Origin of the sequence: Grimontia hollisae CIP 101886, assembly GCF_000176515.1 — a bacterium.
Lineage (GTDB): Bacteria > Pseudomonadota > Gammaproteobacteria > Enterobacterales > Vibrionaceae > Enterovibrio > Enterovibrio hollisae.
In genome coordinates, this window is the sequence record NZ_ADAQ01000012.1 from 115,344 (window position 1) to 230,686 (window position 115,343).

Genomic DNA, 115,343 nt, shown 5'->3' on the forward strand with positions numbered 1-115,343 from the left:
CTGTTCGACATTAAAGCGCCCTTTGCCATCCTTGTTTACCGCGCCAAGAAGGCCGGAAAGTCCCGCGGGTAAATCCAGGCTGGACAAGCTTCCCGACAGTGACTGCTCCACATCCTGATACATGGCGCCGGCCCATAGCCGCATCGGAAATCCGCGGGTATGAAAGTCATAACCAATACGCGGCGACACCACGTAGGCATCAATCGCCCCATCGATTACCGTTAAATTGGTTTTGGTGTAGCTGGCATCCACCAGACCAAACCAGTTGCCATAGCCCCCGGCAAGGACAATCCCTCCACCGTATAGGTCACCATCTAAATCAAGTTTGAAATCGATGGGATCGCTTCTTTTGTCAATCCCCTTAACACCCACTGTCACGCGGGTTTCGGAATATCCTTTCAGCTTACCGACCATGCCGTAGACATTAAGAAACGGGAAAAGCCATACGTCTCCGCGTAAAGAAAGCACTTCACTTTTCTGTCTACCCGGCTCAGCCTGAATATCAATCAGATCCCTTGGGATCGGCATGTCAAACCCTGGAATCGTAATCCCTGGAAGTCCCGGGAATGTAGGAATGGTGAAGTCTGGAATTTTCGCTACCAGCCCCTCAAACCCAATCGAATCCACAGCAATGCCCTGTTCCAGATTCATATAGCTCACGTTAAACCCAAAAGGCTTTGGTAATACATACCCCAACGCCTCCGCTTCCTCTTTCCAGATCGGCAAAGAAAAAGACTGCGCCCAGCCAGCTGTTGAACACAGTAACAAGCTACCAGCGAGTAAACGTTTGAATGGAAACATACTTCTACTTCCAAAATCCCTTTCGGGTGCTTTCAAATTGGGAGGTGCAGGTGCGAAGTGAGTGCGTTGGCGATCCCGGAATTTCATTCACTGCAACCTAAAGAGGTTGAATATCATACTCAGCAAAACAACAAAGTAAACTTAAAAGTGTACATTGAGGGAATTTATACCCTTGAGATCAGGGCAGAGAGTAAGAAGGAAGGTAACCTTATGACTAATTGGGACTTTCAGAAAAAAACAAGGTACTCAGGAAGGCAGAAGATGTGCTGTGTGTGTTATCACTGTCAGAGGTAGCCGCCACCACCGTCAGGGTATCGAAATCCTCCCCGTAGAGGCGTTTAAAATCCTCCCGCACATTGCGGGTCACCTTCACCCAGGTATCTTTCTGGTCTGTGGCCGTTGCAGCAAGCATTTTAAATTGTTTGGGTGCGAAAGGATTTCCCCAGGCGCTATCTTCAGGCTGGTTTGGTGTCCAGACATACACGATGGTTTTGCTGCTCATCATGGTAATTCCCGGCGTGACAGTCACAGACACCCGCCAGGCGAAATCATCCTGCACTTTCAGCTTCTCATCGGTAGTGCCCGGAAAGCTTTCTACTTTCCACCAATAACTGAGCCAGGGCGTTTTGTTGAGATCAATATCCGTTTCCTGCAAAAGCCCCGAAGCACCATTCTCGCTCTTTCCATGCAACACAGGCTCTGAAAATTTAGGATCATTCACTGGTTGATAGTGAGTTTCGCGCTCAAACACCTTAACGTCCCATTGTGAAAGATCAGAAAAGTCCAGCTTTATCGCCGAAAAAGCAGGCGTAATGAAAAAAATAGCGATAAGGACTACTGCCAAAATCCGCATGTTCATACCTATGCTCCAGAAAAAACACCAACGTTTATACCACGACCAGAATATAGGAACGATTTTCCGCACCTCTCCTTTCATGAGGCTACCACTCCCGGAGTAGCCCGGACTATTTCTGACACCACGTATCAAAGACATGAGTGCACTAGCCCCCAAAATATCCCTACCCGACAAAGAAAGATTCTGACAATTAGGCGACTTAGTTTCCTCACTATCTGATGATCATCTACTGGTTCAGTCAGAGTTGGCCCCTTTCGCTGAATCAATAATTGTGGCGCAAACGTACTAAGTGCCCAGTCCTACCTTTTTTGACCGTTTAAAAAGTGTGATCAACACATGATTTCTTCATTTTTGTACATCACGCGCAATATACAATATAAATTAGCCCGTTATTTCAACGTGTTAAGCACAAAAATTAACAATTTACCCGTTTTAACGCTCAAAGAAAAACCTATTACATAACAAGCAGTAAGTGGGCCCTTCTCTAAATTTTACTCACAAAAAACTTAACACCAACGCAACATTGTACTTTGCGCGCAATATACAAAATGTGTAACGTGATTGTTAACTCAAGAAGGTGAGGCCTCGCAAAAAATGACTCTCACCTGAAAACTCACATATAAGCGTGAAATCAAGAGGGAAAAATGAATAAAGCTAAAGGAATAGCAAGAACAGTTGATAACCCAACAGGTGAAAACCACCTTATAGAGGAATCCATTCTGCCTGTCTGGTTAAATCAGCGCACAATTAGTTTCTGGGGATTTATCGCCATCTGGATCGGCATGGCTGTCATAATCGCTACGTTTTCTCTTGGTGCCGGTGGCGTATCAGGCATGCCTCTTGAACATGTGTTGCTAACAATCTTCCTTGCAAACTTAACTCTCGGGATTGTCATGACACTCACCGCGGATATAGGAACAGAGCATGGTTTATCTTTTGCGGTTTATCTGAGGGCACCATTTGGTACGTTTGGAACACATTTACCTGCAGTGTCAAGAGGTGTGGTTGCTGCAATCTGGTTTGGTATCCAAACTTATCTGGGCGCACTTGCGCTCAATGGTATTTTTGAGTATTTGACCGGCTTCACTAACTGGTATTTCTGGTACGGGATTTTCGGTATCGTTCAGATAATTAACACCGCGTATGGAATACGAGCTGTTAAAACACTTGCAAACCTGGCGACGCCAGCAATCATCGCAATCTCTATCTGGATGTATTATTCGCTGGATGGCATAGCTAAAACTAAAGGCATTAACATCTGGAACTTTGAAGGAAAGGAAGAGATTTCGTTCCTTGTTTTGTTTGTCGCTAACATGTCTTGGTGGTCTGCTCTGGCTGTCGATATTCCCAACCTTACACGCTTCCTTAAAACCGAGCCTGGAACAAAAAGCTTTTTTAAAAGAAATAGAAATGTCTTTGTAGCACAATTCCTTGCCTTACCGTTAACACAAACTTGGATCGCACTGATTGGTGCAGCTTCATTTATTACGACGGGCGATTGGAATCCGATTAATGTCATTCAGGGGCAAGAATCTGGATTGGGGCTTATCGTTCTTCTCTTGATGGTTGTTTTAGCACAATGGTCAACAAATAACTCGGCAAACTTGATACCTGCTGCTTTGACTTTTGTAAATGCAGCCGCTCCCAAAATGACCTACAAATTCGGTGTGATACTAGCCGGAATAATTGGTACTCTTTCTATGCCATGGTTAATACTCAACAATCTATTCACGTTTCTTGGTTATTATGGTGCGATTCTATCTGCAATAGCAGGGATCATTGTTGCTGATTACTATGTCATTCGTCGTAGACATCTGAATGTTCCCGACTTATTTAATCAATCTGGACAGTTTAAATATATAAAAGGAATAAACCCGGCTGCCTATATTGCTTGGTTTATTGGTGGAGCCTCTGCATTAGCCAGCTTCAACTATGCTTATCTCGTTGGGTTTCCTATCGCATTTATAACTTATCTCTTGTTAATGAAGGTTTGGATACTCCCTACATATAAACAAAAGGAAGTCACATCCAATTTCAATGATGAATACCTTGCCACTTCAGAAGGAATGAACTGGGTTCACGAAGGAAATGGACATTTTAGTAGAAAAACAACCAGAGAATTAGAAAATAAGTCACTAAAACGCGAAGATTTATAGATGACTATCAGGAGGGCAGTATGACCACCACTTTGGATAAAAACAGGCTTTCAGTCAGTCATCTTAGCCAACTATTATCGAACAATATAATGGATCCCATTGAGCTGTTTGAGAGAAGTTTAGAGAAGGCAAAGAACTCGAATAGTATATTCACTTTTTTTTGCGAAAGCATAGGAAGAAAGGAAGCCGAATATTCATATTTAAGATTCAAAAAAAACAAAAAACTAAGTAATTTAGATGGAATTCCTGTTTGTTGGAAAGACAACATTGACATAGCCAATTGTCCAACAAGCAATGGTTCAATAATACCAGAGAGTAAGATCCCCAAAAATCATGATGCTTATATAGTCGAATGCGCAAAAAAAGTCGGTCTCACTTCAATTGGTAAAACAAATCTCAGTGAGCTAGCATTTTCCGGAATTGGAATAAACTCTCATTTTGGCACGCCCTATCGTTCCAAACAACATGGAGAGATAAAAGTTCCGGGCGGTTCGTCTAGTGGATCTGCAATTGCTGTTGCGGAAGGTATCGTTCCATTTGCAGTTGGGACAGATACCGCTGGATCAATCCGTATACCGGCTGCATTTAATGGATTGGTAGGTTATCGACCAACGGCTTCTTTCCACCGTAAAGAAGGGATAGTGACCCTATCCCCTTCACTAGATTCTGTAGGGACATTAGCCAATAACGTGTCTGATTGTTTATCGCTAAACAATGCAATGAATGGCTGTCTTCCACAAACCATTAAGCCAGCAGATATAAATAATATTAGTGTAACAGTCGATGAATCATTGATAGATATGGTTGTTACAGATGAAAACGTTAAAAATGATTTTTACAAAACAATAAATTCACTATCTAACGCTGGAGTCAAGATAAAAACCAAAAGCCTAAGTTCAATTCAAAGTGTTTTTCACTTAATCCAAAAAAAAGGGTGGCTAGGATCACTAGAAGCTTACTTGGAGCATTATTCATTAATTAATAGCGATAACAGAAACTTACTTGAAAGAAGAACACTTGACAGACTTAATAAATGTTCAGAATTCACGCTAAAAACTTATGCTGAATTGATGTATAACAGAAGTGTACTACAGAAAAAATTCCATACTGAAATTGAAAGCTCATTACTCATGATACCAACGGTAGGCCATTATGCACCTACGATTAATTCTTTAAAAAATAATAACTACTTGTTTTCATCTATAAATTTGAAAACATTACAAATTACAATGATCGGAAGCTACTTAGATCTACCGACATTCGCTATGCCAAACATTATAAACAATAATATTGAGTATTCGGGATTTCAAATATCTAGACCGAGAAATGAAGATGCTAATTTATCCAGTTCAGCTCTTACCATAGAGAAAATATTGTATCACTAAGGAGATAATAAATGAAAAAGAAAATATTATGTGCGTTTGGAGTAGATGTTGATGCCGTTGCTGGTTGGTTGGGTTCATATGGCGGTGAAGATTCACCGGATGATATATCCAGAGGATTATTTGCCGGTGAAATTGGAAGTTTAAGACTTCTTAAGCTATTTGAAAAATATAATTTAAAAACAACTTGGTTCATTCCTGGTCATTCAATTGAAACTTTTCCTGAACAAATGAAAAAAGTAGCGAAGGCTGGGCATGAAATTGGTGTTCACGGATACAGCCATGAAAACCCGATAGCGATGACCAGAGAGCAGGAAACAGCCATTCTGGATCACTGCATTCAATTGGTCACAGATCTCGCTGGAAAGCCGCCAACTGGCTATGTTGCTCCCTGGTGGGAATTTAGCCCTGTGACGAATGAACTGTTGCTCGAAAGAGGGATAAAGTATGACCATAGCCTTATGCATAATGATTTTCATCCTTATTATGTTCGAGTCGGTGATAGTTGGACAAAAATTGACTATTCACAGCATCCTAGCGAATGGATGAAGCCACTTGAACGAGGAGAAGAAACCGACCTCATAGAGATCCCTGCAAACTGGTATCTCGATGATCTACCTCCAATGATGTTTATAAAAAAGGCACCGAACAGCCATGGATTTGTAAATCCAAGGGATATTGAGCAGATGTGGCGAGATCAGTTTGATTGGGTATATCGTGAAAATGATTATGCCGTATTCACAATGACCATTCATCCGGATGTATCGGGGAGGCCGCAAGTTCTACTCGCACTAGAACGTTTGATTGAATATATATTAAGTCACGATGGTGTGGAGTTTTGTACATTTGATCAGATAGCGGATGACTTTTCAGCCCGATACCCAAGAAATTGATATTTACCATTAAATAAGGAGGCAGCATGTGTGGTTTATGCGGAGTGTTTGGTCAGGAAGAACATTGGCTGGTCACTCAAACAACTAATACGTCAGAACGTAATGTGCGCCTCCGTCTTAGATATGAAAGGATAAAAATCATCAATAGATGGCTTATTCCTTTTAATATTAAAGTGAGTGACGTTCATGGAGCATCATATCTTTTGTGTTCTCCTACAGGAAAACAAACTCTGGTTTCGAATGTTACAGAGCTATGGATGAATGCGGAGTTGCTATCTGGTAAAACTATTGATCCTCTGAATATAAGTTATCTAACGCATATTAGCAATGTTTAAAAGGGACATTTATGATTCCTATTCATGTTATAACCGGTTTTCTGGGGAGTGGTAAAACTACTTTATTACAACAAATGGTAAATAGTAGTTTTTTTTCAAATGCTGCTTTGCTTGTTAATGAGTTTGGTGAAGTAGGTATAGATCATCTTATTCTAAATAAAATATCCAAAAACACTATTCTTTTAGATAACGGGTGTATATGTTGTAGTATATTATCCAACTTATCTGATGCATTAAATGATCTTCTCAACCAAAGAGAGAAAAAAATAATTCCAGCATTTGATAGAATCATTATAGAAACGACAGGATTAGCAGAGCCATCTCCAATCATTGCAACTATCACTCAATCTCCCATGCTAAAGCATAATTTTAAAATAGCATCTATCGTTACTGTTGTGGATTTGTCCATGCCAGAAATAGCAGATGATATCCATAACATATGGGTTTCTCAGGTATCTGCTTCAAATATCATCGTATACTCAAAATCAGATATATCAACCAAAACCTTAAGTGAAAGAATAAAGAAAAAAGTTTCTCAAATCACTTTGGATACTGAGTGTATAGATTCCTCAGAATCGGGAGCCATTACAGATCTTCTATCTTGTCGAGAGGATTTTTCTTCACTAAGCAAAGAATTCACTATTAAAAAAATAGCAACAATAGAAGTTCATAACAAGCCTAACTATGTTTCTACCAGTCTGAGTAATATACATACATTTTCAATAGAATATGACAGACAAATTTCTTGGTCAGAATTTGGACTTTGGTTGTCAATGCTATTAAATAGACACGGAAAGAATATTCTTAGAATTAAGGGAATTTTATCTATTGAAGGTCACACTAATCCTATCTCTCTTCATGGTGTTCAACATGTCATATATGATCCTGTAGAAATGGAAAAAAGCCAAATCCTGCCAGAAAATTCAGTTATAATATTCATAACCAATGGAATCACTAAAAAACAAATCACTGATTCAATTGAAAAAATGCTGAGTTTGGTCAACTAATCAGAATTGTCTCTGCAACCCATAAGGGATCAAAATGGGAAATGTTTCTCCTAGTATAATAAAAGGGAAAGTCACATTACGGGTACTTGGAACATCAGTAACACTGTTAGAAGAAATACGTCTCCAGGCAACCAAGGATTTGGGGATTAACTTTGAATATACAGTATTAGACGGCGTCGCTGCACAACGCCAAGGCGTACTTTATCCTCACAGCTATGACGTATACGATCAATGGTTTCAAAGTATTGATATGCTCTGGCCGGTGTCTGCCATACAACCTATTGATACAAAAAAAATCCCTTTGTGGCACGAAGTCAATCCGTTATCTAAATACGGGAAAGTGTCTAATACTTCATCGATAGGTACCGGGGGAATACCTGTCAACCGTTTGTATGTTCAGCAAGATAATTCTCTTTCCGCTCACCCTACACGGTTTATCAGCATGCTACCGTTGACACACAATGCAGACAGCTTTGGATACAGCCCCAAAGCACTACCAGCCAGACTACGCAGAAAAGAAGAAAGTTGGGGCTGGTTGGTGAATGAAGATTGGTCCGGTAAGGTTGGTATCCAAAACGACAGTTCAATTGGTGCCATCGACTTAGCATTGGCCGTGCAGTCTGCAGGATTGTTAGATTTTAAAGACATTGGTAACTTAACAGTCACAGAAATAGACAATCTCATCAACCTCTTGACTAAATTAAAAAAAAGAGGGCATTTTCGCTCCACATGGGATAGTGCCGCACAGGCCGAGGAGAACATGTTGACTGGTGGTGTGGCTATTGAAAGCCTTTGGTCGCCCAGCTACAACCATTTACGCGAGTTAAATGCAGAAATCATTGAAGCTTCTCCCGTAGAGGGTTATCGTGCTTGGTTCGGCGGTATGGCTATCTCTTCAAATGTTGAAGGGCGTATTTTGGATGCGGCTTATGAATACCTAAATTGGTGGCTTTCAGGTTGGGCAGGTGCAAAATTGGCTAAGCAAGGCTTTTACACCTCAACACCACATCTTTCAAAGAGGTACATGGAACCCGGAGAGTGGGATTATTGGTATGATGGAAAACCAGCACCCTCAATATTAACAGCCTTAGACGGAAATAATCTGATTGCTAAAGGCGAGGTGCGTAAAGGAGGAACCTATGAAGAACGTATGTCAAAAGTGATTGTGTGGAATTCAGTGATGGATGAGCATAACTATTTAATCAGACGCTGGAATGACTTTCTGAATGCTTAGTACAAGGAATGTGTTTCTTAATGAAGACTAATTCGCAACCTTTAAAAACACCAAGATATGTACTAATCAAAGAGACCATTCGTAACGCGATTGAAAGCAAGCAAATTGCCGCCGGGCAAATTTTATTGGAGTTTCCTCTCTCCAAATTATTTCACACCAGCCGTGTGCCCGTTCGACAAGCATTGGAGTTGCTACATACCGAAGGACTAATTAAAAAGCTCGACGGTAGGGGCTATCTCGTTACCAATGGTAAAGACAACCCACCTGCTATTCGAAAACAATTAAATGAATCAAACCTCGGTCTGGATCACAATGTTGATTTATTTGATAATCGCACTCCCTCTGAGAAAATATTTTCTGCTGTTGAATCAGCGATTACAGATTGTATCGCATTCGGTCATTTCAGAATTGTAGAAACAGATCTCATTAAATATTTTGGAGTAAGCAGTACAGTTTCAAGGCAAGTTCTCCTGAAATTGAAAGACATGGGACTGGTTGAAAAAGCAGATAATTCTCATTGGGTTAGCGGTCCTTTGACGTCTCAGTCTGTAACGGAATACTATGACTTGCGAATATTATTAGAACCAGCAGCACTTAGGAGATCTATACCTCATTTACGGAAAAGCGAATTGTTAGAAATGCGCAGCAAGTTAGTGGCATTGTTAACTGGTTCTTCTCAGCCCTTGATTTCTGATATCGAATCAATTGAGCGTGATTTACATTCTAAATGTCTATCTCATTCTGGAAACAGCAAGCTAATAAAGATTGTTAACCAAAGTCAAATACCTTTGGTTGTGAATCATAATTTCTATAAATTTTTTGGAACAAGTAACTGTAAAAAATCAATATCTGAACATCTCGATATTCTTAACCATCTTATAAATAATGATATCGAGGCAGCCGCAGAAAGTTTGGAAGTACATCTGAAATCTGCAAAGTTAAGAACATCCCAACGTCTTAAATCATTGGCTGTATGCCCAGAGCCAAACCTTCCGCCATATATTAAAAGGATTGTCTAATCTGGCATACGATAGGGTAGCAAGAACAAGGAGACTCTTCAGCGGCCTTGTTGATCAATTCCAATCAATGGACGCAGTAGTGCCAAGCGTTGCCGTCGTTTATTCAGTTGTCTGACGAACAGGCATACCTAGCCTGAGCATTTTGTTCAATACCGCTACCCCAGCCATAATTTCTCCTACTTGCGCGTTGTAATTTCGGAAACTCAATTTCTCGCTAAGAAGTTGCTTGTAACGATAGACAGCTGTCTCTGACAGAGAGCGCTCGTGATGGCTATCGGCATCAACCGCAAAATGGGATTTGCGCCACTCTCGTCGCTTTTCTTTTCCGTGTTTGTGTACTTTCCATTCCCCTTCACCAAATACCTTTAGGCCCGTGGCGTCGATAACGACATGCCTAATGGGTCCTCGACTCGGCAGTCGGTAGTCCACGTCAACCGTCTTTGCCCGCTTGCTGATACAGGTATAGTCAGGGGATTGAATGTCTACGTCCATCAAGCGGAACACTGAGTTAATAAACCCTTCCAATGCTCGAAGAGGGAGTTTGAAAACGCCTTTTATCATCAGGGCAGTGCTAATGGCTGAATCACTGTAGGTATTACTTCGACCGCGACGACCTGTGGGTGTCTTGTTGTACCATTGTTTGATAGCGGTGTTGTCAATCCAAAACGTCAGCGAACCACGTTGAGTTAAGGCGTGATTGTACTGTTTCCAATTGGTGATTTTGCCCTTTACTTTACCCATGATGCGACCTGATGAAGGGGATTTAATGATCAGATCGCACAGAGCTTGGATGGTTCAATCCGATTTAGGCAACAACGCCCTCTTCAGCGCACAGGGGATTTTCATGCAAGCGCTAACCATTATTGGTTTCTGGGCGCCGCAAACGCTTGGGTCCAATATGTTCTATAAGTAGCATCGGCATTCTTTACCAAAGCTGCGCCCATCTGGGTGATATATGGACTCATGATATTTTCACAATGTCCCTGGCTGTTCATCCAAACATTCATGACAGCATTAATATCCACGTACCCGGCAGCGATATTCTCTGCCATTGCATAGAAACGGTATCCTGTGTCTGCAATCCTTTGACTGGCTGAAGAGTTGTCTGAACCCGTGTGGCTGAAAAAGTTGTTGTTAGCCATGTCGCTGGAATGGCGGAATGCGGCTGCTTCCAGGTTATAATCCCAAGTTAACGAGGGCACTGGAGGCATGGGTACACCCCCACAGTTTTGTGGCTTTGCGCGTTCCATATTCACGGCGTTCAACATTTGTTCCGCAAAGCTTGTTTCAGGATTAAGCTCAACAGGTTTTAAGCCCTTGGTATCTTCTGAACCCCCGGTTGCTGAACCGTTGTCGGATATGGCATTTTCAGATCCAGGGCGTTCTCCGTTACTTCCGATCGCTAAAACAACACCGTTACCATCACTCGTAATGGCTGATGATTCAGAGCTTTCATCACCACACCCAACAAGAATAAACGCGTAGCATAGAATAGGATACGTTGATTTCATCATAATAAGCCTAAATATTGTGGGAGAGTTGTTAATAGTTTTAAACAAAGAAGATGCTAACGATAAATCACCCATCTGTTCAATGTGGGAATAAAAAATTTGGATTTTTCTGACATCACACTAACAAAAGCAATATTTACGAATCAATTGAAAAAATACAAAATAACTTATTAATCATAAAGTTAATCAATAGAAATATAGTTTTATTACTTACTCATTATAAAAATAAACACAGAAAACTTTATTTCAGAATATTCGACATCCATTCCATTACATCAACATAACTTGTTAATACGTACGATTTTTTGTATTGGGAACAGGTTAAAAACAGAACGCGCTCAAGGCGTTACCTGTCGTCAGAAAATAATGAGGATAATCCGAAAAAAAGCAATCAGATTGGAAAAAAAGTCATAGAGGCGACGCCATGCACCACTTGGTTAATGTGTCGGTTGGTACTGTCAGAAACCATTTTGGCCATCATGTCCTGAATCACAATCATTTTGGCCAGCAAACGTTCGTAGCTGTAATTAGGGGTACCGTCTGCCGTAACACCATTGCTCAATAGCATATATTCACCATCTCTGTTCTTACGTGTATTAAGCAACCACGCGACGGTTTCAAGATTTCGGGCGCTGTTGTAGAGCTTTTGCTGGTCAATATCGTCCAGAAGATAAAACTCGAGCTGGTTGTTGTAGCTTGCACTGATCATCCCAGTGATCCCCACCATCAGGGCAAAAACACGGTCCCCCTGAAACGCTTCTGAAAATGCCAGGTGAAGAGCGTCTATTCCATCCAAGCCATTGAGCTCTGCATAACCCTCTTTGGGCCGCGCCACCGTCATAAACGCTTCGAGACGCTCTGCCACTGTCATGTCTGACACTTTAGCCAGTTCGCGGGGGTTACGTTTGTAAAGCTTCACGGTAAGTTCACGGATCGCATCGCGGATTTCCAGGATATGGATGTCCGTGATCAGATCCATGTCAGATTTGGCGAGGTTTTTAAATTCAAACGGGCGATTGTTTGCACTGCATGCTGTCAATGACAGTATCAGCAGCGCCGCCACCCCAACGCGAAACACCATCCTGATTCTTCGGTTACTCAATCAACGTAATGAGTGTAAGTTGAGCATACTGTTGTGGCAAATGCCGGTGTTTTAACTCTGGGTTGTGTCTCTCTTCCCGGCAGGTATCCCGTTCAACAGTGCATGTTGTTCCTCACGCATGACTTGTCTAAAATCACCGCCACTTCCCAGAATGTAAGTTGAGCAAAAACAATGAACAAAAGCTTTTTGACCAATCTTATCGCAGTGGCGGTTTTCGCCGCAGGTTACTACTTTGAACAACCTATCGCCCTTTACGGCGGATTGTTTGCATTGTCCGGTTCACTGACCAACCAGCTGGCTGTACATATGTTGTTTGAGAAAGTACCCGGGCTTTATGGCTCCGGCGTTATACAGGCACGTTTTGAAGCCTTTAAACTTGGCATCAAGTCATTGATGATGGACCAGTTTTTCACCAAGGAAAATATTGATCGTTTCCTGAATAAAGAGGTATCTGGCGGCGCAACAATGAGCCTGGAACCCGTCATTGAACACATCGACTTTAACCCCGCGTTTGATGGCCTGATCGACGTAATCAATAACAGTCCATTCGGCGGCATGCTGGTAATGATGGGTGGCGCTGAGGCACTGGCACCCTTACGCCAACCGTTTGTGGATAAAATGAAAACCACCGTGGTGGAGATCACCCAGCAGGAAGACTTCCGCGACGCATTGAAAAACCAGATTGAGCAGCCGGAGATGATGGGAGATATCACCGCAAATATTGAATCTGTGATTGAACAGCGTCTGGATGAACTGACCCCAGATATGGTGAAAGAGATCGTGCAAAAAATGATCCGCGAACATCTCGGCTGGCTGGTGGTTTGGGGCGGTGTTTTTGGAGGGGTGATTGGCGTAATTTCTGCGCTGATTTCGGCCTGAATATCCTTTATACCACGCTTTTTCGGCACCTTCGGGTGCCGTTTTTGTCATTCCAGTTGGGTACAGTTCACAAATATTTTATCGCACTGCCAAAAGCCGCCCAGTTCCTCACCTTTCCCGTCAATTCACGCCTACACTGAAACCCAGACATTTTGTCGCAAGCTTGCTACTGGTGAGCGCTTTAAAATACGGAGTGACCACATGGCTAAATCCAACACATTCATCACGCTGTCTGCATTGAGCGCAGCCTTGTTTACCACCTCAGCGTCTGCCCTGATCCTTCCCATTTCTTTAGGTGCCGACGCAGGTATCACTGACGTGAAATACAAAGGCCGCAGTGCGACCGGTTACTTTTGGGCCATCAATGGTAGGCTCCACTTAAATGACTTCACCAGCATATACACCGGCTATGGCGAGACAACCGCAGATATCCCGGATCAAAACGGCGTTGATCAGGATTTTACGTCGACATCTATTCCGCTCGCCCTACAAGTGAGTCTGCCTATCGTGATTGGTGATGTCTACGTACGTGGCGGCGGTAACTATTATGACAACACGTATGCCAACGAAACGGAAGATGGATGGGGCCTGCTGGGCGCTGTCGGTATTAACCTGTCCCCCGGTGTAGGTCCCGGGCTGGCCGTAGAATTGACTTACCGCGATGCTGGAAGTGCGGAAACCAGCTCTGTCGGCGTAGGGGCCAGCCTGCGTTTCTGACAAGTTGTCATCAATGGTAAGCATTCACCATAAACGCAAAAGCGCCTGAACAGCCGGCGCTTTTTTCATGGGCATTTGATTGATGGACAACATGTTATTGGTGATGGTCGAGGTAGGTTTCTGCCTGCGCTTTCCCCATATAACGACCCAGTGTTTTGGCGGGTACATTACGTAAATCTACCGTGATCAGGCCATCCAGTGCATTGTTAAATGCCGGATCCACATTGAAGCATACCAGCTTGCCGTTTAGCCCAAGATACTGGCGAAGCAAAACAGGTACGCCCAGTCCGCGGCTCATGCGGCTGATCACTTTTGACAGCAATTGCAAGTCGCCCAACCCCGATAACATCGACGTATGCCAAGGCATGGGTTCTGTGCTTTCAAGTGGGGTTGTTGGCGAGACCAACTGCGCAATGTTCTCGTCGTAATGGTGAACACTCAGGGTTTCCGCCAGCAAGCGGCGTGCAGTCAACGGGTAATCATTACTGATACTGACGGGCCCAAACAACATGGTGATATTTGGGTGCTTACTCACATACACCGCTATACCTTTCCAAAGCAGCAGCAGTGCTGACAGGCTGCGTTGGTAGTGTTGGTCTATGACTGAGCGCCCCATTTCCAGCGAATTCCCCATACTCTCAACAAAACGTTCGTCGTATTGGAACAAGCTGCGTGAATAAAGCCCATCCAAGCCTTTGCCGGTAACGATTTCCTGCACTTTTCCCAGTCGGTATGCACCAACCAGCTGACGGGCTTTCCTGTCCCAGATGAACAGGTGCAAATAATAACTGTCATAGTCGTCAAGATCACAGGCTAACCCCGTGCCCTCACCGACAGCCCGGAAATTCACTTCCCGCATCCTACCAATTTCCTGGAGGATCACTGGAATATGGATACTTTCCGTGCAATAGACATCGAATTCATTCGAGGACAGCAGTTTCGCCTCTGGTGACAGGCTTGCCAGTTCGTGCTCAATCGCCAAAACAGGCTGCGGTGGGATGATCGACGCGCCTGTCTGCTCCTGTACATCCGCCATCGGGGCTTGTTCACGGTTAAGTAAATAAGTGTTCAGCCTGAGATAACTCACCAATGCGTCGTCGCTGTCAAATGCCCGGCATTCATTCCATGAAATGGGCTCGCCAATGGCAAGCGAAATAGCATCGCCCCGTTTGTTGAGCAATTCCCGGGCTAACATGGCCGTACGAAGCATCGGGTGAATGCGCCCTGCACGGTAAAATTTACGGCTATTCTGGCCACCAATATAAACCGGCAACGTTGTCGCTTTGTGTTTCTTGACCAGAGCCGCTACTGACCGGCTCCAGGTTTTGTCATTCAGTTGCCCGTTTTCGTCAAATGTCGACACTTCGCCTGCTGGGAAAATCAGCAGGAGTCCCCCTTCGCTGATATGCTGGTGTGCTTCACGAAGGGCGCGCAGGTTAGCCTTGCGGGCACTTTCCCCTTCAAACACATCAACACCGATAAAGATGTCGCTCAACTCTGGTATTCGTTTGAGGTAATAATTCGCCAGCACTTTGACATCCGGGCGGACCTGGCGAAGCAATTTGGCAAGGATAACGCCTTCTACGCCACCAAGTGGGTGATTGGCAACCACCACGGTACTTCCCAACTCAGGGATATTGCTTAGCTTTCCCGAAGAAACCGCATAGTCGATGCCAAGCACATCAAGTGTGTAGGAGAGAAATGCGTCCGTCTCTATTCCTTCAGGACGGCGACGGTAGTGCTTATCCAACGTCCGTAAACCGGTCAGCGATTCAACGGCTTTTTCCATCACACCAAACGGCGTTTTCCTTGGAAGTTGAAAGGGACTGATCATGCATCGCTCTCCTAGGGTCGCTTAACGTTTCGCCCAGTTTTTGTCACCCAAATTAATAAAGCCAGGGATATCTTGTTCCCATGTCTTTTGCACTGAGCCGTTATAGTTCAGATACAGCTTGTCATCGACAATCGCCCAAAACTCCGGGTCACCCGGCGCCAAATCATCTTTTTCAGCAATCGCCCATGCACAGTGACCACCATACTGTGGAGCATACTTTTCAGGGTCAGCCAAAAACTTGTCGAGGTTTTTCTGGCTGGTAAACAACCAGTCTGCACCTTGGTATTCCGTTTGAAATGCCGATTTACCTTTGACAGGTTTGCCATCAAAGAAAGACACTGTGTCATATCCACTTACCGCTTTATTGCCAAACAAGCCGGTATAGATATCCGCTGCAAACGTCAGCGGGGAGAACAACAAAGTAAGTAGTAACAATACGCGAGACATCTTTCACTCCTTTATTAAGCACAAGTTTGCTCGCCAAATAAGAACCAGACTGGACAGCAAAACTTTCACCTTTTTTCGCTCGCCACCAGAAAAAGGCTTCCCCTGTTACGCAATAAGTTTTTCAGCACGGCCGGGCCGTTTTGACAAAGTGGCCCATCGACATAAATCATTTCCATGGTTTGTGGCGATACTTTCAAATGGGTAAAGCTCACCGTATTGGCGTCTTCCCGGTGCATGCAGACAGATTTATACCCCGCTTCGGGAACATGGCTGCGATGAAATGCCCAGGCTTTCTCCACCGTTTTGGGTGCTGTCATGATGGCGTTATATGCCTCGCGACGGGCAATCATCACGTCCTGAAACGCGATGGATGAGGAAATCATGGGCTCACTGCTGGGGCGTTGTGTCAACACATGCCCATCCCACTGAAACGCAATCACGTGGCCATGAGAGGCACAAAGATCCGGCGCGAAAACCAATAAGGTGAAAGGTGCATATGACCCCATGTGAAGGCTATTGAGCTTATGCACCACATCGGACACTCTGGGATATGATGCGAGCATTTTGACCAGCAATCCCCGGCTGATCAGGGGAAGCTCTGGAATATCTCCCTGATAGTAGTTAAGCAAACACAATGACAAACCATGCTGGTTGGTGGCAATCCAAGTACCTCCGCCATCAGGATCCACTGGCATCAGGAATTCAGTACCGTCTTCACACATTTTTTGTGGGGGGATGGCAATCGCCCTCCCCTTTTGTTCATCACGGTTAAAGAAAACTTCGTACCCGTTATCATGGAGCAACCAGCTAACAGTACACATTCATTTATCCCCGCGGAAATGACTGAGTGTGGCAGGGGCAAAACCAAAGGTTTCTGCTACCGGAATGTCTTGCGCACAAAGGCTGACACGGACTAACGCGAAGTGGTGCACGGCATGGCTGGAAGCAAATACCAGTTCACGGCCAAGGGTGGATGTTGATGTTGCCGCCACCTGACGGTTTAGGCTCACTTCATGCCGAACATCAACAACATCCGCCATATCTGTGTCAGTGAGCCCCTCCAGCCATCCACATATTTGTTGCCACTCCGCAATGGCGACATTGCGGTCAGTTTCAACCGGGTGTGCACGGCGACGCGCGTCATAATTAATACCCTGTACCGAGGCTGCATGAAACAGATCTAAAATGTGGCGCATATGCTGGCCGATAGAACTTTGCAGATAAGGCGCCGCCACAAAGTTATACTGCTCATAAGATAGCTGGTGTAAAAGCTCAAGTGCTTGCGCCGCCACATCTAACCCGCCTTCTACCTCAACAGGAAGTGGCACACTCAATGATGGCTTGGCGTCTGTTGCAAACATGGTATCCCCTCAATGTAACTGCAGTGTTTTGATTGTGCGTTGTTTTAGTCGGTGGATGGGTAATCGCGCACCAGTGACTTTTCCTTTCGCCAGGCATGGTATAAATCCATCAGCGACGGTACCTTATGTCCAGCTTGTCGCTGCAGGTTGCCGATCTCAAACAACATGCGGTACTGTTCCATCAAGGTGCTGAAAGCACTCTTGATGGTTGCGCCGCGATCCCAGATATGGGCCGCCTCGCTGCTGGCACCGTTCACTTCCAGCAGCACAAAATCCTCCCCCCGCATCAGGCTGTTGATATCGCGGAATTTCAGGTCGATTCGCCCATAGTGAAAACCGGGAAAGTCATCAAAAATTTCATCCAGTTGCTCAACCAATGCATCGCTGATGTAGCGGTTGCCATCGCGGAAAATGGCACCGCGACTATGACTGCCCGCAAACGCCAGGCGAACGGTTTCGCCCTTTGCCGGCACCCAATCCAGTTTGTTCTGGTGACGCGCCATATACAGATGCGCCAGTTTCCCTGCCCGGGCATCGTCTTTAATCAACTGCGCAAGGTGGCTTTCGCCATCACCTATCACAAACGGGTTGTATTTGAGGGTCATAGAGAAAACCCGGCCTTTTTTCTGACCGGGATAGCGCACGTAAAACACACCGGCTTCCGCGTTATAAGGGGCTTTTTCCTGAAGCATCAAACGCGCGCCGTTAGGAAATAAACGCAGGTATTCATCCAGCTCACCCCGGTTTTCTATCAGGCGCACCCCCGCGCCCCGGCACCCTAAATCTGGCTTGGCAACAACAGGAAATCCGAGTCCGGCAGTGTGAAGAGCCGCTAACGCCTGATGGGCTTGCGTTTGCGGCGGCATCGTGCTTTTTTCCCACATGATATATGGCATAATCCAGCGCTTGGCCTTGTCTCCGGCCAGTGACAATATGGCATCTTTGGACTCCCCCACCATGCCGCTGAGCGCAATGCCAGGGTTGACTACCAATGGCAAGCCCAAACTCCGGTACTTCAGTCCGTGCCATAACCATTGCAGGGCAACGGGCGTATAAAACACCCAGCTTGGCCAAAACTCAAAAAATGAGACGGGTTTGCCACTCATGTCGAGCGGTGGCATACCGTGATTAACGGGTAGAGCAGGCGAGGTTTTCTCTTCCACCAGTTTTAATCTGTGCAAACAGCTTTCTCCTTCAGCTTGCCACCAGCCACTCGATTGACCACGATGAGCAAGAACACTGCAATGGGAATAAGTCCCCAATTAAGATGATGATTAACCCACCCAATGCCGCCCACTTGGTAAACCAGCGTGAAAATCAATACTGTCCAAAGCGCAGTAGCCATCAAAACGGCAGATAAAAATGGCTTGAGTCCAACACGAAAAAAACCACTCAGACAAAAACCCACAAACCGAAGACCAGGCACAAACCGGATAAGGAACAAATTGCCAAACGCATGCGCACGCAGTTTTCGGCGAATCACTCTTACGCTAGGTTGGGTCAGCAAGCCTCCCCGCAATGTGCGCCACCGCCGAGCCCATAAGCCCAGTGAATAAAGACCAATATCCCCGGTAGCGATGCCAACAAATATTGCCCCGAAAGCTAACGATACGGGCATCACCCCTTGGGCAGCCGCCACACTGGCTGTAATAATGGCCAAATCTTCAAGCAGGTAGGACAACAGGATCACCGCAAAAAAGAGCGTAACAGGGGAAAGTGTCAGCAATGTGGCGGTGATATCATTCAAGGTAAGCGCTCAGATCCATAGTTCTATTAACAGAATAGACAGGATTGGCTGCCATTTTGTTTCAGCACGGCAAGAAATTGTTATTTTCACAAAAAGAAAACACGTTGAAAGGCAGTTTAACGGCGAGCTGAACATCATCAAACCAACCTTGCCCCACGCAAAAAACCGTGACATACCCTTTCACAACCTTGAAGGAACCTGAACGACTTTTAGGCACAAAAATAAGACATCATCTAAACTTTTGAGACAATCCCCTGCCCGGGATGATGGTTTGCTGTCCAGCCATTACCACATGGCAGACACCGCCAAATGAGCTCAAAAGATTGGATATGAGAATGACATCACAGGCAGCGCCCGCGCAATCAAAGGACGTGTTTCCCCAAAACGCGCTGTTGATCCGGATCATGCTGCTCTTTCTCGGCGGCCTGGTTGTATCGCTGTATTCCATCTACTTTCTCCGCCAGCCCGGCAGTGCTGCGTTTATCTGGTACACCAACGGTTTTTCCATTGCCATGATCGCGCTGGCGCCGACAAATCAGAGAGTTTCCCTGATTGGGACGGTTTTTGTTGCCATACTTCTGTCTAACCTCATTTTTGGTGATGCACCCGGCCAAAGCATCCAACTTGCTATGGCCAACATCGCCACCATCATTGCCGGGAGTTTGTCACTGGCTTATATCAGCCGCATCGACGAACCGTTTCTTTCACTGAAAGCGTTCGGTTGGTTTGTCGTAGCGACCGTGCTTATCAGCCCCGCCATAGGTGCATTATTCGGAGGATGGACGCTTCACCTGACCCTGTCCGTTCCCCTTGAGACCGTCGTATCAGCTTGGTATCTCGGTGATGTCATCGGCATTCTGGCGATTACACCGTTGATCTATACACTGCTGCAACGGAAACAAGGGCTTCCCTCTACCTTTTACAAGCCCACCACTGCACTCACGATTATCGCTATCTCGGCCTTGTCAAGCTGGTTGCTGTCGCACGTTGAATATCCCTTTATTGCCATTGCTATCGCCCTCACTGTCGCCAGCGCAGTTCTCGATAGACTGTCCGCCTTTTTCACCGCTTTTATCGTGTCAGTCACGCTTGACTTGCTGTTGGTGAGTCCGGACAACCTCATGTCATCAGCGGGCACTACCGAGCTGTTAATGCCGATCAGTGGTGCGATGTTGCTGGGAGGATTACTGGCCGTCAAATCTGCACGTTTACTGCAAATCCAAAAAATAAGTGATGAACGGGCAACACTGTTCTCCAATGCCATGCAATCTTCTGTCATTGGCACTGTGATGGTGCAATCTGATGGCAAGATGTCCAACCCCAACAACAGCTTCGTGGAGCTTATCGGCTACACACATGAAGAATTGGACAGGAAAACCTTCCGACAACTGGTCTTTCACCGGGACAGGGACGCTACAAATGAACAGCTCTACCTGCTCACGGAAAATAAAATCGACAGTTTCAAAACAGAAATTCGCCTAACCCGCAAAAACAAGCAGGTGATCTGGACCCGTATTGGCGTCTCGGTGGTCCGTGATAAATGGCATGGCAATGTCTTGCATTTTATTTATCAGGTGCAGGACATTGATAAAGATCAGCGCTTTGAGCATGAGCGGAATATGTGGTCACAAAAGTTCGAATTTGCTCTCGGTATCAACCGCACAGCCGTGTATGAAATGGAATGTCACACCAAATTTTTCCACCTGTCAGGTAATGCCATTCTGGCTATCGGCGTCAACGCTGCCAACATAAAGCGGCTCTATGAATGGATGTCCCGAATCCATCCGGATGACCTGCGCGAATACCAACATACGATGGCTCACTGCGGCGGTAAGTTTGGCACGATTGAATACCGGCTGATGGACGAGAGCGAAAAATACCGCTGGGTTCGGGACCATTGTCGTCCGATAGAACAAGACAGTCATGGTGTGACAACAAAAGTCATTGGCACCATTACTGACATTGATGATGAGCGGGAACGCTCCCTCCAAAAAGCGCTATCCTCCAAACAGGTCGAGTTGATAGAGCAGGTTGGCGAATTAGGTATTTGGGAATATGAACCACACACAGCAACCCTCTACTGGAACCGGGAAATGTACGCGCTGTATGGGATCAGCGAAGAGGAAGAGATCACGCTGGAAACATGGCGAGAAAGACTGCTCGACGCCGATCGTCACCCGTTTGATACGCTGTTTAATCTTGGTCGCATACACAATGAACACCTCACGTTAAATATCCAGGTAAAACACACCAGTGACCTGATTGTTAACCATTCAATTTCCGCCCGGATTATCCATGCAGAATCTGGTACGCGGTTAGCTGGGTTTTGCCAGGAGACAACCCGCCTTCAAAAAGAAAACGTCGTTCTGACCAGAGAAAACCAATTGCTGTCCGCCGCGATCGAATCTGTCAACGACGGGATTATTGTCCTTGACTCACTGTTACGTATCACATTTATCAATCAACACGCAGCCGAACTGACCGGTTACCCTGCGAGCGACCTCATTGGCAGCACCATTGACGAACAATTCAATGTGTTTGACCACCACAGCCAATACGCCTTCGCACATTTACTTTCTGACTACCATCAGGACTTTTGCTTAAGCGGCACGTTCACGCTGCAAACTGAGCAGTTTCAGGAGACGTTGGTGTATCTTGAAGCGACGCCGGTGGCACCCCACAACAACGCAACGAATGGCTGGGTACTGACCTTTCGCATCCAGGATGCCTTACCTTCCCGTGCAGCTAACAGCGAAGGTCGATACAGTGTAGATCCCATCACCAAATTTCCTGGGAAACGGGCGTTTGAGCAAATCCTGCAGAACCATACGGATAACCTGCACTATGAAACAGTCAGCCATGTATTAGTCATGATCGAACTGAAGGGGCTAGAGACACTGGCTGATGCTTTCGGGGATCCGGTCAAAGACCAGTTGATAAAATCCGCTGCCATATTGATAAAATCCTATGCCACAAAATCTGTTGCTCGTTTGAGCGAGAGCCGTTTTGGTCTGCTGCTGGATAACCAGGGGCTGGGCAGTGCGCAAGAGATCATGTCGTCGCTATCAGAAAAGATCTGTGCGCTGAAATACCAACCGGGAGAAACCGCATATCACCTTGAGTGCGTGATGGGGATGACATTGATCGAGGGCAACCAGAAAACACCGTTCCAGATAATCTATCAGGCGCAAGTTGCCATGGAATCCGTCTCTGATGACTGTCATCCTGCTATCTCGGTGTTTGATCCCTCATCATTAACAGACGGCATTTCTTTCCGACGCGATTTTCTGCTCCAACGTATTGATATTGCCATCACTAACCGTTCGTTCAGCCTGCTCTGTATGCCCATCATGTCTAACCGAAATGGACTTCAAAACTGGCATGAAGTGTTAGTACGTTTGATCACTGAAGAAGGGCAACTGTTGTTACCAGCCGAATTCCTGCCTGCCGCAGAGCCCACTGGCCGCCTTATCAGCATTGAACGCTGGGTATTTAATGAGGTGTTGAACGAGCAAGCACAAACATTGGCTGCAGCAGGGCTCAACATTGCTATCAACATTTCTGCCAGCGCTTTTTATAATGAAAGCTTCATCGACTATTGTCTGGCGCTGATCAAAAAGAGCAACCTGCCCAGCCGCCGCCTCTGCATCGAAATCAAAGAGAGCACCCTGCTGATTGATACCCTTCGGGCCAAAGACGTGGTCTCTTCACTTCGCAAATTAGGCTGTGAAGTGGCCGTGGACAATTTCGGCACCGAGTTAACTTCCTTCAGCTATTTGCGCAAATTCAATGTCAGCATCATCAAAATCGATGGCAGCCTGATCGCTATGATGAAAGCAAGCCTGGTGGACAGACGTATTGTCGAGTCTATCAAACAGATCTGCGACTCACTCCGAATTAAAACCGCCGCACAAAAAGTCAACAGTGATGAAGACCTGCGTCTGGTGCAGGCTGCCGGTCTCGATTACATTCAAGGCTATGTATTTGGTGACCCCCTTCCTCTTGCGCGTGTGATTTCCTCCGCCAAAGCAGGGCTGCTCCATCACCCGAAAAATGAACACGGGAAAAGCTTCAACTGATCAAATGCCTTGATACATTTCCCCGCTTTGCAGAGATATACAGGTCACAGTGTGCTCACACATGCCTTCCCATTTGGCTCAATTTAACATTCAATCAGTGAGAAAAAGATGTCGAGAAGGGGGTAATAATGATGGTCAACTGTGATTATCTCATTATTGGCGCTGGCATTATCGGCCTCAGTGTTGCGAATGAGATCCAGCAACGGAAGCCCAATGCACGTGTCGTCGTGGTTGAAAAAGAATCGCTACCCGCCGCCCACCAAACCGGCCGGAACAGTGGCGTTATCCATGCTGGCATTTACTACACCCCAGGCAGCCTGAAAGCGCAATTCTGTCAGGAAGGGAATCAGACTATCAAGGCATTTTGCCGCGAACATGACATCCCGTTTGAAGAGTGCGGAAAGCTGCTGGTTGCAACCAATGATATCGAACTGGAGCGCATGGAAGCCTTAAAAGTGCGGGCCACTGACAACGCATTAACGTTCGACGTGCTTGACGCCAACCAGCTCCAAGCGAAAGAACCTCAAATCCGTGGTGTCGGTGCCATTTTTGTGCCTTCAACAGGCATTGTCAGCTATCGGCAGATCTGCGAAACGCTTAGCAGCATGATTAAAACGCGGGGCGGAGATGTCTTTTTCAACCATGCGATAGAATACATACAGGCGTCGAAAGAAGGCTTGACGTTGGTTGCCGGGGAGCAAACCTTCCATGCTGGGAAGTTGATTTCCTGTGCAGGGATCATGTCAGACCGGATTGTTGAGCTGCTGGGTGATAAGCCAAACTTCCAGATGGTGCCTTTCCGTGGTGATTATTTCCAGTTACCAGCCAAACACAACCGTATAATCAGCAGCCTTATCTACCCCATTCCCGATCCCTCTTTGCCCTTTCTTGGCGTGCACTTGACCAAAATGATTGATGGTTCTGTCACGGTTGGGCCCAACGCAGTGTTAAACCTTGCCCGTCAGGGGTACTCACGTTTTGCCTTCTCACCGAAAGACGTGGCAGACATGCTGCAATACGCGGGTTTCTATCATGTTATCCGGCGTCATTTCAGATCAGCGGTGAAAGAGCTTCGCAATGGTCTGTGGAAAACGGGCTACCTCAAAGAAATACAAAAATACTGCCCGTCACTGACCAATGAAGATTTACTGGCCTATCCCCCGGGTATCCGTGCCCAAGCGGTGTACCCAAACGGTGATTTGGTTGATGATTTCCTGTTCCACCAGACCAAACATGCTCTGGTGGTCTGTAACGCCCCCTCCCCGGCAGCCACATCATGTTTCCCTATTGCACGCTATATTGTCGATCAACTTGGCTAACACCTTATGTATCAGCGAAAAAAATCCGGTTTTCCTCTTTTACTTCCTAGGGTCTGTTGACCTTTGGTGATGATTTTTGCAGCCGTTTGTGGGGGCTTTATACAAGGCAGAGGCTTTGATGTGTAGCTAGCCTACATGAGAAACCGATAACGCAGGAGAAAGTCCCCACAAACGCTGCCCGAAGGGTTCAGCCCTAAGCGTTTTATGCTTTGTTGAGGTGTATTTGCTTAGAATGCTAGGCGGCACACACCTCGCCGCGCCTAAATCGCTTATGGTCAGAACAAAAATTAACCACCAAAGGTCAACAGACCCTACAAATTCCTTTTCTTTTTTTAAGGTCAGGCATAGCATCGTCACCTCGACTGACTAAGAGCAAAACCACAACCATAAGTAAAGATGAAAAAAGCCCTTTTTCTGCTGTCAGCAACCTTGCTAACCGGCTGTACCGCACCACCTGAAAACCCCGTCTGTCAGTGTGATAACACATCCTTGCCTGAATCCAGCCAACCTATTTCGGATGCCAACAAAAATGCCATCAGAGCGCTATTCGCTCACTTAGCCAAAGAAGCCATTAAACAGTGGGGGAGTGACGAGTACATTGAGTCTGGCAAACACCGTTATGTGAAATACCTGGATGGTTACCAGACCCGTGCCCACATCGACTTTGAAGCCGGCAAAATCTACGTATCAACCATTGCCAGACACCAGCCCTTGGAAAAACTCCAGAAAGCGATTGTACAAACCGTGTTAATGCCGGCCGACCCTAAATACGTGGAACAGTTTACCGACAAAGACATCCAGCTGACCGGTAAGCCATTTTTCCTCGGCCAGATTGTTGATCAAGAAGGGAAGTCCATAGAATGGGAATGGCGTGCCAACCGCTTCGCGAACTACTTGATTGAAAACAAACTACAAACCAAAACCATCAAACGCGGCAAAGCCTATTACGTACAGATCGACATGGTAAACGATCACCTCCAGCAACGGGAATATCAATATGCGCACTATGTCCGCGATGCGTCAAAGCGCTATGACATTCCAGAAGATCTGATTTACGCGGTGATCAAAACTGAAAGCAGCTTCAACCCTTATGCGGTGAGCCATGCCGGGGCTTATGGTCTGATGCAGGTGATCCCGAAAACGGCAGGCGCCGACGTGTTTAATCTGGTAAAGAAAAAACCGGGCATGCCGACAAAAGAATACCTGTTCGATCCGGCAAACAACATCGACACTGGCACTGCGTATCTGCACATTCTGAAAACCCGTTACCTGCGTGAAGTGACAAACCCTTCTTCTAAGCACTTCAGTATGATTTCTGCCTATAACAGTGGCACAGGCGGTGTACTGGCAACTTTCCATCAAGACCGTAAACAGGCGATGGTAGTGCTCAACCGTAAATCTCCACGTCAGGTCTACGATGCATTAACCACTAAACACCCGAAAGACGAAGCGCGTCGCTACCTGCAAAAAGTGATCTCTTTCCAGAAAGGTTTTAATGAAGGAAAAATATAACCGGTTCCCTTTTGCGATGGAGCCCGTCGCAAAAGGAAAACCGAAGGAAAGGAGGTGTCGTACTACCTGACGCTCATCATCTCCTCAAACCCACCCGCATTGTGCAGGTTAGTGAATCCTTGCTTAACAAGATATTGATGCGCCGCCCCAGATCTCGCCTGCCGCTGCGGCAATACAGCACCAGCGGCGTATCTTTATCGAGGTCTTGCACATACTGGCCCAACGACGACAGCGGAAAATTGACCGCGTTATCCACCCAGCGTCTTTTCCCACTAGCGCACTGGTATCGATACCTTGACACCTAACCCCGGCGCGGCATCATACAACGCGATATTGCCATGATGCAGGCCAGCAACCGCTTTTGCCAAAGACAACCCAAGCCCAAGTCCGCCGTCTGTGCGGCTTTTATCTACACGGTATAACCGTTCAAAAACCCGTTCTTTTTCCTTATCCGCAATGCCGGGACCATTGTCACAGACATCGACCCATACGGTACCATTTTCCGGTGTTTCGCCGCAGCGAAGCTGGATGTTGCTGCCGGCTGGGCAATAGCGCAGCGCATTTTCAATCAGGTTGGCAATTTGCTGGATTAATAGCTCCCGATCGCCCTGAATCATCAGCGGTACCGGGGATTTTTCCACCCGCAGTGTCATCTTCGCGTCTTCAGCGACATCACCATAAATTTCGGCAACGGTATCAACCACATCGTTCAGATCCAGCGGCATAAAACGGCTTCGTCGTGCGCCCGATTCAATCTGGGAAATTCGCAGCAAGGCATCAAAAATAGCCGCCAATCGCTGTGAATCATCCAGTGCTTTATCCAGCTCCAATAAAAACGTATCGCTGAGAGACGGCACAATGCGATTGGCATCTTCCCGCAAAATGAGCAGGTTATGACGAAGGCGGGTGATTGGCGTTTTCAGCTCATGGGCAATGTTGGCAGAAATATCGCTCATGGCAGCAACCGAACCTTCTAGGCGCGAAAGCATGTCATCGACAGAGACAGAGATACGCGCTAAATCATTGTAGATATATTTCACGTCAGTTCTTGCGGAAAGATCGCCATCGGCTGCGGCATTAAGCACCCTTTCAATGCGGTTGATCCTTTTCTGGCTAACCCGGCTCATTACGATCACAAGCACAGTGGTAAACATCGACACCAGCACACCGGCAAGCACAAAGCCAGACGTCAACACCGCCAGAATTTCATCGTCTTCTATCGGATCATCGTCGACATCATAATGACGACCCTGAAGCAGTTCCTGAGATTCTTTCACTATCTCGCGATTCTGGTCTTTCAGTTCATGCTCTACATAGATAAACGTCACTGCGGCCATCAGCACCAGGCTTATCAAAGACACGCTGCCAAACATCAGGCCTTGCTGGATCGCAGAGCTTTTCATCCAAGCCGGCATTGCTGCCAGCAGTTTGTGTTTTGAAATGTGGCGATGGAAAAAGTCAGCAAGCTTGGCTTTCATTTCGCCTCTCCACTTTTCTGTTCAAGTTTGTAGCCCACACCGCGTACGGTTTGGATCAGTGTGTCACCAAACGGTTTTTCCAGCTTGTTACGAAGCCGGCTGATATGGGTTTCCACCACGCTGGTTTGAGGATCGAAGTGAATATCCCAGACGTGCTCCAGCAGCATGGTGCGGGTAATCACCCGTCCGGGATGGCGCAGAAACAGCTCAAGGATCCGGAACTCTTTCGGCTGTAAATCGAGGGGTTGTCCCCGGCGGGTAGCGGAGTGTTCAAACAGGTTCAATACCACATCGCCATAACTGATTTCCGGCATCGCTTCAGTGGTTTTCAACACCGCACGCCGGGATAATGCAGTGACACGCGCTAAGAGCTCGGAAAACGCAAAGGGTTTGGTCAGGTAATCATCTCCCCCGGCTTCCAGCCCTTCAACACGATCGTCCACACCACCGAGCGCGGTCAGAAACAAAATAGGCGTGCCCACTTGTGCTGCGCGCAACGCTTTGACAAGAGAAAGGCCATCCAGCCCCGGTAACATCCGGTCCACAATCGCCACGTCATAATTCTCTGCCATGCACAGCGTCAGTGCATGTTTTCCGTTGTCAGTAACCTCCACCTGATGACCTGCCTCGCGCAGGCCTTTTTCTACAAAACTGCTGAGGCTGACATCGTCCTCAACCAACAACACGCGCATTGGGTTTCTCTCTGTTCAGTGATGTAAGATGCGGTTTAAACAGCAACCGCAATCGATTCTGCTTCAGTTTTCTTTTCCTGTGGGTTGGCAATATCGCTAACCATCTGGCGTTGTTGCCATTTTGCCAGAATGATTGCAGCAATACCGGCCAACAGGCTGATCCCAAGTGTAACCAGTCCCAACATAAAAAGAAGGGAAAAAACGATCACACCGAACAACGCCTCAGTCGCCTCTTTCGACCATCGTTTGATCATGACTTTCATGCATTGCCATGTTGTAGGGGGGCTATTTTCGTCACTCATTTATACCTCCAATCGTGGGCATGACCGCCCCACAAAAAGATTTAGCGCGTTATGTGTTTCACTCGTTTATTTCACAACCTTCGCGTTGATGCGGGTTTCAACATGTCTGCCATTGGCATCCAGTAACTCAATGTCATACGATGGCTGACCATAATGGTCATCTTGCCCAATGCTCCACACTTTGCCACCGAATTCACTTTCTATGTTCATGGCTGCCTGTTCAAGTGACAACAAAGTCCCCCCCTGAATACCGTTCAACCACATCGCGTCTTCCATCAGTTCATCATCATGACCATGGTGATCATCATGGTCACGTCGCTTGGTAAACATCACTTCGCCAGTCGTTGCATTAACAACGGCATGAATTTCTTCTCCCGGCGTTTTAAGCAATTCAATCTCATACACCGCCTGTCCCCTTTCCGCATCACGCTCCGCTTCGAACGCGACGCCGCCGGTGGCGTTTTTGGCAATCTCAACAGCCTGAATCAGACTCACTGCGTCTTCATGCAGTGACGCGGGCGCATCATCATCCGCAGTCGCGGTGCTTGCTGCCAGCATGGCACCCATACCCAACACAACAGAAACAATAGCAGGCTTAAAAATCATTGTTTTTTTCACGGTGTCATCCTCGTTATTGGTGATATCTCTACAGGGTTATCCCTGTCTACATGGCTATGCTACGAAACCGGGTTTTCACCAACTTTTCCCGAACTATACATTTTTGTAAGGTTTTTAGCGCAAGGGTGTCTTGAATCGACACACAAGGCCATTATTCCCATATACAACAAAGCCCGGACATCCGGGCTTTAATGTTCAATGGGTTATCAACACGCTTAGAGGTAGTACGCTTCTACCTTTCCTTTCAGCGTGATCAGCAGTGGCTGGCCACGGCGATCCAGTGCTTTAGGTGAAGGAATTTTGATCCAGCCCTCGCTGATACAATACTCTTCAACATCAGTGCGCTCTTTGCCATTAAAGCGAATGCCGATGTCGTACTGGAAGCATTCTTCCACAAAATGTGGGCTGCGGGGATTACCGGAAAGGCGGTCTGGCAAAGCGGGTTTTGAAGTTGTGTCGTTCATCTTAATGACCTGATATCAGTAAAAAGTGCGTCATTGTAGAACGAAGCCAGCCCAGCGCTCAAGGGCACCGGCAGGCTTTGTTACTTTCTGGCCTGCAAGGTTTTTTCCGCGCTCAGGAAAAACAAATACTGTGCTTTATCCTCCTGTCGCAGCCGTCATTGGGCTGCCCCGGGCCGCCAACTGTGAAAAGGAGCGCTGCTGATACAACAGGTTCTTATACGCTTTGCACGACGGGCATCACTTGTGCAAGTTTAAGGTAAGCATGCAACTTACCGTTTTTATACTCAATAGCGGAATGGATATTCACCGATTTATTGGCAATCACACGGCTTCGGTAAGTGTTGTTGTTTTTCACAATGTCCAAATCCAACACGCCTTGCTCCAACTTCCACCAGCCTTTGGCTGGCAAGCGGTTGAACAGCGTAAACTCTTCCAGGGTACCGTCTTCATTCAGCAACAATTCGGTCACGTAGCCAGCGCTGCAGGTTTTAATCCAACGCTGGCCTTTTACATCAGAGGCAGAAAACGGGCGCTTGCCTGACATCCAGTCAAAGAGGGCAATAGCATCGACCTCTGACACCTCAGGCAGCTGTTCAATGTCCAGCATGGCGGCAGTCGCGGATTCACGCATAAAAAGCTGTAAGTACGAGCTGTTGATTTGTTTTTGCATCGCTTACTTCACTGTCATTCCTTGAAAAATATGAAGATATACACATCTACCAACAGCTTCACCTCTCTTTGTGTAGGAATGTTAACCCGCACCTAAAACAGTCGCCTTTCACAGCGCTATTTAACATCCAGCCCCCTATGCGGCTCACTGTAAATGCATTTCTCTTGCGCTATATCAAAAACAAGCGCCTTGTGTCGCTGGAGAGGCACAGAGGTGTGGACTATCTTTTTAAACAGGTATGTACACTGTCAGGCGGGGATTATGCGCTACCTCATTATTAAAACGATCATTATAAGTTCAACGCTGTTTTCGGGTTTTTGCCTTGCTACCAGCGAGCAGGTAGGAGAAGTGGTGACAGAGAAAAATGAAGCAATCTGCAAACAGAAATTCGCTCAGGAACTGTTCACCCAACAACGGATCTTTAGCTCAGAGCGCAGTGGCCCAGAAAAGCGCCGTGTTGCTGAACGTAAAATTGAAGCTGCACGCCTGAAATACAACGATACAGCGAGTTATTGTGATGCGTATGAAAAATTAATCACCTTTGAGCCCGAAACCCTGGATCGCCGCCCTGGCGATGCTCAGTTCAAATGACCTTTCCGGCAGTGCAGGTCGATGTTAGACAACAGACACAAGTCACTGATAAAGTGATTCGAATAACGGATAATGACAGGTACTGCCATGTTTTCTTCTTCAACACGTTTTTCCTCTAAACCACTCCGCGCTTTGGTTGCGGCCGCTGCGTTTGGTCTTGCCCTGAGCGGATGTTCTGACGATGAAGTGGGTAATGTCAGCTTGGGACTGTTTACAACCAAGGACATCAAGATCCAGATTTTTAACGATCCTGAAGTACCGGGCGTCACTTGCCATATCAGCCACGTGAAAGCCGATCTTGATTTCTCTGATCCCTCTGACATGGGCATTTCCTGCCGCCAAACCGGCGAAATCACTGAAGAGATGATCGCCAATGTGGATAAATCAAAATCCGGTGAGGTGGTGTTCACCGCCTCGAAAAGCATTCTATTCAAGTCGATGAAAATCCGCCGCATTTTCGACGCCGAAAACCAGACACTGATGTATCTTTCCTACTCCACCAAAGAAACTCAGGGCAGCCACAAACACAGTTTATCTACAGTGCCGTTGTGGGGAACAAAGGCATGGAAAGCACCGGAACAGGATAATAAATAAACACTCGTGTTCTCTCTCTCTGCATCTTCACGTTTAATGGGCATATAATCACCGCCTATTTATCCAGACAATCAAAATAAAAGAGATTGGTGAATGAAGAGCAATTCAATAAACATCAGAGAACAAAATACGTACATAGACGAAAATGAAAGTCTTGGCTTTGTTGCAGATACTACAATAAAAATACTTTGTATTACTGCCTACCCGGGGGTTTTAGCTGCTGATATAGTCAAAAAGTTTCCAAGAGTTATCAGTGGCATCATGGCTTTCTGTTTATTTAGCAAGTCATCCGCATATAGAATAAACACCAATAACAACAGTTTGCAAATTAACAATTACAATAATAATGAAAATCGATACCTACATCCTGTTTTAGAAGAGTGCAATAAGCTAAAACCAAGAAAAAAAGACATTCAAGACATAACAAAGCACACTAATTGTTTATTGGCTCATGCAAGAGATAAAATACCTGAACGTGTTATTGAAACAAGGTTACCTAAAAATGTTTATAAAAACATTCAAGACATGTCATATGTATTACCTGCTGTATCAGTTTTGGAGCAAATGGATTCATTAAAAGAAAATAACCACTCAAAAGATTTCCTTCGGTTTATACTAGGTGTTCCTGTCTCAGATAGCACTCATCATGAATTAAGTAATTTATGTGGTTTGAGAGAAATGTTCGACGCTGCGTCACAAGCGAAGGAGCTTGTTGATGTTTTTATTGGTGATATTAAGAACCTTATTAACGATAAAGAATTAACAGAACCAATGGTCGAGCATTTTCAATATCATTTTTTAAAAACATACAGAGATAACATCCCCAAAAATATGGGAGAAGCAATTAAGTTAGGATTTAATACCTTTTGGAATGGTGGGCCTACAGAAAGCGCCTTATTAATAAAAGCATTGGACGATATTGATAAAAGAAGAGAGAGAATATCTTGGAGCCCACAAACAATACACTCTTTAACGCTAATATCTCATGCATGGGAATCTGCAATAAATATTATTTTACCAGAAAAAAGTGCTCTTGATTCTATTATTGCACTAGGAAAGTCAATAACAAAATCTAGAACGACTTTTTGCGATTATGTGAGAACTGCAGCCTCTGTTGGCGCAGCGATATCAACACATCCCCAAATTAAATCAAAAGGTGAAATGGTTGGTCGCATACATTCAACAGAACAAATAAGAAAAAATGCATATCATTTAAATGATCATTTGCATAGACATCAATCTCAGAAAAAAATACCATCATCAGAACTTATTACGGCAGATTTAGAACATAACCTAAAAGACGCTATCAGAGAAACTCAAGATAAGCTATCGTTAAACGATCTTGATAATAATAGCATTAAAATCCGGTGTAAGAGGGCTGGTGTTAGATGCATTCCTTTCCGTAGAAGAAATAATGGAAATAGAGATGAAAACTCAAGAAGAACTAACAGGGTTAACCAAGAAGAATCTCATATTAATTTAATTGATGCCAGTGCAGGACTGTCATATTTTAAAGAAAATCCGTCTGCATTCTTACATGAAAACTCTTTAGTGTCTGGTTACTTTGAAGATGGCGCAGAGGCGTATTTCAATCGCATATCTGATAAAAAATATCAAATTTCCACAACAAAACTCTCTGACTCAGTGTCTGTTAGTGTTGAGTATTTAAATGTTATAAAGGAAGATACTACTGACCTTAATAACATATCTGGTGTAGATATTGATGGTTTAGAAAAGAATATTATTGCCACCCCATTGTTAACGGGCTGTACAATGGCATTGAAAATAAAAAATGGGAAGCGATATTTATCACATGTTCAACCTGTCAGTGAAACTAATACAAATCGGCATTTAGATTTACAGAAGGAACTTACCCAGAAAGGGTATGAGACTTATGGGCCACAAGATTATCGTGAAGATCCTACAAGATTTTTCGGAATAAAAGAAGATAATAACTGGCATTTTTACACTCAGAAATTAAACGGAAATACGATTGTTGTCAAAGAAGTTTTTAAAACAAGAAACATGTAACTCTTAGATAATAAGAGAGAAAAAAGTACCAAGGTGAACGCATAAGTTACAGTATTGTGAAATCCAATCCATGCAATCGCCTTGGTCACGTTTGTGAACATTTTGTATTCAATTCTTGTCTGTCAATCGACTTTATTAAATTGGGTTTTCACTCCACTGCCGTTAAAATACCGATGTTGATATTAACAAGGTATTTACCATGATCACTTTTCCTTCCAAAGACCTCGTTGAAAAGCAAACCACAAAATGGCTGGAAGACGTTGTCATTGGCTTGAACCTTTGCCCTTTCGCCGCAAAGCCACAACGCAACAAACAGATCAAAATCGAAGTCTGTGAAGCACAGGACGATCACGCGGTGATGGAATGTATCCTGACAGAGCTGACCCAGCTGGATAACAGCAACGCGGCAGAGCTAGAAACCACCATCGTAGTGACACCCAACCACTTTCAGGATTTTGATGACTATAACCAGTTCCTGGATGTCGCAGATATGCTGATTGACCAGTTTGGCTGGCGTGGCATTTTTCAAATCGCGAGCTTTCACCCCCATTACTGTTTTGCTGACACCACGCCTGATGATGACAGCAACCTGACCAACCGCTCCCCCTTTCCGATGTTTCACCTTATCCGGGAAGCCAGCATTGAGAAAGCATTAAAGCATTATGGCGGGAACGCGGAAGACATCCCCCAGATAAATATCGACCGCGTTTGTGGCTTATCTGAAGACGAGAAAAAAGTGCTGTTCCCTTACCTGTTCAGGGCGCACCCACACAGCTAAACCTTGCCAGCTCCTTACCGGAAAGGGTCAGCCTTAACACATCCCCCGGAGCAAGTTGCCCCACCCCTTTTGGTGTGCCGGTAAGCACAATATCCCCCGGCATCAGAGTAAAGAATTGGGTTAAATGGCAAATCAGCGCAACCACAGGGGTAATCATCATGCGGGTATTCCCCCGTTGGCAGGGAGTACCATTAATGTCCAGGCCGTATTCTGTTGCGGCCAAATCAATATGTTCAAAGGGAACAAACGGGCTCTGCACACAACTGCCATCAAACGCTTTCGCTACCTCCCACGGTAAGCCTTTTTCTTTCAGTTTATTTTGTGCTTCGCGACGGGTGAGATCCAGCGCCACCCCTATACCCACAATGGCATCCAGCACCGCCTCGGGGTTGGCACAAGTCAGGGGCTTACCGATCAACACAGACAGTTCGGCTTCATAGTGAATAGGCGCTAACCACTCACGGAGCACAAGCGCAGAACCCGTACCTACGAAGGACGTAGCAGGTTTGATGAAAAGCACTGGCTCATCAGGGACAGGGTTATCGAGCTCTTTGGCATGTTCTACATAGTTACGTCCAATACACACAGCTTTACCCGCCGTTAGCCCGACTTGCGTTCCGTCTATCCACACATGTGTATACATTTATTTCTCCTGACCCTTGGTAATATCGCTCACTGTAACAGACACTTAGCATAACCATAAAAAGCTAACCTACGCATGAAAAGTTAGGCAGCTGGACCTCTACCTCAACCAACCATCCCGCCTGCAAACCGGTTCCACAGATATTGCTGGACCGCGTCGGGTTCCTCATCTGTGCAGCATGTTTCACTCCTGATAAAACACGATCTTAGATGGATTTTTCCGCCTGTTCTTGCCATTTGGTAAGACCTCGCTTGCAATTTATTAAATGGCACGTTGTTGGATTTGTCGGTCAGGTTAAGGCTTAGAGTATCAATACTACTGTGAAGCCATTGACCGGAACCAAATGAATTCCTTTGATTTTGATGTCCCCGTTTCATGCGTGATCTTCGACTGTGATGGCACACTGGTTGACAGTGAAATCTTGTCACACCAAGCCATTGTCGAGATATTTGCACAATATGGCGTAACACTGGATTTGCAGGAGTGTCTGGACAATTTCCAGGGCGGAAAACTGGCAGATGTCCTCATCCAGACCTGTGAACGGTATGGGCTATCTATCTCTATTGATGAATTAGAGCGACTTTATCGCAAGAAATGCAAAGTCCTGTTCAGTGAGCATCTCAATCCGATTGAAGGTGTGCCGGAATTGCTCGACACGCTGAAGAAAGTAGGGATTGATATGTGTGTGGCTTCTAACGGCCCGGTCAGCAAAATGGCGTTGTCACTTGAAATGACAGGCTTGCTGCACTATTTCCGCGATCATTTATACAGCGCCTTTGATGCCAACAGTTGGAAACCTGCGCCGGATTTGCTTCATTATACGGCGATGAATATGGCGGTATTAACGCAGGAATGTCTATTTGTAGATGATACGGTATTGGGCGTACAGGCTGGCATCAATGCAGGTATGCGCACGATCTATTTTAACCCTCACCAGAAAGCACCGATTGATGACCCTTTAGTGATTTCCGTGTCCTCAATGAAAGAGCTGCAGGCGCTGATGGAACGGCTGCCCCTGTCTGACTGTTGGGCCTAGCTCCCCCGGAAACCGGATCTTGTATTGACAACGTCATGGATGGAGATTGTCAGCAGCTATCACGTAAGAATGCACAAAAAGGGACGCGATGCGTCCCTTTCAATGTGGCTTCTAAGCGTCAGGATTACGGCAGGGTTTTCAGGCTCTGCGCATAATCATCAAATTTCTGCATCACCGTCTCTTTGGCACCGCCCGTCATTTTACTCACCACAATGATAGAGATTGCAGCAAGGATAAAGCCGGGGACGATTTCATACAGATCGAAAATACCGCCCGTCAACTGTTTCCAGACCACAACCGTCACGCCACCGATGATCACCCCCGCCAGTGCACCATTGCGATTCATGTCTTTCCAAAAAAGGCTCAACAGCAAAGCCGGACCAAATGCTGCACCAAAACCTGCCCAGGCATACGAAACCAGACCCAGTACAGAACTTTCAGGGTTCATCGCCAGCATCAGTGCAATGATGGAAATACCAATCACGGCGAGACGACCTACCATGACGACTTCTTTGGCTGTCGCATTGGGGCGAAACACTTGCTTGTAGAAATCTTCTGCCAGCGCAGAGGAAGAAACCAGCAGTTGGGAGTCTGCGGTACTCATGACTGCCGCCAGAATCGCCGCCAGCAGAATACCAGCAATCACTGGGTGGAAAACGGCATTCACCAGATACATAAAGATGGTTTCACCATCCGCCAGCTCACCGCCCAAGTGTTGGTCAACATACAGAATGCCAACCAGGCCAATCAGGACTGCACCGGCCATTGAGACCGCACTCCAACCCACCGCGATACGACGTGCAGTGGTGATATCCGCGTTGCTGCGGGTTGCCTGAAAACGTGCCAGAATATGCGGCTGGCCAAAATAGCCTAGCCCCCATGCGACCAGCGATAAAATAGCTACTGCCGTCAGCGGTTCACCGCTTACATCACGCCACAGCGTCAAAAGTTCAGGGTTTTTGTTCTCCAGCGCACCCGTTAATCCGGTAAATGCACCATCCATTGTAGCAATGGGGACAATCATCAATGCCGCCGCCATCAGCAGCCCCTGCACCAAATCCGTCCATGATACCGCAAGAAAACCACCAAACAGGGTATACGACACCACACAAGCAGTGCCAATGATCACCGCGGTGGTGTATTCAATGCCAAATACCGTTTCAAACAGTTTACCGCCTGCCACCAAACCAGAGCTGGTGTAGAAAAGGAAGAACAGCAAAATGAAGAAGGCAGAAATTGTCTGGAGCAACTTGGAATTGTCTTCAAAACGACGGGACAGAAATTCTGGAATAGTCAGTGCATTATCAACTTCGATACTGTAAGTACGAAGGCGCTTGGCGCAGACCAGCCAGTTCAAGTAAGTACCCGCTAACAAACCGCCGGCCAGCCACAGGGATTCAATATCCGCAGCATAGGCATACCCCGGCAAACCCAGCAGCAGCCAGCCGCTCATGTCTGACGCACCGGCTGACAAAGCTGCTGGCCAGGGGCCCAATGAACGCCCGCCAAGGAAGTAGTCTTCAGAGTTGGATGTGCGCTTGTAGGCATACACGCCAATCGCAAGCATGAGAATCAGGTACACGATAAACGTGGCGCTGATTGCAAAGCTGTTTTCAATCATATTTTTTCCCTCAATAACAAGACACAAAAAGTGGGGCCAAAGGCCCCAGGTGCCTAATTCCGATTGATGAATACCCTCAAGAGCACCTACCCAATAGTCTTTGCCACGTAAGCAAAGCACCGATGGCGTTGTTCCGTCAGGTTACTTGGATTTAATGTTCTCCACTGCCAAGTTCCAGCAAGGTAGCATTGCCCCCTACCGCAGTGACGTTGATGGTTCTTGTCCGCTCGGTGATGAAGCGGAGCAAATAGGTTGGCGACGCGACCAAGTGCAGATGTGTAGCATTGTCTTCAGCGACAAACTGCACCAACACCCCGTCACGGGCCGCCAGTTTCCGGTTAATGGCTATCAGATTTTCAGGCACCGCAACCGCTGCCACACCGCAAATGGGTGCAGATTCAATGGCGCCTGGTTTGTGTGCCTCATTCAACACACAAACCAGACGGTTTGGTGCGCCAGTTTTAATCAGATCGCCAATCAAGGCGTCAGTTTCATGGGCCAGCGCTTCCGGTACAGCCAGCATGGCGCAATTGCCTGCCACCAATGCAGCAGCCAGCTGACCGGCCAGTGATGTCACTGACAGGGAAGCATCGCCGGTCACCAGGAACAAACCACGGCCTGCAGTGTAAAGATCATTACTCTCCCCTGTTGGCCCCGGCATGTCATGGACGTTCGCCAGTAACCTTTCTGCCTGCGCCAACTGGAAGCGGATCAGATCTGCTGCTGGCTGAAATGACTCCCCACGCAGGGCAATGTTGTCCGCCCAGGTATCCAGCAACGCTTTGCGTGCCATCACACCCAGACCATTCCATTCTTCCCACACCGCCAGACTCTGGGCTACTAAGTGATTGACCTCATTCATTGTCTGCACTCCTTTTGCCATGCTCATGCCACCACCTCCTCTTTGGTGAAGCGGTAGAGGTAGTGCGGACCGCCTGCTTTTGGCCCGGTGCCGGACAGTCCCTGCCCGCCAAACGGCTGGACACCAACGACCGCCCCCACCTGATCACGGTTGATGTAGCAGTTACCAACCCTGGCGCGGGATTCAATATGGTGGTAGGTGGTTTCGTTGCGGCTGTGTACACCCAGCGTCAAGCCGAAACCTGCGTTATTGATGTCATCAATCACACTGTCGAGTTGGTCAGCGTGGTAACGCACCACATGCAGGATTGGCCCAAAGTGTTCTTCAGAAAGCTGGGAAATACTGTCAATTTCAAACGCAACCGGTGCAATGTAAGTACCAACACGGGTTTCGCTGTTCATCGGTGCCTTGGCAATAAATTTGCTGGTTTTGAACAGTTCGTTGATATGGTTTTGCAGTTTCGCCTGCGCAGTTTCATCAATGACCGGGCCAACATCTGTCGAATGCAGATAAGGCAGGCCAATGCGCATTTCCGCCATTGCTCCCTTGATTAAGTTAATGATGCGGTCGGCCACATCTTCCTGAACATAAAGCACACGAAGCGCCGAACAGCGCTGCCCGGCAGATGCAAATGCAGAACGGAGGACATCACGCACCACCTGTTCCGGGAGTGCGGTACTGTCAACAATCATTGCATTCTGGCCACCGGTTTCAGCAATAAACGGTACCGGCAAAGCATCACGGGAGGCTAATGTGCGGTTAATGCGTTGCGCAGTGGGTGTCGAGCCGGTAAAGGCGACACCGGCGATGCTGTCATCACCGGTCAATAGGCTGCCAATGTCTGCACCGCTGCCTGGTAACAGCTGGACAACACCTGCGGGAATACCGGTTTCAAGCAACAGCTCAATGGTACGGAACGCAATCAGGGATGTTTGTTCTGCCGGCTTGGCGACCACGGTATTCCCGGTTACCAATGCGGCGGCAACCTGACCGATAAATATCGCCAGCGGGAAGTTCCACGGACTGATACAGGTGAAAACACCCCGCCCTTCACGGCGCAGCGTGACGCGCTGGCCATCAAAACGGGTAAAAGTTTGCAGATCGTTCTCAATTTTTTCAGCCTGCAGTGGGTAATAACGCAGGAAATCAACCGCTTCACGCACTTCATCAATGCTGTCGTGAATCGTCTTGCCCGCTTCACGGTGACATAGCGCCACCAGCTCACCCAAGTTCTCTTCCAGCTTGTCCGCCAGCTTAAGTAAGTACTCACCTCGTTCCTTGGCAGACAATACTCGCCATGCATCAACATTATCCGCTGCCACTTTCAGCGCAGCTTTCGCCTGCTCCTGTGTCGTCCAGTTTAGCTCCCCCACTTTCAGGCGGTGATCATAAGGTGCGACAACAATGTGCTGACTGCCGGTGAAGCGCTCACCATTGATGATCGGCCCCGCCTGCCAGGTTGTTTCCATAAACGCCTGTACTTTGGCGTTATAAACCTGCCATTCACTTTCAATATCCACCGCCACACCTTTTGAGTTGGTGCGTTCTTCACCGAAAATGGCCTCCGGCATCGGAATACGGGGGTTATGCAGGGTTGGTCGCGATGTCAGGATATCGACCGGGTGCTGGGTCAAGTCGCTGACCGGGCAGGCCGCATCGACCAGACGGTGAACAAATGAACTGTTGGCACCGTTTTCAAGCAGGCGACGCACCAGATAAGGCAGCAGATCTTTATGGCTGCCTACCGGCGCGTAAATACGTACAGGCTGACTAAACATGTCTTTGGCGTGGTTGTAAAGCGCATCCCCCATGCCATGCAGGCGCTGGAATTCATAGTTGTCGTGGCAAGCCATGGCTTTTACAGCAGACACCGTGTGAGCATTGTGGCTGGCAAACTGCGGATAGATCAGGCCGTTGACGTGTTCTGAAAGAAGAAAACGTGCACAGGCAAGGTACGCCACGTCCGTACCTTCCTTACGGGTGTAAACGGGATAACCGGGCAGTCCTCCCTGCTGCGCAAGTTTGATTTCACTGTCCCAGTACGCGCCTTTAACCAGCCGCATCGGGATAACCGTGCTGTTTTCTTTTGCCAGTGCCGCCAGCCAGACAATCACTGGCAGCGCACGCTTGGAGTACGCCTGCACGACCAACCCAAACTGTCCCCAGCCTTTAATGTCTTCATGGATAAACAATTTTTCAAAAAGCTTAAGGGAGAGTTCAAGGCGGTCTGCTTCTTCCGCATCAATGGTGATCGCGACATTCAGTTCCCGGGCCCGTTTTAAAAGACGCAGCACAATGTTGAACAGCTCATCCATAACGCGATCTTCGTTCGCCACTTCATAGCGGGGATGCAGGGCAGACAGCTTGATAGACACGGAAAGAGAAGGACCAGTGCCAATGTTGAGCTGGGTGGCGACGGTTTCGATGGCCTGCATGTAGTCATCGAAGTATTTCTTCGCATCCTGCATGGTCAACGCAGCCTCACCCAGCATATCGAACGAGTAGGTAAACCCTTTCTTACGCTGCGATTCACCGTTTTTTAACGCTTCATTGATTGAACGACCCAGCACAAACTGGTGCCCCATGACTTTCATCGCCTGATGCATAGCCTGGCGGATCACGGGCTCAGACATCTTGTTCACCAAGCGGTTTAGCACTTTGGTCGAGCCACCTTCCTTGCGTTCATCGATGCTCACCACTTTCCCGGTCAGTAACAACCCCCAGGTTGAGGCATTCACAAACAGGGAATCAGAGTTTTTCAGGTGGGCTTTCCAATCCGCCACCGAGAGTTTGTCGCGGATCAGCGCGTCTGCCGTTCTGGCATCAGGAATACGCATTAGTGCTTCTGCCAGACACATCAGCAAAATCCCTTCGCGGGTATCCAGGCTGTATTCCAGCAATAAGGCATCAATCATTTGTACTGCGGTTTTATCGGCGCGAACGCGCTCAATCAACTCTGCCGCTTCACGCTCAGTCACTGTGCGTTCCTGATCCGTTGGGGTGGCCAGCGGCAACAGTGATCCCAATAACGCACTTTCGTCCACGCAGTAGTGGGCAGAAATATGCGGCCACAGAGCAGACACCGGTTGCTCAAGGTAGCTTGGCACCAGTACATCGGTCGCTTTGAACATAAGCAAATTCCTCTCTCCATTAACCACGAGGCAGTGGCATATGTTACTAACATGTTAGATTAACGACCGATTCTAGGTATGAGGTGGCAGGGCGTCTTTCAAAACCCTGCGGCATTATTGCAAAAAACTCCGATGATTAACAAACAGAGAACCGGGATTGGCATGCAACCTTAACAATTTTTTGCATCGGTTAATGATTTAGATCAGTGTTGTTGGCGAAAACGGGAAGGAGAAATCCCGAAATAACGGGTAAACGCAGTGGTAAAGCCGCTCTGGGACGAGAAGCCACAACTGTCGGAGATTTGCGCAAGGTTCAGTTCGCTGGACACCAAAAGATCCTGTGCCAACTCGAAACGTTTTTTCAGTACATACTGATGCGGCGTTACACCCACCTGCGCCTTGAACAGCTGGTGAAACTGGCTTTCTGCGAGGAAGACTGAGCCAGCAAGTTGCGCCACCGTGATCTTACGGCTGATATGCTGGCGGATATATAAGTCGATAATGTCCATATTGAGGCGGTGCCCATGGCGACGCGGGGCAATCTGCTCTCGGAAATGACGTTCCATCACACAAAGTAGGGTATCAGCACAAGCGCGCCCCAACCCGGCATCATCCGGATTGGCAACCATTTCTGCCGTCAATGCTTTCACCAGAGTCTGGGCCTGACTGTCCAGCTGAAAGTAAGCGTCGCGGGAAAAAAGACGCTCGACTTTCTCCTTCATGCTGGGCTCACTATGCAATACCGATTCAGGCAAATTGATCACCAGAATTTCATTCTGGCCAACACCGGAAAACGCATGGAGCTCAGACTCAGAAACTAAACATCCCTGTCCCGGCCCGACAAGACTGCCGCGTCCGGAAAGTTCGAACTCTGTCTGGCCTTGCAACCCGATCACCACTTGTCTGTACTCGTGCGCATGCAGCGAGGGGTGATTAGGTAACACAATAACCTGCGAATGCTTTAGCTCGGATGCCATAGTTAACAATGATATCAATGAAATTGGTGCCATTGTGCCACGCAAGCACAAAATCCGAGAATAAAAATTGTATCGGAAAGATGATCAAGAGAGGGCTAAACTACGGAACGTGTCATTTCGACTTCAAAACTGTGCAAGATCTCAACAAGTTCAGTCTTGCTTCTAGGCTGAAATTCTGCATTCACTTGGCATCCGTTCATTACGTTTACTGTAACTTCATGTTCTAAAACAATTTTATCCCTTCCACTTCCGGATGCACATCATCGCTTGTTACTTGATCATGCTTTCGATGAAACCCATGATTGATCTTTCCATGATCATCGTTCCGGTGCAAAAGATCCTCTTCATTTCAAAGAAATTGATACCTTGTTCATATTATTATCTGCAACTTAACTCAAGCGTCAAAATAATGACGAATTGCAATTAAAGGTGTCAATAATACGTTATTTTTATCGAGTAACCACTTTTGCTACAAAATATTTTCTAAAACAAAGAAAGAAGCTAAAATTTATCGAGTTATCAATCAAAAGATATGCGTTGAATAATGACGATAAACGTCAAATAATTAGTATCATAAGCAAGATAATTGGCATTTACGTGTTAATCTAGCAAACTGGGACAAAGCAAATAAATACCGAGTTTGTCAGGAAGTTGCAAACTGTATAAATATCTTGGCACAAGGCCGGTGTTTATGATTTCTGAAAATAAGCAAGGGACATATGAAAAGTAATCGCATCACCGCGTTAGTTCTCGCGTTATCGCCGATACTTCTTAGTAGTCAATCGCTTGCCAATGAAGCCAATGCAGCAACTGACGATCCTGTCATTGCACTGGAACAGAAGCTAGCCGATAAACGAAGTGAAATTAGCGTTCACGCTGAAAACCTCCAAACGCAACGAAATAAGCTGGATGCTTTATTATCAGAGCGTGAAACTCTGGCAACCAAAGCCATTGAGTTAGAGAAAAAGCGGAACATGGCACAAGAACGCCTAGATGAACAATTCCGCCGCTTACTCGACAATCCAGACATCGACCTTACCCAATATAAAGATGATTACCAAGCTGCCTGGAATGCAGTGAAAGAAAATCAGTCTATCACACTGGAAAATGATCAGGCCATTGCTGAGCAGCAACGTATTGTAGAAGGCGAAAATCGCCAGAAACAACAGTTGGTGAGTGCACTGGAAAACCTGCAAGAAGCAAAAAAAGAAGCACGGGTTAAACGCCTTCGTCAGGAGCTGACGTTTGCAGACACCATTGAAGTGGTACACACCATTACCTGTAGTGACTCGATGACGCTGGCTGCTTGTGCAAACCAGGGGAAAACCCTGACAATGCAAAAAGCGGTAAATACCTTCCAATCCCAGATCCTGGATAAAGTCACCGAATCAACCACAGCGAAACTGCATGCCAACCGTGTATCATTCAACATTCACGTGATGAACAGCAACATCGTTGACAGTGGCTTTAGCGGCAGCAATCGTTACATCACCCGTATGCAGGCGGAAATGCGCAGTAAGCCTGATGAGAACGCTGCATGTAAATTGCTGGATTTCGCAGAGCGTTATTGTGTCGACAACTCTTTTAACGCAGCCAAAGCAGCCCCTAAACAAAAAGCAAAACGCTGGGTAAACGTAAAAATACGCTCCAACCGTTATGAAGACAATGTCACCATCAACGGCGTAACTTACGGTTCGACACCGGTTGAAATTATGTTGCCAGCAGGTCAGCACCAATTAACGGTTGAAAAACACGGCTTTGAGCCATACAGCCGCCAGATGTACATGAATAAAGACTCGGTTATCTGGGCAAACCTTCGTGAACAGGAGAACCGCCCGAAGCCGGGAAAGCAATTCGCTGACAAACTTGCTAATAACCGTCAGGCCCCCCAAATGGTGGTGATTGGCGCAGGTCAGTACCGAGTAGGATTTGAAGCCAAAAAACCTGTCATGGTCAACCAACCCTACTCTATTGCTGCAACGCCGGTAACAGTGAAGCAATTTAGCGAGTTTGTCGCGGCAACCGGTTACGTGACTGATGCAGAAGAAGGCCAAGGCTGTATATCACTGATCAATGGCGAACCTAAACAATTGCTGAACCATCACTGGCGCAACCCAGGTTTTAAACAGTCTGACAATGCGCCTGTGGTATGCATCACCAAAGACGATGCTCAGGCTTATTCCAAATGGCTGAGCACCCAAACGGGCTTTGATTATACCCTGCCTACCGAAGTACAGTGGGAAGTCGCTGCCCGTGCAGGTAGCGAGTCTGATTTTTGGTGGGGAAACGACATCGGTGTCGGCAATGCAAATACCGGATGGAGCGGTACTGCCTGGTCAAACAAAAGCACCTCACCAGTCGCCAGCTTTCCTGCAAACCCTTATGGTATCTATGACACCGCAGGAAATGTCTGGGAGTGGGCAGAAAGCCAGACACCTGTAGCACGTGGCGGTGCCTGGAGTTTCTCTCCCAGCAGTGCCCGTGTGGCAGAACGCCTTGAACTGCAATCGGACCTCAGTGCCAATTATCTCGGCTTCCGCGTCGTCCGAAATATCTAGACTTACGCCTTTGCTTGTCCCTAAAAACCCGCTTTGCGGGTTTTTTCATACCAATAACAGTGTCCTTTATCACCATGGTGGCAAAAGCCCGATCATGCAGGAAAAACGCGAGCGAGTTCGCTTTTAACAAACAAAATTGTCAATTAACACTGAACTAGTGCATTTCCCCCCTGCCCGAATTTCTAGTCGATGGTTATAGTGGGGCCTGAACAGTGTGTATTGCAGTATACCTCTGTTTTATCACTGATAATTTACCTCGGTGACACCATCCGGTGCTGTGTTACTACCCTCAGATACAGCATCAGATGGCCTCTTCTACACGTCGTACAGGAAACTACTCAATACGAGTGAGATCTTGTTTTCACCGGCTCCTGAGTGAGCCGGTTTTTTTTCATATCCTTGCATAAAATCCCCACAAACTGCTGCAAAAATCATCACCAAAGGTCAACTGACCCTCGTATATCCTTATGATTAATATGCTTTTAATCTCATATCAGTTTACTTACAATACAATGTAATTTAAGTATCGTATCGCCACGGAAATGAATCATATATCCCTCCTGCCCCCTATATTGATCTCCCTGTTTGAACAATTACCAGGCTGCTGGGGATGTAAAGATACCGAATCACGTTTTGTTTACCTCAACTACGCCTATGCCAAACTGCTTGGCGCCAAAACCCCAGAAGAACTCATCGGTAAATCCGATGAACATATGCCGGGGAAACTGGCTGAATACGCGATACAGTTCCGTCAGCAGGACAAAAGAGTGATGGACAGCGGCCGGTATATGCGGGTGCTCAATATCCACCCCTATCCCGATGGGCGTTGGCAAGCACATGTGTTCACTAAAGTGCCTTGGTATGGAGAGAAAGGGGAGGTATTGGGAACGATCTTTCATGGTCAGCCCCTGGATCAAAACCCGATGCTCGAAGTCGGTCAGTGGATCTGTAAAGCAGCTGGGACATTTTCAGCAATGCCTTTCATCACCGACGGGGAAAAAGGAGAAATATCACTTTCACCCCGCGAATCAGAGGTGTTGTTTTTTCATCTCTTTGGCAAAAAACCTCAATTTATCGCCCATGCACTGGGTGTATCAGTAAAAACCATAGAAAACCATTTTGCCAATCTCCGTATCAAGCTCGGAGCAGCAACAAAAACGGAACTGGTTGATAAGGCGCTGGAAAGCGGTGTTGGCTGCAAGATACCGGCTTCCCTACTTAAACAGCAACTTACCCTGATCTTGTCAGACTAACGCATGAAAGGACAAAGACAAAAAAGCAGCGCCCAAACCGCTGCTTATCTTGTCCAGCCAGATGCCATTCAAGGTGCCAGACGTTCGATATCCCATTTGCCGTTTTGTTCATTCTGGAACACAAAACGGTCATGCAGACGGTGTTCGCCACCTTGCCAGAATTCAAATGAGTCGGGTTTAACGCGAAAGCCCCCCCAAAACGTGGGTATCGGCACTTCCCCCTTATCAAACTGCTGCTTCAGCTCCCTATATTTGCTTTCCAGCGCGGAGCGGGCAGTAATTCGCTCACTCTGACGGCTCGCCCAGGCCGCCAACTGGCTTTCCTTGGGACGGGACAGGAAGTATTTCATCACTTCCCTTTTACTGAGCTTTTCCGCTTTACCTGTAATGTGCACCTGACGCTCCAGTGGGTGCCAGGGGAAATGAAGACTGACACAGGCATTATGGGCAAGCTGTCTGGCCTTACGACTCCCCAGATTGGTGTAAAAAACAAACCCATCATTATCGACGTGCTTTAACAACACGATGCGCTGAAAAGGCTGGCCTTTTTCATCCACCGTTGCGACCGTCATCGCGGTGGGGTCTGGCAGCTTTGCCTCAATGGCTTGTTTGAGCCAATGTTCAAAGAATTGAACCGGGTTTTCAGGCAGGTCTTTGCGTCTCAAACCGCCTTGGTTATATTCTCTGCGAATATCATACAAATCCATTGTGGTGCTCCGAATACGTTTTTACGCCATTGTGATGTGGCGTGCGTCTTTTCTCAAGCGAATTTCCAGACTCTAGAAACGGTTGCTGTGATACGCATCAACCGGTTACGTCTGAAAACTATCCCGGAACAGCACGATACCTTTTAACAGGGAAGCTATGCGCCGACGTCATTTTGTTTTAACTGTCACCGCTATCGGTCTGTTGCTGACAACCCTGGTCGCGACCTTTACCTATTCTTCGGTTGAACAACGGTTTACCGCAGACATTGAATCAGATGTCTACCAATTGCAGGAAAAGCTTTCCGCAGAACTTGGCCGCTACAGTGAAATTCCTGTGGTCCTCTCTGCCGACCCCCGTCTCAAACGCCTTTTACGCGTGCCGGAAAGTGAGCGGTTATTGCGAGAAACTAACCAGCTTTTAATGAACTGGAATACCCGTCTGAACAGCGATGTCTTGTACTTGATGGACAAAAACGGGCTTACCCTCGCAGCCAGTAATGCCGATGACCCACAAAGCTTTACTGGTCACAGCTACCATTATCGTCCGTACTTCCAGCAAGCAATGGAAGGGAAAAAAGGACGTTACTACGCATTGGGGGTGGTGTCTGATAAACGGGGTTATTACTTTTCCTACCCGGTGTGGGATGACAACGAGATTTCTGGGGTACTGGCTTTAAAAGTGGATCTGTCGATCATCGACCGTATCTGGGATCAACAAACGTTCGACTATCTGATTGCCGATCCACTTGGTGTGGTGTTTTACAGCTCACGAGATGAATGGCTCTACCAGTCGCTCTCTATTCTCTCAGACCTTCAAAAAGACACCATCCGTGCATCCCGTCGCTATGGCGATTCCTCGCTAAGCAGCTTGACTGCATACCGTTCTCTGGATGCGATCGAATCGCAGGAAGCCCTTGGCCTTGGATTATCGGACAAAGGCCGGGAGCATATGCTGGTCTCCAACACCGATTTGGGTGATGCTGGCTGGCGTATTTACGGTTTTACCCCTACTCGGCAGGCATGGCCAGTGGTGGTACAATCTATGCTACTTTTTTCCACATTTTATGCCCTGCTGGTGTTGGTGATCACAGCGTGGCTACAAACCTTGAAAACCCAGCGCAAGTTGGCACGCCTGAATGATGTACTTGAGCAGAAAGTGGCCTCCCGCACTGCCAGCCTTGAAGACACCAACACCAAACTACGCCAGAGTATCCGGCAATATGAAGAAACGCAAAAAGCGCTTCGCCAAACAGAAAGTGAGCTGATACAGGCGGCTAAGCTCGCTATGCTTGGCGAGCTCTCTGCCAGCATCAACCATGAAATTAACCAGCCGTTAGCAGCAATGCGGACCTATACCGAAAACAGCATTAAGTTGATGGAGAAGGAGCGGTATGACGCTGTCAGCGCAAACCTGACCACCCTCAATGACCTCATTAGCATGATTGCCGATATCGTCGCACGGTTTAAAATCTTTGCCAGAAAACAGAACCTCGAAGGTAAAACCCGGGCATCCGTCGATGACGCAATCACCGCGTCGTTGAAACTGTCGGCAGCCAGCTTTATCAAGAAAGGGATTCAGGTCGCCTGCCATATGCCCGAAAAGGGCTTGGTGGTTAACATCGATACGGTGCAGCTTGAACAGGTAATCCTCAACCTTCTCAACAACGCCGCACAAGCAGTGGTCAATATCCCGTCCCCTGAGATTGGCATCAAAGTGGAAACTTTCCTCGACCGCGTCTCTATCCATGTCTGGGATAACGGCCCGGGGATTGATAACGACACCAAAAAGCAGATATTTTCCCCCTTCTACACCACCAAAAAAGAGGGCCTGGGATTGGGTCTGACCATTTGCCGCCGGATTGTGGAAGGGTTCGACGGCAGCCTTCAAATCAGTGACCACTCAACAGGCGGTGCTGAATTCACTGTCACGCTAAAACGCCTTTACAATGGAGATATCTCACAATGACGCCTGAAATCTGGATCATTGACGACGAGCGCACCATCCGGGATGCGCTGAGCCAGACCCTTGATATTGAAGGCTTTCAATCCCGCGCTTTTGCATCCGCGATAGACGCACTGGATCAACTCAGCAATGCCTTTGAAGGCGTGATTATTTCAGATATCAACATGCCACAAATGGACGGCATGACTTTTTTACAAAAGGCGCTGGCCGTGGATTCTGAACTTTCCATCGTGATGCTAACCGGTCATGGCGACATTTCGACCGCTGTCGCCGCAATACGACAGGGCGCATACGATTTTTTAGAAAAGCCCTTCTCGACAGACACCCTGCTTGACGTTCTCAGACGCGGTGTGGAAAAGCGGCAGCTAGTGATGGAAAACCGTGAACTGAAGCGCCAGCTTGAAACCCAAAGTGCTCCGGGACCGCGTATTCTGGGCAATGCTGACGCTGTAAAACAGCTCAGGCGTACTCTGTTCCATCTCAAAGATCTGAATGATGATGTCCTGTTTCAAGGTGAACGTGGAACAGGCAAAGAAATGGCAGCCCGCTTTCTCCACGATCAAGGCTCCCGACAGGATGAACCTTTCGTCGCCATCAAGTGCCGCCGAATCCCTGAAGCCCTCATCGCAATGGAACTGTTTGGCTCCGAGCAGCACGCTTATGCTTCTTTACCCAGTTACAAAAACAGCAAGATTGCTGCAGCAGGGAAAGGCACATTGTTTATTGATGGCATTGAAGCACTCCCTCCGGCAGTGCAAGAAAAGCTGGCTACACTGATTGGCACAGAAAACCGCCCCAGAATCATTGCCTCAACACGGGTGGATTTGGCCGCCAGTGTCCGTCTTGGCCGCTTTGACTGCGCGCTTTACCAAGCGCTGTCTGGCACGACACTCTTGTTCCCCCCACTGCGGGAGCGCGATGACGATGTGATCACCTTGTGCCAGAATTTCGTTCGCACCACCGCGTCACGGTTTGGTGTTGCCCCCCCCGTGATGAACAGAGATCACAAAGAAAGACTATTACAGCATCCTTGGAAAGGTAATATCCGTGAGCTTCGCGCCTATGCCGAGCGATGGGTACTGATGGGTGAGCAAAGCCTGACCGGTGACGATGGTGAATCCCACGAAAAAGCCCACGATACCTTAGCCGAACGGATCCAAAAGGTAGAAAGGGCTATTCTGTTTGATGCGCTCAACCGCCACAATGGCATGTTAAAGGAAGTACAGGCAGAATTGGGGCTCGCCCGAAAGACCCTATATGAAAAACTAAAAAAACACCATCTAGATAAAGAAAGTTTCAAAGGGTAACCATCCATCTTCTTCCCCACCCTCCGGCGCTGAAGCGCATTGAAAACGGCCCGTATCACTTTTTTGAGTTGTTGGCACCACATTTTAACGTTTTGCTTCAGCGCCAACCCGCATCACGCCTAACCGCCAGAATAATCACGGTTTCTCTTTCTTGAGAAACAGGCGCTGGCTCACCCTTATACACTGCTTCCGATTAGTGAGAATCTAATAGATAAACTACTCTTTTATTTGAGGCTGTACCCATTTTTTGCCTGCAACCTCTTTTGTCTGACTTTTATTTTTTAATCGGCATAACAATGATAAAAACCAATAAACCGAGCTCAACACTGCCCGCCAGTGAGCACCTAGATTATATCGATGATAAAACTGCTGCGCTGCTGCTTTCTACGCCGAAAAGCACCCGGATCCTGCTGTGGGTAATAGCCCTGTTCATCATAGTAACTGCGGTTTGGGCTGCCTTTGCTGAACTCGACAAGGTCACGGTAGGCCAGGGAAAAGTTATCCCTTCTTCCCAATTGCAGGTCGTTCAGAATCTTGAGGGTGGCCTGATCAAGAAACTTCTCGTACATGAAGGCGATACCGTAGAAGAAGGTCAGCAACTGCTGCTGATAGATGACACCATGTTCCGCTCTGACTTTCGTGAGCGGGTACAGGAACTGACCAGTCTGCAGGGCGATGCCGTCAAACTCCAATCACTGGTAGAGTCTGTGGTAGTCAACCCAGAAACCGGCGTAGAAAACTGGCAAGAGGCCGTAACCATTCAACGCAATGAACTGGTCTTTACACCGGAATTCCAAGAGGAACACCGTGCAGTGGTCGCTCGCCAGCGCGCCGAGTACCGAGACAAACTCAACAACCTGCAAAACCAGCTCTCTGTCACCGCCCAGCAAATCCGCCAAAAAGAACAGGAGCTTATCGAGGTGGAGGCAAGAGTTCAAAACCTTCGTCAGAGTTATAGGTTTGCCCATGAGGAATATAGCATCACCAAACCCCTGGCTGATGAGGGCGTGGTGCCACAGATTGATCTGCTCAAACTGCAGCGTCAGGTTAACGATACCCAGCGAGAACTTTCTTCCGCCGAGCTTTCCCTTCCTTCTATCACTTCCTCGCTGCAAGAGGCGGTATTCAAACACATCGATGTGGCCCTGAAGTTCCGAGCTGAGCAGCAAGAACGCCTCAGTGATGTCGAAGACAAGCTGTTGGCCATGACGGAAACCCGTGTCACGCTGGCAGACCGTGTAGAGCGTACTGTCGTTGTCAGTCCGGTAAACGGCACTATCAAAAAACTGCACGTCAACACGGTAGGAGGCGTTATCCAGCCGGGAATGGATCTGGTCGAAATCGTGCCGAGTGAAGACAACCTGCTCATTGAGGCAAAAATTGCCCCGCAGGATATCGCTTTCCTGCGCCCCGGTCTTGAAGCCATCGTCAAGTTCAGTGCCTATGACTTTACGGTATATGGCGGCCTGACAGGCATTCTGGAAACCATCAGTGCCGATACTATTCAGGACGAAGAAGGAAATAGCTTCTATCTTGTAAAAATACGCACCGAATCCAACAACTTGGGTGAAGGAGAGGAACTGCCGATTATTCCGGGGATGACGGCGTCCACCGACATCATTACCGGAAAACGGAGTGTATTAGATTATTTGTTAAAACCGATATTGCAGGCGCAAAAATCTGCACTCAGGGAATAAAGCACCCAATAAAAGCCACACCATCAGGCTGAATATAAAAATAATTGCGCTCACTACTGCCTTGTATAGGGGGATGTGTTTTGAAATGGAAAAAGCTCTTAATCGCTTCAACAATAAGCTCACTCTGCACGCCAGCGTGGTCCATGTCTGTCGAACAGGCGGTAATGACAACCATTGCCAACGATCCTGAACTGAAAAGTGCCTTTAATGATTTCATGAGCAACCGTGAAGACATTGAAGCTGCCGTGGGAGATTACCTGCCCGACGTGAACCTGAATGCAGGTATAGGTTTCGACCGTATCGACAACAGTGCCACACAGGCGAGCAGTGACAAAGAATTCAATCCCCGCGAAGCCAGTATCAGCCTGACACAGCTTATCTGGGATGGTAAAACCAGTGACAATATCGACCGTACCGAGTTTGAAGCCGAAGCCCAGCGCTATCAGTTACTCTCGGATGCACAAAACAAATCTCTGGCAGTGACCGAGGCCTACGTTGCAGTGTTGCTGGCCCAGCAACTACTGTCACTCTCAGAAGCCAATGTCGAAATACACGAAAAGATACTGGCTGACATTACTCGCCGTGCTGAATCTGGCATTGGTTCAACCGCCGATCTGTCACAGGTGCAGGCACGTGTTGCCCGGTCAGTAAGTAACATGTTAGCCGCACGCAGCAACCTGGATGACGCAAAGACAGCATTTATGCGACTTGTCGGTGTCGACATCAAGGATCCGGTCGACCCTGAGGTGGACGCGCTATATCTGCCACAAACTCAGGCAGAAGCAATGGAAGTGGCCTTTTCCACCAACCCAGTACTCAAGCTTGCCACCTATGATATTGATGCAGCGCGAGCCCAGTATCGCCAGAACAAAGGAAATATGTACCCCACCCTGTCTTTTGAAGCGAGCCAGAACTGGCGAGATGAATCAGAGGGGATCAATGAAGAGGTCAACGAATTCAATGCCATGTTACGCCTTCGTTTCAACCTCTATAATGGCGGCACAGATGCTGCCAATACCCGTCGCAGCGCCCACCAACTCAGTAAGTCGAAAGAAATATTCGGCAACGCTTCTCGCCTTTTAGGGGAAAGTACGCGCCTTTCATGGAGCGCGTACCAGCTAACCGAACAACAAAAGACATACCTTGCACAACATGTAGATGCCGCATCTGAAACTGTGATTGCCTACGAAAAACAGTTCAGGATCGGGCGCCGCACCCTGTTAGACCTGCTCAATACCGAAAACGAGCTGTTCGAAGCAAGGCGAGCATTCCTTAATGCCTACTACGCTAATATTACGGCCAAATATCGAGTACTCAACAGCATGGGCACCCTGTTGGATGCCCTGCGGGTTGATATACCTGATGAATGGCTACACCCTGTCATTGAGAAAGAAGGTTAACCCATGAAACACGTTTTGCTTATCAGCAGCATTCTGATTGTGCTTGGCGGCTGCTCCCTCTCCGCTGACGAGCCTCCCCTGGCTGAGCAACGTTCCGATCTGTTTGACGCAGACAGCGATGGCGTGATCAACGCCCGCGACTTGTGTGATAACACACCGCAAGAAGCCGTTATCGATAATGATGGATGTCCAACCTATCTTTTACTTGAAAGTAACAACTCACTGAGGATCCAGTTTGCAAACGACTCTGCAATTGTGGAACCTGCTTACCGTGAAGCACTGGACAAAATGGCTGGATTCCTTAAGCTTTATCCCGAAACCTTTCTAGAACTTCAAGGACATACAAGCTCTCCGGGGTCAGATGATTACAACCAGAACTTGTCCATCCAACGTGCCAAAGCAGTCCAGGCACACCTGATAGAGAAAGGCGTTCCAATCGACCGTCTCACCCTAATAGGTCTGGGTGAAGGCGATCTCATGCTGGCCGACAACACGGAAACCACGCAGTTTGTGAACCGCCGCGTGGTCGGTCGCGTCAAAGGATTTAAAGGGGATATCAAGGAAGCATGGACCATCTTTACCCAGCGGGAACAATGATGACTGAGGTCGCCTGATGCGCAAGCGGGCTGCCTTGTTTTTCATCTTCCTGTTGCCATCGATTGTCACGCTTGCACTAGGGAGTACTGACACCCAGTGGGTCAACAAAGTAGCAGCCTTTTATGGTGAAAGAGCGGGAAAACGCGTCGCAACATGGCGAAACCTTGTTGCACAATCGGCGGCTTTGTCTGAACGGGAAAAGCTTGCTGTAGTTAACAACTTTTTCAATCAGCTCTACTTTGTCGATGATATCGACTTATGGGGAAAGAAGGACTACTGGGCCACACCGCTGGAGTTTCTTGGCAGCGCGGCAGGAGATTGTGAAGATTTTAGCATCGCGAAATACTTCACCCTGCGCGAGCTTGGTATCGACGATAAAAAGCTGCGTCTTGTCTACGTCAAGGCCATCAAACTCAACCAGTTCCATATGGTCGTGGCCTATTACCCCACCCCTTCCTCCGAACCTGTACTGTTGGACAACTTGGATCCTGAGATAAAAAAGGCCTCAAAACGGCAAGATCTGCTCCCTGTATACAGCTTTAACGGTAGCAGGCTATGGCTCATGAAAGAACGCGGTAAAGGTGAACTTGCAGGTAAATCTTCGCGTCTGGGATTGTGGAACGATCTCCGGACACGAATGGGAACTGTGAAGCTGAACAAACCGATCAAAAACTATGATGGGTAAACGTCTATGACTTTATACCGGCAATTATTTACATGGATGTTAGCAATATTCTTCCTGCTGATACTGGCAGTGACAGGCATTGAGCTAAACACCACACGTAATTTTCTGCTGACTCAGCAATCGGCTGAGGTGAACAACACAATCAACTCGATGGGTCTTGCTCTCGCACCTTATCTTGAGGATGGCGATAAAGTGGCTGTTGAATCGGTTATCAATGCCCTGTTTGATGGCGGCTTTTACCAGGAAGTGCGCCTGAGAATGCTCTCGGATGGCAGCGAGATTATTCGCAAATACCCAATACACGTAGAAGGGGTGCCCGATTGGTACACCCGCCTTGATCTGTTTCCTTCCATCGAAGAAGAGCGCACTTTCACCAGTGGTTGGCTACAGCTGGCTGAAGTCCACGTTGTTTCTCATCCAGGATATGCCTATCAACAGATGTGGCGATCCACCATCCAGCTCAGTGTCTGGATTGGTATTCTTTTTGTCATCGCTATGTTTGTGATTGCGTTGCAACTCAGTCGATCTCTGCGTCCCCTAAAAACCATCACCAGCCGTGCCAAAGACATCGCCCGCAACAAATTTGGCGAACCGATTCCACTGCCTCCGACCACTGAGCTAAAAACAGTCGTCCGGGCCATTAACCAGATGAGCAGCCAGCTTGAAGCCTATTTTGAGCAGCAAGCCAAAGAAGCCGACAGGCTTCGTGAACATGCGTACCGCGATACCGTCTCGGGCCTCGGAAACCGCAGTTTTTTTATTGGCCAACTCAAATCCTGGTTGTCGGAGTCCGGTATCGGCGGTCTGGTGATGGTGAAAGTCGACCTGATCACCGATACCTATCGCAATCAGGGCTTCACCCAGGGTGATGCATTGGTAGGCCAGTTTGCCAAGAAACTCAACACTACGCTGACCGATGCCGATTGCACGGCTTCTCGGATCTCTAAAGACGAATTCGTGATTCTCGCACCCAACGGTACCGGGGAAGATCTGCAAATCATTGGTGAGAGTGTGATGGCCATTGTCAATGACATGCAACATGACCCCATGGGGATCAGCCCACCGAAAGTCGCCATTGGCCTTGCCGTGAACAGTGTTGACAACCGCGATGCAAGTGCTTTGTTGTCACAAGCAGACAATGCGCTGACTCAGGCACGCAATACGCCAAATCATCCTATCTTCCTGATTGACCAGACCGAGAATGATGCATCAATGGGCAAACAGCAGTGGAAGGCGCTGATTCTGGATGCCATGGCGCACGACTGGTTCACATTTAAGTTTCAGCCCGCATCCAGCAGCGACCAGGCCGTTATCCATCAGGAAGTGTTCTCTGCCATTGAAAAAGGCGGACAGTATTATGGTGCAGCCCATTTCCTTGGCGCGGTAGAACAATTGGAGTTGGGCGAATCGTTCGACCGCTATGTTGTCAGCAACATGATTGAGCGCCTGACTGACGATCCGGACCTTGGACCATTGGCCGTTAACCTGACCCAAAACAGTGTCACCAACCCCTCGTTTATCCGCTGGTTGACCACCACAATGCAAAAACACCGCAACATGGCAGGTCGCCTGTTTTTTGAAATCCCCGAAGGTGTCTTTGTCCGTTTCCCTGATCACGTCAGCTTGCTGACCGAGCAGGCACACCGCTTTCGCTTTGGTTTTGGTGTTGACAACTATGGCCGCAACTTCCAGTCGCTTGATTATCTCAATAAATTCAAGCCTTCCTATGTCAAGATCGATTTTGCTTACACCAGCAATCTAAACGACGAGTCGCAAAGCCATGTGCTAGCCTCAATATGTCGTACGGCACATAACCTGAATATCACGACTATCGCAACACGCGTAGAAACGGAAGCGCAGCTAAACAAGCTTTCAGAGTTGTTTGTGAATGGCTTCCAGGGCTTTATCTTCGAAAAGAAATCAGACAATCATGGTTAAAGACCCCTTGCTGCAATCTCTGGTGTATGTCAGCCGATACTTCGGTCAATCCAACTCGCCAGATGCTTTGATCTCCGGCCTGCCGATTTCTGATGGTTATCTCTCCCCGTTTCTGTTCCGGCGAGCGGCGGAAAGGGCTGGTATCGATGCCAAAGAGAGTCGCCAAACGTTAGGCTCCCTGTCACCGATGCTTTGCCCCTGCATTTTGTTGCTGAAAGACAACCAGGCTTGCGTGTTGCTAAGCATTGACCATGAGACCGGTGAAGCAGAAGTCGTCGAGCCACTGACGGACACCTCACCGGTAGCTCGCAAGATTGACGATCTCGAAGATGACTACTTAGGCAGAGTCTTCTTGCTGAAAAAGCAGTTCCGGTATGATGAACGTTCACCGGAAATTCTTAAAGAACGTCAGGGCCACTGGTTTTGGAGCACACTCTGGGAGTCACGTTCTATTTATCGCGACGTGCTGATTGCCTCAATTTTTATCAACGCATTTGCGATTGCCACTCCCCTTTTTTCCCGGATTGTTTACGACAAAATTGTGCCAAACCTGGCGTTCGATTCACTCTGGGTGCTCGCCACTGGGGTGTTTGTTATCTTTCTTTTTGATTTAGTGCTTAAGATGCTGCGAAGCTACTTTATCGATATCTCAGGAAAGAAATCCGATCTTCTCATCTCTTCCCGTATTTTTGAAAAAGTCATGGGTATTCGCATGGAAGCCCGGCCACCGTCCGTGGGGGCCTTTGCCCGCCACATGCAGGAATTCGAGTCGATACGCGACTTCTTTACTTCTGCTTCTGTTTCCACGCTGATTGACCTGCCCTTTGCCTTCTTTTTCCTGCTTATTATCTGGATTGTCGCTGGACCTTTGGTAATTGTTCCTATTATGGCGGTACTGCTTCTGATGCTCCATGCCGCCCTTATCCAAAAACCATTACGTCATACCATCGAAGAAGGCTCGCGGCTTTCTTCGCAGAAAAATGCCAACCTGATTGAAAGTCTTACTGGCCTTGAAACCATCAAACTGTTCGGCGCTGAAAGCCAGTTCCAGTACCGCTGGGAAGAAGCTGTGGCCCATATGGCCAACTGGGGGATCAAAACCCGTCGCCTGACAGACTCCGTCCAAAATGCTGCTGGCTTTATCCAGCAGTTTGTTAATGTTTCAATGATTGTCTTTGGGGTGTACCTGATTTCTGCCGGTGACTTATCAATGGGCGGCCTGATTGCCGCCACCATGTTAAGCTCACGTGCAGTAGGCCCCATGGTTCAGTTGTCGTTGCTATCAACCCGCTATAACCAGGCCAAATCAGCGATGACGATCATCAGCCAGCTGATGGATATGCCTTCCGAGCAGGAAGAGGGAAAGCGCTACATTCACCGTCCGATTATCCGCGGGAAAATTGAATTTGACCGCGTTAACTTTCATTATCCAAATTCAGATATCGCCGCGTTACGTGATATCTCTTTCACCATCCTTCCGGGAGAGAAGGTTGCTATCATCGGCCGGATTGGTTCAGGGAAAACAACGCTTAGTCGCTTATTAATGGGCCTGTATCACCCCACAGCGGGCTCAGTACGTATCGATGATACCGATATCAGCCAAATCCATAACATCGATATACGGCGTAGTATAGGCTGCGTACCACAAGACCCCGTGCTTTTCTTCGGCTCGATTCGCGATAACATTACCCTAGGACGACCGTTGGCGGATGATAGAGACATCCTGGATGCAGCCAACCGTTCAGGTGTTACGACCTTCACCCAGCGAGACCCGGCGGGTCTTGAACGTCAGGTTGGTGAAGGGGGAAATCAACTTTCCGGTGGTCAGCGCCAATCTATCGCGATTGCACGCGCTATGCTAGGCCGTCCTCCTGTCTTGCTGTTGGATGAACCAACCAGTGCAATGGACAACCGTTCTGAACAATACATTAAACAACAACTATCATCCTTGCGCCGGGATGAAACCCTGATCATTAACACCCATAAAACTGGCATGTTGGATGTCGTGGACAGAATTATCGTGGTGGAACAAGGCAACATAGTGGCTGATGGGCCTAAACTTGCAGTGCTTCAGGCTTTGAAAGATGGCAAGGTCCAAAAAGTGGGTTAGAAACGAAAAGACACCATTAAGTGCTTTTCAGGCTACACAATTTTACAGTGTAAATAGTGCTAAAACGTTAGGCGGACAAAATGGGATACCAGCGCGTCTGAGATATCGGCTATGACAACTCAATTTTAATTTCCTTGCCATCGGTGACCAGCTTGCAAGGACCGTACTCATCCACCAGGTTGATTGATGTCTCTCCTATCTGGCAGTACACCCCCGGAAAACTGTTTTTATAGACTTCAATAAAATAACGCCCATAAAGGGTGCTAAGCTCTGACGAACTGTTTTCTATCTTGGCTTTGATGTCAGCAATACGTTCAAAGTGGTGCGTTTTTGTCCAGGCGAGACGTTCTATCAGTTCATCAGGACGTTTGTTTGCTGGTTGTTGTAACAGCTTCATTTCAGCATCTTTAACTTTCATCAGCTGTTCATGCTCGTGATCCAGCTCCTTGGACAGGTTTAATGTCTGCGACATCAAATCACTGAGCCCAGTAAATGCGTGAACGTAAGTATGGACGCCAGAAGCCGCCCCCAGGGTTAACACCTTCACACAACAATGCGCCACATGCGTTCCGCCGGTCAACGCACCAGTGCGTTTGTTGTCATCACACACTATCAGGTTGCTTTCAGTAAAGGTGCGGCAATGCATCGCATGCTGACTGATGGTGATATCCCCTTTGGCTTCTATTTTTGCATATTGGGCAAACTTTGCGACCACAGACCCATTTGACTTCAGGCTGGTGGTGATCTCTTTCTCGCTCTGTACCTGCCTGCCAAGAATACCGTTATGAATAATAATGTCGCCGCCCGCCACCAGATTGGCAGACTCGACGACACCGCCGACAGTGATAGATCCCGTGGCATTAACTTTCATTCCCGCATTTACATCGCCGTTGATAATGACACTGCCTTCAAAATCCACATGCCCTGTCGCTACCGTTACTGATTTCATACATAATGCATTGTCTACTTCAACACCGTCAGGATGAAGGATGGGTAATCCCGCGACTTCTGCAACAATCACGTTCTCATCGTTATTACTGAACTTACTCCCCGGATACAGTTTCAGAGGAAGGTCATTGCCGGGCGTCGTTGGCAGGATTTCGCCGCTTACACGAAACCCCTCAATGCCTTTGGTAGGAGGAATTCGTTTTGCAATGGGTTGACCTTCCTGTACCGTGATCATTTTACCGAGATCGCGCATATCGACGGTACCATCTTCCCTTTCCTGGGGACGTAATATGCGAGATTTACTGTCTTGAACCAGATAAGCAAGCTTGGAGTCATCACCCGGGATGGGCCATTTACCGTTTGCGATAGGTACTTCCAGGTATTCACCGGGCTTGAGACGTGCAGACGCAGTCAGTAGCTTTTGCAGGGTTTGTTTCTTTACACCACGTACAATTTGTGCACTTTTGAGCGCCGAGAGAAGATCATTGCCTTTAATAGGCTCACCGCCACATGCACCATTAACCCGAAGGAATGCCGTCATTTTTTCGTCATCAAAGCGTGCGCTGACACTGGCGTCACGACGCTCGGCGACAACGACATCATCTGGCTCCCCCTTCCATTCATCGTTGGAAGCATTGATCTTATCAAGCACTGCTTCAATGGTTTCTTCAAAGCGAAAAAAGCTAGCAACCTTATGTCCTACCAGCCAATCAATAATGTGCTTTTTTTCAATGTTGGGGGCATATTGGTCTGCCTTAGGTACCACAGTCATGTATACCCTACGACCATCATTTGACAGCCGCAAAAGCTGTTGCAGCATGTAATCCCCTAAACAAATACACTAAAAATACGAACGAACGTCACACTCGCATTCTACCTAGATGAAACACGTTGACAGAAATACCTCGATACCCAAGTTAGAATCAGATCGCATTAAATTACTGACCTTTGACTCATTTAAGATACTTGTGTCATATAAATGAATTATAGAGAGTTTTGGCTGATATGCTGCCTTGTCATGAAAGAATCATCGACGTTTGGCGAGAACAAAAACGCACATCAAGGCAGTGCGCTTTTAAATCAGGAAGTTACCTATATCAAGGTTAAACAGATAACTTGTTGTGGCTTTCATCTGATAGCCACTCATTAAGGCTGAAGCCGTATCTTAACTTGCCATCAAGCTCAACATTCCGATAGATAAGAGAGCCTTTAAGTGAGGGAAGATCAACCACTTTCAAGCTATAGCTGACATCAAGATCAATCTCATCTGTGGCTAACAACCCCATTCCACTGCGGCTAATATCACGAATAATGACAGGATAACCAAAATCATTGTCTTCGCAATCATGATCTAAAGGTGGCGTCACCACATAAAGACGGGCGAGAATACCGCCGCTGCCTAATTCAACACGCTCCTGAAAACGTTGGCATTGACTCTCCCCCCCTGACTTTTCGATCAGGATGTCGCAGAGTTTATCATAATCATTCATTTCACCGCCTCCCGCACCGCTAAGGTTCCTTCCCGAAGTGACGCTTTGATAATCTTTAGCCAGCCCCGTTATTAATGTTACGCATGATGGCGAAACCGGAATACTGACGTTTAATGACTGGCTACTTTTATTTGAAATTAGCGAACACCAGTATCAGTAAAAAATGCAAACGTAACCATGAAGTATATTTATGTTTCAATGCATTGGCTGTATTGAATGTTAGATAAAAGCACATGAACTTGAGGCTGGCACCCCGCCACATTTACAGTGTAAATCTAAACGTCCCCCATCATTTCAGCAACACGTTTACAACGAATACCAAAACGCTTCTTTTGAAAAGCGTCAAACAAGGATGAATCGCTGGTAATGACCTGATCTTGAGAGAGTCCAACACGCTGGATCAACTCAGCCACACTGGCAAAATTACCGATATCATGGCAAAAATGCGCATCCGATCCTGTTGTTATCCAAGCCCCCTTCTCTTTGGCTAATACCGCGATTTTCTCGCAATAAGATTCGCTCCCTTGTCTGGAACCGTTCAATGAAGAATTGTTCAGCTCTATGGCAACACCATGCGTTACTGCCGCATCAACCACTGCCTCAGCATCAATAGGATAGGAAGGGTTTCCAGGATGGGCGATAGCATCGACAAGTTGAGAGGCAATCGCGCCAATCATCGCTCGGGTATGAATGTCTTTGTTTTCCGGGCGGAAGACGGCTTCATGCAAACTCGCGTTAACCCACTCCATCTTGGCGTAAACATAGCAGGGCATATCAAGTTCACCTTGTACATCCATGATATTTGCCTCAACACCACGTAAAATATGTACGCCGCACAAGGTATCAGGAATCACCTTCTGATTAACAAAGTGCCAATAGTGCGGCGCACCAGGCATGGTACTCGCATGGTCAGTGATACAGAGGTGGCTCAAACCAACTGACTTAGCCACCTGGGCGTTTTCGATGATAGTACTGTAAGCATGACCACTGGCCACAGTATGGGTATGTGTATCGACGACAAATTTCATCTGTTATCCTTATTTTGTCAGTTGATGTTGGATCCAATCCCGTATTGCCATTTCCGTATCTTTTCTTCCCCGAAAACCAAAATGCTTTGCGACACGCTCCCAAGATTGACGTTGCAGCAACTTGGCAACCATAAGTGTACACACGTTATCAGTTTCATCCTGGATAGGAACTGTGGCAAGCAGATGAATAAACCATTGCCACAAACTGCCTGTGACTAAATCGTAACCCAGCTTTCCGTCAGCAAAAAGGGACACTTGGTTCATAGCATTTTCATCGATGGAAACAGCCTTGGGACTTCCTGTCAGCAACAAAGCGACCAGATCACTGTCCATATCGGCAAACTGTTCCGGAAGTTGATGCTCAAGATTAAGATAAAAAAGAGCACGTAAGGCTTCAAACCAATCCGGAGCTGTCGATATGGCCTTTGCCAACTGCAGAGAATACGTCCCGCTGGCAGCATCCCGTTGAACGCCAAGCCGCAATGGCAGGTATCCCAATTTCGACCAGAATTGCCACAATGTGGGCGTGATACCAAAACTGGTTCCTGTGACAGCAATACCTTGTTTCAACGCAGTTTCTTCAAAGTATTTGACCAGCGAACGGGCAATCCCTTGGCGACGGAACTCAGGCAACACTGCAAGCCGAACAATTCGAAGCATAGGTTCAGCCAATACTTCTGCCAAGCCAGTATGAGTGGCCAGACTCTGAGCCAGTAAGTGCCCTCTTAGCCGGCGCTCACCGCGCGCTACAGCCTGAGCGAGTGACGGTTCAAACCCGCCCTCCATACTCGCCAATAAAGCACCAATAAGCACGCCGTCGCAGTAGGCCCCCAGTATCACCAAATGCTCTCCATCAAGCAGTTGTACCAAATCATTGGGTGATGTCTGGTAATGGGCGGTGACCAGAAGTGAAAACAACTGTCGTAACTCGGCTTCGTCTTGCGCAAGCGCAGTCTGACTTAATGTCTGGTATGAAACAGAGGCTTGGGTATTTGCGGGGAGAGCAGGCTCGACATCAAACAAAAAAGCCTCGAAGAGCCAACGTTCAAGCGGATCTTGTTGCGCCCACCTGACTGGCTCTGTGAGCCTGATTTCCCGCCAACCTTTGGCTTCTGTGTCAAGTAGTGTACGAAAGCGCGTGCTGAATGAACGCCCCGTTCCTTCATAACCATGTTCGGTCGATGAAAATACTACGCGGCTATAGTGCCTTACTATGTTACCGAGCATAGGAAGAGGGATCGCCGCCGCTTCATCGACCAACAGCAAGTCGCATATTGGCCTTTCACGTAGCAAGACGTCTGGCGCGATAAACTCCAGCCTTCCCCCGCTTTCATCAACCAGTGAAAACTTGCCTTGTGCTTGCAACGCACCACGCTGTCTCGCATGAGAGAAAAGGGCGTCAACATTGGCGAAACGCGGGGAAGTGACGATAATTTTTTGAGTCCCGTGACGAAGAATCTCCGCCGCCGCAATGCCCATGGCTGACGATTTTCCCCTTCCCCGATCAGCCACCAGTAGTGCAGGGCGGCGTCGATGTCCACGCAATACCCGCTCAATCGCCTCCACTGCCCGCTGTTGTGATACGGTTTTCCCTGTTACTGGATCAAGTTGGCGGCTTTGATGCAGACACACATCACCCAACGGGAATTCGTGATCGCCGTTTTGGCGACAGATAGCAACAGCGGGGTGTTTAGCGAGTTGCATCAGACGGTTGTCGAAACGACGCAGACCGGTACGATGTTCCTTACCGGCAATCAGCACCAGCAACCCACCACCACGAATACACCCTGCCGCCGCACACAGTTTTTCTATATCCCACACGTGACGAATATCCACCGCCAACGAGCCCGTTTCTTGTCCCAGCATTTGCTTTGCGCGCGACCAGGGTATCGCCCCAACAAACTCAGAATCATCGCTGATCACCGTTATCTCATTGATCATCCCCAACGTTTGCACGATGAATACATCGTCACCGAAAAGAAAAACAGGAAAGCGGACAAAACCATCTCGGGCTTTGTCAGTAAGCATTTGCAGAAAGCTGAAAGATTCGTGTATCACAGTGTGGCCGTTTATCAATAAGTCCCCAGTCATCATAACGGAAAGCAGGGTGGGGCAGCCACTAATCAGGTAGTTTACAAGCAGAGCATAAAAAAACGCGCCCGGGCAGGGCGCGCTTAGCGTGCTTTTGCGTTCACTGACTCAAACGCGATTTGATAAAAGAAAAGATCGCATCGGCATCCTCATCGCTCAGCTTTTTAAGGTTTATTGCCACTGTGTCGCCTTTACGGCGATAGCTGGCACGTCCTTTAACCAAGTCAATTGCAGGAACTTCAGGCCTGAGAGCAGCAGGCTTGAGAGCATCACACCATTGTTCCAAAAGTAACGTCACTTCCCGGGTAATACGGCTGACACCGGTAGCGTCTACCGATTGCCAAACAGGTGCACCTTTCAGCTTCGCCAGCAATGCTTCTTTTTGCTCATCTGTGAGTGAAAAGTAGAGTCTATTGAGCTTAACGATAGTCGGACGACCTAACTCAGCAACACTCGGGTAAGCCTGCAGCAAGGGCAGGGGCAATGCGGCCGCTTTCAGTGCGCCACTGACCAAGGCTTCACTACACTGACACACTTTTGCCAGTTCTTTTTGATCAGCAACATCGCCACGATCTAACATGGCCTGCATTTCCTTTCCGCGCTCGTAAAGCGACAGCGGTTTATGGGCATTTGCCACATCTGACAAGAACTTCGCATGCTTGCTGTTAATGCCCCTCGCGACGTATACCAGAAAATCCTGGCCAGCAAGAATACAGGACATACGACGACGGCTGCCGTCGAGTACTTCAATGTTGTCATCTTCCCGCCAGCGGCCCACCGCCGGATACTGCTGCCCACGATCTTTTAACGTCGTGAGGATGTCCTGGAGCGCCAGTTCGTTGAGGAACGATTGCTCACGGGCGTTTTCAGCAAAAACGGACGTCCGTTTCTCAACGTCTGCTGCAGGTACGCGCACCAATTCAAATTCAACCGTCGCTTCACCTGCGACGGAAAGTTCAATCACCGCCGCTTTTTCAGACGCAGCTTTTTGTGCTTCTTGCGCGGTGGTCGCCCGTCGTTTGTCTGCTTTACCAAAAAGACGAGCATTCAATTCTGAAGTCTTAATCGCCATTTATCACTCCTGGTTTCGCTGCGACCAATGGCTATGGAGCACACGTTCAAGCTCCAGCCCGGCACGATGTACCGCTTCCTGCGCTGTTGAAAGAGTTTTCTTACCGCCTTCGAAGTCCTGGGCGGTGAGATCAAAAACAGTACTGTAGGTATCAGCACACGTTTCAAATGCACGGCTGCGGGGAATAGTCGCCATCATCACCTGATCACCCAACAGGTAATTCATTTCTGTCAGCACCGACACCTGTTTTTTGTTGTCATCTTCAAACATAGTAGGTACCAGTCGGACAAACTCCAAGCCCGGCCAGTCTTCCGGGAACATTTCATAAACGGTTGGAAGGTGCTGGAAAAAGTTGACCGTAGATGCCCAGTCAAGACGTTTAGCGGCACACGGGATCAACAAGGCATTGGATGCGTACATGGCATTCCACACCAAGGGGTCAATGTGCGGTCCAGTGTCTATCATGATGATATCAAACTCATCCGCAATCACATCAATGACCTTCTCTTTCAGCAATTGAACGATGTCCAGGGAACCATTCGTCGCCAGGCTCTGCCACGCTTCAGCGTTAAACATCGCGTCTTCCGGGAATGCCGCAATTGTTTTCAGGTTGGGGTACTGTGTCGGCAACAGTACATTTTTCATCATGAATTCTTTGTCAGGCGTTTGCGGCGTATTATCAAGCATTACATCCACTGCGGAATAGATACCTTCTTGCTCGGTAATACTAATCTGCGGGTTCAGAAAAAGGCGAAGTGAGCCTTGGGGATCAAGGTCAATCAAACAGATGCGATAACGTTTTTCCAGGTTCAACGCCATACAGGCCGCCATATGAACCGCACTCATTGATTTACCCGTCCCCCCTTTTTGGTTCTGGATGTTAATCACCCAAGGTTTGTAACCCGCACCTTTACCTTCATGAAACGCAGGGATATTCGCCGCTTCCATAATTTGATGGGCTTCCTCAAGGGTAATAGAGTAGTGGTTCGCGTTGTTCTTGGTGAACTGGTGGCCGGCTTCTTCCATGCGGCTGATGGCTTCATCCAGTTTCCGACGGGTAAGGCCAGAGCGGGTTTCCATCAATGCTTTCGACATGGGTGGAAACAATTGGTCATGACGTTCCTCCATCACGATCTCAATACGGTCAGCCTGAACCTGCTTGGTTTGCTCTGCAATAGTTTGCAGGTTTTCTATTGTCTTTTCCCTATTCATTTTTCTTTTCGCCTTAGAAGAAAATTAAAACAAATTGTACAGTAAAATGCATCACACACAATAAAAAGCTGAACATACTGCAAAATAATTAAGAACTTGCTCACTTTATGTCAAGATGGTGAAAAATAGTGCAATTTTTATGTGTCATATGCGGTGTGAAATATTTCAGATTTGAACTGTTACGGCGTCACCTTTTTACAATGTAAACCCTATAAATAGATGTTTTTACCCGGAACACTGAAAAGTGATGTACAAATTACGGGGTGTGTAATTTCAACTTACTATGATATGAATGTTACGCCTGATCCTGACCAGAGAACATCAGCACTACATAACAAGAAACTCACTTGATCATCTTTTCGGAAACATGATCAAGGAAAGAAAGGTTACCAGCCGAAATGATGTAAATGCCATGACCATCCTTGATCATGTTTACGGAACATAACGATGGATAAGGAAAAATGATCAAGGCATATTTTTGATGAGGATTTGGGCAGCTATCCTGTAAATTGGATCCTAAAATTCCGAAAAAATGATCAAGAGACGTGTCTGCATGGACAGAAAGACAAGATAGCTTCGGAACGATGATGTGAGACGTATAAATTACGGCTGATGCCTTTTGAATACTGACTTGAAGATAAATATCATGCCTCTTCCGCACAATAAAAAACAGGAAAAGCGCTTTAAAAAACCAATCCAAATGCACAAATGCAAAGCTTGATCATCGTTTCGATGACCGGACACATATTCAGGGTTGGCTAAAATACGTGAGTTGTCATTTCAACTGAATGTATTTCGATAAATCTTTGACCACAACAAGGACTAAAACAGCGAAAGAAAGTGACAAAACCGTTGAAATACGATTTCCCTGATCATCTTTCCAACTAAAATTGGACTATTTTTTGAGAAATTGAGCGGGGTTTCCATGATATTACCAGTATGGCTGTGGATAACCTGTGCAACAGCCATGATCATGCTTTTGTGCCTTTGATGATCACGTTTTCGGGCATCTGATGATCATTGATTCAGCGTTACAATGATCATGCTTTCAATGTGTTATTGATCATCTTTCCAAGCACACCCTGATCATCGTTCCAGTAATCAATAAAAATATCTTATTCTTTATCAGCCACTTACGGTGATTTTCTTCGTTGGATCATAAGATCATATCATCAATAAGATCTCTTAAAATCAAAGAGATCAGTTTAAAAAGCCCAATAAAAAGATCTTTCTTTATTTTATTTTTTCTATTACTCTTTCCGGAAAGATGGCGTAATTACGGTTATCTGTATTTTGAAATCATATTGATATAACAAGGAGCTGTGGCGAATGGCCTCAAATCCCTCTGAAAAAATATTGATCACAGCCCCACGTTCCCACAAAGATGGTCACCTGTTTGAGGTTCACGCGCATCTCGTGGATTGGCTTCCCCAGTATGAGCATTTCAAGGGGGTCACTAAAAGCATTCTCGAGCTGCTAAATCTGATTTCACTGCGTGCTTTCTCATCAAAAGATGGATTGGTGTCTACCACAGAATTGGTTGAAGCCACTGACGGGCAGCTGACCCGTGCTGCCATTCAGCAGCGCCTGCGTGCTGCGGTTCAAATCGGCCTTTTTACCCAACAAGGTGTGCGCTTTGAAGAAGGGTTAGCCGGTAAAACCATGCTGCACCGATTTGTTAATCCCAGTCAGTTAATTTCGGTACTGGGCTCAGCAGGACTCCAGTCAGAGAAAACCAAAGTTATTGCTAAACAAAAACGGTCTAAAGCCCTCGCTCAGAATCATGTCAATAAGCAGCTGTTGCATGAACATGGCCTGGGAACGCCACCCACAATGCCAGATGAAAAGGATCAGATTCTGATCTCTCCTACTAGCTGGGCAGGTATTATTGATCAGGCCTTGGCTCCGCCGCGGACCAAGAAAAGTTACCAGAAGTCGATGGTGGCGATCAGCGGCACAAAAGCGATCATTGAAACCCGATCGTCTAAATCTATCATGACGGTGGACGATTTGATGACGTTATTTGCCCTGTTCACTCTAACCGTGCAGTACCATGATCACCATCTGCCAAATTACGAGCTGCAAACCCAGAAAGTGGGCAACAAAACGCCGGTTTATATTACGGATATCTTGTCTCTGCGTGGTAAGAAGGACAGTGGTCCTGCGCGTGATTCTATTCGGGAAAGTATTGATCGTATCGAGTTTACCGATTTCCAGCTCCATGAGCTCACCGGCCGCTGGCTTAGTGAAAATATGCCGGAAGGGTTCAAAAGTGATCGTTTCCGGTTTATTGCACGCACAATCACGGCTTCTGAAGAAGCGCCAAGGGAAGGCGAAGATGGAGAAATCCGGATCAAACCGAATCTCTACATCATGGTGTGGGAGCCGTCTTTTTTTGAAGAGTTGATGACCCGGGACTACTTCTTCCTGTTCCCGCCAGAGATTTTGCGCCAACATACACTGGTATTCCAGCTCTACAGCCTCTTCAGAAGCCGTATGTCACGTCGTCTTGAAGATTCGATGACATTGAGCGATCTGAACCAGAAAATGGCGAGAAACATCGAATGGCGGCGTTTTTCGAGTGATCTTATCCGTGAACTTCGTAAGATGGCGAAAAAGGAAACGATCACTGACGGGGTGTTTGCTGTCAATTTGTATGGTTATCACTTGACGCTGTATCGCTTAGATGATGATAAAAAGCATCCGGATTATCGCATAGACATCAAGTGCAATGTCGACGAAGTGATCCGTTTTTCCCGTGCGAAAACGTACAACGAGGGTAAACGATCCTTGGCGCCGACGATGCCAAACCCACTTCGCAACGAGATCTTGCCAAAGAGAGACCTTGATCAGCTTTCCGAGATTATTGATGGTGAGTTTGAGCCTATTCAGAGGAAAGAGAAACGCGGAGGCCGGTTAGGACGTCGTGTAAAACTGCGTAAGCACCTGGTGGAGATCAATGCCGATGAGCTGACGATCACTTTGTCTAAATACACCTCTCCGGAAGCGATGCAGCGTGGTATTACTGCGTTGTCTGCGATGACGGGCCATCCAGCAGCGACGATTGCCGAAGAGTGTCAGTCTTACATGGACAAACTGGACTATCTGCGTGTTGATGGAGAGATTCTCTCTTATGAAACATTGAGTAAAACAATCGAGTTTTACAACAGTCAACAACAGGAGAAACACCTGTCAATTGAGCGTCTGATCTCTGGTTTAGCCGTACGACGTAAGGTTTGTCGGCAGGTTTATGACGGTCATTTAGACAGTTCAGTGCTGTCTATCTTGGATGAAGTTGCATCGGGTGGATAATAAACTTCACTCGATATTGACAAAGTTCTGACATGGCAACCCCAGATATTGACTAGGATTATCAACGAATAGATACCTTTGTCCTATTGGCATCTGGGTTCGCCCGATGCATTGATTTGCTAACCCTTTGACGAGCCAGATGGCTCGTTTTTTTTGTCTATTAAATCGGCAGGCATAAAGAATGCTTACCAATCTTTTTTAGGATATTGCAAAAATGTAAACGTAGTGATAGCGTTTAAACATCAGCCGCGGATATCGGCTGGCCGCCCACGATGGCAAAGCTAACGCAATATCTGCTTCCTTACATCTCTCTAAGAAATTGGTTGTCACCCGGAAGGGATGCGGGCTGCGAGTGGGCCGTTGCGTGCGTATTTTCACCGGTCAATGATCCTAAGGGAACACAGTGACATCCACTATCCTGACTGACTCTGACATCAAAGCCTTTAAACGCCAGGCCAAATTGCAAAAGCGCCAGTTGCGGTGTTCGCACATGCAAGCGCTGGATGTGGTTGCGCGTCTGCATGGTTTTGATAGCTGGCATCAGGTGCTGAAAATTGCCGAACGATCCGTGGTTATCCTTTCTGAGGCTGAACTGACGACTACCCAACGTGTTCTGCTCGACAATTCACTGTATACCTCTGTCCCTGTTGGGTGGTTGATCGGCCGAAAATCCTACCCGGATTTTTCGTCGTCCAATGATACCGCACCTTCAATAAGCGCAACCGAACTGGAAGTGCCGACCTCTCGCTGGCGAGGAGAAAAACACGGGTAATTGCCGGGATGACGCGACAGGGAGTTATCCATGAAACGTGCTATTTTCGGAGCTGTAATGGCTTCTGCTTTGCTAAGTATCAGTGCTTACGCCGAAACCATCGCCATCTCTTGTGGTGCTGTCGGGCAGGAGTTGGAGCTGTGCCAGCAGGGTGTCTCTGCTTGGGAGCAGGATACCGGCCACACCGCCAAAATCGTCACCACACCGAACTCTACCACTGAGCGCCTGGCTCTTTATCAACAGCTGTTGGCGGCAGGCGCTAAAGACATTGATGTATTCCAGATTGATGTTATCTGGCCGGGGATCCTTGGCAATCACTTTATTGATCTCAAAGAGTATTCTGACGGCGCGCAGGATGATCACTTCCCGGCGATCGTCGCGAACAACACGGTGAAGGATCGGCTGGTGGCGATGCCGTGGTTTACCGATGCGGGCGTGCTTTACTACCGCGCTGATCTGTTAGAGCAATATGGTGAAGTGCCGCCCACTACCTGGGAACAACTGACGGCAACAGCTAAAAAGATCCAGAAAGGGGAGCGTGACGCCGGTAACGACAAAATGTGGGGCTTTGTATGGCAGGGCCGCGCGTATGAAGGCCTCACTTGCGATGCACTGGAGTGGGTAGCTTCTTACAACGGGGGCACCATTGTTGATGAAGATGGCAAGATCACCATTCACAATGACAATGCCAAAACGGCACTGACTACCGCTGCAGGGTGGATTAACACCATTTCTCCACCGGGCGTGCTGAATTATGGTGAAGAAGAAGCACGGGGCGTGTTCCAGACAGGGAATGCAGTTTTTATGCGTAACTGGCCTTATGCCTGGTCTCTGGGTAACAGTGATGATTCTCCAGTGAAAGGGAAAATTGGCGTTGTCGCCTTGCCAAAAGGCGGAGACGACGGCAACCATACAGGCACGCTCGGAGGCTGGCAACTGGCGGTGTCCAAATACTCTGCCAATCCTGAAGTGGCAGCAAGTCTTGTCATGTTCCTGACCTCATTTGAGGAGCAAAAACGCCGGGCGATCGAAGGTTCGTACAACCCCACCATTGAAGCGCTTTATGCCGATGAAGAAGTGCTGGCGGCAGTGCCTTTCTTTGGCAGCCTCTACAATACCTTTTCAAACGGGACACCGCGTCCGTCTACCGCTACCGGTGCCAAATATAATCAAGTATCTAACGCCTTCTGGAATGCAACACACAGCGTGCTCTCTGGCAATGTTTCTGCCGATAAGGCGCTGACAAAACTCAATAAAGATCTTAAGCGCATCAGCCGCGGTGGTCGTTGGTAAGTGTTGATCAGGCTGTCTGGGCTTCTGTATGCCTGACAGTCGCTTTCAGAAGGATATTGCATGGAACAGACCAGCGTACTCACGCGTAAGCGTGTCCGCGCCGCTTGGTGGTTTCTGGCCCCCATGATGATTACCCTGGCCATGGTAGCCGGGTGGCCGTTACTGAGAACATTCTGGTTCAGTATGACCAATGCCACTTTAGATGGCAGTGGGGTAGCAGAATTCATCGGGCTTGATAACTACGTCATCTACGAAGACGGCGAATTTTACGGCATCTTGTTTGATCCCACCTGGTGGCAGGCAGTATGGAACACTCTGTATTTCGCTATTGTTTCTGTGAGCCTGGAAACCGTGTTCGGGATCGTGGTTGCCCTGGTGCTCAATACAAAGTTCAAAGGGCAGGGATTGGTCCGCGCAGCGGTTCTTGTACCCTGGGCTATTCCCACCATAGTCTCCGCAAAAATGTGGGGCTGGATGCTTCATGATCAGTTCGGGATCATCAATGATTTTCTGATAACTTTGGGGTTGATCGCCTCGCCCCTCGCCTGGACTGCTGACTCGGATCTCTCGCTCAATGTGGTGATCGCGGTGGATGTGTGGAAAACCACCCCGTTTATGGCACTGCTGGTGCTTGCCGCCTTGCAGATGCTGCCATCCGATTGCTACGAGGCAGCCAAGATTGACGGTATCCATCCAGTTAGCGTCTTTTTCAGGGTCACTCTGCCCCTCATCATGCCAGCCGTGATGGTTGCGGTGGTGTTCCGCGCGCTGGATGCACTCAGGGTGTTTGACCTTATTTATGTGCTTACGCCTTCTAACGAAGCCACTATGTCGATGTCGGTGTATGCGCGGCAGAATCTGGTGGATTTCCAGGACGTTGGTTATGGTTCAGCCGCATCTACGTTGCTGTTTCTCATTGTGGCGTTATGCACTGTTGCCTACCTCTACCTTGGGCGTAAAAGCATGAACGAGGGCCATTGATATGTCGAAAAAATGGTATTTGCAGGTAGGTTTCTACCTCTTGGTGGCCGTGATCGTGGTATTTTCGGTCTTCCCGTTTTATTACGCTATCGTCACCTCTTTTAAATCTGGCTCGGCGCTGTTTCAGGTGGTGTACCTGCCTTCCTCATTGGATTGGGGGAATTATGCATCGGTGTTTTCCGGCGGGGTGTTTGAGCGTAATCTGCTCAACTCTGTGCTGGTTTCCACCGTGGTTGTGGCGATTTCTCTATTACTGGGGGTTACCGCCTCGTACGCGCTGGGGCGTATCCGCTTTCGTGGCCGTAATATTGTATTGCTTACGATCCTCGGGGTCTCTATGTTTCCGCAGGTCGCAGTGCTGTCCGGGTTGTTTGAATTGATCCGCGCATTTGGGCTTTACAACTCTATGCCCGGGTTGGCGCTTGCCTACATGATTTTCACCTTGCCGTTTACGGTCTGGGTGCTCACCACTTTCATGAAACAGCTTCCTCTCGAACTCGAAGAAGCGGCGATTGTGGATGGCGCGACCCCATGGCAGATCATCACAAAAGTATTGATGCCACTTCTTTGGCCGGCGTTGGTGACAACAGGTCTGCTGGCTTTCATCGCAGCGTGGAATGAATTCCTCTTTGCTCTCACCTTCACCCTGACAAATGAGCAACGTACGGTTCCCGTGGCGATCGCGCTGATTTCCGGTGCCGGTCAATACGAATTGCCATGGGGCACCATCATGGCGGCGTCTGTCATCGTCACTGTGCCGCTTATTGTCCTGGTATTGGTTTTCCAACGTCGAATCGTCTCCGGCCTTACCGCTGGCGCAGTTAAGGGATAAACAGACACATGAAACAACAACAGTTCGCCTGGTGGCGTGGCGCGGTGATTTACCAAATATATCCACGCAGTTTCTACGATGCTAACCAGGATGGGATCGGCGATTTGCCCGGGATCACCCAGCAATTGCCCTATGTGGCTGCACTGGGGGTGGATGCCATCTGGCTGTCGCCTTTTTTTACATCGCCTATGAAAGACTTTGGCTATGATGTTGCTGATTACCGGGACGTGGATCCGCTGTTTGGCACATTGGATGACTTTAAACACCTGGTAAAGGTTGCGCACGATCTGGGGCTGAAAGTGATGATTGATCAGGTGCTCAGCCATACCTCTGATGAGCATCCTTGGTTTGAGGAAAGCCGTGCCAGCCGTGATAACCCGAAAGCCGACTGGTATGTGTGGGCTGATCCCAAACCGGACGGAACACCGCCAAACAACTGGCTCTCCATTTTTGGAGGCTGTGCCTGGCAGTGGGAAAGTCGGCGTCAGCAGTACTACCTACACAACTTCCTTGTCAGCCAGCCTGACCTGAACTTCCATAACCCAGAGGTCGTGGAACAGCTTTTAGATAGTGTGACGTTCTGGCTCGATTTGGGTGTCGACGGGTTCCGTCTCGATACGGTTAACTTTTACACCCACGACCGTCAATTGCGCGACAACCCGCCGTTGTCATCCGGGGACAGCAAATCGCTCGGTGTGCCGGGAACCAACCCGTACTCAATGCAAAAACACCGATATGACATTTCACAGCCAGAAAACCTCATCTTCTTGAAAAAGCTGCGCGCAGTGCTCGACCAATATGACGGCATCACCACAGTCGGGGAGATTGGTGATGATAACCCACTGGCACTGATGGCACAGTACACCGCAGATAATGACAAACTGCACATGGCCTACACCTTTGATTTGCTCAACGTGCACCGTTCGCCAGATTATCTGGCTTCAGTGATCGGCAAAATTGAAGGAGCCATTAACGATGGTTGGGCCTGTTGGGCGCTTTCTAACCATGATGTGGTGCGCTGTATTACCCGCTGGGGGGCAGGGGAGCGAGATCAGACCGCTTATGGCAAAGTGTTACTGGCGCTAGTGACATCCTTGCGTGGCAGTGTGTGTTTATATCAGGGAGAAGAGCTTGGCCTGCCGGAAGCAGACATCCCATTTGAGAAAATCCAGGATCCTTACGGCATTCCTTTCTGGCCGGAATACAAAGGCCGGGACGGATGCCGTACGCCAATTCCCTGGCATGCGGGCGAAGAGCACGCTGGGTTCAGTACGGCTGAACCCTGGTTACCTGTCGACCCGCGTCACCTCGCGCTGGCAGTGGATAAACAGGAACTGCAAAGTGATAGCATGTTAGCACATTACCGCACCTACCTTCGGTGGCGAAAGCAACACCGGGTGCTAATTGACGGCGGACTCAGTGATGTGACTTCCCATGACCAGGGACTGGCTTTTATCCGTTACAACGACGAACAGCGTCTGCTGGTGGCGTTCAATCTGTCCGGGGCTGACATGACACTTTCATTGCCAGAAGGAAACTGGCAGCCATTGGAAGGCCATGGGTTTACATTCGGGCTGGGAAATGGATCGGTCACTCTCCCGCCATATCAGGCGGCATTTGCAACGATTTAACAGGGAAAGGACAGAATATGGCTGAGGTCATTTTAAATAAGGTCAATAAGACGTTTGGGAAGGTTCATGTCACCAAGGAAGTGGATTTGCACATTAACAAGGGGGATTTCGTGGTGTTTGTTGGCCCCTCAGGATGCGGTAAATCCACCTTGCTCAGACTGATTGCAGGTCTTGAAGATATTACGTCGGGAGACCTGAAAATTGATGGTAAAGTTTGCAACGACCTACCGCCGCCAGAGCGTGGCATCGGCATGGTGTTCCAGTCTTATGCCCTGTATCCGCACATGACGGTATACGACAACATGGCATTTGGCCTGAAACTGGCGAAAGCTGAAGCCAAAACCGTGGATGAAAAAGTGCGTGAAGTTGCCGCAGCACTGCAACTTGATACCTTGCTGGCACGTAAGCCAAAAGCGCTTTCCGGCGGTCAGCGTCAGCGTGTTGCTATTGGCCGCGCTATTGTGCGTGAGCCAAAAGTGTTCCTGTTTGATGAACCCCTGTCGAACCTGGACGCCTCCTTGCGCGTACAAATGCGCATGGAGATCGCCCGCTTGCATGAGCGCCTTGGTGCAACCATGATCTACGTTACCCATGATCAGGTGGAAGCAATGACGCTAGCCACCAAAATCGTGGTACTGGATGCAGGACGTGTAGAGCAGGTAGGTTCGCCGCTTGAGCTTTATAACCATCCAGCGAACACCTTTGTGGCGGGTTTTATTGGCTCACCGAAAATGAATTTCCTGACGGCTGATATTGTGGAACCCGGTGAAGTGACCACCAAAGTGCAAATCCACCGTGGACAGGCGATTGTGGTGTCAGCGAATACCATCGGCGCCAAGGTGGGAGATCCTTGTGTGGTGGGTATCCGTCCGGAGCACATCCGCTTTGGCGAAAAAGATGCAATCCAGGAAGGTGGTGTGACGTTGAGTGTGGTGGAGCAGCTAGGTAATGAGTGTCTGATGTACTTCAATACGCCGCAAAGTGCTGAGCCTGTGGTGATCCGGACAGAGGGACAGACCAACATACGTGCCGGAGACAAACGTTGTATCGAGTTTCCGGCAGATTATTGTCACCTGTTCGATCGCGACGGAAAGGCGTTCAAACGATCAGTGGCGGGCGAGACCAAGCCATCCTTGATCGTTACGCCATAAGCCTCCGATAAACGCTGAAAATCCTAAAGAAGGCAGGATATCAGTCCTGCCTTCTTTAGGATTGGCGTGGGGGCTGAGGCAATGGCCGTTGAGATGTCGTGCGTTTCATGCTCCGGGGGATTGATGTTGCAGCTCGCCTACCCAAGCCTGCCAAGGTGGTAATTTCAACACACCGTCGACCAGTGATGAGGCGGTATTCATGTGGGGAAGGGAAAGCAACGTGGCCGGGGCAGGTAAATTCAACTTTACCGTCGCATCGCTGTTAGAGGCATTGAATGCGATGATCAGCGTTTGGTCGGCATGATGCCGCTCTAACACCATGAGTGCAGCGTTAAATGCTAATACCCGACAGGTGCCCTCTTGCATGGCAATTTGCTGTTTGCGCCATGCAAGCAATTCCCGGGTGAAGTGAAGCACGGATTGTGTATCCGCCTGTTGGATATCTACCGCCAATGCCGCATGGCTGGGATCGGGGGGAAGCCAGGGAGACACGCAGCTAAAGCCGAAATGCATTGCATTGCTTTGCCAAGGGAGTGGGGTGCGGCAGCCATCGCGACCGACATAATTGGCGATCACCTGCTGGCCGAATAAATCTTTCCTCTGCGAGGGAGGCACATTGGCCTCTGTGAGCCCCAATTCTTCGCCTTGAAACAGACTGATCACCCCCTGAAGGGATACCAACAGGGTTAGCAGCAACTTGGCTGCCTCCGGTTGGTTTTTTCCGTTTTGCCAACGTGAAACGGTACGGGCAATGTCATGATTACCGGTGCTCCAACAGCCAATACCGGGATGAACCGCACTGAAAAAGGCATTGAGTTGGTTGCCGACCTGCTCAACGTTTTGGCAAAGGCTCAGAGACTCAAACACATTGGCAGCATCCAGTGCGTCCCCTTCGCTGGTATAGCGGTCAATCACTGCATAGGGGGAGGGATCGCTCAGTGATCCGAGAAGCCATTTTTTCTCATCATAGCTGTCAGCAATTACCCGTAATTGTTTGAGCAGGTGGATGTTTTCGGGACGACTTATGTTGTAGCGCTGGCTTTGGTATCGATAAGGATCGGTGCGCGCTTCTTCTTGCCACCCGAGGTGGCGTGGCGGGTTATTGCGAAGTTTGTCGTCATGAAGGAATAAGTTCACTGAATCCAGACGCAAGCCATCAATGCCGGCATCAAACCAGAAACGAACACTTTTCATGAGCTGGCGCACAACGTCGGGATGACGGTAGTTGAGGTCTGGCTGATTGCTGAGGGTGTTGTGTAAATAGTATTTCCCCCGGGTTGGGTGCCAGCGCCAAGCGGATTCACCGAAAATGGTGAGCCAGTTATTCGGCGGCGTGCCATCCGGTTTGGCACAGGCCCACACATACCAATCAGCTTTTGGTGAGTTTTCGCCTTCGCTGCTTTCGATAAACCAGGAGTGCTGGGTTGAGGTATGGTTAGCGACAAAGTCAAGCATCACTGCGAGATGACGTTTCCTGGCTTCTTGTACCAGTCTGGAAAAGGTTTCCAGATCACCGTATTCGTCATTGATAGCACATAAGTTAGTGATATCGTAACCAAAGTCGCTCAATGGTGATGCGAAAACCGGTGACAGTAAAAGACCGTCGACGCCTAACCAGCGAAAATAGTCAAGCTTGTCGATTACGCCTTGCAGGTCACCCACACCGTCGTCATTGCTGTCTTTAAAGCTGCGGATATACACATGATAAAGAATGGGGGAAGTACTCAAGGTCATTGTTTTTTTTATCTTTTAACTGGCTGGGTATAAAAAGCGTAGTGCATAAATGGGCGTGAACGCGTCTTTATTCCGCTTTACAGTGTAAATAGATATCTTCGATTAACATTTAAAAATCACTATGTTGCAAAGGTCATTGAGAGGTTTGATTGTTGAGCACTGGTCGAATAAATGAACCTTCAATGTCTTGTCTGGTGGCTGGTTCAGCTTAGGATAAAAGCTGCTTTTCGTGGTAGTTAGTTGATAAAACCTATAAAAGTGTTTCCCTTCTTCAGATATATTCAATGCGGTATACCCAAACGACCTGACTCCTTCTTCCACAGTCCATCTGCGGCCTGTATCTAAAAATCCCCTTTTATCGTTGCGTCAACATAGAGACACCGAATGCATATTCCTCTTTCTAGACTAGTGAGGAATACATTTTCTATTCCGTATAAACCCAGTGAAAAGAGGTCGGAGAAGTGAGGGCAACGTCATGGAAAAAAACGAAGCAGATATTGATATTGTGAGAGAAGGGGAAAAGGGAACGTTTGAATGGCGAGCATTTTTCTTTATTGCTGTGTTCCTGTTTCCCATTCTTAGTGTCGTCCTGATAGGGGGATACGGCTTCCTCATTTGGATGAGTCAAGTGTTCTTTTTTGGCCCTCCGGGGCACGGCTAACAGCGGTTCATATTCACTGATCCAACCAAGAGCACATGACCATGAAAAATTTCATTCGAAAACTTTGGGCGACCATGCGGCGTCCAGCCACCAAAATAAGCCTTGGGGTTCTGACCCTTGGTGGATTTATCGCGGGTGTCATTTTCTGGGGAGGCTTTAATACGGCGCTTGAGCTTACCAACACCGAACAATTCTGCATTTCCTGCCATACCATGCGTGACAATGTGTATCCGGAGCTGAAAAAAACCATTCACTGGTCAAACCGCACCGGTGTAAGGGCAACGTGCCCTGACTGCCACGTCCCCCATAACTGGACAGACAAAATCGCACGGAAAATGCAGGCCAGTAAAGAGGTGTTTGCCCAGGTCTTTGGCATGATTGATACGCGGGAAAAATTCCTTGCCAAGCGGCTGGAGCTAGCACAACACGAATGGGCGAGGTTCAGTGCCAATGGTTCAAAAGAATGCAAAGCCTGCCACCAATACGCAAGCATGCAGTTTGAGAAGATGAGGCCCACTTCGCGTTTTCAAATGCAGCATGCGGCGGAGAAAAATCAAAGCTGTTTAGACTGCCACAAAGGGATAGCCCATGAGCTTCCCGCAGAAATGGATTCTACCGGCGGTATGCTCAGTAAGCTGATTTCTCAGTCTCAAAGCACGGATTATGCGCAAGGTTCCCCGATTTACAGCGTAAATTTCCTGGAAATGTATGTGGACTCAGGACTGACACAGGATGGAGGTACGCTGGAACCGGCCTCTATGGTGACGATTCTGGAAGAAAACGATCAGGCGGCAAAAGTCACCCTGACCGGTTGGCGTAAGATGAAAGGATTTGGCCGGGTGATATATGAAGGTTTCGGCCTGAATATCGCTTCTGCTGCTCTGACAAAAGAGGTGGCACAGAGTCAGGATGACATCCGCACGTTTGAAACCCAGGAAGACGAGCTGACCGGCTTGACCTGGCAGCGTGTGGAAGTGGATCTTTGGGTGAAAAAAGCGGACTTCCTGGGGAGCATCGATCCTATCTGGACTGAAGCGAAACAGGCGTATAACACCAACTGTAGCCTATGCCACACTCAACCGGATGTAGCCCACTTTGATGCCAATACCTGGCCGGGTATGTTCGACGGCATGATGGGATTTGTTAACTTTGATCAAGCCACCCGAGCCTTGGTGCTTAAGTACCTGCAAAAACACTCCAGCACCTTTGTAGAACACTGAGAGGGATAGCAGCATGACAATTAATCGGCGTACTTTCCTGAAAGGTATCTTGTCTGTCAGCGCAACGGCTGCCATTGGGCCCAGCCTTCTCGTCGCGACAGATGCTTATGCAAATCCAGAATTGTTGGAGGGGGTATGGCGCACCTCCGGCTCCCATTGGGGCGCATTTCGTGCCCGCATTGTCGGCGGAGAAGTGGCAGACGTGGTGGCATTTACTCACGACAAACACCCGACAGCCATGTTAGCGGGAATTAAGGGGTTAATTTATAACCCTTCCCGCGTGCGCTACCCTATGGTGCGCCTTGACTGGTTGAAACGTTCAGAAGGCTGGAATACTACCCGGGGAGACAACCGTTTTGTCCGTGTCACCTGGGATCAGGCGCTTGATTTGTTTTACAGCGAACTGGAGCGGGTACAGAAAACCTACGGGCCGTCAGGCCTGCTGGCTGGCCAAACCGGCTGGCGCCAGACCGGGCAGTTCCACAGTTGCACCACTCACATGCAGCGTGCGTTGGCGATGCACGGTTTCTTTGTGAAGAAAATCGGGGATTACTCCACCGGTGCTGGGCAAACCATCATGCCTTATGTACTCGGTTCAACAGAAGTTTATGCGCAGCAAACTTCTTGGCAACTGTTGCTGGATAACGCCAAACAAATTGTTATCTGGGCCAATGATCCGGTGAAAAATGCCCAGGTGGGCTGGCAGTGTCCCACGCATGATGTATATGGCTACTTTGAGCAGTTGAAAGACAAAGTGGCGAAGGGTGAAATCAAGGTGATTTCTGTTGATCCCGTGGTCAGTAAAACCCAGGCGTTTCTCGGCTGTGAACATCAGTACATTAACCCACAAACCGATGTGCCTTTTATGCTGGCATTGGCGCACACTTTGTACACTGAAAATCTTCATGACAAAGAGTTCATCAAAATTTATTGCATCGGCTTTGAACCTTTTATCGATTACGTGATGGGCAAAACCAAAGACAAAGTCGAAAAAACGCCGGAATGGGCATCAACAATCTGCGGTATTTCGCCAGAGCGTATCCGTGAATTCGCCCGCATGCTGGCAAAAGAACGTACTCAGCTAATGTTTGGCTGGTGTGTGCAACGCCAACAACACGGTGAGCAGCCGTACTGGATGGGGGCTGTACTTGCCAGTATGCTCGGCAGTATTGGCTTGCCGGGCGGTGGCGTTTCTTATGCTCACCATTACAGTGGTATTGGTGAACCAGCGACGGGTGCCTCCGGCCCTGGTGGTTTCCCGCGCAACCTCGACCCGGGTATGGAGCCTAAATACAACAACAGCGATTTCAAAGGCTACGCCAGCACCATTCCGGTGGCTCGCTGGGTTGAAGCCATTGAAGCGCCCGGCACAGTGATCAACCACAACGGTAACAAAGTGAAGCTGCCACCCATTAAGATGGTGGTGGTAAGTGGTAACAACCCCTGGCATCACCATCAGGATCACAACCGGATGAAGAAGGCCTATCACAACATAGAAACTGCCGTAGCCATCGATTATGCGTGGAGTGCTACCTGTCGGTTCTCTGATATTGTGTTACCCGCCTGCACCCAGTTTGAACGGAATGATATCGATCTTTATGGGGCTTACTCGGCAACTGGCGTTCTTGCCATGCACAAGCTGGTGGATCCGCTCTATCATTCCCGCACGGACTTTGACATTTTTAAAGGGCTGACTGCGCGTTTTGGCCTGAACAAAGACAAAGAATACGCGCAGCATATGACCGAAATGCAATGGGTAGAAAAGCTTTACAACGAGTGTGTCGCAGCCAACAAGGGCAAATTTGACATGCCGGATTTTGATACCTTCTGGCGTGATGGGTATGTCAGCTTTGGCAAAGGAAACACTTTTGTCCGTCATGCCGCATTCCGCGAAGATCCAGAGCTTAACCCGCTGGGGACGCCCTCGGGTTTTATTGAGATCACCAGTCGGAAAATCGGCAGTTATGGTTACGAATACTGCCAGGAACATCCGATGTGGTTTGAAAAAGCCGAACGCTCCCATGGCGGGCCGGGATCAGACAAATTCCCGGTGTGGCTGCAATCCTGCCACCCTGACAAGCGCTTGCATTCACAGATGTGTGAATCGCCTGGATTGCGTGACACCTACACAGTACAGGGACGTGAGCCCGCGTATGTCAACCCGGAAGATGCCAAAGCGCGTGGTATCGCAGACGGTGATCTTATTCGGGTTTATAACGATAGGGGACAGCTGATTGCCGGCGCTGTCGTGTCAGACAATTATCCACCGGGCGTCATCCGGATCCAGGAGGGAGCCTGGTACGGTCCGACAGGGGCGGAAATCGGGGCGCTCGATACCTATGGCGACCCGAATACAGTCACGCTGGATATCGGTACTTCAGAGCTTGCTCAAGCGTGCAGTGCCTATACCTGCCTGGTGGAATATGAGAAATTTGAAGGCGAAGTGCCGGCGGTAAACGCCTTCTCGGGCCCTGAGACTGTCTCGCTGTAACATATAACCTGCTGAACGGTGTGGAGGGGGCACAGATGCGGTCCTCCACATGATCCCCATCTTACCTATCTCCCCGCCGGTGATCCGTTACCCTTGATCATTTGATGAAACGGAATGCGTATTTGAGGAAAACGTTCAATAATGATTCGAAGATAACGTTTTCTGTTGGCTATCTTTTCTGAGCTGCTATAGCTTAGGAATCAAGAAGACCGTGATGACACGGCGACATGACAAGGAGAACCATGTTAAAGCTTGACGATATTGGCTTGCGGCCTGCCAGAAACGATGAAAGGGATCATCTCTGGCACTTTATCTACGTACAAAACGAGTGGAAGGCCCATGATGCGCCGTATTTTCCACTTGAATACCAATCCCGTTTCCAGTTCCGGCGCCACCTGTTCAAGCGCCTGAAAGAGGCTGAAACCGCCATGGTGATTGATTATCAGGGCGAAGCGATTGGCTATCTTTCCTGTTACTGGGAGGACCAGTCTACCCGTTGGCTGGAAGTGGGGATCACCCTGTTTACGTCCCGCTATTGGGGACGGAAACTTGGGCGTAAAGCGCTGACTCTCTGGATCTCCCATCTTTTCGAGCGCTATGACGTTGCCCGTATTGGCCTGACAACCTGGTCTGGCAATCCTCGGATGATGAAATGTGCAGAAGCACTCGGCATGCAGGAAGAAGGGCGGATACGCCGGGTACGCTTCTGGGAAGGCCAATATTATGATTCACTGCGATACGGTGTATTACGGGAAGAATGGCAGGCATTGCAATCGGCTGGGCAGACATTGCGCTGCGCTGGATAACGGATTTTCCTTTGTGCGGCGGATCCTAATTTTGCACAATTAATTATTGGCATATGCCAATAATTAATTGTATAGTGGCCTCCTTACTCAGATAAAGGAGAACACTATGTTGTTTGCCATTCCCTGCTGCGAATCCTCTCTTTCCAATCACTTTGCAAAAGCCCCTCAAATTATGCTGTGGGACAACCAAACCAATACCAAACGAATCCTTGAACGACCTCAGTCATCATCGTGTTGTGGTCATAAGCACTTTTGGCGCAAGGTATTGCAAGACAATCAGGTAGATGCTGTTGTCGTTCGTTCAATCGGTTCGAATATGCTGAGTACACTGTTTAAGCTCAATGTTCGCGTTCTGAGTGCACCACGAGGATTCTCTGTGGAGAGCTTTGATGAAAACCACTTAACGCCAGTCACTAAAATTGAATTTGCTCGGCCTTCGGCTAAGAAAAATAAAGCAAGCTGTTCAAGTCAGAGTGCAACACACACTTCCGCGATTGGTCTGCGAGAAGCATTCAATGGTGGGGGAGTTACAGGCCAACTAACACTGACTAATAAGCTTTCACCACGAGCGATAAATCACTTGGCGAAAGTGTTCAAGTTATCCGACCAACCTGAGAAAAAACAATGATATATCTAATCAGCTTTGCGATATTTCTGATTGTTGTAATCTTGATGGCGATAGGTGTGATACTAAAACGTCAAACGATACAAGGCAGTTGTGGTGGGCTTGCTAGGATCAAAATAGAAAGAGAGTGCAACTGCGTCGACATGTGTGATGAACACGCCAGTGTGCTTTACCAAATTAAGGAACCGCAAGCACCAGACTGTTAGGTAATGGCTATGGTTCGCGACTAAATATGAGTGCCTGACCATGAACTAAGCTTTGAGCCACTTTGGCACGAGCACGCTTTACGATATTGCCAAACGTCTGCCTAGAGATCCCCATACTAGCCGCCGCGTCTGCTTGACTGAGATCTTCGAGATCGGCCAAGCGCAGTGCTTCGAGTTCTTCGTCCAACAGATCAACTTTATCGAGTTGGGAAAGCGGCACCCCATTGGGTTTAAAGCACTCGTATGGCGCTCTTCTGCAAATATTTCGTTCTTTTTTTGGTCTTGCCACTTTGTTTCCGCCTTAAGTTTTTGTCTAGGGTCTGTTGACCTTTGGTGGTTGAATTTTGTTCTAGCCATAAGCGCTTTAGGCGCGGCGAGGTGTGTGCCGCCTAGTCATTCTAAGCAAATACACCTCAACAAAGCATAAAACGCTTAGGGCTGAACCCTTCGGGCAGCGTTTGTGGGGACTTTCTCCTGCGTTATCGGCTTCTCATGTAGGCTAGCTACACATCAAAGCCTCTGCCTTGTATAAAGCCCCCACAAACTGCTGCAAAAATCATCACCAAAGGTCAACAGACCCTAGGCTTATCGTTTTTTTAACCGAGTGGTATTTTATGTCTATCCATATCCAAAAAATCACCAACAACAATGTCGGTTTGTTGCCAGCCCTTTTTCAACCATTATAGTGACATCCGCTTGACTCTAATGGCTGACGGAGAGGGCGTTGCGGAAATTGTACCAACTGAAAAAGTGCAAGGCTATCAAGATGTAGGGTGGTGCGATTGCCACCTTGCATGATACCGCCATGACCCATTGCCTATTCGCTCGTGATGTTTGCGTAATGACAGTTCGGCTTGATGTTCGCTTTATCAAGCTTATCCTTCTCGATTCAGTCATTCAGGTACAGTCTCTAAAGAGCAAGCAGGGTATGTATTTAATGCTGAGTAGCATCATTATCGATGGGCTTTGTTACTCAACGGCTGAAGCAAAATTTATGCAATGTCTTAGTCATATTTGAGAGGGTAGCAGCCTTGCTTTGGGACATGACCGTGCCAGAACAGTTCGCCCTGACACGAGGTGTACATTACAGTTATTTAGTGGTCAATTGAATTAGCGCCTTGCTCTTTCCATATCCAACAATGTTTTTTTGCGCTCTAGTCCCCAGCGGTAGCCTCCTAAAGAACCGTCACTGCGCAATACTCGGTGACAGGGGATAAGAATCCCAACTGGATTTTTGCCACAAGCGGTGCCTACAGCGCGAACCGCCTTCGGGCTATCAATATGCTCGGCAACTTCACCGTAGCTCATCACGTCCCCTTCTTTAATGCTTAGTAAAAATTGCCACACCTTGATTTGGAATGCCGTTCCTCTGATATCAAGAGGCACATCGGGTCTAGGAGCGCCCTGACTTATATGCTGATCTAAAGCAAACATCCAGCTATCCAGCTCTGGTGCGTCTTGTGCCGCAGAAAGTACAAGCTTAGCCTCTGGAAACTCATCACCTAACAGAGTTAGCAAAGAATCTTTGTCATCACCAAACTGTACCGAGCATACCCCCTTATCTGTCGCTGCCATTATCATATATCCAAGTGCCGTCTCTCGACATGCGTAATGGATAATTTCACCTTTACCGCCAGCTTTGTATGCTTTTGGCGTCATGCCTATACTTCTGGTTGCTTCACCATATACCCGACTTATTGAGCCATAACCTGACGAATAAATTGCATCAGTCACACCTTCTCCCTCTTTTAACGAACGCTTAAATTTTCGCATTCGCACTGCATCCTGATAATGCTTGGGTGACACACCAAACATGTCTTTAAATGTGCGTTGTAATCGGGAAGGCGAAAGCCCTGCAATATTGCCTAACTGGGTTAGTGTCATTTTGTCTTCGGCATTAGTTTCTATATAGCGAGCTACATCGATTAGCTGATGAGTACGTTCATCCTGTCCTGCTGGATTGCAACGCTTACATGGACGAAACCCTGCTTGCATTGCGGATTCAATATCTAAGAAGAATCTCAGGTTTTCTGGATTTGCGGCTTTGGTTGAGCAGGATGGCAAACAGAATACGCCAGTGGTAATAACGCCATAGTAAAACTGTCCGTCAAAAGATCCATCGCTCTGCGCTACTGCATTTTTCATTTTATTTTCAGATAGCTTTGGCATGGCTACGCTCACTGTTTCGCTGGATTCATCAATATCTCATCACATCAAGCTTGATGATGCCATCCGATTCTTGCTGGTTAATTCACGGCTGTTTATTAACCCTTCAATTTGAATGTGGCGCAATTTTCGGATGTTTTCAGGTTGTCACCATATCTAATATGAACGTAAAGACGAATAACACGGATGATAACGAACATGACATCTAGCATTAATCACTCTATGAACTCAAAAGTATGGGCTATGCTCATTCTGCTCTCCATCTTATGGGGGGGATCTTTCTTCTTTGTAGGCGTAGTGGTCAATGACCTCCCTCCATTAACCATAGTGACACTTAGAGTTGGCATTGCAGCGTTTACGCTATGGGGAATAGCCATGATGCTTGGCTTACGTCCGCCAAAAAGTCTAAAAGTCTGGGGGGCATTCTTAGGGATGGGGTTGCTGAACAACGTTATTCCCTTTGCTTTGATTGTATGGGGGCAAACTCAGATTGCATCAGGTCTGGCCTCAATTCTGAACGCTGCAACGCCCATATTTACCGTAGTTGTGGCAGGTATTTTGCTCCCTGATGAACGACCAACTCCGTTAAAATTGTTCGGCGTTGTTCTCGGCTTCGTCGGTGTAGTCGTAATGATAGGAGTACCAGCTTTAGGTGGCGTAGGCAGCTTGTTCGCACAACTTGCTATTGTTGCTGCCACAGTATCTTATGCATTTGCAGGTGTATACGGACGCAGATTCAAATCATTGGGCATTAATCCTGTTGTTACCGCAGCAGGACAGGTCACCGCCTCAACACTTTTATTACTTCCTATCACGCTATTTGTAGATGGTACTATCGATACGGAGAGAACAAACATGAGCACATGGATAGCGATTACAGGGCTTGCTGTTGCTTCCACGGCGATAGCTTATGTTCTCTATTTCAAAATCCTTGAGCTGGCAGGCGCAACAAACGTATTGCTGGTAACACTGCTTGTACCAGTCTCTGCAACTTTGCTTGGCTCACTATTTCTGAACGAATCTCTGGAAGTTATTCATATCTTGGGAATGGGGTTAATAGCTTTCGGACTATCAGCTATTGATGGCCGTCTGTGGCACCGACTGAAATCAGCCTTTGCTTAACCAAACCCGATGAAAAAGGGGCGAATCGCCTCCCGGCGTCGTCCTTCACCAATCAACACGCCTTATCACGAACGATAACGACTACGTTATGGTGGCAGTTCGAGAAGCGATTGGTGCAGTACCCGCAAACTATAACGCATCCTTTACGTTTGCATCCCATCTTAATAACCTTCTGGCACAGGAGGCAGATTCTCTCTTTGCTTATGCAAGGAAGATCAATAGAAAAGCGCAGTAGAGCGCTTTTCTATAAGTTCGTGCGCAACGCAATTATCAGAACTGTTTTAGTAAACATCATCATGGTTGCCGATATCTATCAACAACACAGTCCCATCTTGTTTTATTCGGATCTCAACCATTAGCCGATACGACATATTTAATGATACAGAATGACAATTTTTACCCTCGATTTTGTGTAATCTCAGTGAAGGGTGTCCTAGCTGATTCAGTTGTATCATCTTGAGCACTTTTTTTAGAGGTGCTTGCATGTCGGGGTGTTTCTTTAGGAACTTTTTTAGTCTTCTTTCAAAGGCCGGTGTTGTTACTATCTGGTTCATTGATAATTCCATCTATGAAGCTGTCAATGTCCGTGATTACAGAAAAGTTACCGGCGTCGTAATCAGCTTCTGCCTCTCTAATCGCCTTATCCAAGCGCCACTCTTGGTATTCTTCGTAGTCCTCTACGCTGATCGCATAAAAAGCAGGCTTTCCTCTTTCAGTGACAGCATGAGGTAAACCATCTTTGATTGCCTCTTTGATAACTTTTATGCCACGAACTTTGACATCATTGGCAGTGATCATTGTTCCTTCCTAATTGACTCGTGCTATACGAATAGTGCTCTTAAAGAGTACTGATTAAAAGTGCCTTAGTAAAGTATTTTTAGTGGTACTATTAAGAGTACTTTTAGGCGATGGCATTAAAAAGGGGCAGAAACGGGTTGGTAACTACACATAGAGACACGGATAGTTCCTTTATTTTTTCTGTCATTTCTAATGGGGAGTTACAATAGTGAGCATTTAAACCATTCTTCTTATCATTCGCCAGATGTAAAAAAGTTCACTCATGAACTTTTGATCTTTAGGTGCAACGATTGAACCGGGAAGCTGTTGGCCATTAGCCAGAGCAGCGCTAACTTTTTCAAAATATTTTTTTATTGAATATGTTTGTGTGCTTACCACATATGGAATATTTATCATTCATACTTCCTTCTGTAATAGGTTGGACGATGAATACCAAGATCAACCCATGGCTTAACCTGTCTCTCAGAATGTAAATGTATTTTTCGTGTCGAGATCATCCTCCTTTTTTCACTGCTTTTGAAAGACGTTAAACAACCATTTTTTCGCATAATTTTATACTGCCCCGATGGGCTCGAACAGGTGTTTGCTCACCCAACTGTTGTATCGCATGGTACGATTGTGCCGCAGGGCGTCCGCATGAATGGTTTATCTCGACGCTCCTCAAACAACATCACTGCAAAGTATGTCAATGACCAGAAATGCAGGGAATAGGGGATCACATGCGCTGCAAGCCAAGCCCTTGTAAGCTCAACAGCTGTTGGTGTTTACGCTATGGGTATGGGTCACGCACCGCCTTTAGAACAGCACATAGGCCTCTATGCTGCTTTGGTATGAGGCTTCATTCCTCTCCCCCTAAAGCAACCCTTCTATAGGCAAAATACCGGCAAGCCATGCACCCATCCGTTTCCAAATGCTGGCTTCGGGTTCACTGTCGTAGACGCTGCCTGTCGCGGAGTCACGCCAAACCAGCTCACTGTTTTGCAGCTCAACGTTGAATGCGCCACCAGGCAATAAAGCATTTAACCTGTCGACAACTTGTGCGGAGTACTCTGGCGTCTCTATTACAACGGCCATCTCTGTGTTGAGGTTTACTGAGCGGGGATCCCAGTTCATTGAGCCCACGATGATGTCTGTGTTATCAATCGCGATAAACTTTGCATGCAAGCTGGCGCGTTTGCTGCCGATTAAACTCCATTGTCGTTTGAGCTCGGCGCTGGCTTTCATCTCCCACAGCGTGATACCACTTTCCAACAGTTTTTTGCGGTATTTGGCATACCATCCATGTACAGCGAAGACATCGTTTGATGCCAGACTATTGGTCACAATGGTGATATCTACCCCTCGCCTTGCAGCGTCTATCAGGGCTTGTGTACCCGCTTTCGTGGGAACAAAGTATGGGGAGACTAACACGATGGAATCATTCGCTTTTACAAGGTGGTTCACCAGTTTTGCTGTCAGGTCACTTTTGCGGGTGTCTACCTTTTCCGGCAAATCAAACCAGAGCGTGGCGTTTCCCCAGTGAAGGGTCAATGTGCCCTGTTTGAGGTGTTCAAACAGGGCAAGCTGGGTGATGTCGTAATCGCCATTTTTAAAGGGGACTGCCAACGCCTCAGTATCGAAGAGGGTGGAGAGTGGAGCCTGACGCTCTTTGTCTGATAGAGAGACCAGTGCGTTGACAGGCACCGTGTGTTCGCTGTTCCAGTACAAATCAAACTGAGAGGCAGTTTGTGTCACCACTGGCCCAAAGAGCAAAAGATCAAAGTCACCAAACTCGACGTGGTTAGCGAACGAAAAATATTCATTGCCAATGTTCCTGCCACCCACGATAGCCGCTACGCCGTCTGCCGTAATGGATTTATTGTGCATACGGTGGTTCAGGCGTGAAAAACTGTAAAGGAAAGAAAGCGGACGGGATATTCTGAGCAGGTGGGGATTGAAGAGGCGAATTTCGATATTGGGATGCATGCTGAGGCGGGCCATCACCGTATCATCTCTGCGCTGCATATCATCCAGCAGCAACCGTACCCGGACACCACGCTGCGCGGCTTCGTACAGACGCCATGTCACGATTTGGCTGGTTTCATCATCACCGAAAATATAGTACTGCAAGTCCAGTGTATGTGTGGCGTTTTCAATCAAAGCGATGCGTGCCAACAGCGCATCATCACCACTACCGAGTGAGTGAAATCCGGTCAACGCCTCATGGTTCCCCTCTTTGCGCAGGCGTTCAAAATAGGTTGCAAGGGGGGAGCTTGCCTGATAACCGAGTTGGTAGCTCGCGTGTTTGGACTCGGCCAGGTTTTTGGGGGAATCACTGCATGACATTAAACCAATGCTGCCAAACAGCAGTGCGAAATGAACCAGTTTCAATATGACATCCTTTTCAACTCGTTGCACAAATTGCCCCCTTGGGTGCGCTCAATACGTTTATGAGTGTTCTGGTTAACCACTATAAAGCAGTATGAGGCATTAATGCATGTTTCAGTTTAGATGCATATAACTAATTGTCTGGGGATAACTGCCTGTTTCAGAATGTGACAACGTTTTCTTGCCTGCACAATGGGAAGGGCTGATATGTCAGAATGCCGCTTCATCTGCTGCTGCGATTTGTTGCAGCCAGCGGCCAAGTTTCAGGATTTCCGGTTGTCTGGCGCGGTGCTTTTTATACACAAAATAGAGGCTGTCACCGGTTGGGATCTCATGAAGAGGGATGCGGACGAGTTGTTCACGGTCAATTTCGTTCATGAAATAGTGATTCAAAAGGGTGATACCGTGGGAATAGCGTGCGGCTTCCGTCGCCAGTAGCATATGGCTGAAGGTGTGGATTTTTACATCACGTGGCAGGGTAAATCCTCCGGCTTTACACCACTGATCCCAGTCATTTTCCATCAGTGACCTGACCGATAACAACGGGTATTCCCAGAAGGCGTCTGGTAAAGGTTTATCTTTAATTTGTTGCCATATTTTGGTGCTGCATACCGGGTAAATGTACTCGTTATACAAAAGATCGTATTGGTAGTTTCTTCCCGGCGCAAAGTCAGTGATAAAACAATCGCCCATCTTGTCTGAAAGATCCGGCTGGTGAGCGTACATCTCCAGCGAGAGGTCAATCTCCGGATGCTTGTCACGAAAGTCTGACAGTTGCGGCATCAGCCATTTCACCGCCAGTGAACTGAATACCGCCAGGCGAAGGTTCCCTGCGACCCCTTCCCGAACTTGCAGGCTGGCACGGGCAATGGCCTGCAAGGGTTCACTGATATCGTCATAATAACGTTGACCAACCGCCGTCAGATGCAGATTGCGGCCCTGTCGTTCAAACAAGGATTCCCCCAGAAAATCTTCCAATACTCGGATTTGGTGGCTGACAGCACTTTGCGTCACATTCAGCGATTCTGCGGCTCGTGAAAAGCTGTTCAGCCGGGCGGTCGCCTCAAAGTAGTGTACTGCGCGCAGTGGGGGAAGCTTCACTATCTAAAAAACTCATGAATAACTAATAATCATCATTATACGTCATGGAAATGTGTCGCTACCATGAGAGTTCTGTGAGCTATGTAGCTTTTTTCAAGAGGGAGGTCGTGAGTATGCGCAACATTTCTGTCGGGATCGCGATGACCCTATTGGTGATCGGGAATCTCAGCGCCACGTTTTCTGATGCGTTGGTAAAAACAATGGAGGGCGGCCCTGACGGTGCACTGTTCCAGTTTGCGCTGTTTCGCCAGGTATCTGCTGTGCTTATCTTGCTTCCTTTTTGTTTAACAGCACCGGCGAAAAACCTGACGCTAGGGCTTAAATGGCATGCACTGCGCGCGCATATCTGGCTGTTGGGCGTGTTTTTTGCCATTGTGGCGCTGACTACTATGCCACTGGCGACCGCCAATGCGATCTTTTATGCAGCTCCCTTGATCATGCTTCCATTGGCTGCGATCTTTTTGCGTGAAAAGCTCTCTGCATCGTCCATTTTGGCGGCGGTAGTGGGGTTTGTCGGTGTGCTTATTCTGGTGCGCCCGACGGAATTTAACTGGGCGGCGATGTCGGCGCTGATAGTGGCGGTAACCTTGGCGGTCAACAACTTGTTGATCCCAAAAATCCCACGGGTTCAGACCGTACCGCAAACCTTGCTGTTGCATAACCTGATAGGTATTCCTGTGGCCTTTGCCCTGGCGTTGTACGAAGGGATGCCTTTCAGCCTGGATTTATTTTGGCGCGCCGCTGGCTCGACCGCCTTTATTCTGGTGTATGCCGCGACTTGCGTAATTGCTTATCGCGCTGCGGAAAGCAATAAGATTGCCAGTGCAGAGTACAGCGGTCTGGTGTGTGCCGTAGCGGTTGGGCTGGTCTTTTTTGGTGAGGTGCCGGACATGCTCATGGTTGTCGGTACAACGTTGATTGTGGTGCCCCTGCTGTGGCTGGCGGGCCGTGAGAAACACAAATCCCGTAAGGCGGAGAAAGCGGCTGCGCTGGCAAACGTGCAGGAAGACGCTGTTGAGCCAGCGTAACAGCCCCAAAATATCACCTGCTACCACACGCTCTCCTGATGCTTTGCAGGAGAGCGTTTTTATTGTGTGCCGTAAATAACCCCCGAAATCAAAAGACTGCTCCTCGGTTTAGCTTAAAATGTTTATCATAAGAAAAAATATTAATATCAATCAGTTAGTTTAATTCTGGTCGTGCAGGTTTATTCTTATTGTCGTGCTGTCCACTTTTTCTCCACTGTTCATGCCAATAAAACTGAAAGCTCGATGTTTCTGACAGGTTATCGCTTTGGGTTTTCCTGAGGATGGAACTTGTGGCATGCTCAAGGTTTCACCAATACGTGGTAATGGATAACCCGAATGGACAACAGCACCCCCATACTGTCACTCAGAACCATAGAGCCAACCGATTATGACGAATTGGCGGAACTGATGGATCTGGTTTTTCATGATGTTGGCGGCTCGTGGCCGAGAATGACCATTATGGATCTGATTCATCAGTTCCCGGACGGGCAAATCTGCATTGAAGACAACGGAAAAATTGTCGGAGCCGCTTTGACCATCAAAGTTGATTACAACCGCTTTTCCCTGCCTCATCTCTATTCTGACATCATCGATGAAAACAACGTTATTCAAAACCAGGTTACCGGGGACGCCATGTACGGGCTGGATGTGTTTGTCCACCCCGATTACCGCGGGCTCCGTCTTGGCAGGCGACTCTATGATGCGCGCAAAGAGCTTTGCCGCACCCACAACTACAAAGCGATTCTCGCCGGGGGGCGTATCCCCAATTTCCACCAGCATGCCGGTGAGCTTACGGTGGCGGAATACATCGACAAAGTGAAACGCCGGGAGCTGCACGATCCTATCCTCTCCTTTCAGTTGGCGAATGATTTTGATGTGAAGCGCATCATGCGTGGGTATCTTCCCGAAGACAGCGCCTCCAATGGTTATGCCACCTTGCTGGAGTGGGACAATTTCTTTTACGAGGAAGACATCCATTCTGTCCATGACGTAGAGAAGACCTTGGTGCGGATAGGTGTTGTCCAGTGGCAAATGCGCGCCATGCGCGATCTGGAAGACTTTCTGGATCAGGCGGAGTTTTTTGTCTCCTCACTGTCAAACTATAAAGCTGATTTTGCCCTGTTCCCTGAGTTCTTTAATGCCCCGTTGATGGGACTCAAAAATGACCAGAACTCGGTGGAAGCGATCCGTTTTCTCGCCGGTTTCAGTGAAGAGATTAAAAAGCGGTTCTCCCAGCTGGCACTGACATACAACATCAACATTATTGCCGGCAGTGTGCCCGTTATCGAGGAGGATAAGCTCTACAACGTTTCCTACCTGTTGCAGCGGGATGGCTCTGTCAACGCCCAGTACAAAATCCATATCACCCCGCATGAAGAAAAAGACTGGGTGATTGATGGTGGCAACCATGTTGAGGTATTCGACACCGACGCAGGACGGGTGGGGATCCTCATCTGTTATGACAGTGAGTTTCCAGAGCTGGGCCGTATGCTGGCCGAGAAAGGGGTTCAGATCATTTTCGTGCCATTCTGGACCGACACCAAAAACGGTTACCAGCGCGTTCGCCTTTGCTCGCAGGCAAGGGCCATTGAAAATGAATGCTATGTGGCCATTGGTGGCAGTGTCGGTAACCTTCCACGGGTCGACAACGTGGATATCCAATATGCGCAGTCGGCGGTTTTCTCGCCGTCAGACATCTATTTCCCGCACGACGCCACCTTAACGGAAGCCAACGCCAACACCGAAATGATCATCTTTGCCGACGTTGACCTCACCAAGCTTAAACAGCTGAACACCGAAGGGTCGGTAACCAACCTTCGCCACCGTCGCCTTGATTTATACGGTGGTTTTACTGAGCCGGGGGAATAAGCCCACGGCGCCTGTTCCCTGTTCAATGTGGCCCACTTTTATCACGAAAAATGCGTGGTAAAGGTGGGCCGCTGGCTTTCCTTGCAAGGAAAGTCAGGTTCTGACGCGCTCGAACTCAGCCCAGGCTTGCTCAAAGCGCTCGAAATCAAAATCGTCCTCTTTGGCTGCCTGCAACACGATCTGTTCGTTATGTATGACGCGTTGAATGGCGTTTTCCAGTTTTGGGATGATGTCAGTTGGAATGATCACAGCGCCATGTCTGTCTGCGTGGATCAGATCGCCTTCGTGAATGGTTAAACCAAACACAGTGACCGGTGTTGCGATGGATTCAACATGCACAAACGCATGGCTGGGCCCGATAGACCCTGCCAGTACCGGAAAGCCTTCCGGCAGATCGCCTAAATCACGCATCACGCCGTTTGTCAGTGCCCCAGAGATACCAAACCCTTTATGAACATGGGTATTGATCCCGCCCCAGTAAGCACCAACGGCATCCGGGTAGTCCAAATCCTCAATCACGGTGACTGAAGGGTGAGGCCCTTGTGACATGTATTTGTAGTACTGCATACGGAGAGCCTTAACTTCATCCGGCGGTAAAGCTGAGGGTTTGATGGCCGCAATCTGGGCGGTTTTGGCGTAACCCACTATCGCGTTGGCTGTAGGATCAGAAGCCTGCAGGGTGCCACGCGTGAACTGGTCAAACCCGCGTTGTCCTTGCGCCACTTCTATGGCATTGCAGACAGTGGGCGTGTCGATGCTTAATAACAGTTTGTAAAGTTGTTTATCCATTAACGTTTCAACCAGGCACTAAGGGCGTGCGTGGTTGCCTCCGGTTGTTCAAGTGTGGGTAAATGACCGGCAAAAGGAATGATGATCAAGTCTGCGTGGGGAATGAGCGACTTCATTGTATCGTGCCGGTCCCGGGGGCATAGCTGGTCGTCTTCCCCCATCAAAATCATGGTTGGGATCCTGACGTGTTTCAGGGTCTCCTGTTGGTCAGGGCGGTTACGAAGGGCAAGGGATTGGTTGATAAAACAGGTTTCACCGAGATCGCTTGCCATCGACAGACACAGTGCTTCAATGTCGGGGCGGGGGATGTCCCGGTGGATGTAATTCGGGATCATTACGTCACGCATCACTCCCAGCATATCGCCATTGGCCGTGCGCTCCAGGTGGGTTTGCCTGCTTGCTTTTACGTCGTCATTTTCCGCTTTTGGATTGGTGTCCATCAGGGCTAACCGTGTAACACGGGCTGGAGCCTGGCGAAAAACCTCCATAGCAAGAATTCCACCCATGGAAAGCCCTCCCAGTGCAAATTGCGCTGGGGCCTTTAGCAATATGTCCTTAGCAAGCGCCGCCATGCTGTTGTGTCCGCAAGTATCCATGACGATCACATCGCGATCATTCCTCAATGCGGCTGTCTGGTGTGTAAACAGGCGCTGATCGCACATCATACCCGGCAACAGAACCAGGGGCTCATTCATGGCTGTTTCCCATCCAGGTAAGCCCCGCAGGGTCATCTGTCTTGGTGACCCGGAACAGGCTCGCTTCTCCGGAGACTGTGACTTGCAGGGTGTATTCCGTGCCTTGTGGCAGCCACACAGTGTCGCCGGGATTGAAGATTTCTGTCCTGCCTTGCCAGCTCACTGCCCAGTGCCCGCGCATGATCATCAATACCACGTCTTTTTCAGCATTCAGTCTTTTTTCTCCGACAGACTGACGGCCAATAAAATCGACATCAAATCCCGGTTTATCCACCAACAGGCCCTGTTCGCCAATTACCCTGACCGGACTTTTCGTGGCCATAGCCATCATGTCCCAATAGCGGGCGACAAAGTGCTTTACTACGGTGGTGGCATCGGGACGCAGGAGCGTCTCCAGCCACGCTTTTTCCGGAAGTGGCATTTCCTGCTCGCCGTCTGGCAGGGATTCACCTTGTTTGGTGTCGTAAAGCCTGCCCGTTTCCCCCAGTACCAAACCGTGAATCTGCGCGGCCTTGCGAACGTGCGGCGCCCAGACGACGCCGCCTCCGGCATCATCGCCGCCCAATATCGACATGATCATGCCGTAATCGCTGCCAATGTTTTCAAATCCACGGAACAGACGAGTGGGAATATTGAAAATATCACCTTCTTGCAGTACCACTTCCCCATCTTCTCCGGTTTCTCCCCAGAAGAAACGCCAGCGTCCTTTGAGAACAAAAAAAACTTCTGCTGTGTTGTGTGAATGGAGTGAGTTAAAACAGCGGGGAGGCTGGCCTGCTGCCCCAATGTTGAAGCCCGGTGTGGCTGTGATATGTACATGCTGGTCTGGGCTTTCTGATACGCCACCACCGATAATGGTGAAATTTTCTTTTTCTGACGATCCGGGGGTGTGAGCGTCGATAAATGCAGTACGGCACGGGATCAGCTCACCAAATCTCACCCATTGAGGTTGTTTCATTGCTCACTCCTTGTGAAAAATTAACCGGTGTGTAGTGCGATCTGTTTCCAGATGGCTGTTTCATCAAACAACACGAATTCACGCCTGATACCGTATGGGCCAAATTCGACGTGGGCGGCCCCCATGACATAGACATCGGCTCCCGTTGGCTGGCCAAATGCTCCCCAGCCATCATGTTTGCCGTGCAACGAAAAACGAATGGCGGCGCGTGGCGGCATCAGCGGGTCTTCGCGTCCAATCTGGTGTTGGATACTGAATGTGGCATTGGGGAAGCTGGCGCGAAGCCCCATCCAGAAGCGGTCGATAGCGGGCCAAGCGTTTACGGTAACGCCGCCGGGATATTCTGCCTGACAGGCTCGGTCATACTCGTTGGGAATGCAGGAAAACTCCGCGTTCATCACCCGGGACAATACATTGGCATAGCGCTGTCCCCACGCGTTGTCATTGCCGGTGCCAAGATAGGGGCCCGGTTTGTCGCACGCAGGCGTGAAGGGGTGAGCGCAGTGTTCAGGCCCGCCTTGCTCAGCAATTTGCTGCAAGGCAAACTGCTTGGGATCCTGCCCGAGCTGACGCACGATGGCACCCAGATCCCGGATCAGCCATTCGTCGTTGATTTGGTTATTGATCGCATGGCAGTCAGCAATGATCCGATAACGCAATGCGTTGCCGCTGGCCTTGCCAAACTGGCCATCTCCCCGGTGTGTGGCTTCGGAGAGAATACGGTGGGAGGACAGCATCCCCGTGTCGGGCGTACCGCACCAGATGACGTCTTCTCCCAGCAGGCTCCGATCCGGCAATTCATTTAAAACTGCGGCGGTTTGGGCTATCACATCCTGGTTGCCGACAGACACCCCGGCAGGCGTGCGGACAACAATATTTTCGGCATAATAATCATGCAGGGAGGCAAGGTTCCGGCCTTCCCAGATCTCCCGGGTAATCCCGAGAATATAATCAGGAAAGTCGGCGAATTTGGGGTCAAAACCTTTCATGATTTCCATCCTCTGGGAATTCTGGCGGACGTGCGGATAACCAGTGGCGATCCAATGGCGACTTTCTGTGGCGCGTCGTTTTCATGATTGATCTGTTGCAACAGGATCCTGACAGTTTCGCTCACCATAATGTCGGCGCGCTGTGCGAGGGTTGTGAGGTTATAGGCTGGCCATGCCGCGGCAGAAACATTGTCAAAGCCGACAACAGAAACATCTTCTGGAACACGGAGCCCGAGTTCAAAACGGAGGGTATCCATCACGGCGAGGGCCATATGATCATTGGCGACAAAGAGCGCATCAGGGGGATCGTCACTGAACATTCTTCGTGTGGCATCCCGTGCTTTGTCCATGTCAAACATGCCTTCTCCCCGTGAGTGCAGTGTCATTCCTGCCTGTTGCAGACCTGCCCGGAACCCGATTTCCCGGTCTCTTTGGGTTGAGGTACAATCAAGCCCGGCGATATAGCTGATTTTGCGGTGACCTCCTGCAACAAGAAACTCAGCCGCTTCGATGCCACCCCTGAAGTTATCTGAGGTGACGCAAGAGAAGTCATCGCCCTGTTGTGATCGGTTAAAAAGCACAATAGGCACGCCAACAGACCGGCAGCGTGCCGCCAGTTCAGACGACAATTCCACGGAGGCAGCGATAATGCCGTCGACCTGATAGTCGAGGATCTCTTCAATCACGTCATCGATAACACTGTCGATGTTGTTGGCCATAAAAACCAGCACGTGGTAGCCCTGCTCTTGAAGCTGGGTTGATAGCTTTTCCAGTGCATCGGGATAAAACTGGTTGTTAAGGTAGGCAACCACCAGCCCAATGACCCGGCTTTTGCCGGACGCCATGGCGCGTGCCAGCACGTTTGGCCGGTAGCCCAGTTCTTCAGCGGCTTTTCTGACCTTCTCAATGGTTTTCTTTGAGGCCGATCTGCCCGGCGTAAATACCCGGCTGACAGCGGATTGGCTTACGCCGGCGCGCTTGGCGACATCGGTTGAAGTGACTTTTTCGTTGGCCATTATTCTGCTGTCCAGCCTCCATCAACCTTGAGCGAAGTGCCCGTAACCATAGCGGATGCGGCGGAGGCGAGGTAAACCACAGCCCCCATCAAATCTTCCACCTCACCGACCCGGTTAAGTTTGATGTGACGTTCAATCCAGGCGCGCTTTTCCGGATCGTTGAAGGTGACGGCTGTCAGGTCGGTTTTAATGAACGTTGGGCATAGCGTGTTCACCCGGATATTGTGTTTGCCCCACTCAATCGCCATGGCTTTGGTAAACCCTTCAACTGCATGTTTGCTGGCGCAATACACTGCACGATCAATACCGCCGACGTGGGCCATTTGGCTGGAGATAGAAATCAGGCTGCCTGGCTTGCCTGCTTCAATCAGTTTTCTGGCAACATATTGGAACAGGAAGTAAGCGGCTTTTACGTTGAGGGAAAACACCTGATCGTAATCTTCTACGAGGGTTTCTACTGCGGGAGAATGTCTGGCGAGACCGGCGGAGTTCACCACAATATCAAACGGATCCCTGACAGTGATTTCCCGCTCGAGGGCGGGCAGATTTGTGATATCCAGTGGTAAGGTGTCGGCATCCAGCCCTTCACGGGCAAACGCCTGCCCAAGGGCGTCAAGCTGTCCGGCCCGGCGTGCGACCAGTGTGACGTGGGCACCGGCTCTGGCAAGCGCTGTGGCACAGGCAAGGCCAATCCCGGAGGAGGCACCGGTGACCAGAGCCCGTTTTCCTGTCAAATCAAAAGATGGGGTCGTTGGCAGTGTTATGGTCATAATTCTTCCCTTGGGAGCGCCACGGGGCAGCATGGTCTGGCTTTGTTGAATTCCCTCAGTCTGCCAAAAACATCCACCCCCAGCTGGTTGTACACATCCAAAAGGTCGACCAACACCCAGTTCTCTGCGATTTTGCCTTCTTCCACCCGCCAGAAATCAAGGCTACGCAAAGTGATGGCTTTCCCTGATGGCGCGATACCGAGCCAACCGTCAGCCGTGAGAGTCTGGCGCATGTTTGGCCAGCCAGTCACGGCAACATAATTTTTCTGTGCGAAGAGATGCCAGTCGTTGTCACTGTGCTGTTTTCCCCGGTCTGGCATTGCATTGAGAAATGGAATCTGGTGCCAATGGCGAAAGCCGGTAAGCCCCCGGCAGGTACCGATACCAGCCGGGCCATACCAGGTCATGTCATGGTGCCAGTAGTCAGGTAGCTGCATGACCTCAGGGCCTCCCTGTGCGGGGTGGCGCATTAAATGTGTCAGCATATCGAGCACGAGTTGGGTGTTGGTTTCAGCATCGTCGTCCGCTTCGGCAGAAAGCGTGTTGATGCCGTCGCAGGTTGCCGGTCCGGGCACCAGACCTTCCCGCCCCAGAGAGGGCGCCATGGGCCAGGCGTTGGCCTGCATCATCACTTCTACCCAGTCCCAGATGGCCTGTACCTGAATGATGCGGTTGCCGGACACCTGATAAAATTCGTGGAAGCGCATGTGGGTGAAGTGTCCGGTTGGGGGAATATCCAAAAGCGGGTTGAGAAACGTGCCACAGTAGTGGCCACAACAGCCTATCCAGGACAATCCGTTCTGGTCACGACCATGAATAACGATTGTGTCCCTGCGCTCCAAATCCGGCATGGCCTGCAGCAGGGGTTGGTAGCTTTGGTCTATCCATCTGTCTGCGCCTTTTATGTCACCAAAAGGGTGACACATATGGACAATGGCGTCGTCGTCAAACAGTGTATCGGCCGCTTTTTTTAAGCCGCCAATATCGACCCGTCGCTGGCTGGTGCGCCAGTGGGTGAATGCCTCAAAAACGTCCGTCATTACTGTTTATCCCCGTGGTGCCGCCGTGCCATAGGGCACGTCTTTGTTGCCGTAGCGGCGGACGCGGATATTGCACTGCTCGGCGTGGCCGACAAATCCTTCGAGCATACACAGGCGGGAGCCATATTCACCGATGAGCGTTGCTGCTTCATCGGTCAGGATCTTCTGGTAGCTGTGAGTTTTCAGGTATTTGCCGACCCAAAGACCACCCGTGTACCGGCCGGCTTTTTGTGTTGGCAGGGTGTGGTTGGTTCCAATCACTTTATCGCCGTTGGAGACATTGGTTCGGGGACCAAGGAAAAGACCACCATAACAGGTCATGCTGTCGAGAAACCAGTCGTCACGGTCGGTCATGACCTGCACATGCTCAAAGGCTTTTTCCTCTGAAACGGCAAGCATCTCTTTATAGGTGTCACAGAGAATGATTTCTCCGTAATCGCGCCAGCTTGCACCTGCGGTATCTGCAGTCGGCAGGATAGCCAGCAGACGGTCGATTTCAGCCAGTGTTTCGCGAGCCAGCTTTTCACTGTTTGTGACCAGTGCCGCCGGTGAGTTATAGCCGTGCTCTGCCTGACCGAGAAGATCTGTCGCGCACATTTCTGCATCTACGGTGTCGTCAGCGATGACCATGGTTTCAGTAGGACCAGCAAAGAGATCGATCCCCACCCGTCCGAAAAGCTGGCGTTTCGCTTCTGCCACGAAGGCGTTGCCCGGACCAACCAACAGATGGACCGGATCAATGGTTTCTGTCCCCAGCGCCATAGCGCCGACGGCCTGAATGCCACCGAGTACATAGATTTCATCAGCCCCGCCCAAATGCATTGCAGCCACAACGGCTGGATTGGGCTCTCCGTTAAACGGCGGTGTACAGGCAATAATGCGAGGCACCCCGGCGACTTTGGCTGTCGCAACCGACATGTGCGCTGAAGCTACCATCGGAAATTTTCCACCCGGTACGTAACAGCCGACGCTTTGCACCGGGATATTTTTATGCCCAAGGATCACCCCCGGCAGGGTTTCCACTTCCACATTTTGCATTGAGGCAAGCTGTACCCTGGCGAAGTTTGTCACCTGCTCATTGGCAAAGCGGATATCTTCCATATCTTCGGGCGAGACCTTGGCAATCAGTGCATCGATATCTTCCCGCGAGAGCAGAAAGGATTCGGGAGCATAGTTATCAAACGTGACGGCCAGCTCACGCACCGCCGCATCACCGTGCTGTTCGATTTTCCTCAGGGTGTCAGTGACTATCTGGACGACTTTTGCGTTATCGCTTTCTCTATCTGATGCCGGCTTTCCGGTCTTTAGGTACCTGACTGTCATGATTTGTCCTCTAACGGCGATAGTGTAGGCGCGTGAAGTAACGGGAGAAGGGGGATGGCATTTATCTCGTCTCCACGGGCGGAATACGTTCACCTGTATCAGCATCAAACAGGTGGCAACTGGCAGCATGGATAGTGGCTGAGAATGGCTGCCCGATGTCTGTGGCGTACTCTTTACCGGCTTTGATTGCCACGAGCTCATTACCGACTTTCACGGTGATCATCGTGGCTTCACCCAACAGCTCGATAGCGAAAACCTTGGCGTTGATGCCGCTGATTGCTTCGCCATTGTTGGTGACGACGGCATCTTCAGCACGAAACCCCAGCGTAACCTCGCCAGAAAAATGGGGAGCCAACCCAGTAATGATGACGTTTTCCGCAGTAAAGACACCGTGCTGGAGAGTGCCTTTCATCAGGTTCATCGCCGGGGATCCAATAAAGCCCGCAACGAAAGTATTGGCTGGGGAGTTATAGATTTCTGTCGGGGTGCCGACTTGCTGCACATTGCCGGCGCTCATAACCACCACGCGATCTGCCAGTGTCATGGCCTCTATCTGGTCATGGGTGACGTAGATAGTGGTGATTTGAAGTTCGTGGGACAGGTTTTTAATTTGGGCGCGGGTAGACACCCGAAGTTTGGCATCCAGATTTGAAAGCGGCTCATCCATTAAAAATACATTCGGTTCCCTGACAATGGCCCGTGCCAGTGCGACGCGCTGGCGCTGGCCCCCAGACAATTCGGCAGGTCGCCGATGGAGGAAAGGTGTCAGTTCAACCATCTCCGCAGCGCGCATAACCTTTTCATCATGGGTAGCAGGGTCAACGTTGCGGACTTTGAGCGGGAAGCGGATGTTTTCGTACACACTCATGTTGGGATAGAGGGCGTAGCTTTGGAACACCATGGCGACGTCCCGATCTTTGGGTTCAAGATCATTGACCACTTTCCCGTCAATCAGGATCTCCCCGCTGGTGGCTTCCTCCAGCCCGGCAATCATGCGCATGGTCGTGGTTTTACCGCAGCCAGAAGGGCCAAGCAGCACCAGAAATTCCTTGTCAGGAATGGTCAAGTCAAAATTTTTTACGCCAACAAAATTGCCCCAGCGTTTGTCGATATGGCGTAACTGTACTTCAGCCATGATTGCTCTCCGCATTGAAAAGGATCGAATGGGTACGTATTCAAAATAAGCAGAGAAATATGGGATTTAGAATATGGAAAATGACGATGTTTGAGTGCCGTCACATAAATAAATTTACGTACTGTTAATTCTCAATAATAAGAATATCAGTTATTTCATTGATTTATAACCTAATGAAAAATATAGAATATTTATTTATATTTTTAATTTTCAAAGAGTTGTAACGATTTTTCTTTGTCTGTTTTTCATGCGATTCTAAATAAAATAATTTCTTGCAAAATTTGAATAATCCTACAAACCTTCTTTTGCATGCGTATTTATTTTTATCTGATTTTACGCTCGGCGAAGTAATCATCGGTGCGGAATGATGGTGATTGGTATCGTGTATTGAAACATCGTGTATCGAAAAAGCAGGAGAGCGACATGAATTGCAGCGTGAAAGGAATTGCCATAGCGGGACTGCTCGCTGTTACCCATCAGGCAATCGCCAACGGTGGCTGTAATGCCGGGGAAGGGACAGTCAACATATTGTCGAATGATTTTCCTGCGCTGCATGCCGTTGCGGCGATGGCAGAGCGCTGTGCGACAGACACGCTGGTGGTGACTAAAAACCAGACCAAAGATCACCGAGAGTTACAGAGCGCGGCGCTGAAGGCCAATCCGGCTAAATATTCGACCGCGATAGTGTCGACCAGCTCAATCGTCCCGTTGCTGAACGAGGGTTTGATCCGACCCCTCGATGATTTGGTTGAAAAATATGGCCAGCAGTTGCAGCCATCCCAGCTTATCAAGGTGGATGGCAAGGTGATGGCGGTAGCATTTATGGCAAACTCGCAACACCTTTTCTACCGGAAAGACATCCTTGAACAAGCCGGTGTTGCACCGCCAGAAACCTTTGACGATATGATTGCCGCTGGCAAGAAAATACAGGCGGCAGGGCTGATGAAATACCCGGTTGCTTTAAACACCAAACCTGGCTGGAATCTGGGGGAGGAGTTCATCAACATTTTCAGTGCTACCGGGGAGCGTTTCTTCCAGCCGGGCAGTGCTGTCCCCAACCTCAACAATGCCAATGGATTGAAAGCGCTCCACACCCTGAAAGCCCTGACAGAGCTCTCCAACCCCGACTTTCTGACGTTTGATTCCAACAGCACACAGGCGCTTTGGGAAGACGGCAAAGTGGCATTGGCCTTAATGTGGGGGTCGCGAAGCACTGCCATTCTTGATGACGAAGGCGCGAGCCCGGACATTGTTGCCAATACCGTGCTGACCAGCACGCCTGGGTATTCTGATGGTGGTGCACCGGGGGCAACTCTTTGGTGGGACGGCTGGACTATCGCCAAAAATCTCTCCCCGCAGGATATCGAAGCAACATTCAAAGTGATGACCCATGCGATTTCCAGGGAGATGGTGCAAGACAATCAGGAAAAAGCTGTGTGGTTGATTGAAGGGTATGAACCCAACGCGTCTGCGATGGGGGTGATGACGACGGTGAAAAAACAAGCCAACGCCTATCCCATGGTGCCTTATATGGGGCTATTGCACTCCGCAGTGGGCGCTGAACTTTCAGATTTCCTGCTAGGGAAAGAATCTGCAGAACAGGCGCTCAGGGATGCAGAAGCTGCTTATATAACGTCAGCCCGCGAACAGGGTTTTCTCTGATATCCCGGCCCGGACGGATTCGGGGCCAACAGAATTTAGGTGGAGTTCATGCCACATCGCACATTTATTTCATTTATGTGGCCATCGCTGCTGGTCATGTTTTTACTCATCGCGCTGCCAATCGTTTCTGTGTTCGTACAATCGCTGTATGTCGAACACGAGCAGGTCGTATTGGAAACGGAAAACTGTGGGCCATTTGGCTGTACCACCACTGTGGCCGTAGATCGCGAAGCGACAGAAAAGCTTCGCGAAGAGGAACCATTGGGCCGTTTTAACGGTGCGGATACTTACACCAACCGCAGTCATCTGGCGTTTGAAGAACTGGGGCAAGCATGGAAGACGACGTCTTCTGTGGGGGCGTTTTTCGATCGGGTAATGAACCTGCCTTTCTACAAAGCGTTGGTTTTTACATTGGCATATACCTTTATTGTCACCCCGCTGGTGATTGTGTTGGGGATGGTGGTCGCCCTTTGTGTGAATGCATTGCCGAGGCTGGTGAAAGGCCCCACCATTTTCCTGTCCCTGTTACCCATGATTGTGACGCCTTTGATTGGCTCACTCATCCTGTTTTGGATGATAGATGCCGATGGGGTGATTGGGGCCACGCTGCAGGTCTGGTTTAATGATGACAACCTTTCGCTGAAAGCCTCCCCGACGCTTACTTGGTTGACGATCTTTATCTATGGCATTTGGTCATCGATACCTTTCTCTTTCATTGTGTTTTATGCCGGGCTGCAAACGGTGCCGACAGACACTCTCGAGGCTTCAATGATAGATGGGGCATCGCGTTGGGAAACCACCCGCTATGTGGTGATCCCTCATATGGCGCCGCTGGTGACCTTCGTGGCACTGATGCAGATGATGGATAACTTCCGGGTGTTTGAACCGATTGTCGGTTTTGCCGCCGAAGCGCACGCTACCTCGCTCAGTTGGCTTATTTATAACGATCTACGTGGCACCGACTCACCGTTGTTCGGTTCTGCTGCATCCACGTCCATGCTCACCATTCTTGGCGTGGCTGTGCTTCTAATGCCGGTGTTCATGCGAACCTGGCGTGATTTCAACCGAAAATCAGCCTAGGGGGCATGATGGGAAAAGCGCGAAACAAGCCTGTCTGGCTGAAAACAGCCTCTATTGCTTTTGTGGTTGTCTGGCTGTTGATAGCCGCAGGCCCGTTTTTGTGGACGGCCTGGGGCTCTTTCAAGGTACAGGCGGATTTCTTTTCAAAATCAGACTGGATGAACGCCATTTACGGTGTAAAAACCGTATTGGAAACCGGCAGTGAGTTCACTGGACAGGGCTATTACGGTGCCTGGATTGAGCAGGATTTCTGGCTGGCTGCCATCAATACATTTTTGATGGTGTTTTCGGTAGTGGTTATCTCTTTAGCCATTGGCACGTTAGGAGGATATGCGCTGGCGCGTTCAGGTTTCCGCTATTCATTGTGGATTCTGATGATTGCACTGGTGCTCCGTGCCATGCCTCATATCACCTTAGTGTCTGGCTATATGCTGCCATTTTTTGAATGGAACCTGTGGGGGCATCTGGGCACTACCGTCATTGTGCTGGTTGCTATCAACCAGCCTTTCACACTCTGGATGCTGCATTCGTTTTTCCTCAACATTCCCAAAGATATGGACGAGAGTGCGATGGTGGATGGTTGTACCCGCTTTCAGGCTTTTCGGCATGTGATCATTCCTGTGATGTGGCCGGGCGTGATCACCACAGGACTTTTCAGCTTCCTGCTGGCCTACAACGACTTTGCCGTTACCGGCATGTTGCTCAGCCAGGAAAACCAAACCATGGTGCCGAAGATCGCAAGCTTCCTCGGCACAACTCAGGTGGAAGGCAATGTGATGTTTGCTGTGGCAGCGGTGGTTTCTGCGATGGTTCCGTTGTTCTTTCTGGTTCTTTTCTTCCAAAAGCAAATTGTGTCAGGCCTGACTGCCGGCGCGGTAAAAGGATAAGTGATGTCATCAGATGTACAACGGGCGAAAGACCTCGTGTGGTCGTTTTACCAGACGCTGGACGCAGCCGGGGAAGACCAGCTGGCAGCGGTTTTCGAACAATATTGTTCGTCAGAATACCGTTTTCGGGGCTGCCATCCTTTCAATGAAATGGCGGGGTCAGATGAGGTGATCAACACACTTTGGCAACCACTGAAAGCCTCCTTTCGTGCCGTCCAGCGCCGTCAGGATATTTTTATGGCAGGGCAAAACAGTCTGGAACAGGATGGCAGTATCTGGGTGGTGTCGATGGGCCACCTGATGGGGTTGTTTGACCAAAACTGGCTCGGCATACCCAAAACCGGGCGGATGGCTTTTCTGCGATACTGTGAGTTTACCCAGGTGGTTGATGGCCACATTGCACACTCTGCGTTCTTTGCTGATATCCCCGGAGTGATGGTACAGGCAGGTGTGAACCCGTTTCCACCACAAAGTGGTGCCCAGCTGGTGCAGCCCGGCCCAATGACCCATGATGGCCTGTTGAAAAATACTCAGCCAGCGTTGGAAGGAGAAAAAACGCTGACAGCTATCAACAGGATGATGGCGGATTTGGGTAACTGGGATAACACCTTAAGCCTTGAAGAAGAGCTGGCGCTTGCCTGGCATGATGACATGATTTGGTGGGGGCCGACGGGGATCGGTGCCAGCTATACTATTGAGCGCTACGCCAAGCAACATTCCGGTATTTTCAGAGCTAGTTTTTCAGATCGTATTTTCAACGGCCACGTCTGCAAGTTTGCTGAAGGGCACTTTGGTGGCTTTTTTGGTTGGCCAAACCTTAGCCTGAAGCCATCGGGTGGGTTTATGGGCATGGCCGCCAGCGATAAGTATTACGATATGCGTGTCGTTGATATCTATCGTCGTGATGGTGATAAGCTTGCTGAAAACTGGGTGTTTATCGATTTACTCTATTTTTTTTACCAGCAAGGCGTCGATATCCTGGCGAGGAACCGCCAGTTGAGTGCAGATACCCAAAGCAACCTGTCGAACCGGTGTTATTGACGCGACTGTCGTCTTACGCTGGCTGATCGGTATGTGCGCGGGGTTGTGCCGTTCAAAATAGCTTTTCTATGCACTCCCGGAGTTATTGGGGAAACAAAAAAATTCCACGTCTTAAGTGTCTCTTAAGACAACTCCCATAGCCTGTTTATAACGCTGATATTTGGGGTAAGCGCGATGAACAAGGCTATGAATGGAACTGAGTTTGTACTCGTGGGGGAGCATCATCCCCTCCGGGAACATGTCGAACACTATGTCAGGGAACGTTATGCTCTGGCGTTTGATGCCACCCTGTTGGTCTTTATGCCGACATTTGCCTGCATCCTTGACAGTGATGGAGCGCTTCTTTCTGTCTGTGGTTTTCGCACCGCAGATTCGGGGCCCCTGTTTCTAGAACAATATCTTGACTCTCCTGCTGAAACGGTACTTTCCCAGCAATTTGGCACTGTCATCCCCCGTGATGCGGTGATTGAATTTGGGCAACTGGCGTCATTCTCCCGTGGCGTCTCTCTCACCTTGTTTGCACATCTTTCGCAATATCTGGTCTCTTGTGGCTACCAATGGGGTATTTTCACCGCCACCGGCCCGCTGCAAGCGCTGATGCACCGTTTTGGGCTTCAGCCTGTGACCTTACAACGAGCAGATGCCTGCCGGGTTGAGAATGCGGCAAGTCTCTGGGGAAGCTACTACTCCTTCCTGCCTCATGTCTCTGCCGGCAACCTTGTTGGGGGAGCCACGCAGCTCTCGAGATTGCTGAATCAATCTGCGGCTGTTCCGGGCCAGAGGAGAAAAAACGGAGGCACGCATGGATAGCGTACTACAACGAATCCAGCACTATGCGCAAAACACGCCAGATCGCATCGCCTTGATTGGCCGGAGCGCGGACGGGAAAGGCGTCGAAGTGACCTACGCGTCATTGTGGCAGGACATTGAACGTCTCAGCAACACACTGACATCATGGGGAGTGACATGTATTGCGCTTTATGCGGAAAACAGTCTCGCCTGGGCGAAGATCGATCTTGCGGCGATGCTTGCCGGTGTGACAGTCGTGCCTGTTCCGACGTTTTTCTCAAGTGCTCAGCAGGCTCACCTGCTGGCGGTATCAGGTGCCGAAGTGTGGATTGGGCACAGGGGCAAGCCGGACGTTGTTCCCCGTCACGAACTGGCGGGACTTCCCTGTTATTTTTTACCGCCTCAGTCATCGCGTAGATTGCATGGGGGGGCGGCAAAAATCACTTTTACGTCCGGCTCGACGGGAACCCCTAAAGGCGTTGCTTTGTCAGCCGGGTTGCTGAATGCAGTGACAGCATCTCTGGCATCCTCTTTTTGTCTTGAAGGCCAGTCTGCAGACAGCATCCCTTCAAAGCACCTTGTCGCGCTACCGCTGACCACTTTACTTGAAAACATTACCGGACTTTACGTGCCTTTGTATCTTGGCGTGCAGTCCATCGTGCTGAGTGGCGAGGATGTCGGGCTACACGGCTCCAGCCAGTTTGAGCCAGAACGCTTTGCTGCCGCAGTCAGCACGTATCAGGCGGAGAGTCTCGTTGTTACACCTGCGCTGCTCCTTGCGTTGGTAGCACTGGCGAAGCGTTCACCGGGTTGTCTTTCCTCACTCAAGTTTATTGCAGTCGGCGGTGCCAAAGTACCGCAAGCCCTGCTCACTTCCGCCAGGCAGCTGGGGCTTCCCATATACGAGGGATATGGTCTTTCTGAGTGTGGCTCGGTGGTGAGCATGAATACGCCGGAGCAACAAAGGCTGGGTAGTGTGGGTAAGCCTTTGCCGCATTGCCAGGTTGCTATCTCACGTCAGGGAGAAATCATGGTTTCCGGTGCGTCCATGCTTGGGTATCTCGGTGAATTGCCGCTGACAGGTGCCGTACATACGGGCGATTTAGGGTATCTCGATGATGAGGGGTTTCTCTATATCACCGGCCGTAAAAAGAACCTGCTTATTACCGCTTTTGGCAGAAATATCAGCCCTGAATGGATTGAAGCGGAAGCCATGGCCTTCCCCCACCTACGCCAGATCGTGATATTGGGTGATGGGTGTGCCGCGCTCTCAGCTGTTGTCGCAACCGACAACCCGGAGGCGGCGATATCGGAACTGGAAAGTCTCAATACGAGGCTGCCCGATTATGCAGCGGTCAGTCATCTCATCTTTACCCGTCCATTTCATTTCCAACCGGCATTGCTGACGGAAAATGGGCGTCCCAAACGCGGTGAGTTTGCCCGTCGATTTTCAAGGTACATCCCAACAAACGTGCGCGCTGGTACAGGTGACAACCGTGTGACCAGTTGTTTTGAGTAAACAGGAACACAGAAAAAGAAGGTAACAGACTATGACTCAGGGACAATTTTTTAAACAGCTGGAACTGCAAACCCGCGACGCCAGAGAAGCGATGTTACAAGCCCCTATTTTTGACGCCTGCCGTCAGGGACATGTGAGCAAGAATACCTACACCGCTTTTTTGGTTCAGGCCTACCACCACGTAAAGCACACTGTGCCCTTGCTGATGGCGTGTGGTGCCAGGTTGCCTGAAAAGTATGAATGGCTTCGCCAGGATATCGGTGAATACATCGAAGAGGAAAAGGGGCATCACGAATGGATCCTCAGCGATCTCAAGCAGTGTGGTTTTGATGCAGGGCTGGCGAGATCAAACACTGGGGAGGGATCCGTTGGACTCCCGATTGAAATGATGGTGGCGTACCTATACCACCAGATTGACCGCCGCAACCCGATGGCCTTTTTCGGCATGGTCTGGGTGCTGGAAGGGACCAGTGTCACTGTGGGTGGTGATATGGCGGTACGGGTGAAAAGCCTGCTTGGATTGCCGGATTCTGCCATGACTTACCTCACGTCCCACAGCACATTGGATGTTGAGCATATTGGATTCTTTGAAACCCTGATGAACAAAATCACTGACCCGGATGATCAAGCTGCGATTGTTGACAGTGCAAACCGTGTGTTTGCGCTCTATGGCCAAATGTTGCGTGAGTTACCTATCCAGCAAAATGTCCGGGCGGCGTAGGAGGCAATGATGGATTTGATGGACAAACGCATCCTGTTGACCGGTGCCACTGGTGGGATTGGTAGTGAAATCGCCAGCATTTTATCAGAAAAAGGCGCTGAGCTGGTCTTGGTTGGGCGTCAACGTGCTGGGCTGGAAAATCTGGTGCAATCCCTTCGCCACCCTGAACGCCATCATTGTCTGGTCGCCGATATTGCGACTTCTCTTGGGATGGAGGCGATTGATCGCCACTGTATGGACATGCAACGACAGGGTAAGCCAGTGGATGTGCTTATCAATAATGCAGGTTGTAACACGTTTCAGTATCTCAAGGACCGCGATGCAGATTCGCTCCGCCGCGAAGTGGACGTGAACCTGATGACCCCAATCTTGCTTTGCCAGCAAGCCATGCACTGGTTAAGTGGTGAGGGCATTATCCTGAACATTGGTTCAACCTTCGGTGCTATTGGTTATCCGGGATATACCAGCTACTGCGCTGCGAAAGCCGGTTTGCAACGTTTCAGCGAGGCGCTAGACCGGGAACTTGGCAGGGAAGGGCAACGGGTCTTGTTTCTGGCCCCGCGGGCAACCAATACCGCGCTGAATGACAGCCGCGTACAAGCCATGAACCAAAAACTCGGCAATAAGACCGATGACGCGTCGTTTGTTGCGGCGCAGGTAATACAGGCATTGGCGAGTGAAAAAACAACAACCTGGTTAGGTTGGCCGGAAAAACTGTTTGTGAAAATCAATCAGATTTTCCCGTCTGTCGTGGCGTCTGCCATCCAAAAACAGCACGACGTGATTACCGAATATGCCACCACTAAACATGCTGTAACGAAACGTTAATTTGTCGAGGGAATCGCTATGAAAATCATCAACACATCACTGTTTACCCTGCTCTGCTTCTGTGGAGCATTGCTGTCTAGCCTGACTGTTAATGCGGATGAGGCGCTCACAAATTTACAAAACCAGTGGGCAAAGTGCCAATATGATACCTTTAATAAAGACAACAAAATCAGCTGTCTGAACGCATTGATTACTGAGAATGAATCTGCTGTGTCTGCGACACCATCACGGAACGACCTGAAAGTATGGCTTGCTATCAACAAGAGTTCACTCGCGGGTGTTGAAGGCGGATTGGGCGCCCTCTCTTTGGTGGAGGAGGCCAAATCCCTGTTGGAAGACGTGATTGCAACAGAGCCGGAAGTGTTGGATGGTTCTGCGTACACCAGTCTGGGTACGCTATATTATCAGGTGCCGGGGTGGCCAATTGGGTTTGGGGATGACGATGAAGCCCGGGTTCTGTTGCAAAAAGCCCTTGCCATTAATCCGTCAGGTATCGATCCAAATTTCTTTTACGGTGACTTTCTAGCGGAACAGGGCAAAAAAGCGGAAGCCATGGCCTACCTGCAACGCGCCCAAAAAGCCACACCGCGTAAAGGGCGGGAGCTGGCAGACGTGGGACGCCAGCGCGAAATCGCCAGAAAACTGGAGGAACTGCAGTAATAATGCGCATTTTATTGGTTGAAGATGACCAAATGTTAGGTGAGTCCATGGTGGTGTCATTAAGCCGCCAGGGGTTCACCGTTGATTGGGTTCAGCTTGGAAACGGAGTGGATACTTTAGTCAAAACGGAAAGTTTTACCGCCGTGATACTGGATCTCACCCTGCCGGACACGGACGGGTTGCAGGTGCTCAAGCAAGTACGCAGGGTCAATGCGACGTTGCCTATCATGATACTGACAGCGAGGGATGAAATTGGCGATCGGGTGAAGGGGCTTGATGGCGGCGCTGATGATTACATGATCAAACCCTTTGCACTGGAAGAATTGATGGCAAGGTTGCGGGTCATGATCCGCCGTATTTCCGGGTTTTCGGATACCAATATCTCACTTCACGGTGTTTCCCTTTCCCTTGCCAATAATTGTGTGACGGTGAATGGCGAGGCGATAAAACTGACGCCGAATGAATTTAAATTGCTTTCTACCCTGATGTCCCATGCGGGCAGGGTCATGAGCAAAGATCAATTACAGCAGAGCTTGCATGGCTGGGATGACATGGCCAGCGACAATGCGATTGAAGTGCATATTCACAACCTTCGTAAAAAAATGGGGGGTGAACTCATCAAAAACATCCGTGGCGTGGGATATATCATTGAGCGATAAAAAGCCTTTTTCTATGAAACGCAATCTGATTGTGAGTGCGGTGTTACTGTGCTCGCTTCTGATCTGCGTTTCACTTTACTTTGTCTATAAGGAAAGCCGGCACGAGATCAACGAAGTGTATGATGCGCACCTTGGGCAGTCAGCCAAGACACTGGCACTTGCCGTGATGAACTGGGGAGGGTCTACCTCCAGTGATATCAATGAGATTTATCGCCAGTGGCAGGCGCAGATCAACGTTGTTGCTATCGGCAGTGATGATTTTCCGACGCCATATGGCCACCCGTATGAGAACAACATCCTGTTCCAATATGTAGAAGGCCATAAAGTGAAACTGAAAAGTCCCAATGCGCCTGAAACATTTCTGGGGAAACCCGGCATGCCAGGATTTGCGAATGTCGAATTTGATGGAATGACATGGCGTGTTTTTCAACTTCCCTTTAATGGTGGGGAGCAAGGGAAAGAAAAAATTATTTTGGTGGCAGAAAAAGAAGCGATTAGGCAGGAATTTATTGAGGAAGTGTCGCTATCCATTGGCTTGCCGCTTTTAGTGCTGATCCCGCTTTTAATGGTCCTGCTGACGCTCTCCATATTGATGGCATTTCGCCCGATTTCTGAGCTTCGTGCCATCATTTCAGAAAAACACATCAACAACCTTGAGCGGATTAAGGTGGCGCATCCCACCACAGAGCTTGCCCCTCTGGTTGATCAAATCAACTATCTATTTCAGGAAGTAGAGCAGGTCTGGAAGCGGGAAAAAAGGCTTATCAGTACGGCTGCGCATGAATTGAAAACGCCGTTGGCTGTGATCAGGCTGGACACTGAAAATGCTTTGCTCTCCCCGTTACCTGCTGACAGCGAGGCTGATCTTCGCAACATTCTCAAGGGTATTGACCGTGCGGACCGGTTAATCCAACAACTGCTGATGTTCTCCCGTGTTGAGCAGGAAAGGGAAGTCTCACTGGAAACGTTCGATGTGGTGCCTGTGATCCGTGATTGTGTGGCGAGCCTGGTTCCTATGGCGCTGACCCATTCGCAATCCATTTCTTTGAACGGTGAACATGTCGCCATGCTCACCGGCCATCCGGCTATGCTGTCGATATTGGTGGCAAACCTCATTGATAATGCGATCCGCTATTCGGGAGATGGCGCTGACATTGCGGTAGATATAAATCGTGGTGCTAAAGAGCTCGTGGTTTCAGTCACGGACAGTGGCATACCGATGCGTGAAGATGTAAAGGCACGTCTGTTTGAAAAGTTCTATCGAGGTAATACTGAAACCGGTGATGGTGCGGGGCTTGGGATGTCAATAGTGGAAGACATCGCCATGCTTCATCATGCAAAGGTGTTCGTTGAATCGCCTGTATGGGAAGGGAGCGGCAACCGCTTTCGTGTTGTTTTCCCTGTTTAAAGCCGCCGCCCGAAGGCGGCAGGCATTATGCGTAAGGCATCAATAGGTGGGCTGGGCGCGGTAGAAGTCTTCATTGAACGCCAGGCTCCCCCACATGGCGTGGGCATGGGCGCGCTCCACTGTTTTCGCATCAACTGGCGTATCGGTCAGTGTCTCGGTATCTGGGTGGTAGCGATAGGTCGATATTGCCATTTCCGGCCTCAGGATCACGACGTTATTGTCTGCGGTCATCCAGCCAAAGTTCTTGTCCCGCTGCATGATGGCACGCTGTTTTTGCTCAGGAACGTCTTGGGTTAAGTCATGACCAATCATAGGGTGTGTACTGCTGACACCGGCCAGTGACAACAACGTCGGGGGCAAGTCCAGCTGACTGGTGAGCCGGGTATCAAATTTAGGCTCGATACCGCCACCAAGAAAGATGGCCGGGATTTTGAAATGGCCGATAGGAACGGGCAAGTCGCCAGTTGTACGGG

Annotated in this window: 100 protein-coding genes and 1 pseudogene (2 of these 101 cut by a window edge); 54 read left to right on the top strand and 47 right to left on the bottom strand. The window is 48.6% G+C overall.

Going from position 1 to position 115,343, the window contains the following annotated elements; genetic code table 11:
• Both VHA_RS11665 and VHA_RS11670 read right to left on the bottom strand, forming a co-directional pair.
• Positions 1 to 801 carry the 5' portion of a hypothetical protein gene (locus VHA_RS11665; RefSeq protein WP_005504546.1) on the bottom strand. The gene continues 129 nt to the left of window position 1, outside the view, so the window shows 801 of its 930 coding nt (coding positions 1-801); it begins with the start codon at positions 799 to 801; its stop codon lies beyond the left edge, outside the window.
• A gap of 214 nt (positions 802 to 1,015) precedes the next feature.
• Positions 1,016 to 1,660, bottom strand: a complete 645-nt coding sequence (locus tag VHA_RS11670) for a DUF3047 domain-containing protein (RefSeq protein WP_005504547.1) — start codon at positions 1,658 to 1,660, stop codon at positions 1,016 to 1,018.
• A gap of 641 nt (positions 1,661 to 2,301) precedes the next feature.
• Between VHA_RS11670 and VHA_RS11675 the strand changes: the two genes are divergently transcribed.
• From VHA_RS11675 to VHA_RS11705, 7 genes are read left to right on the top strand one after another with little or no spacing between them, the layout of a single operon-like run.
• Positions 2,302 to 3,813, top strand: coding sequence for an NCS1 family transporter (locus VHA_RS11675; RefSeq protein ID WP_005504548.1), 1,512 nt, complete (start codon positions 2,302 to 2,304; stop codon positions 3,811 to 3,813).
• A gap of 20 nt (positions 3,814 to 3,833) precedes the next feature.
• Positions 3,834 to 5,198 carry an amidase family protein gene (locus VHA_RS11680; RefSeq protein ID WP_005504549.1) on the top strand — a complete coding sequence of 455 codons (1,365 nt, stop codon included), beginning with the start codon at positions 3,834 to 3,836 and terminating at the stop codon, positions 5,196 to 5,198.
• 11 nt (positions 5,199 to 5,209) lie between these two features.
• Positions 5,210 to 6,088 (top strand): polysaccharide deacetylase family protein, encoded by an 879-nt coding sequence (locus tag VHA_RS11685; RefSeq protein ID WP_005504551.1) that lies wholly within the window; start codon positions 5,210 to 5,212, stop codon positions 6,086 to 6,088.
• 26 nt (positions 6,089 to 6,114) lie between these two features.
• Positions 6,115 to 6,423 carry a hypothetical protein gene (locus VHA_RS11690; protein ID WP_040528830.1) on the top strand — a complete coding sequence of 103 codons (309 nt, stop codon included), beginning with the start codon at positions 6,115 to 6,117 and terminating at the stop codon, positions 6,421 to 6,423.
• 11 nt (positions 6,424 to 6,434) lie between these two features.
• Positions 6,435 to 7,430 (top strand): CobW family GTP-binding protein, encoded by a 996-nt coding sequence (locus VHA_RS11695; protein WP_005504553.1) that lies wholly within the window; start codon positions 6,435 to 6,437, stop codon positions 7,428 to 7,430.
• Positions 7,431 to 7,464: 34 nt separating this feature from the next.
• Positions 7,465 to 8,664 (top strand): ABC transporter substrate-binding protein, encoded by a 1,200-nt coding sequence (locus VHA_RS11700; protein WP_005504554.1) that lies wholly within the window; start codon positions 7,465 to 7,467, stop codon positions 8,662 to 8,664.
• 20 nt (positions 8,665 to 8,684) lie between these two features.
• The gene (locus tag VHA_RS11705; protein ID WP_005504555.1) at positions 8,685 to 9,683 is read left to right on the top strand and encodes a GntR family transcriptional regulator; all 999 of its coding nucleotides are present in this window, start codon (positions 8,685 to 8,687) and stop codon (positions 9,681 to 9,683) included.
• Between the two features lie 99 nt (positions 9,684 to 9,782).
• On the opposite strand, the gene VHA_RS11710 is transcribed toward VHA_RS11705, so the two are convergent.
• The 3 genes from VHA_RS11710 to VHA_RS11720 all read right to left on the bottom strand — a co-directional run bounded on the left by VHA_RS11710 (position 9,783) and on the right by VHA_RS11720 (position 12,275).
• On the bottom strand, positions 9,783 to 10,424 hold the full coding sequence (locus VHA_RS11710; RefSeq protein ID WP_040528832.1) for an IS5 family transposase: 642 nt from the start codon (positions 10,422 to 10,424) through the stop codon (positions 9,783 to 9,785).
• Between the two features lie 119 nt (positions 10,425 to 10,543).
• Positions 10,544 to 11,197 carry a CAP domain-containing protein gene (locus VHA_RS11715; RefSeq protein WP_226926500.1) on the bottom strand — a complete coding sequence of 218 codons (654 nt, stop codon included), beginning with the start codon at positions 11,195 to 11,197 and terminating at the stop codon, positions 10,544 to 10,546.
• A 388-nt stretch (positions 11,198 to 11,585) separates the two neighbouring features.
• The gene (locus tag VHA_RS11720; protein ID WP_005504557.1) at positions 11,586 to 12,275 is read right to left on the bottom strand and encodes a hypothetical protein; all 690 of its coding nucleotides are present in this window, start codon (positions 12,273 to 12,275) and stop codon (positions 11,586 to 11,588) included.
• Between the two features lie 192 nt (positions 12,276 to 12,467).
• Between VHA_RS11720 and VHA_RS11725 the strand changes: the two genes are divergently transcribed.
• Both VHA_RS11725 and VHA_RS11730 read left to right on the top strand, forming a co-directional pair.
• A complete protein-coding gene (locus VHA_RS11725; RefSeq protein WP_005504558.1) occupies positions 12,468 to 13,175 on the top strand; it encodes a DUF445 family protein in 708 nt (235 codons plus the stop codon).
• A gap of 201 nt (positions 13,176 to 13,376) precedes the next feature.
• Entirely contained in the window at positions 13,377 to 13,892 is a 516-nt protein-coding gene (locus VHA_RS11730; RefSeq protein ID WP_005504560.1) for a hypothetical protein, read from the top strand.
• Positions 13,893 to 13,986: 94 nt separating this feature from the next.
• On the opposite strand, the gene VHA_RS11735 is transcribed toward VHA_RS11730, so the two are convergent.
• The 6 genes from VHA_RS11735 to VHA_RS11760 form a co-directional block, all read right to left on the bottom strand.
• Positions 13,987 to 15,726, bottom strand: a complete 1,740-nt coding sequence (locus VHA_RS11735) for a bifunctional lysophospholipid acyltransferase family protein/GNAT family N-acetyltransferase (protein WP_005504564.1) — start codon at positions 15,724 to 15,726, stop codon at positions 13,987 to 13,989.
• Between the two features lie 21 nt (positions 15,727 to 15,747).
• Complete coding sequence (locus VHA_RS11740; protein WP_005504565.1) at positions 15,748 to 16,173, bottom strand: YHS domain-containing (seleno)protein; 426 nt, start codon at positions 16,171 to 16,173, stop codon at positions 15,748 to 15,750.
• 65 nt (positions 16,174 to 16,238) lie between these two features.
• Positions 16,239 to 16,994 carry an NRDE family protein gene (locus tag VHA_RS11745; protein WP_005504567.1) on the bottom strand — a complete coding sequence of 252 codons (756 nt, stop codon included), beginning with the start codon at positions 16,992 to 16,994 and terminating at the stop codon, positions 16,239 to 16,241.
• The gene (locus tag VHA_RS11750; RefSeq protein WP_005504569.1) at positions 16,995 to 17,534 is read right to left on the bottom strand and encodes a DinB family protein; all 540 of its coding nucleotides are present in this window, start codon (positions 17,532 to 17,534) and stop codon (positions 16,995 to 16,997) included.
• Between the two features lie 44 nt (positions 17,535 to 17,578).
• Entirely contained in the window at positions 17,579 to 18,655 is a 1,077-nt protein-coding gene (locus VHA_RS11755) for an ATP-grasp domain-containing protein (RefSeq protein ID WP_172465046.1), read from the bottom strand.
• Positions 18,656 to 18,702: 47 nt separating this feature from the next.
• Positions 18,703 to 19,281: a DedA family protein gene (locus VHA_RS11760; RefSeq protein WP_005504573.1), complete on the bottom strand. Its 579-nt coding sequence runs from the start codon at positions 19,279 to 19,281 to the stop codon at positions 18,703 to 18,705.
• Positions 19,282 to 19,610: 329 nt separating this feature from the next.
• On the opposite strand from VHA_RS11760, the gene VHA_RS11765 reads away from it, so the two are divergent.
• The 3 genes from VHA_RS11765 to mltC all read left to right on the top strand — a co-directional run bounded on the left by VHA_RS11765 (position 19,611) and on the right by mltC (position 26,191).
• Positions 19,611 to 23,360 (top strand): EAL domain-containing protein, encoded by a 3,750-nt coding sequence (locus VHA_RS11765; protein WP_226926499.1) that lies wholly within the window; start codon positions 19,611 to 19,613, stop codon positions 23,358 to 23,360.
• Positions 23,361 to 23,491: 131 nt separating this feature from the next.
• Positions 23,492 to 24,679, top strand: coding sequence for an L-2-hydroxyglutarate dehydrogenase (gene lhgO, locus VHA_RS11770; RefSeq protein WP_040528928.1), 1,188 nt, complete (start codon positions 23,492 to 23,494; stop codon positions 24,677 to 24,679).
• 396 nt (positions 24,680 to 25,075) lie between these two features.
• Entirely contained in the window at positions 25,076 to 26,191 is a 1,116-nt protein-coding gene (gene mltC / locus VHA_RS11775; protein WP_005504579.1) for a membrane-bound lytic murein transglycosylase MltC, read from the top strand.
• Positions 26,192 to 26,253: 62 nt separating this feature from the next.
• Here mltC and VHA_RS19145 read toward each other — a convergent pair.
• The 7 genes and pseudogenes from VHA_RS19145 to VHA_RS11805 form a co-directional block, all read right to left on the bottom strand.
• Positions 26,254 to 26,447: pseudogene (locus VHA_RS19145) on the bottom strand (rhodanese-like domain-containing protein); the annotation flags it as partial.
• 16 nt (positions 26,448 to 26,463) lie between these two features.
• On the bottom strand, positions 26,464 to 27,669 hold the full coding sequence (locus VHA_RS11780) for a sensor histidine kinase (RefSeq protein ID WP_005504581.1): 1,206 nt from the start codon (positions 27,667 to 27,669) through the stop codon (positions 26,464 to 26,466).
• Positions 27,666 to 28,361, bottom strand: coding sequence for a response regulator transcription factor (locus VHA_RS11785; RefSeq protein WP_005504583.1), 696 nt, complete (start codon positions 28,359 to 28,361; stop codon positions 27,666 to 27,668). The genes VHA_RS11780 and VHA_RS11785 overlap by 4 nt, the downstream gene beginning before the upstream one ends.
• Before the next feature lie 35 nt (positions 28,362 to 28,396).
• Positions 28,397 to 28,663, bottom strand: a complete 267-nt coding sequence (locus VHA_RS11790) for a hypothetical protein (protein ID WP_040528835.1) — start codon at positions 28,661 to 28,663, stop codon at positions 28,397 to 28,399.
• A 66-nt stretch (positions 28,664 to 28,729) separates the two neighbouring features.
• On the bottom strand, positions 28,730 to 29,281 hold the full coding sequence (locus VHA_RS11795; RefSeq protein ID WP_005504587.1) for a PepSY domain-containing protein: 552 nt from the start codon (positions 29,279 to 29,281) through the stop codon (positions 28,730 to 28,732).
• Between the two features lie 215 nt (positions 29,282 to 29,496).
• Entirely contained in the window at positions 29,497 to 29,745 is a 249-nt protein-coding gene (locus VHA_RS11800) for a DUF3297 family protein (RefSeq protein WP_005504589.1), read from the bottom strand.
• Positions 29,746 to 29,959: 214 nt separating this feature from the next.
• On the bottom strand, positions 29,960 to 30,415 hold the full coding sequence (locus tag VHA_RS11805; protein WP_005504591.1) for a hypothetical protein: 456 nt from the start codon (positions 30,413 to 30,415) through the stop codon (positions 29,960 to 29,962).
• 261 nt (positions 30,416 to 30,676) lie between these two features.
• Here VHA_RS11805 and VHA_RS11810 point away from each other — a divergent pair, with 261 nt between their 5' ends.
• The 4 genes from VHA_RS11810 to VHA_RS11825 all read left to right on the top strand — a co-directional run bounded on the left by VHA_RS11810 (position 30,677) and on the right by VHA_RS11825 (position 34,409).
• Entirely contained in the window at positions 30,677 to 31,006 is a 330-nt protein-coding gene (locus VHA_RS11810; RefSeq protein ID WP_005504593.1) for a hypothetical protein, read from the top strand.
• A gap of 87 nt (positions 31,007 to 31,093) precedes the next feature.
• On the top strand, positions 31,094 to 31,600 hold the full coding sequence (locus VHA_RS11815) for a CreA family protein (RefSeq protein WP_005504594.1): 507 nt from the start codon (positions 31,094 to 31,096) through the stop codon (positions 31,598 to 31,600).
• A gap of 93 nt (positions 31,601 to 31,693) precedes the next feature.
• Positions 31,694 to 33,631, top strand: coding sequence for a hypothetical protein (locus tag VHA_RS11820; RefSeq protein ID WP_005504595.1), 1,938 nt, complete (start codon positions 31,694 to 31,696; stop codon positions 33,629 to 33,631).
• Positions 33,632 to 33,830: 199 nt separating this feature from the next.
• Positions 33,831 to 34,409, top strand: coding sequence for a DUF1415 domain-containing protein (locus VHA_RS11825; RefSeq protein ID WP_005504596.1), 579 nt, complete (start codon positions 33,831 to 33,833; stop codon positions 34,407 to 34,409).
• Here VHA_RS11825 and VHA_RS11830 read toward each other — a convergent pair.
• Positions 34,387 to 35,052 (bottom strand): fumarylacetoacetate hydrolase family protein, encoded by a 666-nt coding sequence (locus VHA_RS11830; protein ID WP_005504597.1) that lies wholly within the window; start codon positions 35,050 to 35,052, stop codon positions 34,387 to 34,389. The two genes, VHA_RS11825 and VHA_RS11830, sit on opposite strands and share 23 nt — an antisense overlap.
• Before the next feature lie 343 nt (positions 35,053 to 35,395).
• Here VHA_RS11830 and yieH point away from each other — a divergent pair, with 343 nt between their 5' ends.
• Complete coding sequence (yieH, locus tag VHA_RS11835; RefSeq protein WP_005504600.1) at positions 35,396 to 36,088, top strand: 6-phosphogluconate phosphatase; 693 nt, start codon at positions 35,396 to 35,398, stop codon at positions 36,086 to 36,088.
• A gap of 124 nt (positions 36,089 to 36,212) precedes the next feature.
• On the opposite strand, the gene putP is transcribed toward yieH, so the two are convergent.
• The 4 genes from putP to VHA_RS11855 all read right to left on the bottom strand — a co-directional run bounded on the left by putP (position 36,213) and on the right by VHA_RS11855 (position 42,679).
• On the bottom strand, positions 36,213 to 37,709 hold the full coding sequence (putP, locus tag VHA_RS11840; RefSeq protein ID WP_005504605.1) for a sodium/proline symporter PutP: 1,497 nt from the start codon (positions 37,707 to 37,709) through the stop codon (positions 36,213 to 36,215).
• 151 nt (positions 37,710 to 37,860) lie between these two features.
• Positions 37,861 to 38,571 (bottom strand): delta-1-pyrroline-5-carboxylate dehydrogenase, encoded by a 711-nt coding sequence (locus VHA_RS11845; protein WP_040528929.1) that lies wholly within the window; start codon positions 38,569 to 38,571, stop codon positions 37,861 to 37,863.
• A 23-nt stretch (positions 38,572 to 38,594) separates the two neighbouring features.
• The gene (putA, locus tag VHA_RS11850) at positions 38,595 to 41,702 is read right to left on the bottom strand and encodes a bifunctional proline dehydrogenase/L-glutamate gamma-semialdehyde dehydrogenase PutA (protein WP_005504609.1); all 3,108 of its coding nucleotides are present in this window, start codon (positions 41,700 to 41,702) and stop codon (positions 38,595 to 38,597) included.
• 203 nt (positions 41,703 to 41,905) lie between these two features.
• Complete coding sequence (locus VHA_RS11855) at positions 41,906 to 42,679, bottom strand: helix-turn-helix domain-containing protein (RefSeq protein WP_040528836.1); 774 nt, start codon at positions 42,677 to 42,679, stop codon at positions 41,906 to 41,908.
• 719 nt (positions 42,680 to 43,398) lie between these two features.
• Between VHA_RS11855 and VHA_RS11860 the strand changes: the two genes are divergently transcribed.
• Both VHA_RS11860 and VHA_RS11865 read left to right on the top strand, forming a co-directional pair.
• The gene (locus VHA_RS11860) at positions 43,399 to 45,237 is read left to right on the top strand and encodes an SUMF1/EgtB/PvdO family nonheme iron enzyme (protein ID WP_005504613.1); all 1,839 of its coding nucleotides are present in this window, start codon (positions 43,399 to 43,401) and stop codon (positions 45,235 to 45,237) included.
• A gap of 542 nt (positions 45,238 to 45,779) precedes the next feature.
• Entirely contained in the window at positions 45,780 to 46,490 is a 711-nt protein-coding gene (locus VHA_RS11865; protein ID WP_040528837.1) for a helix-turn-helix transcriptional regulator, read from the top strand.
• A gap of 68 nt (positions 46,491 to 46,558) precedes the next feature.
• Here VHA_RS11865 and pdxH read toward each other — a convergent pair whose 3' ends face one another.
• Positions 46,559 to 47,197 carry a pyridoxamine 5'-phosphate oxidase gene (gene pdxH, locus VHA_RS11870; protein WP_005504618.1) on the bottom strand — a complete coding sequence of 213 codons (639 nt, stop codon included), beginning with the start codon at positions 47,195 to 47,197 and terminating at the stop codon, positions 46,559 to 46,561.
• A 157-nt stretch (positions 47,198 to 47,354) separates the two neighbouring features.
• Here pdxH and VHA_RS11875 point away from each other — a divergent pair, with 157 nt between their 5' ends.
• The 8 genes from VHA_RS11875 to VHA_RS11910 all read left to right on the top strand — a co-directional run bounded on the left by VHA_RS11875 (position 47,355) and on the right by VHA_RS11910 (position 58,894).
• Positions 47,355 to 49,163 (top strand): sensor histidine kinase, encoded by a 1,809-nt coding sequence (locus VHA_RS11875; protein WP_005504620.1) that lies wholly within the window; start codon positions 47,355 to 47,357, stop codon positions 49,161 to 49,163.
• Positions 49,160 to 50,467, top strand: a complete 1,308-nt coding sequence (locus tag VHA_RS11880) for a sigma-54-dependent transcriptional regulator (RefSeq protein WP_005504622.1) — start codon at positions 49,160 to 49,162, stop codon at positions 50,465 to 50,467. The genes VHA_RS11875 and VHA_RS11880 overlap by 4 nt, the downstream gene beginning before the upstream one ends.
• A 296-nt stretch (positions 50,468 to 50,763) precedes the next feature.
• Positions 50,764 to 52,164, top strand: a complete 1,401-nt coding sequence (locus VHA_RS11885; protein WP_005504624.1) for an HlyD family type I secretion periplasmic adaptor subunit — start codon at positions 50,764 to 50,766, stop codon at positions 52,162 to 52,164.
• Between the two features lie 80 nt (positions 52,165 to 52,244).
• Positions 52,245 to 53,564 carry a TolC family outer membrane protein gene (locus VHA_RS11890; RefSeq protein WP_040528839.1) on the top strand — a complete coding sequence of 440 codons (1,320 nt, stop codon included), beginning with the start codon at positions 52,245 to 52,247 and terminating at the stop codon, positions 53,562 to 53,564.
• A gap of 3 nt (positions 53,565 to 53,567) precedes the next feature.
• On the top strand, positions 53,568 to 54,161 hold the full coding sequence (locus VHA_RS11895) for an OmpA family protein (protein WP_005504629.1): 594 nt from the start codon (positions 53,568 to 53,570) through the stop codon (positions 54,159 to 54,161).
• 16 nt (positions 54,162 to 54,177) lie between these two features.
• Complete coding sequence (locus tag VHA_RS11900) at positions 54,178 to 54,846, top strand: transglutaminase-like cysteine peptidase (RefSeq protein WP_005504633.1); 669 nt, start codon at positions 54,178 to 54,180, stop codon at positions 54,844 to 54,846.
• Positions 54,847 to 54,852: 6 nt separating this feature from the next.
• A complete protein-coding gene (locus VHA_RS11905; RefSeq protein WP_040528841.1) occupies positions 54,853 to 56,784 on the top strand; it encodes a bifunctional diguanylate cyclase/phosphodiesterase in 1,932 nt (643 codons plus the stop codon).
• Complete coding sequence (locus VHA_RS11910) at positions 56,777 to 58,894, top strand: type I secretion system permease/ATPase (protein ID WP_005504637.1); 2,118 nt, start codon at positions 56,777 to 56,779, stop codon at positions 58,892 to 58,894. The genes VHA_RS11905 and VHA_RS11910 overlap by 8 nt, the downstream gene beginning before the upstream one ends.
• Before the next feature lie 109 nt (positions 58,895 to 59,003).
• Here the strand turns inward: VHA_RS11910 and VHA_RS11915 are convergent, their stop codons facing one another.
• From VHA_RS11915 to VHA_RS11940, 6 genes are all read right to left on the bottom strand, one after another.
• Positions 59,004 to 60,662, bottom strand: coding sequence for a flagellar assembly protein A (locus VHA_RS11915; protein ID WP_040528843.1), 1,659 nt, complete (start codon positions 60,660 to 60,662; stop codon positions 59,004 to 59,006).
• Positions 60,663 to 60,945: 283 nt separating this feature from the next.
• Positions 60,946 to 61,332, bottom strand: coding sequence for a hypothetical protein (locus tag VHA_RS11920; RefSeq protein WP_005504642.1), 387 nt, complete (start codon positions 61,330 to 61,332; stop codon positions 60,946 to 60,948).
• Between the two features lie 275 nt (positions 61,333 to 61,607).
• On the bottom strand, positions 61,608 to 62,360 hold the full coding sequence (locus VHA_RS11925) for a phosphatase (RefSeq protein WP_005504644.1): 753 nt from the start codon (positions 62,358 to 62,360) through the stop codon (positions 61,608 to 61,610).
• A 9-nt stretch (positions 62,361 to 62,369) separates the two neighbouring features.
• Positions 62,370 to 64,454 (bottom strand): GNAT family N-acetyltransferase, encoded by a 2,085-nt coding sequence (locus VHA_RS11930; RefSeq protein WP_005504646.1) that lies wholly within the window; start codon positions 64,452 to 64,454, stop codon positions 62,370 to 62,372.
• Positions 64,455 to 64,551: 97 nt separating this feature from the next.
• Positions 64,552 to 65,523 (bottom strand): ParB/RepB/Spo0J family partition protein, encoded by a 972-nt coding sequence (locus VHA_RS11935; protein WP_005504648.1) that lies wholly within the window; start codon positions 65,521 to 65,523, stop codon positions 64,552 to 64,554.
• A 3-nt stretch (positions 65,524 to 65,526) separates the two neighbouring features.
• Positions 65,527 to 66,735 (bottom strand): AAA family ATPase, encoded by a 1,209-nt coding sequence (locus VHA_RS11940; protein ID WP_005504650.1) that lies wholly within the window; start codon positions 66,733 to 66,735, stop codon positions 65,527 to 65,529.
• 1,329 nt (positions 66,736 to 68,064) lie between these two features.
• Between VHA_RS11940 and VHA_RS11945 the strand changes: the two genes are divergently transcribed.
• The 7 genes from VHA_RS11945 to VHA_RS11975 all read left to right on the top strand — a co-directional run bounded on the left by VHA_RS11945 (position 68,065) and on the right by VHA_RS11975 (position 76,707).
• The gene (locus VHA_RS11945) at positions 68,065 to 70,047 is read left to right on the top strand and encodes a replication initiator protein RctB domain-containing protein (protein ID WP_005504654.1); all 1,983 of its coding nucleotides are present in this window, start codon (positions 68,065 to 68,067) and stop codon (positions 70,045 to 70,047) included.
• A 403-nt stretch (positions 70,048 to 70,450) separates the two neighbouring features.
• Positions 70,451 to 70,819, top strand: coding sequence for a hypothetical protein (locus VHA_RS11950; protein ID WP_005504655.1), 369 nt, complete (start codon positions 70,451 to 70,453; stop codon positions 70,817 to 70,819).
• Positions 70,820 to 70,849: 30 nt separating this feature from the next.
• Positions 70,850 to 72,112 (top strand): ABC transporter substrate-binding protein, encoded by a 1,263-nt coding sequence (locus tag VHA_RS11955; protein WP_005504657.1) that lies wholly within the window; start codon positions 70,850 to 70,852, stop codon positions 72,110 to 72,112.
• Positions 72,113 to 72,172: 60 nt separating this feature from the next.
• Positions 72,173 to 73,093 (top strand): carbohydrate ABC transporter permease, encoded by a 921-nt coding sequence (locus VHA_RS11960; RefSeq protein ID WP_005504659.1) that lies wholly within the window; start codon positions 72,173 to 72,175, stop codon positions 73,091 to 73,093.
• Position 73,094: 1 nt separating this feature from the next.
• A complete protein-coding gene (locus VHA_RS11965; RefSeq protein ID WP_005504661.1) occupies positions 73,095 to 73,925 on the top strand; it encodes a carbohydrate ABC transporter permease in 831 nt (276 codons plus the stop codon).
• Between the two features lie 8 nt (positions 73,926 to 73,933).
• Positions 73,934 to 75,556: an alpha-glucosidase gene (locus VHA_RS11970; protein ID WP_005504663.1), complete on the top strand. Its 1,623-nt coding sequence runs from the start codon at positions 73,934 to 73,936 to the stop codon at positions 75,554 to 75,556.
• Positions 75,557 to 75,573: 17 nt separating this feature from the next.
• A complete protein-coding gene (locus VHA_RS11975; protein WP_005504664.1) occupies positions 75,574 to 76,707 on the top strand; it encodes an ABC transporter ATP-binding protein in 1,134 nt (377 codons plus the stop codon).
• Between the two features lie 105 nt (positions 76,708 to 76,812).
• Here the strand turns inward: VHA_RS11975 and VHA_RS11980 are convergent, their stop codons facing one another.
• Positions 76,813 to 78,441 carry an alpha-amylase family glycosyl hydrolase gene (locus VHA_RS11980; RefSeq protein ID WP_005504665.1) on the bottom strand — a complete coding sequence of 543 codons (1,629 nt, stop codon included), beginning with the start codon at positions 78,439 to 78,441 and terminating at the stop codon, positions 76,813 to 76,815.
• 475 nt (positions 78,442 to 78,916) lie between these two features.
• On the opposite strand from VHA_RS11980, the gene VHA_RS11985 reads away from it, so the two are divergent.
• The 6 genes from VHA_RS11985 to nqrM all read left to right on the top strand — a co-directional run bounded on the left by VHA_RS11985 (position 78,917) and on the right by nqrM (position 84,450).
• Complete coding sequence (locus VHA_RS11985; protein WP_005504666.1) at positions 78,917 to 79,102, top strand: periplasmic nitrate reductase, NapE protein; 186 nt, start codon at positions 78,917 to 78,919, stop codon at positions 79,100 to 79,102.
• Positions 79,103 to 79,143: 41 nt separating this feature from the next.
• Positions 79,144 to 80,322: a pentaheme c-type cytochrome TorC gene (torC, locus tag VHA_RS11990; RefSeq protein WP_040528931.1), complete on the top strand. Its 1,179-nt coding sequence runs from the start codon at positions 79,144 to 79,146 to the stop codon at positions 80,320 to 80,322.
• 13 nt (positions 80,323 to 80,335) lie between these two features.
• On the top strand, positions 80,336 to 82,813 hold the full coding sequence (torA, locus tag VHA_RS11995; RefSeq protein WP_005504668.1) for a trimethylamine-N-oxide reductase TorA: 2,478 nt from the start codon (positions 80,336 to 80,338) through the stop codon (positions 82,811 to 82,813).
• A gap of 242 nt (positions 82,814 to 83,055) precedes the next feature.
• On the top strand, positions 83,056 to 83,619 hold the full coding sequence (locus tag VHA_RS12000) for a GNAT family N-acetyltransferase (RefSeq protein ID WP_005504669.1): 564 nt from the start codon (positions 83,056 to 83,058) through the stop codon (positions 83,617 to 83,619).
• Positions 83,620 to 83,725: 106 nt separating this feature from the next.
• Positions 83,726 to 84,247, top strand: coding sequence for a NifB/NifX family molybdenum-iron cluster-binding protein (locus tag VHA_RS12005; protein WP_050778555.1), 522 nt, complete (start codon positions 83,726 to 83,728; stop codon positions 84,245 to 84,247).
• Complete coding sequence (gene nqrM, locus VHA_RS12010) at positions 84,244 to 84,450, top strand: (Na+)-NQR maturation NqrM (protein WP_040528847.1); 207 nt, start codon at positions 84,244 to 84,246, stop codon at positions 84,448 to 84,450. The genes VHA_RS12005 and nqrM overlap by 4 nt, the downstream gene beginning before the upstream one ends.
• 7 nt (positions 84,451 to 84,457) lie before the next feature.
• On the opposite strand, the gene VHA_RS12015 is transcribed toward nqrM, so the two are convergent.
• Positions 84,458 to 84,739, bottom strand: a complete 282-nt coding sequence (locus VHA_RS12015) for a DUF134 domain-containing protein (RefSeq protein WP_040528849.1) — start codon at positions 84,737 to 84,739, stop codon at positions 84,458 to 84,460.
• A gap of 821 nt (positions 84,740 to 85,560) precedes the next feature.
• A complete protein-coding gene (locus VHA_RS12025) occupies positions 85,561 to 86,619 on the bottom strand; it encodes a bifunctional transcriptional activator/DNA repair enzyme AdaA (protein WP_005504670.1) in 1,059 nt (352 codons plus the stop codon).
• 195 nt (positions 86,620 to 86,814) lie between these two features.
• Here VHA_RS12025 and VHA_RS12030 point away from each other — a divergent pair, with 195 nt between their 5' ends.
• Entirely contained in the window at positions 86,815 to 87,738 is a 924-nt protein-coding gene (locus VHA_RS12030) for a DMT family transporter (RefSeq protein ID WP_005504673.1), read from the top strand.
• Between the two features lie 522 nt (positions 87,739 to 88,260).
• Here the strand turns inward: VHA_RS12030 and VHA_RS12040 are convergent.
• The 4 genes from VHA_RS12040 to VHA_RS12055 form a co-directional block, all read right to left on the bottom strand.
• Entirely contained in the window at positions 88,261 to 88,536 is a 276-nt protein-coding gene (locus VHA_RS12040; RefSeq protein WP_005504677.1) for a type II toxin-antitoxin system prevent-host-death family antitoxin, read from the bottom strand.
• Between the two features lie 216 nt (positions 88,537 to 88,752).
• Positions 88,753 to 88,932: a hypothetical protein gene (locus VHA_RS12045; RefSeq protein WP_040528851.1), complete on the bottom strand. Its 180-nt coding sequence runs from the start codon at positions 88,930 to 88,932 to the stop codon at positions 88,753 to 88,755.
• A 456-nt stretch (positions 88,933 to 89,388) separates the two neighbouring features.
• Positions 89,389 to 90,861 (bottom strand): phospholipase D family protein, encoded by a 1,473-nt coding sequence (locus tag VHA_RS12050; RefSeq protein ID WP_104439896.1) that lies wholly within the window; start codon positions 90,859 to 90,861, stop codon positions 89,389 to 89,391.
• Between the two features lie 252 nt (positions 90,862 to 91,113).
• Positions 91,114 to 92,004: a LysR substrate-binding domain-containing protein gene (locus tag VHA_RS12055; RefSeq protein ID WP_005504680.1), complete on the bottom strand. Its 891-nt coding sequence runs from the start codon at positions 92,002 to 92,004 to the stop codon at positions 91,114 to 91,116.
• Positions 92,005 to 92,117: 113 nt separating this feature from the next.
• Between VHA_RS12055 and VHA_RS12060 the strand changes: the two genes are divergently transcribed.
• Both VHA_RS12060 and VHA_RS12065 read left to right on the top strand, forming a co-directional pair.
• Entirely contained in the window at positions 92,118 to 93,032 is a 915-nt protein-coding gene (locus VHA_RS12060) for a DMT family transporter (RefSeq protein WP_005504682.1), read from the top strand.
• A 336-nt stretch (positions 93,033 to 93,368) separates the two neighbouring features.
• A complete protein-coding gene (locus VHA_RS12065; RefSeq protein WP_005504683.1) occupies positions 93,369 to 94,901 on the top strand; it encodes a bifunctional GNAT family N-acetyltransferase/carbon-nitrogen hydrolase family protein in 1,533 nt (510 codons plus the stop codon).
• A gap of 93 nt (positions 94,902 to 94,994) precedes the next feature.
• Here VHA_RS12065 and VHA_RS12070 read toward each other — a convergent pair whose 3' ends face one another.
• The 9 genes from VHA_RS12070 to VHA_RS12110 form a co-directional block, all read right to left on the bottom strand.
• Complete coding sequence (locus tag VHA_RS12070) at positions 94,995 to 95,690, bottom strand: RraA family protein (protein ID WP_005504684.1); 696 nt, start codon at positions 95,688 to 95,690, stop codon at positions 94,995 to 94,997.
• Positions 95,690 to 96,385 carry an alpha/beta fold hydrolase gene (locus VHA_RS12075; RefSeq protein ID WP_005504685.1) on the bottom strand — a complete coding sequence of 232 codons (696 nt, stop codon included), beginning with the start codon at positions 96,383 to 96,385 and terminating at the stop codon, positions 95,690 to 95,692. The genes VHA_RS12070 and VHA_RS12075 overlap by 1 nt, the downstream gene beginning before the upstream one ends.
• Positions 96,378 to 97,343: a cupin domain-containing protein gene (locus VHA_RS12080; RefSeq protein ID WP_005504686.1), complete on the bottom strand. Its 966-nt coding sequence runs from the start codon at positions 97,341 to 97,343 to the stop codon at positions 96,378 to 96,380. Before VHA_RS12080 ends, VHA_RS12075 begins: the two co-directional genes overlap by 8 nt.
• A 20-nt stretch (positions 97,344 to 97,363) precedes the next feature.
• Positions 97,364 to 98,332 (bottom strand): nuclear transport factor 2 family protein, encoded by a 969-nt coding sequence (locus VHA_RS12085; protein WP_005504687.1) that lies wholly within the window; start codon positions 98,330 to 98,332, stop codon positions 97,364 to 97,366.
• Positions 98,329 to 99,348, bottom strand: coding sequence for a LacI family DNA-binding transcriptional regulator (locus VHA_RS12090; protein WP_005504688.1), 1,020 nt, complete (start codon positions 99,346 to 99,348; stop codon positions 98,329 to 98,331). Before VHA_RS12090 ends, VHA_RS12085 begins: the two co-directional genes overlap by 4 nt.
• Positions 99,348 to 100,118, bottom strand: a complete 771-nt coding sequence (locus tag VHA_RS12095; protein WP_005504690.1) for an SDR family NAD(P)-dependent oxidoreductase — start codon at positions 100,116 to 100,118, stop codon at positions 99,348 to 99,350. Before VHA_RS12095 ends, VHA_RS12090 begins: the two co-directional genes overlap by 1 nt.
• Positions 100,115 to 101,158, bottom strand: coding sequence for an ester cyclase (locus tag VHA_RS12100; RefSeq protein ID WP_005504702.1), 1,044 nt, complete (start codon positions 101,156 to 101,158; stop codon positions 100,115 to 100,117). The genes VHA_RS12095 and VHA_RS12100 overlap by 4 nt, the downstream gene beginning before the upstream one ends.
• A 6-nt stretch (positions 101,159 to 101,164) precedes the next feature.
• Positions 101,165 to 102,481: a histidinol dehydrogenase gene (gene hisD / locus VHA_RS12105; protein WP_005504703.1), complete on the bottom strand. Its 1,317-nt coding sequence runs from the start codon at positions 102,479 to 102,481 to the stop codon at positions 101,165 to 101,167.
• Positions 102,482 to 102,542: 61 nt separating this feature from the next.
• Positions 102,543 to 103,616, bottom strand: a complete 1,074-nt coding sequence (locus VHA_RS12110; protein WP_005504704.1) for an ABC transporter ATP-binding protein — start codon at positions 103,614 to 103,616, stop codon at positions 102,543 to 102,545.
• A gap of 423 nt (positions 103,617 to 104,039) precedes the next feature.
• Here VHA_RS12110 and VHA_RS12115 point away from each other — a divergent pair, with 423 nt between their 5' ends.
• The 11 genes from VHA_RS12115 to VHA_RS12165 all read left to right on the top strand — a co-directional run bounded on the left by VHA_RS12115 (position 104,040) and on the right by VHA_RS12165 (position 114,870).
• Positions 104,040 to 105,278 (top strand): ABC transporter substrate-binding protein, encoded by a 1,239-nt coding sequence (locus VHA_RS12115; protein ID WP_005504705.1) that lies wholly within the window; start codon positions 104,040 to 104,042, stop codon positions 105,276 to 105,278.
• A 48-nt stretch (positions 105,279 to 105,326) separates the two neighbouring features.
• Positions 105,327 to 106,358: a carbohydrate ABC transporter permease gene (locus VHA_RS12120; RefSeq protein WP_040528853.1), complete on the top strand. Its 1,032-nt coding sequence runs from the start codon at positions 105,327 to 105,329 to the stop codon at positions 106,356 to 106,358.
• A gap of 8 nt (positions 106,359 to 106,366) precedes the next feature.
• Positions 106,367 to 107,245 carry a carbohydrate ABC transporter permease gene (locus VHA_RS12125; protein WP_005504708.1) on the top strand — a complete coding sequence of 293 codons (879 nt, stop codon included), beginning with the start codon at positions 106,367 to 106,369 and terminating at the stop codon, positions 107,243 to 107,245.
• A 3-nt stretch (positions 107,246 to 107,248) separates the two neighbouring features.
• Positions 107,249 to 108,286 (top strand): nuclear transport factor 2 family protein, encoded by a 1,038-nt coding sequence (locus VHA_RS12130; RefSeq protein WP_005504710.1) that lies wholly within the window; start codon positions 107,249 to 107,251, stop codon positions 108,284 to 108,286.
• Between the two features lie 174 nt (positions 108,287 to 108,460).
• A complete protein-coding gene (locus VHA_RS12135; RefSeq protein ID WP_040528855.1) occupies positions 108,461 to 109,096 on the top strand; it encodes a thermostable hemolysin in 636 nt (211 codons plus the stop codon).
• Entirely contained in the window at positions 109,089 to 110,594 is a 1,506-nt protein-coding gene (locus VHA_RS12140; protein WP_005504714.1) for an AMP-binding protein, read from the top strand. Before VHA_RS12135 ends, VHA_RS12140 begins: the two co-directional genes overlap by 8 nt.
• Positions 110,595 to 110,625: 31 nt before the next feature.
• Positions 110,626 to 111,315 (top strand): iron-containing redox enzyme family protein, encoded by a 690-nt coding sequence (locus VHA_RS12145; protein WP_005504718.1) that lies wholly within the window; start codon positions 110,626 to 110,628, stop codon positions 111,313 to 111,315.
• A gap of 9 nt (positions 111,316 to 111,324) precedes the next feature.
• On the top strand, positions 111,325 to 112,143 hold the full coding sequence (locus VHA_RS12150; RefSeq protein ID WP_005504719.1) for an SDR family oxidoreductase: 819 nt from the start codon (positions 111,325 to 111,327) through the stop codon (positions 112,141 to 112,143).
• An 18-nt stretch (positions 112,144 to 112,161) separates the two neighbouring features.
• Positions 112,162 to 112,803 carry a tetratricopeptide repeat protein gene (locus tag VHA_RS12155; RefSeq protein WP_005504720.1) on the top strand — a complete coding sequence of 214 codons (642 nt, stop codon included), beginning with the start codon at positions 112,162 to 112,164 and terminating at the stop codon, positions 112,801 to 112,803.
• A gap of 2 nt (positions 112,804 to 112,805) precedes the next feature.
• Complete coding sequence (locus VHA_RS12160; RefSeq protein ID WP_005504722.1) at positions 112,806 to 113,462, top strand: response regulator; 657 nt, start codon at positions 112,806 to 112,808, stop codon at positions 113,460 to 113,462.
• Between the two features lie 13 nt (positions 113,463 to 113,475).
• Positions 113,476 to 114,870, top strand: a complete 1,395-nt coding sequence (locus VHA_RS12165) for a sensor histidine kinase (protein WP_040528938.1) — start codon at positions 113,476 to 113,478, stop codon at positions 114,868 to 114,870.
• 39 nt (positions 114,871 to 114,909) lie between these two features.
• Here VHA_RS12165 and VHA_RS12170 read toward each other — a convergent pair whose 3' ends face one another.
• Positions 114,910 to 115,343 carry the 3' end of an LTA synthase family protein gene (locus tag VHA_RS12170; RefSeq protein WP_081456032.1) on the bottom strand. It continues 1,447 nt past the right edge of the window, so the window shows 434 of its 1,881 coding nt (coding positions 1,448-1,881); the start codon falls outside the window, past its right edge; it ends in the stop codon at positions 114,910 to 114,912.

Excerpts from the sequence above, each read along its gene's own strand:
- VHA_RS11670 (WP_005504547.1), bottom strand. The coding sequence starts at position 1,660 with ATGAACATGCGGATTTTGGCAGTAGTCCTTATCGCTATTTTTTTCATT.
- VHA_RS11675 (WP_005504548.1), top strand. The coding sequence starts at position 2,302 with ATGAATAAAGCTAAAGGAATAGCAAGAACAGTTGATAACCCAACAGGT.
- VHA_RS11680 (WP_005504549.1), top strand. The coding sequence starts at position 3,834 with ATGACCACCACTTTGGATAAAAACAGGCTTTCAGTCAGTCATCTTAGC.
- VHA_RS11685 (WP_005504551.1), top strand. The coding sequence starts at position 5,210 with ATGAAAAAGAAAATATTATGTGCGTTTGGAGTAGATGTTGATGCCGTT.
- VHA_RS11690 (WP_040528830.1), top strand. The coding sequence starts at position 6,115 with ATGTGTGGTTTATGCGGAGTGTTTGGTCAGGAAGAACATTGGCTGGTC.
- VHA_RS11695 (WP_005504553.1), top strand. The coding sequence starts at position 6,435 with ATGATTCCTATTCATGTTATAACCGGTTTTCTGGGGAGTGGTAAAACT.
- VHA_RS11700 (WP_005504554.1), top strand. The coding sequence starts at position 7,465 with ATGGGAAATGTTTCTCCTAGTATAATAAAAGGGAAAGTCACATTACGG.
- VHA_RS11705 (WP_005504555.1), top strand. The coding sequence starts at position 8,685 with ATGAAGACTAATTCGCAACCTTTAAAAACACCAAGATATGTACTAATC.
- VHA_RS11710 (WP_040528832.1), bottom strand. The coding sequence starts at position 10,424 with ATGGGTAAAGTAAAGGGCAAAATCACCAATTGGAAACAGTACAATCAC.
- VHA_RS11715 (WP_226926500.1), bottom strand. The coding sequence starts at position 11,197 with ATGATGAAATCAACGTATCCTATTCTATGCTACGCGTTTATTCTTGTT.
- VHA_RS11720 (WP_005504557.1), bottom strand. The coding sequence starts at position 12,275 with ATGGTGTTTCGCGTTGGGGTGGCGGCGCTGCTGATACTGTCATTGACA.
- VHA_RS11725 (WP_005504558.1), top strand. The coding sequence starts at position 12,468 with ATGAACAAAAGCTTTTTGACCAATCTTATCGCAGTGGCGGTTTTCGCC.
- VHA_RS11730 (WP_005504560.1), top strand. The coding sequence starts at position 13,377 with ATGGCTAAATCCAACACATTCATCACGCTGTCTGCATTGAGCGCAGCC.
- VHA_RS11735 (WP_005504564.1), bottom strand. The coding sequence starts at position 15,726 with ATGATCAGTCCCTTTCAACTTCCAAGGAAAACGCCGTTTGGTGTGATG.
- VHA_RS11740 (WP_005504565.1), bottom strand. The coding sequence starts at position 16,173 with ATGTCTCGCGTATTGTTACTACTTACTTTGTTGTTCTCCCCGCTGACG.
- VHA_RS11745 (WP_005504567.1), bottom strand. The coding sequence starts at position 16,994 with ATGTGTACTGTTAGCTGGTTGCTCCATGATAACGGGTACGAAGTTTTC.
- VHA_RS11750 (WP_005504569.1), bottom strand. The coding sequence starts at position 17,534 with ATGTTTGCAACAGACGCCAAGCCATCATTGAGTGTGCCACTTCCTGTT.
- VHA_RS11755 (WP_172465046.1), bottom strand. The coding sequence starts at position 18,655 with ATGCCACCGCTCGACATGAGTGGCAAACCCGTCTCATTTTTTGAGTTT.
- VHA_RS11765 (WP_226926499.1), top strand. The coding sequence starts at position 19,611 with ATGAGAATGACATCACAGGCAGCGCCCGCGCAATCAAAGGACGTGTTT.
- lhgO (WP_040528928.1), top strand. The coding sequence starts at position 23,492 with ATGGTCAACTGTGATTATCTCATTATTGGCGCTGGCATTATCGGCCTC.
- mltC (WP_005504579.1), top strand. The coding sequence starts at position 25,076 with ATGAAAAAAGCCCTTTTTCTGCTGTCAGCAACCTTGCTAACCGGCTGT.
- VHA_RS11780 (WP_005504581.1), bottom strand. The coding sequence starts at position 27,669 with ATGAAAGCCAAGCTTGCTGACTTTTTCCATCGCCACATTTCAAAACAC.
- VHA_RS11785 (WP_005504583.1), bottom strand. The coding sequence starts at position 28,361 with ATGCGCGTGTTGTTGGTTGAGGACGATGTCAGCCTCAGCAGTTTTGTA.
- VHA_RS11790 (WP_040528835.1), bottom strand. The coding sequence starts at position 28,663 with ATGAGTGACGAAAATAGCCCCCCTACAACATGGCAATGCATGAAAGTC.
- VHA_RS11800 (WP_005504589.1), bottom strand. The coding sequence starts at position 29,745 with ATGAACGACACAACTTCAAAACCCGCTTTGCCAGACCGCCTTTCCGGT.
- VHA_RS11805 (WP_005504591.1), bottom strand. The coding sequence starts at position 30,415 with ATGCAAAAACAAATCAACAGCTCGTACTTACAGCTTTTTATGCGTGAA.
- VHA_RS11810 (WP_005504593.1), top strand. The coding sequence starts at position 30,677 with ATGCGCTACCTCATTATTAAAACGATCATTATAAGTTCAACGCTGTTT.
- VHA_RS11815 (WP_005504594.1), top strand. The coding sequence starts at position 31,094 with ATGTTTTCTTCTTCAACACGTTTTTCCTCTAAACCACTCCGCGCTTTG.
- VHA_RS11820 (WP_005504595.1), top strand. The coding sequence starts at position 31,694 with ATGAAGAGCAATTCAATAAACATCAGAGAACAAAATACGTACATAGAC.
- VHA_RS11825 (WP_005504596.1), top strand. The coding sequence starts at position 33,831 with ATGATCACTTTTCCTTCCAAAGACCTCGTTGAAAAGCAAACCACAAAA.
- VHA_RS11830 (WP_005504597.1), bottom strand. The coding sequence starts at position 35,052 with ATGTATACACATGTGTGGATAGACGGAACGCAAGTCGGGCTAACGGCG.
- yieH (WP_005504600.1), top strand. The coding sequence starts at position 35,396 with ATGAATTCCTTTGATTTTGATGTCCCCGTTTCATGCGTGATCTTCGAC.
- putP (WP_005504605.1), bottom strand. The coding sequence starts at position 37,709 with ATGATTGAAAACAGCTTTGCAATCAGCGCCACGTTTATCGTGTACCTG.
- VHA_RS11845 (WP_040528929.1), bottom strand. The coding sequence starts at position 38,571 with ATGAATGAGGTCAATCACTTAGTAGCCCAGAGTCTGGCGGTGTGGGAA.
- putA (WP_005504609.1), bottom strand. The coding sequence starts at position 41,702 with ATGTTCAAAGCGACCGATGTACTGGTGCCAAGCTACCTTGAGCAACCG.
- VHA_RS11855 (WP_040528836.1), bottom strand. The coding sequence starts at position 42,679 with ATGGCATCCGAGCTAAAGCATTCGCAGGTTATTGTGTTACCTAATCAC.
- VHA_RS11860 (WP_005504613.1), top strand. The coding sequence starts at position 43,399 with ATGAAAAGTAATCGCATCACCGCGTTAGTTCTCGCGTTATCGCCGATA.
- VHA_RS11865 (WP_040528837.1), top strand. The coding sequence starts at position 45,780 with ATGAATCATATATCCCTCCTGCCCCCTATATTGATCTCCCTGTTTGAA.
- pdxH (WP_005504618.1), bottom strand. The coding sequence starts at position 47,197 with ATGGATTTGTATGATATTCGCAGAGAATATAACCAAGGCGGTTTGAGA.
- VHA_RS11875 (WP_005504620.1), top strand. The coding sequence starts at position 47,355 with ATGCGCCGACGTCATTTTGTTTTAACTGTCACCGCTATCGGTCTGTTG.
- VHA_RS11880 (WP_005504622.1), top strand. The coding sequence starts at position 49,160 with ATGACGCCTGAAATCTGGATCATTGACGACGAGCGCACCATCCGGGAT.
- VHA_RS11885 (WP_005504624.1), top strand. The coding sequence starts at position 50,764 with ATGATAAAAACCAATAAACCGAGCTCAACACTGCCCGCCAGTGAGCAC.
- VHA_RS11895 (WP_005504629.1), top strand. The coding sequence starts at position 53,568 with ATGAAACACGTTTTGCTTATCAGCAGCATTCTGATTGTGCTTGGCGGC.
- VHA_RS11900 (WP_005504633.1), top strand. The coding sequence starts at position 54,178 with ATGCGCAAGCGGGCTGCCTTGTTTTTCATCTTCCTGTTGCCATCGATT.
- VHA_RS11905 (WP_040528841.1), top strand. The coding sequence starts at position 54,853 with ATGACTTTATACCGGCAATTATTTACATGGATGTTAGCAATATTCTTC.
- VHA_RS11910 (WP_005504637.1), top strand. The coding sequence starts at position 56,777 with ATGGTTAAAGACCCCTTGCTGCAATCTCTGGTGTATGTCAGCCGATAC.
- VHA_RS11915 (WP_040528843.1), bottom strand. The coding sequence starts at position 60,662 with ATGCTGCAACAGCTTTTGCGGCTGTCAAATGATGGTCGTAGGGTATAC.
- VHA_RS11920 (WP_005504642.1), bottom strand. The coding sequence starts at position 61,332 with ATGAATGATTATGATAAACTCTGCGACATCCTGATCGAAAAGTCAGGG.
- VHA_RS11925 (WP_005504644.1), bottom strand. The coding sequence starts at position 62,360 with ATGAAATTTGTCGTCGATACACATACCCATACTGTGGCCAGTGGTCAT.
- VHA_RS11930 (WP_005504646.1), bottom strand. The coding sequence starts at position 64,454 with ATGATGACTGGGGACTTATTGATAAACGGCCACACTGTGATACACGAA.
- VHA_RS11935 (WP_005504648.1), bottom strand. The coding sequence starts at position 65,523 with ATGGCGATTAAGACTTCAGAATTGAATGCTCGTCTTTTTGGTAAAGCA.
- VHA_RS11940 (WP_005504650.1), bottom strand. The coding sequence starts at position 66,735 with ATGAATAGGGAAAAGACAATAGAAAACCTGCAAACTATTGCAGAGCAA.
- VHA_RS11945 (WP_005504654.1), top strand. The coding sequence starts at position 68,065 with ATGGCCTCAAATCCCTCTGAAAAAATATTGATCACAGCCCCACGTTCC.
- VHA_RS11955 (WP_005504657.1), top strand. The coding sequence starts at position 70,850 with ATGAAACGTGCTATTTTCGGAGCTGTAATGGCTTCTGCTTTGCTAAGT.
- VHA_RS11960 (WP_005504659.1), top strand. The coding sequence starts at position 72,173 with ATGGAACAGACCAGCGTACTCACGCGTAAGCGTGTCCGCGCCGCTTGG.
- VHA_RS11965 (WP_005504661.1), top strand. The coding sequence starts at position 73,095 with ATGTCGAAAAAATGGTATTTGCAGGTAGGTTTCTACCTCTTGGTGGCC.
- VHA_RS11970 (WP_005504663.1), top strand. The coding sequence starts at position 73,934 with ATGAAACAACAACAGTTCGCCTGGTGGCGTGGCGCGGTGATTTACCAA.
- VHA_RS11975 (WP_005504664.1), top strand. The coding sequence starts at position 75,574 with ATGGCTGAGGTCATTTTAAATAAGGTCAATAAGACGTTTGGGAAGGTT.
- VHA_RS11980 (WP_005504665.1), bottom strand. The coding sequence starts at position 78,441 with ATGACCTTGAGTACTTCCCCCATTCTTTATCATGTGTATATCCGCAGC.
- VHA_RS11985 (WP_005504666.1), top strand. The coding sequence starts at position 78,917 with ATGGAAAAAAACGAAGCAGATATTGATATTGTGAGAGAAGGGGAAAAG.
- torC (WP_040528931.1), top strand. The coding sequence starts at position 79,144 with ATGAAAAATTTCATTCGAAAACTTTGGGCGACCATGCGGCGTCCAGCC.
- torA (WP_005504668.1), top strand. The coding sequence starts at position 80,336 with ATGACAATTAATCGGCGTACTTTCCTGAAAGGTATCTTGTCTGTCAGC.
- VHA_RS12000 (WP_005504669.1), top strand. The coding sequence starts at position 83,056 with ATGTTAAAGCTTGACGATATTGGCTTGCGGCCTGCCAGAAACGATGAA.
- VHA_RS12005 (WP_050778555.1), top strand. The coding sequence starts at position 83,726 with ATGTTGTTTGCCATTCCCTGCTGCGAATCCTCTCTTTCCAATCACTTT.
- nqrM (WP_040528847.1), top strand. The coding sequence starts at position 84,244 with ATGATATATCTAATCAGCTTTGCGATATTTCTGATTGTTGTAATCTTG.
- VHA_RS12025 (WP_005504670.1), bottom strand. The coding sequence starts at position 86,619 with ATGCCAAAGCTATCTGAAAATAAAATGAAAAATGCAGTAGCGCAGAGC.
- VHA_RS12030 (WP_005504673.1), top strand. The coding sequence starts at position 86,815 with ATGACATCTAGCATTAATCACTCTATGAACTCAAAAGTATGGGCTATG.
- VHA_RS12040 (WP_005504677.1), bottom strand. The coding sequence starts at position 88,536 with ATGATCACTGCCAATGATGTCAAAGTTCGTGGCATAAAAGTTATCAAA.
- VHA_RS12045 (WP_040528851.1), bottom strand. The coding sequence starts at position 88,932 with ATGATAAATATTCCATATGTGGTAAGCACACAAACATATTCAATAAAA.
- VHA_RS12050 (WP_104439896.1), bottom strand. The coding sequence starts at position 90,861 with ATGTCATGCAGTGATTCCCCCAAAAACCTGGCCGAGTCCAAACACGCG.
- VHA_RS12060 (WP_005504682.1), top strand. The coding sequence starts at position 92,118 with ATGCGCAACATTTCTGTCGGGATCGCGATGACCCTATTGGTGATCGGG.
- VHA_RS12065 (WP_005504683.1), top strand. The coding sequence starts at position 93,369 with ATGGACAACAGCACCCCCATACTGTCACTCAGAACCATAGAGCCAACC.
- VHA_RS12070 (WP_005504684.1), bottom strand. The coding sequence starts at position 95,690 with ATGGATAAACAACTTTACAAACTGTTATTAAGCATCGACACGCCCACT.
- VHA_RS12075 (WP_005504685.1), bottom strand. The coding sequence starts at position 96,385 with ATGAATGAGCCCCTGGTTCTGTTGCCGGGTATGATGTGCGATCAGCGC.
- VHA_RS12080 (WP_005504686.1), bottom strand. The coding sequence starts at position 97,343 with ATGAAACAACCTCAATGGGTGAGATTTGGTGAGCTGATCCCGTGCCGT.
- VHA_RS12085 (WP_005504687.1), bottom strand. The coding sequence starts at position 98,332 with ATGAAAGGTTTTGACCCCAAATTCGCCGACTTTCCTGATTATATTCTC.
- VHA_RS12090 (WP_005504688.1), bottom strand. The coding sequence starts at position 99,348 with ATGGCCAACGAAAAAGTCACTTCAACCGATGTCGCCAAGCGCGCCGGC.
- VHA_RS12095 (WP_005504690.1), bottom strand. The coding sequence starts at position 100,118 with ATGACCATAACACTGCCAACGACCCCATCTTTTGATTTGACAGGAAAA.
- VHA_RS12100 (WP_005504702.1), bottom strand. The coding sequence starts at position 101,158 with ATGACGGACGTTTTTGAGGCATTCACCCACTGGCGCACCAGCCAGCGA.
- hisD (WP_005504703.1), bottom strand. The coding sequence starts at position 102,481 with ATGACAGTCAGGTACCTAAAGACCGGAAAGCCGGCATCAGATAGAGAA.
- VHA_RS12110 (WP_005504704.1), bottom strand. The coding sequence starts at position 103,616 with ATGGCTGAAGTACAGTTACGCCATATCGACAAACGCTGGGGCAATTTT.
- VHA_RS12115 (WP_005504705.1), top strand. The coding sequence starts at position 104,040 with ATGAATTGCAGCGTGAAAGGAATTGCCATAGCGGGACTGCTCGCTGTT.
- VHA_RS12120 (WP_040528853.1), top strand. The coding sequence starts at position 105,327 with ATGCCACATCGCACATTTATTTCATTTATGTGGCCATCGCTGCTGGTC.
- VHA_RS12125 (WP_005504708.1), top strand. The coding sequence starts at position 106,367 with ATGGGAAAAGCGCGAAACAAGCCTGTCTGGCTGAAAACAGCCTCTATT.
- VHA_RS12130 (WP_005504710.1), top strand. The coding sequence starts at position 107,249 with ATGTCATCAGATGTACAACGGGCGAAAGACCTCGTGTGGTCGTTTTAC.
- VHA_RS12135 (WP_040528855.1), top strand. The coding sequence starts at position 108,461 with ATGAACAAGGCTATGAATGGAACTGAGTTTGTACTCGTGGGGGAGCAT.
- VHA_RS12140 (WP_005504714.1), top strand. The coding sequence starts at position 109,089 with ATGGATAGCGTACTACAACGAATCCAGCACTATGCGCAAAACACGCCA.
- VHA_RS12145 (WP_005504718.1), top strand. The coding sequence starts at position 110,626 with ATGACTCAGGGACAATTTTTTAAACAGCTGGAACTGCAAACCCGCGAC.
- VHA_RS12150 (WP_005504719.1), top strand. The coding sequence starts at position 111,325 with ATGGATTTGATGGACAAACGCATCCTGTTGACCGGTGCCACTGGTGGG.
- VHA_RS12155 (WP_005504720.1), top strand. The coding sequence starts at position 112,162 with ATGAAAATCATCAACACATCACTGTTTACCCTGCTCTGCTTCTGTGGA.
- VHA_RS12160 (WP_005504722.1), top strand. The coding sequence starts at position 112,806 with ATGCGCATTTTATTGGTTGAAGATGACCAAATGTTAGGTGAGTCCATG.
- VHA_RS12165 (WP_040528938.1), top strand. The coding sequence starts at position 113,476 with ATGAAACGCAATCTGATTGTGAGTGCGGTGTTACTGTGCTCGCTTCTG.